This is a genomic window from Desulfitobacterium sp. LBE (assembly GCF_007830365.1).
In the GTDB taxonomy this organism is placed as follows: domain Bacteria; phylum Bacillota; class Desulfitobacteriia; order Desulfitobacteriales; family Desulfitobacteriaceae; genus Desulfitobacterium; species Desulfitobacterium hafniense.
Map to the genome: position 1 here is coordinate 993,116 of NZ_VLKD01000001.1, position 115,343 is coordinate 1,108,458.

Consider the following 115,343-nt stretch of genomic DNA (forward strand, 5'->3'; position numbering starts at 1 on the left):
CCCGACGGAGCGGCGGGCTTTTCACGTTAGTTTTGTCCGCGCAGCTTATTGAGCGACCGGTGTAAAACAAAATCCTGGAGACCTGCTTTCAAGGGCTCTCCAAAACCGAAGTACAATGAGGGCACCGTGTCGCCTCCTTATGGATTTCCACATAGCAATAAGGACAGGGCTTGGTAGCCTTTTCCTCTGCCACCTCTTCCTTAACTTCCTTCTTTCTGTTAAACCGGTTGATCTGCTTGATTACGATGAAAATAGTAAAGGCGATGATCAGAAAATCCACGACATTATTAATGAATAATCCATAATTCAAGGTAGGGACCTTGGCCGCCTGAGCCTCGGCAATGGTAGCAAAATCTCCCTTTCCCAGAGTAATAAAGGCATTGGAAAAATCCATCTGACCCAGGAGAAGCCCTACCAAAGGCATAATCACATCATTGACCAAGGAAGTGACGATTTTGCCGAAAGCGCCTCCGATAATAACGCCCACAGCCAGATCAATGACATTCCCTTTCATGGCAAATTCTTTAAACTCTTTCCACATTTTCTATTCTCCCTTACTTACCTTTTCTTAATCCACATTTCTTCATACATTCTGCCAGCATTTCCGGAAAGGCGTAAATTTGCTCAGGTTCATATTCCCCCATTAAGCAGATTTGGACCCAGTTGCGCTGAAAAAGATAGGCGCTGCGATAGCTGAGAACATAGCCCTCTTCCTCCAATAGCTCACCGCACTCCAGGGATGGCACTTCCCGGGGCAGTACCAGAGTAAGTATATTGGGGGCGGCGTCTTCCGGTAAGGCTAATACTTGAAATCCAAGCTCCTGCAGCTTCGCTCTGAGCCACTCCCCCTGTCTTTGGTTAATGCACAGCTCTCTTTCTGCCGCATAGTGCAAAGCCTGCTCCAAGGCATAGATGAGATTGGAGGATTGGGTAAAAGGAACCCCCTCCGACTGTTGATATAATCCCAGATCCATATAGCGGGGCAGTCTTCCGCCCTCCAGGGCCTGATTATAAAAGACGAAACTCAGCCCGGGATAGGAACAGAGGGCTTTGCCGCTGACTCCGGTGGCTAAATAGACCCCACTTAAGTCCACAGGTACCGCACCGATGGAACTCACGCAATCCACAGCCAGAGGAATGTGCTGGCGGTGACAGAGGGCCTTCAGTCTTGGCAAATCATTGAGCACTCCGGTGGAGGTTTCCAAATGGACCGCCCAGAGCCACTGAATCGAACCCTCCCCCTTGCTCAGCTGTTTTTCAATGTCTTCATAATCGAACCCTTTTCCCCAAGGAATACTATAGTCTTCAAAATTGAGACCTGCCCGTCGCGCCTGATCCAGCAAACGGTTCCCGAACTCACCGTTGCTGAGAACCAGGCCTTTTTTCTGCCCCAGAGCCGTGCGGAGATAAGCCCCTACCACATCATTGGCCAAAGTCCCTGATCCCAGCAGGATCTGAACATAGTGAACCTTCAGCCATTGGGCCAGTTGCTCTTTGATTCGGGCCATTACTGCCAGGAATTCCTCCGACCGGTGAGAACGGGGAGGTCTCCCTAAGGCCTCTTGCACTTCCCGGCGAAGTTTGACCGGCCCGGGAAGAAAATTCACACTATCTCTCCGGCCATCCTTGCTTTGGAAAGCCTTAAACAATTCGATAAGCTTTTGACTCATCTGCTCCCGTGTCATGTACATGGGCTGATAAGAAGCCGCCGCTGTCCCTACCAGAGGACCAAAAGGCTTAAAGCCCAGGTGATTATATAATTTCAGCTGCCTTACTGTACCAGAGATTACGGCCAGATCATAACCTTTTTTCTGACAATGCTCAAAAAGCAGGCTCATCAGCCCCAGCAGCACCCGCGTCCCCCGCACCTCCTTCTCCACGGCCAAGAGACGAATTTCGCAGATTGAGCTATAAGGAGGCAGATAGGAATCTAAATCCGCCAATTTCCGATCGATGGAAAAAGGCCGTTTGTCCCGGCAGGCCAACATCCCCATGAGTTTTCCCCGGTGCAAAGCGATGCAATAGGTATTTTCCTGGTGGAATGGATCAACCAGCCGTTCCTGGCTGTTCACTTCATGTTGAGGAATTTCTTTGACAAAGGTTTTGTAGTTTAAGCGGTGGATTTGTTCAAACTCCTCTTCAGCAGCGGCAATTTTAAAGCTTAAATCCGTACTTGCCATTACCTTCTCCTTTGCGATGATTTATTCAGCATCTCCCGGATATTCTTCCGGTGAGCCAAGAGTATGAAGATAGCCAGAACAGCCAAACCTGCCGACTGCTCAAAGGGTCTCGCCATGATCAAGGATAGAATGGGTGCGCCCAGAATCGCCGCCAGACCGCTTAAAGTGAATTGGCGGGTCAAAGCTAAAACAAACAGGAACACCCCTGCCGCAGCCGAAGCCAGCATAGGATCAACGACCAAAATTCCGCCCAGCGCCGGTGCGACTCCCTTCCCCCCGCGCAAGCCCAGCTGCAAGGGCCAGATATGTCCGGCCACTACTGCAATCAAACAGAGCATAAGGGTAGTCAGCGATAGATTGAAGAGCATGGACAAGGCCGGCGCCAAGGCTCCCTTGAGGGCATCGCCCATTAAGGTAAGCAAAAACCCCTTTTTCCCCAGAACTCTTCCCGCATTGGTAGCCCCCGTTGCCCCGGACCCCTGGTTGCGAACATCTTCCTGCCGCCACAGTTTGACAAGATAGTACCCGGTGCTCATCCCTCCCAGGAGATAAGCACCCAAGATCATGAACAGATCGATCATCCCAGCCTCCTTTGATGCAAGCTTCATTTCTTCCCCTCTAGGAATATACTACCATATGCATGGAATATCTTGCCATATCCTTGGCAGTTTATTATTCTGCTAAGAGAAAGGAAGGGTAGCATGGAAGCTGTTCAACTTGATTCGATAGAAAAAAACAAATCCATCGAAACCATGAATTACTTTGAGCTCTTAGCCTGGCTGGGCATTGGGAGCTCCCATCCGGGAGGATTTCCCGCCACCGTCAAAAACCTGGAAGTTATGGATGTCAACGACGGGGATTTCATTCTTGATGCAGGCTGCGGCAGCGGTCTTACCGCCTGCTATTTGGCCAAAAACAAGGGCTGCAAAATTATCGGTGTCGATATCAATTCCCAAATGATCGAAAAAGCCCGGCAGAGAGCCGAGCATGAAGGAGTAGCTCATCTGGTGGAATTCAGGGTAGCCGATGTCAATCGCTTGCCCTTTCCCGACGATCATTTTAATTGGATCATGTGCGAATCGATCACCGTCTTCTTAGATAAAGGCAAAGTCTATCAGGAGTTCTTTCGCGTCTTAAAACCTGAAGGCCGGATTGCCGATCTGGAGATGGCTCTGCTCTATGAGCTGCCCCCCCAGCTTCGCGCTCAGATGGAGCTCTGCTATGGCCAAGGCACTGATCCCCTGTCTTTTGAGGAGTGGAACAAAACCTTGACCGCAGCAGGGTTTGTGGACGTAGAAATCAAAAACCCCCAGGCCTTGCAGAACACCAACAACAACCTCGTCTTAAACGAACTGAAAAATGACTGGATGCTGGTTAAGGATCTGGTGCAAAAGGTCTCCAGCCAACCGGGCCTCTACAGACGCTTGCAGCAAAATGCCAATTTTATGAAATACTATAAAGGGTATTTCGGCTTCGGCCTGATCAGCGGTCGCAAACCCACACCCCCGGAACCGCCTAAGCCACCGACCCTTAAAGAGAGATGCGTGAATAAATTTAAAACCATCTTTAAGGGCAACTTTTTTCAGCGCAAATCACGTTCTGTATAATAAACGATCCCAATAGCGCCGGGGCCGACATGAAGCCCGATCACCGGACCGATGGGCATCACCTTAATATTGGCAGTGACCTTATCTTTAATTTTCTTCACCAAGGCCTGGGCTTCATCGAGGCAATTAATATGGTGAACCGCAATCTCCCCTAACCCATAGGCGCCGATGTCCTCAAGCATCTTATCAATCATGGCCAATACGGCTTTCTCCTTATGCCGCACCTTGGTCAGGACCAGAACCTTACCCTCTTCCACCGTGAGAATGGGAATAATCTTAAACAGATTCCCGATTAAGGCACCGGCTCCGCCGATCCGGCCCCCCTTTTTCAAATAGTCCAGATTATCCGGTATAAACAAAAAACGACTGCGCTTAATCGTCTGCAGCACAACCTCTTTGACCTCAGCCAGGCTCTTCCTGGCTTGGGCAGCCCGGGCTCCCTGTATCACGGCAAATCCTAGTTGCATAGAATTGGAGCGGGAATCAATGATCTCGATCTGGGCATCGGGATAGTTTTCCAGAACCATCTCTTTCGCTAATTGAGCGGTGGAAAAGGTCCCGCTCATATCGGAGGATAGGAAAATCCCGCACAAGCTTTCACCTGCCGAGACTACTTTTTCCATCTCCTGATAAAATTCACCGATGGAAGGCTGGGAAGAGGTGGGTATCCCCTTGGCTTCCATCATCTTGTAAAACTCTTCATTGGCTAAGTCGCTTTCCCGCAGTGATTGATCACCAAAAGAGACATTCAAAGACACCCGTCTTATCTCCAATTCTTGTCTTGCTTCACCATCTATGTAGCTTGTGCTATCGGTTAACACACGGACAGCCATTTGTTCATCTCCTTTTTTTATAATTACTTTCAATTCTACAATAAAAGAAGATAAAAGGGAATTAAGCCCACTGCTAAAGCGGGCTTAATTTCACTATCTGGGAGTATAAACCTGCGTTATATACTCCTTAAGCATAAGGGCAGCCAACGGCTTCTCCTTTTGTGAGGCGGGAAAATACCCTGACCCAAATCATTTTTATAATCTTTTTGTGTTCACTTCTTCATGGTATAATATGGGTAACACACTCCATAGGGTGTTTGCTAAGAGAGGCAGGTGAAAGTTTGAAAGAGTTCATCAGTCTGAAAATTGATTACGCCTTCAAACTTATTTTCGGCAAGGAGGGCAACGAAGCCATCCTCATTGCCTTTCTCAATGCCGCTCTCAAGTTGCCCCAAGAGAGCCGGATCGAAGAAATCACGATTATAAATCCGGAGTTGAACAAAGAATATCCAGAGGATAAGAAATCCATCCTGGATGTGCGGGCCATAACCAGCCAAGGGATGCAGATCAATATTGAAATTCAATTAAGCAACCAATATGACATGGAGAAGCGTTCCCTTTACTACTGGGCTCAGATGTACTCCCGCCAGATCAGAGAAGGTATGGCCTACAAAGAATTAACCAAGACCGTATCCATCAACATAGTGGATTTTAATTACTTGAAACAGACTTCAAACTACCACAATGTATTTCATCTTTATGAAGATGAAGAAAAATTTCAGCTGACCGATGTTCTGGAAATACACTTCATGGAGCTGCCCAAGCTGCTGGCTAAGTGGCGAAGGCGGGAAATCAGTCTCTGGGAAAATGAATTGGTCCGCTGGCTGTTGCTCCTGGAAGGAGCGGATAATCAGGAAATCTTGCAGATATTGGAGGAGATTGCCATGAAAGATCCCGTACTGTATCAGGCCATGAACGCCTGGGAGGAAACCAGCGAGGATCCGCGCATCCGAGAAGCTTACTTTGATAGACGCAAGGCCATCCTGGATGAGAAGGCTGCCATCCGCGAGGCCGAGCTCCGGCTGCAGGAAGCCCTTGAGGAAGGGATGGCAAAAGGAATAGCGGAAGGCAGAGCAAAGGGAATAGCAGAAGGCAAGGCTGAAGGTAAAGCTGAGGGTAGAGCTGAAGTGGCGAAAAAGCTCTTGGTTCTGGGCTTTGAAATAACCAAGATCGCCGAAGCGACAGGATTGTCTGAGGAAGAAATATCAGGCTTAAAAGATTGATCCTCAAACCAAGCAACTCCAAATCCTCCCTTAAAAGCCAAAAGAACAGAAATTGTGGTTAATCACAATCCTGTTCTTTTTTGTTTACAGAAAAGAACCCCGCTGCTAAAGCAGGGCTGATTCAGTCGAAAGCAAGCCCAAGATAAGCCCCTTCTCCAGGTAGGCTGTCCTCTTGATTAGTAGGTTCGGATTCCCGGGAACTTGTTCTTTTCAACATGCCAAAGGAGCGGATCTGACCGCCTATCCCCTGACCCCAAGGGGCAGGTGTCCGGATGATGAATTCCTGAGCCGGGATGGTTTGGGCCAAGGCCTTCAATCCCTGAGCAATCAGCGCCTCGGGAACTAAAAGCTCCTTAACCAAAACCTTATCCTCAGTCAAACATTCCACAGCCGCGCACCCCTGAACTTCCCCGCTGCTTAGTTCGTAAAGGTCTGCCCCGGAAAGCCGGGAAACCTGTTTTTGATAGGCAACCTCTTCTTCCCCATAGGCGATATAAGGGGTTCCGCGGAGAAGCTGATTGCGGATGCTGTTATAAGTTTGAGGAAGGGCAGCCGCAACCGCAAGGTCCGGCGTTTCCTCCATATTAGTATAGGGCGACTTAGTATAAGGGGGCTCACCCATAACCCTAATCTCATCACGGTTCAGTACCGCTTCACGAAGGGTAAATCCTGCCTGGTACCCTTGCCTCTCATAAAAGCCGAACAGCTTCTCTTCAGCGGGTACCAGGACACACAACTCTATCTGCCGGCTTCCCAGATAAACCAAGGCCCACTCCATCAGCTCCGAGGCCATCCCCCGGCGCTGAAAATCCGGATGAGTGGCAATGGCATAAAGCATAGCGCCTTGCCTGGTCTTCTCCCCCTCAGGACCGTCCACATATTGGATCGGAATCATGGTCAGCATTGCCGTAATGACCTGGTCGACAAGATAGACAGCAACCTGTTCCGGCTGGAAACGCCGGGCAAAATAAAAATCAATAAAGGAATCCCCATCCCCAAAGCAAAGCTTCCAGATAGTTTTCAGTCGCTCCATATCGGACCAAAGAGCCGGCCGCATTTCTTTCATAGCTGTCTCCTTATCGCCTAGGCAAAATACCGGGCCAGGAACTTCTCTTCCATTTTATCCGGATGATAGGATAATTTTGCTTTGCGCAACCCCTCATATCCCATGTCCTCTTCCCGATTCACGTAGACCAGATCCGGATAGGTTTCCCTGATCCATCTCACAAATTCCCGGTTAATCATTTGGTAAGCCCCTTGAATCTCCCCAAAGGCCTTCTCCACATGGACCACATAAGTATCGGAATTGAGCCGTTCTCCCATGGTAAAGGCCACTATCTTGCCATCCGCCCGCAGTAATCCCCCTTCCAGCTCCAGGTCTGTGAAGTAATCAAAATCCCGTTTTACAGCACAGTATTCAGCCCTTAACTGCTCATCATCTTTACAGTCATTCCTCCGACACCATTCCAAATTCATTTCCCAGCATTCAGCCAGGTTTTCCGGAGTGAGCAGCTCGAAAGCCCAGGTATTATTGGCCTCGAAGCGGTTGATATGGTTTCGCTTGGCCTGGAGCTTTCTTCCGGCCAGTGTAGCCAGCTTCTCCGCCAGATAGACATAATCAAAGCTATCCCGCATTTCTTCATATTCAAAATGCTCAGGATACAACTTCTTCAAAGTCGCCATATTTTCCGGGGAAATTCCCAGTACTATAAATTCATGCCCATTTTCCTGAGCATCTTTTTTCATTGCTTCCAGAACCGGCTGCACATCACCGGTGCCTGCCGGATAAAAATAATAATAGGTCTCTCCCAGCCGTCCTTTGATGACAAGATAATCCTCCACTTGAGCCACCTGGTAGTGATACGTCCCCGACCATGAAAATAAATTCGTAAAATTTTGATGACAACCACCAAGATCCGCAGCTTCCAGCAGCGGTTTTACCCACTCTTTATCTCTCATCTCTATCTTCTTAAAGTCAATCATATTCTATCCACCTTATGTTCTGCTATTTTTGTAATTGTCCTAGGCATGATATTATTATATTATAGGAATAACTTACCAATGTCTAGAATCCTCCCCTGCTCTCCTTAGAGCACTTCTATTATAATACCTTATTTTTTCTTCGAATCAAAGTGACAAATCTTTGGGATGCTATTCATTGAAGTATCCGCTTAGGAAGGGGTAAACCATTGATCAAATTTATCATTCGCCGCTTTATTCCCCACCATGAAAACATCTCAGATAAGCGGGTCCGCGAACAGTATGGAGTTCTAGCGGGAGCATTAGGTATCATCTGCAACCTGATTTTATTTATACTTAAGCTTTTGCTGGGGCTTTTTATGAACAGTATTGCCGTTATTTCCGACGCTTTTAATAACCTCTCCGACTGCGGCTCCTCCGTCATCGCCATCATCGCGGCCAAAATGAGCAACCGGCCTCCGGATATAGAGCACCCCTTTGGTCACGGCCGGATCGAATACATCTCTTCCCTGGTCGTCTCCTTTATCATCTTTATGGTCGGCATCGAACTTCTCAAAAATTCCTTCACTAAGATCCTTCACCCGGAAGAGGTCCTTTTCAGCTGGATTTCTCTGGTTATCCTGCTTTTTTCCGTAGTCCTGAAAATCTGGATGTTTTCCTATAACCGCTACATCGGGCATACCATTAATTCAGGAATCAATAAAGCCACTGCTTATGACAGTCTTAACGATGCCTTAGCCACCAGTGCCGTCATCCTTTCCACACTGATCGGTCACGCTTTTGATCTTGCCATTGACGGGTACGTCGGTCTGCTCATCTCCCTTTTCATCCTTTATACAGGATATAATGTGGCCAAGGAAACAGTCAATATTCTATTGGGCTCCTCCCCTAACCCCGAGTTGTGCAATCAGGTCAAAGACTTCGTCAATGAAGGAATGTACATTATCGGCACTCACGATCTAAAAGTTCACGATTACGGCCCAGGCCGCACCATCGCCTCCATTCACGCCGAGATTCAGGATACGGTAAACATCGTCGACGCCCATTTGATTATTGATGACTTGGAAAAGCGCATCTCCGAAGAACTGAACATCAATATTGTCATTCATATCGACCCCATTACCACCGACAAAGAAAAAATTAAAGGTATGGAGGAGATCGTTAAATCCGCCGTGGAGGAAGTAAATAACTCCTTTGTCGCACATAATATCCGTATGACCATCGGCTATCGCTGTATGAATGTCATCTTTGAATTATCCGTCCCCTCTCCCCAGGTCCCAGCTGCCGATACTATCCGCAAGGATATTATTCATAAACTAAAAGAAAAAGACCCCCAGCTCAATGTGATTGTCAATTCCATCACCGCCTTGACCTAAAAACTATTGACTATACACAAATGGAAATTGGAGTGTGATCCAACGATGTGGTTTGCCAAATCTCAGGAAGAAACGCTTAAAGAGCTCAATGTAAACCCTGCCACCGGGCTCACCAGCCAGGAAGTCCAAGCCCGCCTGGAGCAATACGGAACCAATAAGCTTAAGGGAAAACCCAAGAAAAGCTTAATCGCCTTGTTCTTTGCCCAATTGAAGGATATGCTGATTTATGTCCTGATCGGTGCTGCATTAATCACTTTCTTTATCGGGGAATATGTGGACTCCATCATCATTCTTCTGGTGGTCGTCCTCAACGCCGCCATTGGCGTTTTTCAGGAATTCAAGGCCGAAAAAGCCATTGAAGCCTTGCAGCAAATGACTACTCCTAAAACACTGGTCCGCCGGAACGGCGAGGTCCTGGAAATCCAATCGGAGGAACTGGTGCCCGGAGACATTGTTCTCATCGATGCCGGCCGCTTTATCCCAGCCGATCTGCGCCTCATCGAGAGTGCCAATCTCCAGATTGAAGAGTCGGCTCTCACCGGTGAATCCGTTCCCACGGAAAAAGTGGCCCAGGAAGTCCTTCAGGACCCTAAAACTCCCCTTGGCGATCAAGTGAACATGGCCTTCATGTCCACCTTAGCTACTTATGGCCGGGGTGAAGGGGTGGTGGTGGGCACCGCCATGGAAACAGAGATCGGGAAAATCGCCAAGATTCTCGATGAAGAGATCGATGAGATGACCCCCCTGCAGAAGCGAATGGAAGAGCTGGGGAAGGTCTTGGGCTATCTGGCCATCGGCATCTGTGTCCTCATCTTTGTCATCTCCTTTTTCCAGAAGCGGGACCTCTTTGAGATGTTCCTGACCGCCATCAGCTTAGCTGTGGCCGCCATCCCTGAGGGTCTTCCCGCTATTGTCGCCATTGTCCTGGCTCTGGGGGTCACCCGGATGTCCAAAATCAATGCCATTGTCAAAAAACTGCCTGCTGTGGAAACTTTGGGCTCTGTAAATATTATCTGTTCGGATAAAACCGGAACCCTGACGCAAAACCAAATGACAGTGGTCAAGTATTACACACTGAATAATTTGCAGGAGGTGCCCCGGGAGGGTTCAGGTTTTGACGCAAGCATTCAGGCCAAAGAGCTGATGAAGACCTTTGTCCTTTGCTCAGATGCTACTTATGAACAGGGCCAGGGCACAGGAGATCCTACGGAGATTGCCCTGGTGGTCTTAGGGGAGCGCTTTAACCTGGGAAGAAAAACCTTGCATGCCGAATATAAGCGGGTAGGAGAAAACCCCTTCGATTCCGACCGCAAACTCATGTCCACCCTCAATGAAGAAAACACAGGCTACCGGGTCCATACCAAAGGAGCGATTGACAATCTTCTCAAACTTTCAACCACCGCCTTAGTTGACGGCAAGGTGGTCCCCCTTACGGAAGAGATGAAGCAGGAGTATCTCCGTGTGGCTGACGAAATGTCCGACGCTGCTCTGCGGGTGCTGGGGGCCGCTTACAAAGATGTGGACAGAGTGATCAGCCCCCAGGAGATGGAGCAGGATCTGACCCTCATCGGCATGGTGGGCATGATCGATCCTCCCCGCCTGGAAGTCAGGGATTCCATCCGGGATGCCAAGCTGGCCGGGATCACACCGGTCATGATTACCGGAGACCATAAAAACACCGCTGTGGCCATCGCCAAAGAATTAGGCATCGCTGAGTCCATCGAGGAAAGCATGACCGGCGCTGAGATCGATCAATTGTCCGACGAAGAATTTTCCCAGCGCATCGGCAGTTTGCGGGTCTTTGCCCGGGTATCTCCGGAGCATAAGGTCAAAATCGTCAAAGCCTTCAAATCCCATGGCAATATCGTTTCCATGACGGGGGATGGGGTCAACGATGCTCCTTCCTTGAAGAACGCCGATATCGGTGTGGCCATGGGAATCACCGGTACGGATGTCTCCAAAGGCGCCGCCGATATGATCTTAACCGATGATAATTTCACCACCATCGTCCATGCTATCGAGGAAGGCCGCAATATCTATAACAACATCAAGAAATCGGTGATTTTCCTTCTCTCCTGCAACCTGGGGGAGATTGTCGCCATCTTCTTCTCCGTCCTCTTTTTCTGGCCCGTTCCCCTGCTCGCCACCCAGCTTTTATGGATTAACTTAATCACCGATACCCTGCCGGCCATTGCCCTGGGTGTAGATCCCGGTGATAAAGAAGTCATGCGGCAAAAACCCCGCAACCCCAAAGAAAGCTTCTTTGCCCACGGTTCAGGCATCAGGGCCATCATCGGCGGTGTCTTGATCGGTGCTTTAACCCTGGTTGCCTTCTACATAGGGCTTCGTGAATACGGCTATACCTTAGGATCGACGGATATCCCCGCTGATATCCTCACCTATGCCCGCACCATGGCCTTTGTGGTTCTGGCGGCTTCCCAGCTTTTCTACTCCCTGTCCATGAGACATGCCACCAAATCCATTTTTGCTGTAGGCATCTTTTCCAACCGCTACCTGATTGCGGCTATTATCGTCGGTTTATTGCTGCAGCTGATGGTGATCTCTGTCCCCTTCCTCTCCAGCGCCTTCAAGCTGCAGATGCTCTCTTTAAGAGATTGGGGAATTGTCCTTTGCCTGGCGGTTATCCCCCTCGTTCTTAAGGAGATCTATAAACTCTTCTTGCGGCGATCTTAGCTAAAGAGCAAGGCTAATGTTCAACTGAACTCGTTGGGCATTAGCTTTTTTAAGTAAATTTAAAGTTGACCTGTTAACCTTGGTTTATCAACCGAAAGGAGAACAAGAAAACAACATGACAAAACATTTAATAGGTGTTCTTCTCTGTGCTCTTATGGCGATAAACCTCGCCGGATGTTCCAGCACGGTAAGCAACGTCAAAAGCGGCGTTGTCCTTAGTGAATATAAAGGACTTTCATACGCGAAAAGCGATACCACGGTCTCTGACCAAGAGGTTCAAGATGAAATTGATGCCCTTATCGAATCCCAAGCGATCCCGGTGGAGGATTCTGAGCGAAGCAGTACCCCTGTCGCATCGGGTGATGAGCTTTGGATCGATTACATTGGTTATGTGGACGGTGCAGAATTCGAAGGCGGGAACAGCAATAACGAAGGGGCCTCTCTGACGATTGGCTCAGGAAGCTTTATTGAAGGATTCGAGGAAGCTCTCATCGGCAAAACCGTAGGCTCAACAACCGATATTAATGTGACCTTCCCTGATCCTTACACCAGTAATACTGAGCTTTCCGGTAAAGTCGCTACCTTTACCGTGACAATTCATTATGTCGTTAAATATGAAATTCCTGAATTCACGGATGCCTTTGTCAACGAGTATACCCAGGGCGAATATACCACAGCTGCAGAGTACCGCCAGTCTATTTACGACTCACTTGTCACTGCCAAAGAGGATGAAGCCAAAATTGCCTATATGAATGAAGTAATTGAAACTGCCATCAATAATTCTACCTTTACACTGGATGAAACAGAAGTTGAAGAAGCTTATAATGAAATGGTTGAGTATTATACTTCTCTTGCCGGCTCCTATGGTACCGATCTGGAGACCTATGCCTCTTCCCTTGCCATGACTTTAGATGATTTGTATGCCGAACTGAAGACCACTGCCGAAGATACGCTCAAGCAAGAGCTCTTTTTTGAGGCTTTGATTGCAGCAGAGCAGCTCAACATCACAGAAGATGACTATGCAGAAAAAATTGGCGAATATCTTAATTATTACGGATATGTAGATGACCAAGCAGGTTTTGAAGCCGCCTATGATAAGGAGGCCATCAAAAAAAGCATGCTTTATGAGAAAGCAGCGGAATCCCTGGTCGAATGGGGCGTACCTGTAGAAGCATAACAAGGATAATACACCTCAAAACTATTTCAAGAAGTGAAAGAGCAGCCTTTCTTCTATTGTGAATGAAAGGCTGTTAGTGTTTTTCAAAGCATGTTCATCCACAATCGGCTGGTTGAAGCTGATTTTTTTCAATTCCTCTTGACTAGAGAATATAAATAGTATATATTATTAACACAGTTAGTTATTATATTTCTTAACCATATTTTAATAAGGACAACGCCATTCTTTATCCACTGTGATACGACTCAGATCGGAGGTGTACGAATATGTCAAGGGAAGAGCATCAGAACAGCTTGAGCTATGTTGACAAAGCCTTGGCCGCCTTTAATGAAATCATGGCCAACAGCCGGAAAGATATGATGGAAAACCTCAATCGCGCCCATAAAGGAGAGCTTTTTGTTTTGCATTACCTGGCGGTATGCAATAGAGAAGTTCTCCCTTCTGAACTAAGCGCGGCGCTGCAGGCCAGTACGGCGCGCATCTCCGCTTTGCTCGGCGCCTTGGAAAAAAAGGGCCAGATTGTCCGCGACATCGACAAGAGCAACCGCCGCAATATTCTTGTGACCATCACCGAGGAGGGGCGCAACCGCGCCGAAGCCGAGATGAAGGAGATGAAAAACAGAATGGTACGGATATTTACCGACATGGGTGAAGCGGATACGATAGAGTTCATTCGGCTGACCCGCCTCTTTTCCGAGCTTATGCAAAAGTATTCTCCCCAAGAAGAAGGCGGCATGCCGAGCGGTTAAACGGGCATCCCTCACCAAAGTACAGATTGATTTATGCGGGCCATACAGTCCGCATTACTATAGTCCCATTACTAACAGAGTTCGTTACTAATACAGATGATGCCGAACCCTATACAAACGACTGGAGGAACAAACATCTATGGTAAGAATCTTCAAGTATCTCAAGGCGGAGGAATGGCTGATGGCAGGCATCAGCCTGATCTTCATCGTCGCCCAGGTTTGGCTTGATCTTAAACTCCCCGATTATATGGCGGAAATAACAACGCTGACCCAGACGCCCAACAGCGCCATCAGTGACATCTGGCTCAACGGCGGTTATATGCTGTCGTGTGCCTTGGGAAGTCTGGCAGCTGCAGTTGTCGTCGGCTTTTTTGCGGCCAAAATAGCCGCCTCCTTTTCCCAGCGGCTGCGCAGTTTATTATTCAATAAGGTTGAATCCTTTTCCATGGAAGAAATCAACCGTTTTTCAACGTCAAGTCTGATTACACGTTCCACAAATGACATCACCCAAATTCAAATGCTGGTGGTCATGGGTTTGCAATTAGTGATTAAAGCTCCCATTACAGCGGTATGGGCCATTACCAAAATCTCGGGCAAAGGCTTCGAATGGACCATGGTCACAGGGGTTGCTGTTTTGATTATGATCATAATGGTTACCTTTCTGCTCATCGTTGCCCTGCCCAAATTCAAAAAGATGCAGACCCTTACCGATAACATCACCCGGGTAACAAGAGAAAATCTCACCGGCCTGCGTGTTGTCCGCGCTTACAATGCTGAGAATTATCAGGAAGAGAAATTTGAAACGGCCAACGAAGAGCTAACCAGCACCCAAATGTTCACCAACCGCGCCATGGCAGTCATGATGCCGGTGATGAGTATGCTGATGAGCGGGCTGTCCCTGGCGATTTACTGGATAGGCGCCTATTTGATTGATGCGGCAGGGGCGCTGGATAAATTAGGCCTGTTTTCCAACATGGTCGTCTTTTCCAGCTATGCCATGCAGGTCATCATGTCCTTTATGATGCTGGTCATGATCTTCATTATGCTGCCCCGCGCCAGCGTTTCGGCCAAACGCATCAATGAAGTGCTGGATACGGAATCCCGGATTTTAGACGGAACAAAAACCGAGGGCCAGCCGGGCCTGCGAGGTGAAGTCGTGTTTAAGTCTGTCAGCTTCCAATATCCCGATGCAGCGGAACCTGTCCTTGAAGATATCAGTTTTACGGCCTCCCCCGGTGAAACCGTTGCTTTTATCGGCTCGACCGGAAGCGGCAAATCAACTCTTGTCAACCTTGCCCTCCGCTTCTTTGATGCAACCCAGGGGGAAATATTGATTGACGGCGTCAATGTGCAAGAATATAAGCTGGAAGCCCTTTTCAATAAAATCGGCTATGTACCCCAAAAGGCTGTGCTGTTCAAAGGCACGGTAGAATCCAATGTGGCTTACGGCGATAACGGCGGTGAAGGCTATCCTCTGGACGAAGTGAAGAAGGCCGTACAAATTGCCCAGGGCGCAGACTTTGTGGAGAAAATGGACGGCCAATACCAAGCCACCATTGCCCAGGGCGGAGCCAATGTATCAGGCGGTCAAAAGCAGCGGCTGGCCATCGCCCGGGCGGTGTGCCGCAAGCCTGAAATCTATATTTTTGACGATTCTTTCTCAGCCCTTGATTACAAGACCGACCGGGTTTTGCGCAGTGTGCTCAAACAGGAAACCGCAGGTGTCACCAGCCTGATCGTAGCCCAGCGCATCGGCACCATCATGGACGCCGACCAGATTATTGTGCTTGATGAAGGCAAAATCGTCGGCAAAGGAACCCACAAAGACTTACTCCGCGACTGCACTGTCTATAGAGAAATTGCCATGTCGCAATTGAGCGAGGAGGAATTGGCATCATGAGTGAGAATCAAACCAGAACCCCAAATGGCGGCCCTATGGGTGGGCCGGCGGGCGGTCCTCCCGGCATGGGGGGCGGCGAAAAAGCCAAGGATTTCCAAGGAACATGGGGCAAGCTGATCCGCTACTGTAAAGGCTACATGCCCGTCATTATCACCGCCCTTGTCATCGCGGCTTTGGGGACATTCCTGCAAATCATCGGTCCGGACCAACTGAAGAACATGATCAATGAGATCACCAAGGGGCTGCCGGCCCTGATCAACGGAGTACCGGTGTCTGGGGCCATCGATTTTAACGCGGTCTTCAATATTGGTATGCTGCTTGTCTGTTTCTATGCAGCCTCAGGTATCTTCAGCTTTGCCGAGAATTTTATCATGGCTACGGTAACTGCTAAAATATCTAAAAGCATGCGCACTGACATCGCCAAGAAGATCAACAAACTGCCCCTCAAATACTTTGACAAAACAAGTTACGGCGATGTCATCAGCCGCGTGACCAACGATGTTGACGCCATTGGCCAGACCCTCAATCAGAGCCTCGATAATTTGGTGAGGGCAGTTACCATGTTTGTCGGTTCCCTGGTCATGATGTTCTACAACAGCTGGATTCTGGCCCTGGTTGCCATCGGCTCCACTTTGATCGGGTTTGTTCTGATGGCGCTCATCATGTCCAAATCGCAAAAGTATTTTACTGTACAACAGCAGGGACTCGGCGATATCAATGGCCACATTGAGGAAATCTACTCGGGCCACAATGTTGTCAAGGCTTATAACGGCGGCAGCAAAGCGAAAAAGACCTTTGAGGAGATCAACACGTCCCTGTATGACAGCGGTTGGAAATCTCAGTTTATGTCGGGGATGATGATGCCGATTATGGGCTTCATCGGCAACTTCGGCTATGTGGCGGTGTGCGTGGTCGGTGCGGCCCTGGCCATGAAAGGTACGATCTCCTTCGGCGTCATCGTTGCCTTTATGATCTATATCCGCCTCTTTACCCAGCCTTTGTCCCAGTTGGCCCAATCCATGCAGCAGCTGCAAAGAACAGCCGCCGCCAGTGAGCGTGTCTTTGAATTCCTCGACGAAGAAGAATTGACCGAGGAAAGCCAGCAGCTCAAAAAGCTGGAGCATGTCAAAGGCCACGTGGAATTTCAGAATGTTCACTTTGGCTATGAGAAGGACAAAACCATTATCAATAATTTTTCCGCTCAGATCAAAGCCGGCCAGAAGGTCGCCATTGTGGGGCCTACCGGTGCGGGAAAAACAACCATGGTCAATCTGCTGATGCGCTTTTATGAAATCGACAGCGGCGAAATTCGCATAGACGGTACCCCCATCAGCCATGTGAGCAGAGAAAACGTCCATGACCAATTCTGTATGGTATTGCAGGACACCTGGCTCTTTGAGGGAACCATCAAAGAAAACATCATCTACAACAAGCAGGGCGTTACCGATGAAGAAGTGATCGCCGCCTGCAAGTCTGTGGGCATCCACCACTTTATCCGCACCCTGCCCCAGGGCTATGACACCATCCTCAATGATAAAGCCAACCTGTCGGCAGGCCAAAAGCAGCTTGTGACCATTGCCCGCGCGATCATTCAAAATTCACCCCTTCTGATCCTGGACGAAGCGACAAGCTCGGTAGACACCCGTACGGAAAGGCTCGTACAGGATGCCATGAATAAGCTGACCCAGGGCCGGACCTCATTTGTAATCGCCCATCGCCTCTCCACCATCAAAGATGCCGATCTGATTTTGGTGATGAAAGACGGCGACATCATCGAAAGCGGCAATCACGAGGAACTCCTCGGCAAGGGCGGCTTCTACGCCGAGCTTTATAACAGCCAATTTGAACAGGCTTCATAAAAAAACTCATAAAAGCAAAGGAGCAGCCGATGATCATTGAACGCAAATCCAAAGTCAATCTTCCCGATCTCACAGAACAGGATGGGCATCTCTTTCAAAGCTCCCGGGAGGATGCCAGAACCTCCTTGATCAAGCTCGCCCAAACCATGCAGATCTATAACGGCGCCATGAAAGTCGTCAGCGCCAAACTGGAATTACTCGATGATGAATTTCAATTCAGCAACAAGCATAATCCTATTCATCATCTGGAATACCGGATTAAAAGTCCCCTCAGCATTGGCAAAAAACTGCAAAAGTACGGCTTGCCGCTTACGGTCGAAGCCGCTCGGGAGAGAGTTCTTGACATCGCCGGCATTCGCGTGATTTGCAATTTCTTGGATGATGTCTATGCGGTGGAGAAAATGCTCCTGCAACAAGCCGATGTTACCTTGGTTAAACGGAAGGACTATATTGAGCAAGCCAAAGAAAACGGGTACCGGAGTTTGCATCTTGTCGTCAAAGTGCCGATTTTCCTGTCCGGCAGCACCGAAGAGATTCCGGTGGAAATCCAGCTGCGCACAGTTGCCATGGACTATTGGGCCAGCCTGGAACACATGTTGCGCTATAAAAATAAGGACAGCAATACTCAACAGTACGCCGCCATGTTGCTGGATTGCGCAACTACACTGGCCGACACGGAAAAAAAGATGCTGCATATCCGTGAGCATATTGAAGAATAACGGAAAGTATGACCCTCTGGGGTAAAGCCTAAAACGACCTCCTTACTGTTTTGAGTAAAGAGGTCGTTTCACGTCTTAATGAGCTATTGATTTCCAAACTATTCAATCCCCCACCTTTTCATCCAGGCATTTCAGGAGGAACTTTCGCAGATTTTTTTGATACTCCCCATGCACATTCTTATCGATCTTAACCAGCAGGCCCAGTTCATACACCACTTCTTTGAAGGCCCTTTCCAGGGCTTCCATTTTAAAGGCGGCTTTATGGGTAGCATTCTTGATTTGGGTGGCAGTAAGCTGATTCCGCAGCTTTTCATTGTTTTTGAAGAGCTGCTTATCTTTGAGCCTGCTGTTCTCAGCCTTCCTTTCAGCTACTTCCTGTTTCAATCCCTGCTTTTCCTTTTCCAGCTCCCCTGCCTTGAGCTTCAGCCCATCCCGCTCTTTTTCCAGTTGGCTGTTTTTCTCCTTTTCACCCTTCAGAGCTTTCTGGAGCTCCCTGCTCTCCTGCTCAGCCTCCTCTTTTTCCTGCCTGGCCTGCTCCCGCTCCTTGATGGCCCTCTGCAGCTGACGTACGGACATATTTTCGATATCCAGCTCGGCGATGAACTCTGCCCGCTCTTCTTCCGGTACATCCAAAAGGGTCAGTGCCTGGGAGTAAGATAAAATCGGAAACGTCTCAGATTTTGCTTTTTCCCCCTCCGGGGAGTCTCCTCCTGCCTGCCCGTACTCCCGGGCAACTCTCATATAATTTTCCGCCGTAGCCTTAGAATACTCTACATACTCTTCCAGCCATTTTCCCCACTCCCCGTGAGGAAGAAGGGCTTTCGCCTCGATCAGCCTCCGGCCGATCTCCACGGCACAGGTTAATTGGATTCTCCCACTGGACACTTTATAGCTGTTGATCTCCGCCGCGATGACCTGCGGGGTGCGTTCCCTTACTTGTTCACTCATGCCCATCCCTTCCCGGGTTTTTAATACAGTATATGGACCTGATATGACAGGTGTGACAACCCGTAACAGCAGCCGAAAAATATTCTCTGTGTGACAACCTGTAACAACCGCCGGGGAAACTTCATAGGATGTAAGGACAGCCCGGGTCTGTCGATTCATCAGGAATCCATCAAATAAAGGTGGTGATTAAGATGGCAATCGAAGGAATTCCTTATTCTGCAGCGTTGGTGGTGGTCTACCAAACGGGGCTTTCCCCTCTTGGTGCTCCCATCACAAGGCAGAAAACGTTTAACTCGATCCGCTTTGATGCGCCTGAAGAAGCTGTATATGACGCAGCACATGCGTTGTTTGGTTTGACAAAGCATCCGGTTCTCGATGTGTTTTTTAGAAAAACCTGGCAACTGGCAGAGGAATAAGGAGGCACGAAGAATAATGAACGGAAGCAATTCCGATAAAAGGAGGTGCGGGAATGGCTTTATCAACCACTAAAGTCGCAAGGCTGATCTTTTCCACCGCCGGTGGCGGAACGTTCACCCTTACTCTTGCCGATCCACGGGAAGATGTGCAGGTGACTGAGATCGTGGCCGCTATGGAGTCGCTTATCGCAAGTGATATCTATCTGACGGCCACCGGGGCTTTAACCGGGATCAAGGATGTGAAGATTGTTGACACGACAGTCAACGATCTTTACGATCCGGCGGCCGGCTGATCAATAGGCTGAGAAAAAACCCTATAGCCTATAAGGAAAACCGAGGCTGCGGCCTCGGTCCTTTTTTTCTCCTCAAATATTTGAAATCTTATCTTCATTACCGTGAAATCCTTTGTAATACTCCGGATACATCTCTCCTTCACATTTCCCGCAAGCTGCGTTGGCACGGTTGAGTCTCCATCATCTCAAGGAGGAAGGCCATGTGGCTCAAAAATTAAGCTTTTGTGGATTTAGGCAGAAGCACCTCAATATGATGCAGCCCTTCAAGCTACAGCGATACTCATCTACCTGCTATAACCGGGGCTCAATGCCGCAAACACCTGATCCAGAACCTCATAGACAGCTGCGGGCTGGGCCGGTTTGTTCAGAACCCGGAGCGGGGATACGGCTTCAAAGTCCCCCGGCCCCTCCGAGGCAGTGACAAAAACGATGGCACAATCCTTATTGCGCTGCCGGATGGATGAGGCGGTCTCCAGACCGGTGATATTTTTCATCCGCTGATCCAGAAAATAAAGGTCAAACCGGGTGGGGTTTTCCTGGAATTGCTCAAGAAGGTCCTCCCCGCTGCTGAATTCAGACAGGCTAAACCGGATTCCGGAACGGCTTTCATACTCCTGGATGATCAACTTTAGGTAGGCTCGCTGAAGGGCACCATCATCACACAGGCAAATATTCAACACGATGCCCCCCTTTCAGCAAACCCGGAAAAACCGAGAAAACCGGGCGTAGACTCATAAACCCGGCTCCTTATCCGGGCCGGGCTTATGCTCTGTAGGAAAGTCCAAATCCATTCCTGGACCCTGGATTGCCGTGACGGTTCAACTGCGGCGGTCAGCATGGCCTCCGCCGGTCCTTCCTCCTGCTGGGCTGGGCCGGTTCCTGCTCTACGATTCATAATTATATACTTCCCCCTTTTCCGCCCGGCACCGGACCGGACCCTCTATAAGAGTCCGACTCCGGCCGCCCGGCGGTGATCAGGGGAAATTAAAAGACGCATGCAAGGGTTTATCCCTACACATGCGCCTGAATTCATACTGTCTCATGTTTACTGCTCTCAAGTCGCACACAATCAGCACACCCCCGGACCGGCAGCCGATTATACCCCCAGGCCCGCGTACTGTTGTACTGGAGCGAGGAGCATTGTATAATGGATCTGTCGTCGTGGACAGCTTGCTGTTACGTGTAGGTGCTTGGACACCTTGCGCGTGCCTGTAAGTGCTGCTACACTTGCGGGCCGCGGCGGCCTTTTAATTTCCACCTGAATCCATTATAGGGGTATCGGGAGGGAATTTCAAGCCAAGTGGATAGTGAAGATCGGGATTTTATCCCGGGATGGCCTCTTATCTTCGTTTGCATTCTATGCACATCGTTCCGGAATAGGAATTTTCGAGGATTTTCTATACACCAACTTATTGTGCGCTTACAAAGTATGATCCTCTGCGGTAAAGCCTAAAAACGACCTCCTTACTGTTTTGAGTAAGAGGTCGTTTTACGTCTTAATCCGCTATTGATTTCCAAACTATTCTTTTATTCCTATGTGAGGAATTAAAGGCCGCTCTCGTTCTATAACTAAAGAGTATATTTATACAATTGCCAAATTCTCTGTAACCCTCTATCTCAAATTTCCGAACACTTGGCTATTTGAAATAGAGGGTTACAAGCAGCGCTTAGCCAGTATGAGAGGTTAGTTTTTCATTTCTTTCTCTATTCGCAGGATTTCCTCCTGGGAGAGCTTGGTCGCCTTGGCTATCACTTCCGGACTCATTCCCATACTCAGCATGGTTCGGGCCGTCTCCCTTTTCTCTTCTTGTCTGCCTTTCAGTTCTCCTTCTTGTCTGCCTTCTTGCCTGCCTTCTTCTCTGCCCTCTTCCCGGATCCACTGTTCAATCTGGGTCATTTTCAACACCTCCAACAATTTCCTTTTATTACTTTCGGACATAATCTTGTCGGTGATCACGATCAACGCAGCAATGGCGAATACTTTCGTCTTTTCATCGGTAGCCTTAGCTAGTTCGGCCGCTTGTATCGCCAGATCTTCTTCTTGTTGCCTGCTTTTCATGAGTGGCAGAAAGATCAGTTTCAGGGTATCCGTCTCATTTAAGAGCTGACCGCTTTCGATCTTGGCTTTCAGTCTGTTGTATTCCTGATCTCCATTATAGTCCTTCATGTAGATATTCTCGACCTGATAGAGGATGGAACCGCAGTCCAACCGCTCCTTGGCTTGTTCGATATGACCGGAATAGACGACGAAGGTGCGGATCTGACGCTCCCGCCGGCTCGCCAGCCGGGCGTCATAGTACAAGAAACGCTTTAAGTCCCGTTCACAGGCTGTGGTCTGGAATTCCAGGTGCAGTAAGGTGTCATCCTCCAACAGAAAGATGATATCACTGCGAGTTTCCTTGGCATCAATCGTCGGATGGGCAGAAGGGAGCAACGCTTTGATTTTAGCCGTTTTAATCCCGAAGACGTCCAGAGTTTTATTTCTAAACTGTTCGGCTAAAACTTTCATAAGCACATCATTGTTATGATAGGATATCTCGGTGTTCAATTCTATTCTCCTCTCTTTATTTTATTACAGAAGGTTGCTCTTGACAATGAGGGACAATTCCTATTTATAGGATATCAGAACATACGTTCCCGTTCAAGAAAATTATGGATATAATTTCTCTGGAAGTTTCCCTATACACGTAATAAGGAGGAGGGTGTTGTACCCTCCTCCCGGACTGTGGACAAAAAATCTTTATTACAAAAGCTCATCCTTCTTCTCAAGAATCGCTTCCGCTGCTGCGCAAGCGGGGCAATCGCAATATTTTACCCCGGCCTCCTTGAGTTCCTTGGCATGGGCTTCCATTTTCTTTACCCTTTCTTCACCAAATATCCGCACACCGATTGCTGACTTTGTAAAGGCAATCAGTCCGTCGATGGGCATGATGTCCATTTCCAGTTCCGCGATTAGCTTTTTGGTCTGCTCCGCTTCTCTGTCCGTCCCCATAGCATCCAGCCAGTTCTGGGCAGCAGCTTTGGCCTCTGGGCAGCTGGGGCGCGCACTTAGCAATTCCTTTGCTTTCTGGGCAACATAGTCCTTTACATCCTGGTTCATGGTTTTCATCCTTTCTTTTATATCATATATTGTCACTCTGCTTAAGAAAATATCTCCGCTTCGGCCGCGGCGGATAAAAGAGCACCGAAGGCTTCGTCAGACGAATATCGGTAAACCCCGGGATCACCCGCACCGTTTCCGGCAGCTGGGGATCATTGAGGTCCAGGGTTGTCAAGGCCCCTGTGGTGCAAGCCTCCACACAGGCCGGCGGCAGCCCATGATCCTGACGGGGATAGCACATCTGGCAGCGGGTCACCTTATTGGTATTAATGTTGTACTGGGGTGCATCATAAGGGCAGGCCTTGACGCAGAGACGGCAGCCGTTGCAAAGGGAAGAATCGATCTCCACGATGCCGTCTTTTCGCTTATTAAAGGCATGCTGGGGGCAGACGCGGAAACATTCCGGGCTGTCGCAGTGGTTGCAGGCCATGGACAGATAGGTCCCCAGATCTATTTCCTTGACATGCCGCCAGTGGATATTGGCCGGTGTATGATTTTCATTGCGGCAGGCCATCTCACAAGCCCGGCACCCTATACAGAGATTAGCATTGAACAGAAAGCCCTTTCTCTTAAACATCACTGCGCACCCTCCTGAGGTTAACCCGGCAATCAAAATAAGGGATACTTTCCCCATCTTTTCCCTGACCGCTGATCAGATGATTGATGGGATAACGGTCACTTTGCTCCACCAGAATAATTTTCTCCGGGAGATAGGGGTTGATTTTAGCCCGGCCGCTTATCGAACCATGCTCATTATAGATTTCAACCAAAGAATCTTCCCGGATAGTATGCTTGCAGGCGATTTCCTCCGCCAGCTCAATGATGGGTTCCTCTCTATTCTCCCCATTAAGCCAGGAAAGGGTCTCATACTGGGTATGGAATTTAAGCAGGGATTGAGGAGTAAGCAGGTGGTAAGGAAACAGCAGGGATGACTCCGTTTCTCTCATATCCTTAAAAAGGTGCGGCTGAACTCTTGAGAAACAATAGTTCCAACCGGAGAGCAAGCTCTCCTTCTTCCTTCTATAGGAATGCCGCTTAAGATCAGCAGGCTCCTCCAAACCATAAAGCTCCCTAATCTCCGGAGACAACTCCCCCTCGATCCAATCCCAGGGTTCTTTTTCCGCAGGAAAATTAGAAAACCCTGGCTGAAGTTCGTTGAGTTTACGGGTTAACTCCCGGGCAATCTGTAGATCGCTCTTTGCTTCATAGAAAGCCGGCAGGACTTTTTGATTATAGGAAAGCCAGTGGTGCCAAAAGCTCACATGCAAATCTTCCTCTTCAAAGAAGGACGCAGCAGGCAGAACAAGGTCGGACTGCCGGGCGGTGCTGTTCAGGTAGAGATCCACGGTGACGATGAACTCCATCTGTTGAAACAAATCACGCCAAGCCCGTAGATTGTAATCCTGGGCCAGCGGATTGCCGCAGGAAACCCACAGCATTTTAAGAGGCGGCTCCTGAAGCTTCATCGCCTTGCCCGGAAAATCGTTGACCGGCACCTCCCGGGAGGAGGTGAGCAAAGGCTGCTTTACTCCCTGATGCTTGGCTATATGCAGTGGAAATTCCTCCTGAGGCCGGTGGCGGAAATAGACTCCCCCGCCCACCGAACCAAAACTCCCGGTCAGAGCGGCCAGAGCACTCACGGCCTTTACCGATTCTCCGCCAGTGGGATAACGCTGCATGCCGAAACCCAGCCAATTAGCGGCTGGATGAAAGCGGGCATACAGATCGGCTAATTCTTCAACGACCCTTAAATGGACACCGGTGTGGGAACAAACTTCCTCCAGAGTAATCCCCTCAAGCCCTTGCTTATATCGATGAAACTCTCTGGTTTTTTGCCGAATGAACTCTTTATCGATCTTGTCACTTTCGATCAATAGTTTAGCGATCCCCCATGCCAGCCAGGCATCGGTCCCCGGATTGATCTGAACATATAAATCAGCTCTGTTGGCCGTATGGGTAAGGAGCGGATCGATAACCACCAATGGAGTTCCCTTTTGGCGTGCTTCATAGATAAACTTCATTTGATTGATATTGGTATTGGCCGGATTGGCTCCCCAGATCACGATCAAGCCGGCGTCGCTCATCTTCTCCGGATCAGGATTTCTTAGTTCATTTACGGTCTCCCTCAGTGCGGTTTCCCCGGTAGCGGAACAAATATCCCCGATGGGCCGGGTATGAGGACCCAGGCCTGCGAACATTCCTTCCACGGCCTGATGCAGCAAGCCGGCATTGCCATTCCCTTTATAATATCCTAAGCCCAGATTGGAGCCATAGCGGGTATTCAGTTCGATCATTTTAGAGGCGATAATTTCGTAAGCCTGATCCCAGGAAATCCGCCGCCACTCCCCTGACCCCCGTCGCACTTGACGCAAAGGGTACTTCAAGCGATACTCGTCCAAGGCATATTGAATTAAGGAATACCCTTTGGCACAAAGCCTTCCCCGGGTATAACCATGTTCGGAGTCTCCCACAACCCGGGTCAGCTTCCCCCCGCTCATATGGGAAATCATGCTGCAGGAACTATAACAATGCCGTGGACATGTATTGCGAAACGTTGGCATACCCAACACCAGCCTTTATTAATGTTTGAAACCCTTTTCAGGGCAGCAGGTGAATCTTGTGCAGCCGCCGGATTTTAAAAGCCGCGGCCAAATCCAGGCGTGTATTAATATCTGCTAAGGAACGTCCGAGAATGGCCTCGATTTTATTTAAACGGTAACGAAGGGTGTTGCGATGTAAAAAAGTGGCTTGGGCTGTTTTATTCATGTCAAATTGGTTATCCACGAGGCTTTCCAATAGCCAAACCAGATTATCCTCACTCTCATCCTCTTCAGGTAAATCTCCCAGAACATGATAATAGTATTCTTTCAGATCTTCCAGGTCATGTTTGTACAGGATTCTTTCCAGACCCATATCGCTGAAAAAGGGCACCTCAACTTCCAGCAGGCTTCCCATCTCACAAGCGACTTTGGCCTCCTGGTAACTGCGAAAGAGGTCATTGGGCTGGGCGTAGGTTTTCCCTACTCCGCAGATGATCCGGTAATCGGACACTGTGGTCTTAAACTGATTGGAAAGGCCCTCTATTAAGGAAGTGATTTCCGGTTTCCGCTCAGCCGCCTTTTCACTCTCCGCCGGCAGAATGACCACGACTTCGTTTCGATTCACTGTCGTTGCCGGATTTTTATAGTATCTATTGATCAAGGTTCGATCCACAGTCTTTTGCAGCACCTCCATAAGGTGCCAGTCAGGGGAATGAGACTCCAGATCAGGGACCCGTAAAAGCAACACCGTATGGGGTCGGTGGAAGTCCCAGCCCCATACTTCTCCCATCGTCATAATATCTTCGTTGCGTTTAAGGTTGCCATAGAGTAAATCGTAAAAGAAAGCATTTTTTGTTTTATGTTTTTCCTGCTTCAGCTCCAACTTATTCTGAAGGTGGATGGAGTATAGAGAGAGGGCCGTTTCTATAATGGCTTGAAACTCCTCAAAGTCCGGCTTGACTTCATCATACAGCACAAAAAGATACCCCAATATCCGGCCATTGGGGGCGATGGCCCAGCCTGCCCCTTTCAGATGCAACGCTTCAGTGGATAGGGTGCAAAAAAATAAGGTCTCGTTATCCCCCCGCTCCCCTTCTATCACCATCTGAAAGGAGTCCAGATCCGGGTGAAGAAGTGTTGTGGATAGGGTCTCATAAGTCGGAGTAGAAACCAGGATAGGTTGATTCAACACCTCGGCAATGGCGCAAGTAAGAGCATCCAGCCCTTGGCCGGATGTTTTAAGAAGCTTCCGCATGTAATTCGGCATTGAACTGACGTTTCCCATAATGCTTCATATCCTCCTTCTTCTCCCTTGGTTCCCTCATCGGATTTCAATCACTCGTAGTTTAGCTTATCTGACCCTAAAATTTCAACCCAAAGATTTATCTCTGGCTTATCCATTAGTTACGGTGCACAGTAACCGCACTCAGACTTTGTGCATGTGAACATTTGATTCATCTTAGTCCATTATATAATGGAATCAGGCTTAGGAAAAGTCATTGGCCTTTCACAATTTACTTGCCAAGACTGATGGTAATATTTGAATTTGAGGCACTGCAACTTCGAATGTTATCATTAGTACAAACAGTGTCCATAAATCGTGACTGCTACAGCCAATACCGACAGAATAAGTCTATGGATATTTCGTAATTAAGAGGAGGTTAAAGGTGTGGCAAATCTTTTCCAAAAAATTAGCGAAAAACAAATAAGCCGTAGAACATTCTTAGCGGCAACTGCGGCCGGAACGGCCAGCCTGGCGCTGGCCGGCTGCGGCACTGCGCTCGCTCCGGTGGGAGCGAATTATGACGCAGCCGCAATTAACGGAGAAGGACAATGGATACCTGCCGCCTGTTGGTTTAACTGCGGCTATAAATGTTATAATGCCGCCCTTGTCGTGGATAATGTGGTTGTCCGCCAGAAAACCGATGATACCCACCCGGACAGCTTCAATAATCCGCAGCTGAGAGGATGTCTGCGTGGGCGTGCCCAGCAGCAACAGGCATTCGGTGTCGATCGGATCAAATATCCTATGAAACGCAAGCATTGGGAACCTCTTACCGGCGGAGATAAATCTTTGCGCGGCAAAGATGAATGGGTTCGGATTTCCTGGGATGAGGCCCTGGATTACGTAGCTGCCGAGTTAAAAAGTGCCAAAGAGAAGTACGGGAACAGCTCCATCCTGATGCCTACCTGGGGAGATAATTTTTGTGATTTTTATAATGCCATTAATGGGTTTGGCGGTTATACCACCGTGCAGGATACTTCATCGGTAGGCACATACCTGCATGTATCCGGCATATTGGGCATTCTGCCTGCCGGTATGAACGATGCCAATGACCGCTTGGATCTGTTAAAGAGCGAGACCATTGTCCTTTATGGCTGCAACCCTGCCTGGGCTTCAGCAGGATCGCCCAGTTATAATCTGGTGCATGCCAAAGAGGCCGGAGCGAAGTTCATTTATGTCGGCCCCAGCTATAATGAAACAGCTAACTTGGTCGATGCCAAATGGATACAAGTTCGCCCCGGTACAGACACAGCCTTCCTGCTTTCGATAGCCTATGTGATGGTCACTGAAGACGACCCCCTCAGCAATCCAATTATTGATTGGGATTTTCTTAATCGTTGCACCGTCGGTTTTGATGCCGAACATATGCCGGCTGATGCTGCTCTTAACGAAAACTTTAAGGACTATATACTGGGCAAATACGACAACCAGCCCAAAACTCCCGAATGGGCTTCGGAAATCTGCGGTACCCCTGTACAAGATATTGTTTGGTATGCCAAGGAAATGCGCAAGGACAAGAAGGTTACCGTTTTACATGCCAGTGCGCCGGCCCGCTGTAATAATGCCGATGATTTTCCTCAAATCTTAATGACAGTGGCAGCTATGGGTGGTCATTTCGGTAAACCCGGTCACGCCTGTGGCTCTGGTCAATACTATCAATCCACCAACTGTGGCCCGAACTTGGTTATGATGGGCGCTTCAGGCGCTCCCGTGATTCCCAATCCTTGTACCGATATTATTACAGGTCCCGAGCTATGGGATGCCGTACTCAGCGGAAAATATAACCGCACCGGGCCAGCCCTCTGGGGGGATCTTGCCAGTGTTGGCCCTAATGATATTGATATCCATGTGATCATTCATTCTTGGCGAAACAGCCTACAGACTACCCAAGGTATCAAAAAAGGCATAGAAGCCCATCGCAAAGTAGACTTTGTGGTAAGCTGTGCTTATTCCTTAAACGCCAGTGCCCAATACTCTGATATCGTATTGCCTATTGTTACTCAGTGGGAAAGACAAAGCTCTTATTTTTATCTTGGGTTTTATAACCGGGATGTACAATTCTTCCCATCCAAGGTCGTGGAGCCCCTTTATGAAGCGAAGAGCGATCAATGGATTGGGATCGAGCTCGGCAAACGCTTAGGCATTGATGTGAGCCAAGCCTATCCTTTGACTGAAGAGCAACAGTACCTCAATATAATTGCCGGAACTACGGTTATCAATAAAGAAGGTACCGATTATGAGACCTTAGTAACGATTACTGAGGAAGACCTTGCGTGGTGGGCATCAAAGTATGGAAAAACAGATGGCAAACCGCAACAAGGCAGAATCGGCCTGAAAGAACTCATGGAACAAGGGAAGTACCAGATTGAACGCCATGAGGGAGATAACTTTGGCAATATTACCTATGAAGCCTTTGTCAAAGATCCGAAGAACAACCCCCTCGGTTCAAAAAGCGGGAAGTTTGAAATCTATTGCCAAACCAAAGCCGATCGAATTAACGCCATGGGACGCAGCACCCTCAAACCCTATCCAAGTTATATACAGCCTTTAAACGGCTATGAGCAAAGCTTCAAAGACTGGGGCAAAAAGATCAAGGGGGATTACCCATATCAGGTAACCAATCCTCACTATTTAAGGCGGGCACATACTGGTTTTGACTATTTGCCCTGGTTGAGAGAGGCAATGCCCAATCCCGTATTCATCAGCGCACTGGATGCCGAAGAAAAAGGCATCAAAGATGGTGATACTGTACTTCTGACCAATCCCCATGGTAAGGTTCTGCGTCAAGCCAGCGTCAGCCAGCGGCTTATGCCTGGTTATATTGAGCTGCCACACGGTACCTGGTTAGAGCTGGATGAAGCTACCGGTATCGACAAGTCCGGGTCTGATAACTACCTTTGCGCCCCTATTACCAGCGGCCAAGGCGTTTCCGGCTATAACACTCAATTGGTCAATATGGAAAAGTATGACGGAGCGCCCCTTACACCCGACCACTTATGGCCAATGAGAGTTGTTAAACTCTAAACGAAGGAGGAAAACAAAAATGGCCTTAGGATTTTACTTTGATGTCAATAAATGCATCGGCTGCCGCACCTGTCAGGTAGCCTGCAAGGATAGAAACCGCTTGGATGTGGGCATTTTGTTCCGCAGAGTCAAAAGCTACGAAACAGGTGCCTATCCCGCTGCCAGAGTGTACCATTATTCCGGCGCCTGCAACCATTGTCAGGAAGCCAAATGTGTCAAAGGCTGTCCCACCGGCGCCTTGCATTTCGCTGATGACGGGACCGTCCAGCACGATCGCAAAAAATGCGTAGGCTGTAAATACTGCACCTGGAATTGTCCTTACAGTGTCCCGCAGTTTATTGAAGAAGCCGGCGTTATCGGCAAATGCGACAGCTGTAAAGACCTGCGCGACGCCGGAGAAAATCCGGTGTGTGTCGACGCCTGCCTTATGCGCTGCCTGGAGTTCGGCGATCTTGACCAACTGGCCGCCAAACATGGCGCTCACCTGGTCAAGGAATTGCCTGTCTTGCCCTCCGCTCAGGTGACAAACCCCTCTTTATTGATTAACCCCAGGAAATTCTCTCTGGATCCCCAGTATAAAGAAGTGGAGGTGTAAACAGTGGAAGAGCTCGCCTTGATTATATTCACCATCTGTGTTCAAGCGGCTGTCGGCCTGATGGTATTTACGGCTGTAGCCAAGCAATTGAACAAGGACGGTATCTTTAAAACCGCTGTAGCCGCTGCCGCAGGCTTAGCCATCGTCGGTCTTCTCGCTTCCTTCCTGCATCTGGGCCACCCCATTGCCGCTGTCAATACGCTCATGGGATTCACCACTTCCTGGCTAAGCCGCGAGATTTGGTTTACCAGCGCCTTTACCGGCCTGACAGCGCTCGCCGTTTTGCTCATTTACTTTAAACCTGCCGCTAAAAAGGCAATTAATACTTTAATTATCCTGGCTGCCGTAATCGGCCTGATTGACGTATTGGCTATGGCTTCGGTCTATACATCCTCCAGTGTTGCCGCCTGGCAGTCCAGTTCAATTGTTGTGGAATTCTATGCTGCCGCAATTTCCATGGGAGCACTGCTTTTCCTCGCCTTAAGCGCCAAGGAGGATACCGGCAAAATGCGAAAAGTTGTCGCCATTGCTGTAACCGCAGCCTTCGTGATCCAAGCTGTCGCCATGATCCCCTATTACAATGGTTTCGGAGCCAGCAGTAATCTTGCCCTGCAACAGAGTCATGCGATTCTCAGCAGTATGACACCGACTATGATTCTAAAATGGGCTGCCATTCTTGTCGGAGCCGGTCTGCTCTTCCTCCCTGCCAGGGAAAAGAACAAGGACGCGCCTATTATTCTTGGGGCTACTGCCCTGGTCGTGCTTGGCCAGGCCGTGGGACGCTATCTCTTCTTTGCCATCATGATTGTCTCCTAGCAAAACCTTTCTTCCGCTTTACTTTCCTCTTCCCGCTTTTAACGGGCGGGAAGAGGATTTCGCTACTCTAAATAGAAGGACGGTGAAACTATGGTTCAGGACGTTAAGCTGGTTATTTTCTCCCTTGGCCTGCAAGCGGCTATTGGCATCATGATCGCCATGATGGCCGCCGGGAAAATGAATGGCAGAAATGACTATAAACCGGCTTCGGTTGCTTCCGCTTTATTGGGTACCATCGGCTTGCTGGCTTTTGTTTTCTATTTGGGCAGGCCGGCGTTTATTTTTAATGCCATATCCCAATTCAGCCATTCCTGGCTGTCGCGGGTACTGGTCTTTTCCCTTCTATTCATTGGATTTGCCATCATTCATGCCGTAGTGCAATATGTCAATCCCGCCATCAAGCGTTTTGGCTGGACTGCCGGTACCGTTGGTTTGATTAATGTTGTCTTTATGGCTAATGTCTATATGAGCACCAGCCGCCCCGGTTGGCAAAGCATCGTTCCCCTTATTGACTTTTTAGCGGTCACAATGGTCTTGGGAATTGCCCTCTTTTGGACCATCCAATTGAGTGGGACAGATATAAAAAACCAAAAGATGTACGGCCTGATCGGGCTGTCTAGCGCAGTTATTCTAGGGGTAGTAACCTTTCTCAATTATAATGGTTTTGATACCCAAACTACTGGTCTGCTCCTTGGCATTCACCTTCTCCTGTTTCTGACAGGCGCTGTTTTATTGTTTATTCCCTCGCTGAAACCCGCCAAAGAACAGACGGGTTCAGGAAGAATGGCAATGGTCTATATAGGCACGGCAGCTTTAGGCGGCGGCTTAATGGTGAGCAGATATTTGTTTTATGCTGTTCTTATTACCGACAGCGGACTTTAGACTTTAAAGGAACACAGCAATGAATCATGAGCGTTTTTCCATTCGGCATATCACCATAATCATCCCAGTTGTTCTTATCTTGGCCGCTATCGTCTATCAGCAGTTTGTAAACAAGCAAGAGACAGTTGCTTTCATTCAGCATCTGGAACCTGCCGCCTCCAGGTGCGAACCGATTGCCGGGGTCGGCGGATATTCTGCCTATAAGTTATGGGATAAGGATGACACTATCCTGGGTTATGCTGTGGCAGCCGGTGCCTCCGGATATGGCGGACCTCTCGGCATCTTAGTCTATCTCGGAATAGATGGTATCCTTAAGAATGTGATCATTACCGAAAATTGCGAAACCCCCGCTTATTTCAATCGCGTGCTGAATGAAGGCTATCTGGACAAATTTATCGGTAAACAAGCCCATGATCCCTTTGAGCCCGGGCAGGATATTGACGCAGTAAGCGGAGCAACCTATACTGTTAAAGGGATCGCCCAAGCTGTTCGCAAGGGCTCCTGGCAGGTAGGCAAACATGAGCTGGGCCTCCAGGTTCCTGCCGGGACCCGCTTCTCGCTGGGTTGGCAGGAGCTTGGGCTGATTATCTTATATGGCCTGATATTCATTGCTGTATCACGCCGCCGCCATACATTGCGCCCTTGGATCTTAGCCATCTCCGTTCTCTTTCTGGGCTTTTTCCTCAACGTTGCCTTGAGTCTGGCGAATCTCACTAGCCTCATCAGCGGCAATTTACCATCCCCCTTGGAACGTCCCTTTTGGTATCTATTGACACTGGGAATTCTTATCCTTACCTTGCTCTGGGGAAGAAATTTTTACTGCACCTGGCTTTGCCCCTTTGGCGGACTTCAGGAGGGTATCTACAAAGCCCTGGGGGTTATGAAGTTCAATCCTTCCTCCCCAATGATGGCTCTGGCTCGCAAAATTCGCTGGGGCATCCTCTGGGCCGCGGTGATGGCGGCGCTTATCTTCAACAATCCCAGTATCGCCAGCTATGAACCTTTTGCGGTAAGCTTTGGCGGTCAAGGGAATCTCGGCCACTGGCTCACTCTATGTCTGGTCTTGATAACCGGGACCTTCATCTACCGTGTTTGGTGCCGTTTGGTTTGCCCGGTTGGGACTGTGCTTAATTTCCTTGCTTCTGTAAAGAGAAGAACCAGGATGCTTTTTCGCCCCAATGGACCAGTAAGCCGGCCTGTTGATTCGGTTTTCGAACATCCTTTAACCTGTGCGGAAGTAATTTGTTCAGAATGTGGGGCCGGTCAAGCTCGCGTACGCTGGGCCGATTTACCCGGCAAAGAAAAAGTGTTTCTTGGTATTCTGGTTGTGTATGTTCTCTCGATTATCATAACCTTATCTCTGAATATCCTATCCATTTGATAAGGGGATTCTGGTGCCTTCCGCAATTTCCTCTGAAGAGATCTCTACAGCGAAGGAAGGTGAATAGGAATGGCTTTAGGGTTTTATTTCGATATCAATAAATGCATTGGCTGCCGAACTTGTCAAGTAGCCTGCAAAGATAGAAACCGGTTGGATGTGGGCATTTTATTCCGCAGAGTCAAAAGTTATGAAACAGGGTTGTATCCCGACGCCAGGCTGTATCATTATTCCAGTGCTTGCAACCACTGTTCCAATGCCAAATGTGTTAAGGGATGTCCTGCCGATGCATTGTACTACGCCGATGATGGCACAGTTCAACATGAAAAAAATAAATGCATCGGCTGTCGATACTGTACCTGGAACTGTCCCTATGGTGTTCCTCAATTTATTGAAGAAACCGGCACCATCGGCAAATGCGACAGTTGCAAGGGGTTGCGTGACAAGGGCAAAAATCCGGTTTGTGTGGATGCCTGTCTTATGCGCTGCCTGGAATTTGGCGATTTAGATGAGCTTGCGGCAAAACATGGTGCGGATGTCGTTCAGGATTTACCTATTCTACCTTCCTCAACGTTGACAAATCCATCCGTATTAATTAAGCCTAAAAAATGCGCTTTGTCTCCCCATTATAGTGAAAAGTACTTCTAGCCCATGGAAAAAATCTTAACCAAAAAATCCGTAAAGGCGGTGCTTGCTATGGCAACACAAGATGATGGAATTGCTATAATTTTAGCCAACCGACACTATATTTACCAGCTGCTTCAGCATATTTTCGGAATCGAGCCGAACCGGGAACTGCTTGACATCGCCACCAACCAACACACCCAAGAAGCCTTGGAATTGATGCTCGATGAGGAAAATTGCGACCTTAATACTTACCTGGCTTTACTCACAAAATTAAGGCTGGCGCTGTCCGCTGATCCCGACCCCACCCTGGATAAGCTGACCAGTGAATATACCAGCTTAATGATCGGTCCCCATAAGCTGCCTGCTCCCCCCTGGGAATCTGTCTATGTGACCAAGGAACGGGCACTTTTCCAGGAAAGCACTCTCAAGGTACGGCGCACCTATCTGAACTATCAGTTTTTACCGGCCAATTATCCTCACGAAGCCGATGATCATCTGGCCTTTGAACTGGACTTTATGGCCCATTTAGCGAAACTGACCCTGGAAAGGTTCGACCAGCAAAAGATAGATGAGGTCAAAAAGCTGCTCGACGATCAGAAAGCCTTTTTACAGGATCACCTACTGGTTTGGATCGGGGATTTTGCTGAGGATATGCAAAAATCAAAAACTCACCATTTTTATCCGCAAATGGCTGCCTTAACGAAACAGTTCTTAGAAGCGGATGATTTAGCTCTCGATGAGCTTATGGATTTATTTTAGAATTACGGCCTTAATATAACCCATTCTTAAGCTTACCGCCCCGGTGGTAGGCTTTTTCTATAGGTACCTGCTATGCTAATGGCAACAAAAAACGGTATCAATAAGCTCCATTACCTTCTGAACGTTACTTGCTATGTGTCAGCACCACCTTTCAGAATCTTGTTAACACTGGACTTGATAGTTATTCAACAGGGTAACTTCCCTTAAAATAAGGTCTTATTAATATTATACATAAATTGTTAGTAATAGAGACAGGAAACTATTCCCCCCTCCAGCCTACCGAATGGGACTTTTATAATATAAAACCCTATTACTCCGATTCCAGATCAAGCCCATGAAGCTGCTCAATTTTCAGCACAGCTGTAAGATCAAGACGGGTACTCATATCATCCAAGGGGCGATCAAGGATCGCTTCAATTTTACTAAGACGAGTACGCAAGGTGTTGCGATGTATAAAGAGATCCTGAGCCGTCTTATTCACGTCAAACTGATTCATAGTGAAGGTTTTTAAGATTTCCAGCAGGCTCTCTCCCGACTCGTCCTTGCGTAAATCACCAAGGACTTGGTCGCGATATTCTTTTAAATCCTGGATATCATGCTTATAGAGAACCCGTTCTAAGCCCATATCGCTGAAGAATGGGACTTTCACCCCCAGCAGGCCCCCCCATATCGATAACAACTTTGGCCTCTTGGTAGCTGCGAAAAAGATCAATCGGCTCATCATAGGTTTGTCCCACGCCAAAAGCAATGCGCTTATTTAATTCGGTATCGGCAGTTTGATTAAGGATATTTCCAGCCAAAGCTTTTATATCCTGCTTCTGTTCCGACCGTTTTCGGCTCGCTGAATGCACAAGAGCAATCACCTCATTGCGATGAACAGTCACCGCCGGATTTTTGCCATATCTATTAATTAACCCTCGCTCGACAATCCTCTGCAGAGCATCAATAAGATGCCGGTCCGGAGAAAAAAGCTCTACATCCGAACCTTTAAAAGCAGGACAGCGTGGGGATGACGGAAATCCCACCCCCATACCTCTCCCCTGTTCATAATATCTTCATTGCGTTTAAGGTTTCCATAAAGCAGATCGTAGAAAAAAGCATCTTTGGATTTGTTTTTCTCCTGTTTCAGCTCCAATTGGTTCTTGAGACTGTTGGCATATAAGGATTCGACATTGTCCAGCAAGGTTTCATAAAAATCCAAGTCGGAGCCTTCCGCTTTGTCAGTGACTAAAAACAAATAGCCAAGCACCCGGCCCGCGGGTGCGATAGCCCGCCCCAAACCTCTTAGCCCCAACGTATCTGTTTTTATCGTACAGAAATACAGTTTTTTATGGCTCACTCCCTGTTCATCATTCTCTACCTGAAAGCTGTCAAGATCCGGATGAAGATGGGTGGTAGCAATGGTTTCATAAGCAGTGTTGGCGACAATGATCGGGAGCTTTAACAGTTTCGACAGAGTATAGGTTAAGGCATCCAAACCCTGACCATAAGCTTCGAGCAGTTCCCGCAAATAGTTATAAATAATCGCTTCTTTATTCAAAGTCTTTGTACTCCCTTCCATCTTATATTCTAAAAATGTTTTCATGCACAAAATTCGGGGTAATTAATGTACTTGTGATTATTTAAGCAAGATCGATTTCCTTTTATAATTGTCTTACGAAGAGCAGCACTTGGAGTTGAGGCACTGGAACTGCAATGTTGCTCTTCGTTAAAAACAGTGCCAACTACAATCTAATTTTAGGAGGTTGGAAGGTGTATGGCAAGTCTCCTCAAGAAAATAGCCGACAAACAAATAAGCCGCAGAACGTTCCTGGCCGCTACCGCAGCCGGAACTGCCGGCTTGGCGCTTGCGGGCTGCAGTGGTAATATCCTCACCCCCGCAGGAGCCAATCTTGATACAGCAAAAGAAGGCAAATGGGTCTCAGCCACTTGCTGGCATAACTGCGGCGGCCGTTGTGTCAATAAAGCTTATGTGGTGGATGGGGTCATTGTCCGGCAGAAAACCGATGATACCCGCCCAGACACACCAGATGCTCCCCAGCAAAGAGGATGTCTGAGAGGGCGCTCACAAAAGCATCAGGCCCAAGGTGTGGACCGTTTGAAATACCCTATGAAGAGAAAAAACTGGGAACCAGGCGGCGGTAAAAAGGAACTGCGCGGCCAGGACGAGTGGGTGCGGATTTCCTGGGATGAAGCTCTGGATATTCTTACCAGCGAACTGCAACGCATCAAAGGTGCTTATGGCAATGCTTCCATTCTTGTTCCGGGAGAAGCGAACAGTGAAGTTATGAATTTAATGAGTATCTACGGTGGTTTTGTTCCCTCTTGGGGGACGATGTCCTTTGGCTCCTGGTTCATAACCCCTCATATTATTGGTTTCGCTGATAATTTATTCGATCCCAAAGCCCTTAACGACCGTTTTGATATGCGAAAAACCGATCTTGTCGTTGCCTTCGGCATCAATCCGGCCTGGAGTTCCCTGGGTAATCCTATGTATCATTTCCTGCAAATGAAAGAAGCCGGTACAAAATTCATTATTATTGACCCCTTTTATACTGATACTGCTGCCACTTTAGAAGCCGAATGGATTCCGATCAAACCGGCCACAGACATGACCTTGCTCCTGGCTATGGCCTATACCCTAATCGTCGAGGACGATCCGGTCAATAAACCTTTAATCGATTGGGATTTCCTCAATCGCTGTACTGTAGGGTTTGATGTTGAGCATATGCCGGCAGATGCCGAAACCAATGAAAACTTCAAGGATTATGTCTTGGGCAAGTATGACAATATCCCCAAAACCCCGGAATGGGCTTCGGAAATCTGCGGAATAGACCCTCACACCATTAAGTACCTGGCCCGGGCCATCGGCATGCAGAATAAGGTCAGTATCCTGGCCAGCTGGGCATCCGGGCGAGCTCAGAATTCCGACAATCTCCCCCAGATGTTTATGACTCTGGGGGCCATGACCGGACATTTCGGCAAATCCGGCCATATGACCGGTGCCTCCTGCTGGAACTATGCAGGCAACCCCGGTCCCGCCCTTGTCAACCCTGGCGGCAGCGGCGAACCATTTCTGGGCAGCCCCTTGAAAGAAGTCCTCTGTGAAGCAGACATGTGGACCGGCCTTCTCCGCAAAAAATATCTTCCCAATAGTATCATGAAAACCATCAAATATTCCCCGCCGACTTGGCAGGACACCGTCAAAGGAGTGGATCTGAAGACTCGTGTGCAAGAGGAGGATATTAATATCCAAATGATTTGGCATACTTCTGAAGCCACCCTGCAAACCCGGGATGGGATGAACAAAGGAATCGAGGCTCATCGGGCCGTGGAGTTCGTCGTCAGCCAATCCCATTTCCTAACCACCAACTCGAAATATGCCGATCTGGTCCTGCCCGTTACCACCTTGTGGGAAAGAGCCGGCGATATCGATGGCTTGTTCAGCAACCGCGATGTGCTCATTGTCTCTTCCCAAGTCATTGAACCCATTTTCGAGGCCAAAGATGATAACTGGATTGCTGTGGAGGTAGGCAAGCGCTTAGGATTGGATGTTTCCCAAATAGTTGTCAGCGACCGCAAGCAGCAGCTCTTTAATAAACTGGCTGGCTCCACGGTGGTAAAAGAAGACGGCAAAACCTTTGAACCTTTAGTAGACATCACTGCTGAGGATATTTCTGAATGGGGAGTTTCGGGACAGCCTCAAACAGGACGCATTCCCCTGACGAAGCTCCTTGAAGATGGTGTCTATCAGGTAGAACGTCATGAGGGAGACAATTATGGCTTTATTGCTTATGAAGATTTCCGCAAGGATCCCGAAAAGAACCCTGTCAATTCAGTCAGCGGCAAGCTGGAAATCTACAGCCAAACCCTTGCCGATATCATAAATAACCTTGGTTACACGAAAATTTCTCCCTACCCCAAATATGTCCCGCCCATCCAAGGGTACGAAGCTACCTTCTCTGATTGGCAAAGCAAGGCCAAAGGGGCTTATCCCTATCAGTTGATTACGCCCCATTACCTTCGCCGCTCTCACTCCATCTTTGATAATATTCTCCAGCTAAGAGAGGCCTGCCCCAACCCGGTATTCCTGTCAGCTCAGGATGCCGCAGCAAAGGGGATCAAGGACAAAGATACCGTTCTCATCACCAGCGAATTCGGCCAAGTCCTGCGCAACGCCTGTGTCACCGAACGTCTGGTTCCCGGCGTTGTCGCCCTCCCCCATGGTTCTTGGTGTGATGTGGATGAAAAAACGGGCATCGATCATGGCGGAGCAGACAATATCCTTTCCGGTAACGTCCCCACCGGTCAAGGATTGTCCGGCTGGAATACCTGCAATGTGAATTTAGAAAAATGGACCGGTGCGCCGCTTATTCCAGATGTAGAAAAACCGCAGAGAATCTTTTTCTAGAAAGGAGTGAATCATTATGGCAAATATGGGGTTTTATTTTAATATGAGCATCTGCATCGGCTGTCGCACTTGCCAAGTCGCCTGCAAGGATAAAAATAATCTTCAGCCCGGGACAATTTTCCGTCAAGTCAGGACCTTTGAAACCGGAAGTTTCCCTAAAGTTGGACTCTATCATTACAGCGCCACCTGCAATCACTGTGCCGAGGCCAAATGTGTCAAGGGCTGCCCTACAGGGGCCTTGCATTTCGCCGATGACGGAACCGTACAGCATGATAAAAATAAATGCATCGGCTGTCAATACTGTACCTGGAACTGTCCCTATAGTGTTCCCCAGTTTATTGAAGCGGCCGGTATTATCGGCAAATGCGACAGCTGCAAGGATTTGCGTGATAAGGGCGAAAATCCGGCTTGTGTCGATGCCTGTCTTATGCGCTGCCTGGAATTCGGTGACTTAGATGAACTCACCGCTGACCACGGACCAAAACTAGTTCGGGATCTGCCTATTCTCCCCACCTCTTCGATGACTAATCCCTCGCTTCTGATCACACCAAGGAGCCATGCCTTGGATCCTAATGTTCAGGAAAAGGAGGTCTAAGCCATGGAGGAATTAGCATTAATCCTATTCTCGATCTGCCTTCAGGCGGCCATTGGCCTGATGATATTCGCCACCCTGGCGAAATACCTGTACAAGGACGCTTCCTATAAAGTTGCCGTCGTCAGCGCCGCAGCTTTAGCTGTTATCGGTCTACTCGCCTCCTTCCTGCACTTGGGGCAGCCCTTCCGGGCTGTCAATTCCCTGGCTCACTTTGCCACCTCCTGGTTAAGCCGGGAAATTTGGCTGACCAGCATCTTCACCGGACTGACTGTCGTCACCGCGCTGCTTCTCCTCTTCAAGCCCGCTTCCCAAGGGTTAGTCCGGACCTTCATGGCTCTGGCCGCTGTATTCGGCTTATTAGACGTTTATGCTATGGCTTCTGTCTACACTTCCACCAGTGTTTCCGCCTGGAATTACAGTGCTGTCACCGTTGAATTCTATGCTGCTGCCATCTCCATGGGAGCTTTACTCTTCCTGACCTTAAGCGGCTCGGAAGGTTCTAAAGTTCGCCAGCCGGCGGTGATCATTACCGGAATTGCCGTTGCCTTGCAGGTCGCAGCCATGGTAGGATATTATATCCAACTGGGTGCAAGCTCCAGTTCAGCTGCTCAGCAAAGCCTTGCTCTTCTTAGCGGGATGAGCGGAGCAATGGCTGTTAAATGGTTATTTATCCTCTTAGGTACGGGATTGCTTCTCTTCCCTATTCAGAAACAACAATTATCCGTAAACAGCTCCGGTCAGGCTGCCGCAGAAGTGGCAGCGGCAGGACTATCCGGCACTACCATTTATATAGCCGCCGCCCTTCTCGTCATTGGTCAGATTGTTGGCCGCTACCTTTTCTATGCGATGATGATCGCCAGCCGGGTCGGCTTAAGCTAATCCTTTGTCATTCATTTTTCTTATTTTCCCTTTCCCCTCCCTCCTCTACCATAAATCTAAGTCCCCTCCTGCTTGAAGCTGCAGGAAGGGACTTAGATTCCTAAATAACGTAAAGGCGGTGTCTGAAGCCGGTTATATATCATGCTTCTATTAAAATAAATTGAAGAAATCAGGAGCTGCCACCTAAATTAAAATATAAGATATGTAAACTGAGAGCCGCCACCATCAGGTGAAGCGGCTCTCTCTCTATATAATGTGTTTACATTTAACTCAAGCCAACTGTATTTACAATCATCACTGCATAGAAAATGTAGCGTCCCAGGATCTGACCGATAACCACCAGGGCAGCTGCAAGATAAACTGTTGTGCCTGCCGTACCTTCTGTAGTTGCCGCCATTTGGGCGGCGGCTTGACCGGCAGATATCTTCATGCTTCCTTTACCCATGGGGAACATCAGAAATCCCGCTCCAAGGAGAATCAAGAGCCATTTCGTGGCCATGACTCCGCTCATGCTGTTTAAAAGGGCCAGGCTTTGTCCGGCAGCTAAGTTCTCGCTGGTTCCCAGTTGGATATAGTAAACTACCATGGCCGCTACTTGCACTACAACGGCAACTCCCACCCCTAAGGAGGCTGCTTTCTTTACTTTATCAGCTTCCTTCCCGCTTAAAGCAAGGAAAATGACTGCTCCCAGGGAGATGGCGGCAGCGTAGAATTCCACAAAAATTGAACCATGCTGCCAAGCTGGAACTGAGGCGTAATTATAGATAGAAGACATAATGTAGACATCGATTAGGCCTATGACTGCGGCCAGAGGAGCCAAAGCATTGACCGCACCTTTGGCCGCAGGCTTGATGAGGACTAATAAAGCACACAAAACGGTTAGCCCGGTAAAGACAGCGGTAAACCAAATTTCCCGGCTCAGCCAAGAGGTGCCAAAGTGGGCCAGTGAATTCAATGCAGCCAGTGGTCTGCCTAAGTGCAGAAGTGAGGCGAGAAGTCCGACAATCGCCAGGCCGGCTGCCGTGACCATAGCGGGTTTAAACTGTCCTTCCTTGTTAAAGGACTTGCCCAAAGCCACAAAGGCCATAGTACCAATAGCCGCTTGCAGGCAGATCGAAAATAGGATTAAGGATAGATTTTCCACTGCTTACACCTCTTTCTCTCTGGGATTGGCATCCATCGCGCAGCTCCTGGGCTTAATCAGAACCGATGGGTTGGTTACTTTGGCATCCGGCAGGATCGATAGTTCTTGAACCAAATCAGCGCCGTGTTTTGCTTTGAGCTCATCTAAATCGCCAAACTCCAGACACCTCATAATGCAGGCGTCCACACAGGCAGGATTTCCCCCCTGGTCGCGTAGCTCCTTGCAGCTGTCGCATTTCCCGACTATGCCGCTTTCTTCAAGGAACTGCGGTGCACCATAGGGGCAGTTCCAGATACAGTATTTACAGCCGATACACTTATTCTTATCGTGTTGTACCGTTCCATCCTCGGCATAGTGCATGGCACCGGTGGGGCAGCCCTTGACACATTTGGCCTCAGCACAGTGATTGCAAGCAGAAGAGTAATTGAAACCATCAGGTCTTGGATAAACACCGGTTTCAAAATTTCTTACCCGACGATATAAAACGCCGATCTTGTTATTATTTTTATCTTTACAAGCGATTTGACAGGTTCGGCAGCCAACGCAGGCTTCCATATCAAAGTAAAAACCTAATTTGCCCACTTTTACTTACACCCCTTTCCTAAAATACAATTCTTGCTGGTTTTTCCACATCGGGAATTAACTTAGATGGCGTGTATTTCTCAATCCTGGCAACTCCCGTATTGAATCCGGAAACACCTTGACCGGTGGGAACCTGGCCACTGAGGATATTGTCAGCACCACCTCTGTCGATGCCGGTTTGTTCATCGATATCCACCCAAGCTCCATGGGGTAGAGCGACGACGCCCGGTCTTACTCTTTCCGTCAGACAAGCGTTCCTTAAAATCTGTCCATAGGGACTGGTGATCAGAACTGTATCTCCATTGCTGATACCCTTGGCTTGTGCGTCTTTGGTATTCAGGAAGACTGGATTGGACCAAGCTTCTTGCAGCCATTTCACATTGTCAAAGACGGTGTGAGAGCGGCGCAAATAATGTGGGTTAATCACCTGATAAGGAAACTCGCCTTTGGCTTTGCTTTCCCAATCCTGGAAGGTATCCTCATAACCATTGACAGGCGGAATATAGGAAGGAATGGGTTGAATCTTGCTAAAGCCCATATCATTGACGGTTTGGGCTAACTGACGACTATAGATCTCCAGCTTACCGCTTTCCGACGTTAAGGGGTTTTTCCCTGGATCCTTAACAAAATCTTCATAAGCGATATAACCATAGTTATCCCCTTGGGACCGTTTGACTTGATATACCCCTTTTTCCTTAAGCTCGCTATAGGTGATCTTACCTGTCTGGGGTTTGCCGGCAACACCCATTTCATCAATATCTTTTTGGGTGATGGTTACTAAAGGGCCATAGGTTTTGCCATCTTCATTGACTACGGTGGCGCTGGCTAAAGCATTAAAAAATTGCTGCTTTTCATCAAAGGGGAAGGCTTCTTTTTCATCAATTCCTAACTTTTTGGCAAGCTCAATAGCGATCCACTGATCGCTCCTGGCTTCATAGAGAGGCTCGGTGATCTGGGAATACATAATGAGCATTTCCCGGTTACCGCTATGAACCAAGGTTCCTCCGGAAAATCCGCCGAATTTCTCCCACTCGGTGGTCACCGGCAGGACAATATCAGCATACTTGGAATTGGTGGTTACGAATTGGGAATGGGAAACAACGAGATCCACCTTGCGGTGAGCTTCGATCCCTTTGGTCATGCCATCACTGGTTTGCAAGGTTGCCCCACCGGAATGGTAAATGATATGAATATCAATATCCCTTTCTTGCCCCGGTTTGAATTGATCGGGAGAAACAAAGTCCCCACTGCCTGTGAAATTGTATTTACCGTTGAGGATGGCGTCCCAGACCTGACCGGCATTGATGCTGTCATCTACAGGGTTGGCAATGCCAGGCAATCCGTTGGAACCGGCACAGACTAAAGCCGGACCGCCGTTGCCGGAGGTAGCGTGCATGGTGCTGCCTGTCATGTGGCCGGACTTGCCCATATGGCCCGTCATGGCGCCGATGGTCATAATCAGTTGAGGGAGATTATCCGAGTTGGTGGTTCTGGCCGAAGCCATGCCGCATAAGAAGGCTACTTTTTTATCCTTCCGGAACTCCATGGCCAGTTTTTCAATCTGAATCTTATCAACCCCGCAGATCTCACTGGCCCAGGCCGGTGTTTTAGGAACGCCATCATAGGTGCCCAGAACATAGTCTTTGAAATTACCTTGGGGATCTTCCCCTTCCGGCATATGCTCAGCATCAAAACCAAGACAGTATTTATTTAAGAACTCCCAATCAATCAAGGGATTCATAGCCGGGTGATCTTTGGTGATGAGCACATAGGCAATGGCCAGTAATAAAGCGGAATCAGTGCTTGGACGTACCGGTACCCACTCCGCCCCCAACATAGAATAGGACTCATTGTAAAAGGGGTCAATACCGATGAATTTTGCCCCGGCTTTCTTAGCCTGCAGATAATGCCAGCTGGAGCTTCCCATAGCACTCCAGGCCGGATTCATACTGAGCATGATAATCGTCTCACAGTTGCGCAGATCGAAACGGTCGTTGACGGTTTGATCCCATACTCCTAATTGCAGAAAGCCTACGGTTTTGGGGGTCATGGCCCAACTGCCGAAGGAATTGGTATTCCAGTATTCGCAATACCCTCCGAACAATCCCAGGGTTCTGGAGATATCGGTAATTCTACTGCTCCAGCCACCGATGTGCAAAATGGAGCGGTTGCCATAATCTTTCTTCACCCGCTGCAATTCATCGGCAATATAAGTTAACGCTTCATCCCAGCTGATCCGCTCCCATTCGTCCTTACCGCGCAGAGATTTGTCGCCGCCTCCCGGCTGCCAATGTTTACGTTTCATAGGATACTTCAAGCGATCCGCACCAAAGACCTGCTGGCGCTGAGAACGTCCTCTGAGGCAGCCCCTTTGTTGTGGATAATCCGGGGAATCTTCATGGGTATCATCGGTTTTTTGGCGAACGACGACTCCATCCACCACTAAAGCCTTGTTTAAACATCTTCCACCGCAGTTATGCCAACATGCGGCGGGAATCCATTCTCCTTGCTCTTCGCCCAGAGCATTCACCTTTTCTCCTGCTGATGTTAAGCCGCTTCCGCAACCAGCCAGAGCCAGGCTGGCCGTGCCGGCCGCTGTCGCTTTTAGAAAATTTCTGCGGCTTATTTTTTGGTCATTAATTTTATCCAGCAATCTTGACATAGATCCTACCTCCTTTTAATCTGTTGAACCGAACCATTACGGTCAAAGGAAGATCCTGGCATCCAGCATCCAGGCATTCTTTGCTGTGGGCCATCATTTGACTGGATGTCCTCCTGAATCTATAATCAGTATATATCAGCCCTATTTTAGGCCATATGTTCACAAGTACAAAATACCCTTGTGATTTTTAGACTCTGCTCCAAAGTTTTTGGCAAGAGTTGTATTATAATTATTCTATATCATCAAACCTTTGGAAGTATAGGACAAGACTCCTAACACTTATTGGAAAGGATGAGGCAACATGGGCATGGATTTCAAGGTTCCTGATTACATGCAGGAATTGGCCTTGGCTTCGGGACAAGGACTTGATCAACTCAGTGCTGTCTTAGCCAGGATATTGGATCACCCGGTCTTAATTTCTTCATCTGCCTATAAGCTCTTTTCTTCCTCTTCTCATTATGATTTCGAGTCATTTCATATTTATTCTAACCAGCCCAGGACCGGCAGTGACGCACTTTTTACCTGCCATATTTTGACCGACACTATGCAATCCCTTGCCCTGGGCAGAGTCGTTGCGCCCTTCGGCCGCACCCTGGGCTATATTTTTATGCTTACTGATGACAACTCTCCAGACCCAACTCACTTTAAACCCCTCCTGGATTATGCAGCATCCCTCTGTGCCGTCCATCTCCAGAACCGCCTCGAGCTTAAACAAGAACAAAGCAAGTTCAAAAATGCCTTTCTCTATGATTTGATCTATGGCAATCTAAAACGCAATGACGAAATCATCGCCACCGGTGAACTATGGGGTTGGAATTTTCGCCGTCCTCACACAATTATGGTTTTTCTCCTGCCGGAACCAGATTTTTATACCACGGAATGGCATCTCATGGATGTTCTTTCGAGGATTGTTGAGCAAAATTTCATCGAGATTTACTATAAAAACCCGGCTGTTATCCTTCGCCAAAATGAACTCATCCTCTTTGTTCCTATGCAAACCGATAAGCCTGCAGTGCAGACAGAAGAGCTCCTTGTTTTCGCCGACAAAATCCTCTCCCAGGTCCAGAATACTGAATTAAAGGGTCTTGCTGCATGTGGCGTAGGTCAGGCCTATTCTGAGGCTACTGTGCTTTTTCGCAGCTACCAAGAGGCAAAAGTCGCTTTAGAAATGGGAAAACTTTTAGGTATCCCTATCCCCTTCTTTAGGGATCTCGGCCTGGAACGGATTCTCTATAAACATGATCTCCAGGATTTAAAAGAGTATTATCTCCATGTCCTTGGGGAGCTGCATAAGCAAGACGACCAGGACAGCTCCCTGGTGACGATTCTGGAAAGCTTTGCCGAGAATCAATTTGATGTGGGCAAGACGGCCAAGGCACTCTTTATGCACCCCAATACCTTGCGTTACCGCTTAAATAAAATTGAAAACATCTTAGGGAAGCCTTTGACGGATAACCACGCCCGCCTGGATATCATGGCGGCTTTTAAAATCAAGCGGCTTCACACCATTGAAACGTTATTGGCTTGACAGGACGTTATGCAAGGGCAGGATTAATTTACCTTTCATTTTACCACTTTCATAGAATCCTCGATTGATTCCATAGCACAAAAGAAGTATAATTTAGTTAGAATATTGCTAAGGAGTTGACACCATGCAGATTAAACCGTCCGCAAGCATCAGGCAGAATTATAATGAGATTGCAGCTTTGTGTAAAGAATCTGGTGAGCCTGTATACCTTACCAAAAACGGCGAGGGTGATCTCGTGGTGATGGATATAGAGGCGTTTACCCGCCGTGAGAAAATGCTTAAATTGCGCGAAGAACTGCTGGCCGTTGAGGAAGACCGTCTGGCCGGACGCATTGGGGTTACGCCGGACGAACTTGACAGCTATCTGGACAGCATCATTGATGAGGTGGACCATGGATAAGGGGCCTCAATATAAGGTAATTGTCTCCGAACGTGCCCGTCAGATGCTGGCGGGCCATGTTCGGTTTCTGGCACAAAAAAGCCCTGATGCTGCCCGCAGAACAAAAAACGAATTGATGAACGCTATCCGCTCCCTTTCCACCATGCCGGAACGCTTTCCTTTTCTCAATGCTGAATTTATACCGCTGAACAAATATCACAAGATATTCGTTGAGAAATGGTGTCTGATTCTCTATCAGATCAAGGATCAGACTGTATATGTTGACTACATCGTGGATTGCAGGCAGGATTATGGATGGCTAATCAGATAATCCCAATGTATCTCCTCAGTCAAGACTGCACGATATCATGGCAGCTCTTAAAATTGAACGGCTTCACACTATTGAAACGTTATTGACTTGACCTGTTTACAGAAAAGACGGCTTCTGGCATTTTAAACCAGCCGCCGTCTTTTGTTATCTTCCCAAATTCTTTCATCCTAAATATCTTGAAATGCTTTTCTTAGATCGATCTCAAGCTCCGGAAAACTATGGACCACTTCTAATATTATAATCGATTTTCCCTACCCCAAACCCAAATAGTACTCTTTACACTGTTTTTCCTACCTGAGCCTGATGCCCCTGCTTCAGAAAGCTTTTCTGCATCCCCTGCTGCAAGTTGTCGCTGGGTTTCAGCCGCCCGATTAGCAAAGGAGATTCCGGGTCATGCAGCAGATAGTTTTCGCGAGGCAGCTGGGCATTTTTGTTTGCGTAACAATATTTACAGCCATTGGGACAGCTGTTAAGGGCTCCAATGTCACGGCTTTCCATACAGTGACAGCCTTCGCGAAAGCCTCGATGCTTAAGCTCCCGAAACTGGATATCGTTTGCCCGGCCTAATATATCCAAAGTAACACATCCCGAGGTTTTAATGCCGTACTGGGCATAGTTTTCCTCCGGGCCGCAGGTCTGTAGAGGTATACCGTACTTTGCTGCAATCGCTCCAAGCCCTCGAGCAATGTTATCCTTATCCTCATCCTGCAAAGCAATCAATTCCGGAAAGTTGACTTCATGTTTCCTATACATTTCCACAAAACTGAAGATGCAGCGGTCAATATGCCCCGCCAAGCGATCGGCAATATACTCAAAGGTTTCGAGATGCAGGGCCCCTGTGTAGTTGCTGGTCAGCAGCACCGGATCATACCGCCAGGCAACGCGCCGGGCACCGACAATTTCCGAAAGCTTTATCAACGTGGCGATACTTGTGTCGATATCCGGCACCCCTGGTTCAACATCCCTCCCATAAGCCGTAATGGTATAGTAAAAATAGGTGTGGAACCTCTCCGTGATCTCATGGATGCGCTGGAGAACGGGAGCATAGTTTTTTGACCCGAAGATAAGGCAATCGACTTTATCCGGGGTTAATTCATAACGCCGCACCGAATTGGCAAACAGGGAATTTCGGGAGAGGACGTAACCCTCCTCAAACCGCCTGAAAAGCCAGTCTGCATAATGGTTGACAATATCCGTCCGCCCGCTGATATTAAGAATCATGTGTTTACCACTCCTTTCCTCACGCTGCTGCTATAAAAAGGCAAGCTTCCATGCATAAATGGAAGCCAGCGAGCCATGAGGCAAATATCTTTATTCTTATGGGGTTAAGTGTACTTTATTTTTAGGATCATGTCTTCCGATTTTGCATCATTTAATTTCCAGCACTGGAGCCCACACTTCCTTCAAAAGGCGGAGCCCCTCTTGTATCTGCCTCTCATTCAACAGGCTGTATCCTGCAAAAAGCAGATTGGGAGGGCAGGCTTCTGAGGCACTCCAGAACGGGGTCACCGGGTATACCCTGACTCCTGCTTCTTCAGCCATCTGGATTAAACCCTCAGCCTCCACTTCCTCCGCAAACTCCACCAGAAAATGCAATCCTGCCCCTTGCCCATGCAGCACGATGTTTGGTCCGAAGTGTTGCGAAAGCTGCTGGACAAAAACATCATGCCGTTTTCGATAGGCTGCACACATCCGGCGCACATGCCGGGTATAATCTCCGGAGCGCAGAAAGCTGGCCAGCACTTCCTGGGTCAGCCAGGTAACAGGGCTGCTGTAAGTAGAAAACATCTGATGGTAGGCTGGAAGCAATGACTTGGGAAGTACCATGTAATTAATGCGCAATGAGGGAGAAAGAGATTTGGAAAAGGTGCCGATATAGATAACACGATCATGGCCATCGATGGACTGCAGGGATGGTATCGGATTGGCATCATACCTGTATTCACTGTCATAATCGTCCTCAATGATATAAGCGTTTTCTTCCGCCGCCCATTCCAGCAATTCCCGCCGTTTGGAAATCGGAAGGACGGTTCCATAAGGAAACTGATGGGAGGGTGTTACATAAACAATAGGGACAGCCAATGTTTTTAGCTGTGAAAGATCAAGTCCGTATGGTGTCGAGGGAATATGGCGTATCGTAAACCCGTTGTTTTGAAAGACCTCTTTGGCTCCATTATATCCCGGCTCCTCCATAGCAATCCTCTTATGGCCTGCAAACAGCTTGCATAAGGTATCCAGGGAATAATGCAGGCCACAGCCGATGAGGATCTGATCTTCTGTACACACCACCCCCCGGGTCTGGTACAAATAGTTTTGGAGTTCACAGCGCAGGGAGAGGTTCCCCTGTTTATCCTGATACTGAGTCATCTGAGCCGACAAATGGGGCAACGCCAGCACCTCCAGCATATGCTTTTTCCAGGCAGTCTTGGGAAAGTACTCCTCAGGAAAGCTTCCGTATTGAAAATCATAGGGAAGCTTTTTCTCTGCTTTCTCGTGGCCCGGATGAGCAGACACCCCAGAAGATAACGGTTGCAATTCAGCGCTCTTTTTAGAATCCCTAATGCTCTCTACGGCAAAGCCTGCACCTTTGCGAGGAATAATATACCCCTCCACCGCCAGTTGTGTATAGGCTTTGTCCACAGTATTGCGCGCAACGCCTAATGTCTTGGCTAAAGTCCGGATTCCGGGCAGCAGCGTTCCCGGCGAAAGATTTCCGGAAATAATATCCCCTTGTATTTGCCTGTAAATCTGATCATATAAAGGTGTGTTGATTTCTTTACTAATATAAATCATTTATTCATACACCTCTCACTCAGTGTACCCATAATTATATGCTAAGAGTGTACCTTTTAACGGGTACACTCTTAGCATATAATAAAAACACCCAGCTGGCAATTGGCAAAGCCCGGGCCATCCCTGGGTATGAAGCGCACAACCTGCGCACATTACACATTAGGAGGAATGATCTATGCAAAACAGGATGAAACACTTTCAATTAACCAAAGAGGAGATTGACGCACTCCTGGAAAGAGCGGCTATTGGACGCTTCGGAACAGTTCGCGGGGACGGATATCCTTATGTCACTGCCATGCATTTTGTCTACTATAACGAAACTATTTATATGCACGGACTGCCTAAGGGATTAAAGATCGACAATGTGAAGGCTAATCCAAAGGTTTGCTTTGAAGTGGATGAGCTGTTGGGATTGCAGCCGGGTGAAGGGGCGGCCTGCGATACAGAGGCCATTTACAACAGCGTGGTGGTGATAGGAACAGCGCATATTCTGGAAGATATCTCCTCTAAACGTGAGGTTTTGAACAGATTGGTTGAAAAATACACACCCCAGTTTGCTGGTAAAGAGCTTCCGGAGAATATGGTGAAAGGTACGGCAGTGATTGAACTACAGATTAAGGAATGTACCGGGAAATATCACAAATAAGTCTTTCAAGGAGGCTGACTAAACACCCGTGTAAATGGGCTCTACTGCCAAACCAGACCATTCGCTCCCTTTGTCTCTATCCTGGGTTACGTATTCCTGAGCATCAACATCTTTCCATAACTCTTTTCCGACCCCTTTAATACCTGAAAAATCTTTGTTTTTTCCTTCCACAACCTTCAATATTAGTACACCATCGACTTCGTCTGAAATAACCCTAAGTTCCATTCCTTCTTTCAATTTCAGCTTCTCTGAAACTTCCTTTGGAAGCTTGATTGAATTCCTATTTATAACATAATAATGTTATTTGAGATGCAAATTCTGCTTGTTCAAAAACAGGGGCATTATCATGAGCTAGTGAAACTCCGCTCGGTACCTTAGCAGGCGCATTTTCTGACTCTTTACGGCAGTTTGACTTGCGCCTTCCTAAACAGGTCAATGATGGCCTGACCTGTATCCGGATTGATTTTATTGATGCGTTCATAGGGTTTTTCGATAGTGTAGTTCTTCCCATCCTCAGTGTAGAGAAAATAGGTATAGGCAACACTCGGACCTTCCAGAACAATGCGCATAAAATTAGCTGTAGCCGACACATCGTTCACACTGGTATACCTCCAGAGGAAGGAAGGATTCTCTTCTTCCTGGGCCAGGTGTACCGCCATCTCCAAAATAGTGCTGTCTGTGCTGGTCACAGAGGTAACCTCTTCTCCCTTTTTCCACTCGGACATGGTCACGCTTTGGATCTTAGGATAGGCAAGCAGGGTTAATTTCTGGATAACCCGGAAATCCTCTTCGGGAATGGCATAGTAGCGGTATTGTTCACCGGATTGAATCATCGCCAGAGTCGGTTCCGCTTCAAAAAAGTGAATCTCGTTATCCCCATTAACCTGAATCGTAATTGAAGGTGTAAGCTCATAAGAGGAAGAGAACTTTTTTTCCTTCCAATCATTCGCCGCCCTATCCAGCCATTTTCCCAACTCTACACCAGATACGATGATGGGATAAGGATATCCCGCTTCATTAATCTGCGCACCATCTCTCTGTACAAGGAGAGAGACCAGATTATCCGGATTGAGGAAAGATAGATCCGGTTCCTTATCGGCAGGGTTGACCAGCAGAGTGAACGCCATACCACCCACGGCAACAGCTAAAAGAATCACAACCCAAAAACCGGGCTTCTTGTAATTAAGGATATTTTTAACTCTTGATTTGACATCGCTTTCCCCAAAAGCCAAAGGACTTAAGGTGAACAATCCGCTTCTTTTGACGGAGAGAGCCAATAATGACTTGGCATACTCACTTTTCCCTTCTCCTCCTACCCTTTTCAGCACACTTTCATCACAGGACATCTCCATATCCCGGCTCATCAGGACAAAAGACAGCCACATCACAGGATTAAACCAATGGAGAATAATGGCTGAAAAAGCCAGTGGTTTCAGGAGATAATCCCTTCTTCTGATGTGGGTTTGTTCATGGGCCAGGATATAATCCAGGTCAGCCCCCCTTACACCCAGAGGCACATAAATCTTCGGACGAATAAACCCAAAGACAAAAGCGGTACTCAGCCGATCAGATTCATAAATATTATCTTTAATCAGGGTAGCCGCTTGCAACAGTCGTTTCGTTTTCAGATAGGCAAGGACACTGTAAGAGATCAGGATCACCATACCGGCCAGCCAGATCACGCTTAAAATCTCCATTCCCACCGCCAGAGTCTCCCCTCTGGTCATCGCTGAGGATGGGGGCAAAGCGGCAGCAGCCTGCTGCTCACCCCCCTGCTCAAATCCGGCATCACCGGAAGGAATGGTGGGCTGGGGCATCATGCTTCTACTCTCAGGAACATATTCCAGGACACCGGCCTGAGTCCGCAGATTCGCCGTGACTACTCCCAGAAGACTGAAATCCGAAGGCAATGAAAAAGGGCAAAGCAGCCGGAACAGAACCACCGACCATAAGACATAGGAGAAAATTTTCGGGGCCTTTTTTAAGAAAAAACGGACAAGGATGACCACTGCCGCCACATAGGTGGCCGTAAGGCTCATATTCAAGACCGCTGTCCAAGCACTATGTAAGCCGCTCAGCTGTAGGCTGCCCAACTGTAAGCCACTCAGCAAACCACTCAGTAATTCACTCATTGCGCCGCCTCCTCGATCATCTTTTTGATCTCTTCGGCCTCCTGCCGGGTGAGCCGCTTATCTTTGAGGAAGGCGGCTAAAAAAGCAGGCAGAGAATTATCAAAGGACTTTTCCAGGAGCACCTCGCTTTCATACTTTTGCACCTGCTCCCGCTTGACGAGGGTGGTCACTGTGGCGTTTTCGTTTTTCAATAATCCCCGCTCAGCAAGCTTGCGCAGCATGGTATAGGTGGTCGGCTTTTTCCAGCCCAGCTTTTCCCGACAGACCTTAGTCAATTCCGTTGAATTGACAGGCTCAAGCCGCCAAATAATATCGAGGAATTTATACTCCGCGTCAAACAGTTTAAATTCTTCCACAACTTATCCTCCCTAATCCTACGCACGTTGTGCGCTTCATATTGCTAAAACCAAAGGTTTATTCAAATAAACCCACAATAAGTTTATCCTGATAAACCTCCTTTGTCAATAACTAGAAGTTTGATTAACATGCAACTATTTGACCTGCTATAATTTACCACGGAATATTATCCGGGATTAGATTGAATAGTGTCAAAGGGTAATGCATACTTGAATTGAGGTATGGTTATTGATGATTAACGAATCCAGTCCATTAGAGAAGGGAAATAAATTGGTTATGAAAAAGAAAATTGTCGCAGGGATTATAAGTGGAGCTTTGGTAGTGAGTGGCGGAGTTGCTTTAGCTAACTCTTCATATTTTAGCAAACCCGTTAAAGCACCTGAACAAGCGGAAGTGAATTCTACTGACCTACAGCCTGAAAATACATATGGAAAATTAACCTTAGCCAATGGTGAGTATGAAGGAGAGATTAAAGACGGTTTAGCACATGGCCAAGGAACAGTTTATTATTGGAATGGAGATCACTATGTCGGCTCTTTCCTCTATGGCCGGGAAAGCGGCAAAGGCATAATCACACAAATTGTTGAGAACGGTGAACGATTGACACAAGAAATGGAGCATCCTATTCTTACCGCAGTTCCGGCAACACCACAAGGTAAAGGGCATCGAGTTCCTGAACCGAATGACGGATTGTATCGTGTCAGGAAAGATCGCCCTACCGGCATAGTCATCCACGCCATTACTTTTCATGAAGGTTTTCGCGGGGAAGGTATGAAAGCTGTCGACATTCACATCATGGCCAGAAGTCATAACAATGAAAATGAATTGGTGCAAGGAAGAGATGGGATTGTTTCGATCACCGGTTCCACAGGCAAGGTTTACAGCATGATCGGAACAAAGAGAACTGGAGTCAATACGAACGCTATGTTTGATGATTTCCAGGAGCAGGAAATTACCCAGTATCAGGATATATCCGTTAATGAAAAAGAGATCACATCCATCGTTGTTCGACGTGACGGTAAGCTTATTACAATTCAACCTGACGAAGATACAAAAACAGCAACAACACATCCCTAAAAAATCATATATATTCCAACCTATACCTAAGGAAGGAGCCGCAAAACGTTTATGCCTAAACGTTTGCGGCTCCCTCTTCTTTGCCGGGTTTATTTAAACTCTTTCAAGGTAACGGATATAGGCTTGAACTCCTTGACTTATTCCCTGTGCGGCTTTCTCTCTAAAAGCGTTGTCACTGAGCTGTTTCTCCTCGGTTGGGTGAGAGATAAAAGCTACTTCCACCAGAACTGCCGGCATGGTATTGTTCCTCAGCACATAAAGCCGCGAATCCTTAACACCAAGATTTTTGGTGCCAATCTCCTGGGTTAACCCGCTTTGAATATATTGGGCCAGTTTGTAGCTGGGAGAACCACTGGGGTTTTCCGAGGAGTAGAAGGTCGTCGTGCCCTGAGCCGTTTGCCAGGAGTCATTATGAATACTGATGAAGAGATCCGCATTGTTTTCATTGGCGATATCCACACGTTTTTGCAGGTCCCCTCTTTGCGTGTAGGGTGTTCCCGGAGCATAAGCCGGAGAGTTGTCATCGTTGCGGGTCAAGACCACCTTGGCTCCGGCCGCTTCCAGCTCCACGGCCAGATACCGGGCAATAGCCAAATTATTATCCTTCTCTTTGGAGCCGCCGGGTCCGATGGCTCCCGGGTCCGGAGACCCATGACCGGGATCCACAACCACAGTTTTGCCAATCAGCAGGTTCTTAATAAAATCTTTGCCTTCCAGTTCAGCCTGAATTTTCCCCGAAACCACACCTGTGCCACCCAGAATAAAGACCTCCATAGCGGCAAGCTTATCCGGGCTAAAAATCGGAGCGATGGACTCAGGCAAAGTATAACTTTTCGTAATCAGCAGGGCCGAGTTATTCTTGGCAGCAAGAACGGTTCCTACCATGGCGTCGGGATAGTGCTGACCTGAAGCCAGATAAAGCTGCTTTGCATCATAGACGTTTTGAGTTTGAGCATACTCATAGAGCTTAGCCGCTGATTCGTAGCGGTCCTGCCCTCCCAAACGCTGACTTACAGGGATATTCTGTTCCTCAAGCAGTTGATCAGGAACCACGCCATCTCCCCCCACCACAATGACCTGGGAGGGTCTATGCTGCTGATAATAGTCGGATACGCTTTGGGGAAACTCAGGGTTTGACATCAAAAGAATAGGGATCTGTTGGCTTCCGGCATAGGACGCCGCGGAAAGAGCGTCCGGGAAGTCGTCTCCGTTGACCAGAATCATGGTATCACTGGGAACCTTTGCCGCGATGAGGGTTGATGTCTCATAGCGATCCTGTCCGCCAATTCTTTCCCACTGATAATTGAGTTCAGTGAGTTCTTTTTCCAGATAAGTGGATAGCCGCCCATTGCCGCCCAGCAGAATCACCTTTTTGGCCTCCAAGCGCTTTAATTCCTCTTTGACCCGAGGATCAAGATGAGCGCCATAGGTCAGAAGAACCGGCGCATCCAGCCCAACCGCCAGGGGAGTAGCGGCGATAGCATCGGCATAATTATTCAATTCATTGAGAATGACGGTTTCCGAGGTCGTCCACCCTTGCTGGGATGCGGCGATAGAAGTGGCTGTGCGGTCTTTACCATATAATCTTATCGTAGCGGCTCCGGTTGCAGAAGATTCTGCAGTTGCTTCGGCACCAAAAACTGTGAAGGGAAAAAGATTCAAAAGGAGAATTACTGTTAAAGACAAAAAAGAAATCCGTTTCCACTGCATAATAGACCCCCTACAATTCAATCATATCGACAGAAACTGACACTTTTTGATTATAACATGATGTGAATTGCAGAATCACTGGAATTATTAGGCTCAAAAACAAACTACAGAATGCGGCACAAACTATCGGGCGAATCGATTTCCCAAAAGATAGAATTGAACAGGGAGTGAGAAAATGGATTGGGTTAAACAGCTGAATGAAGCAATACATTACATAGAGGAAAATCTTACAACGGAGATCTCCTATGAAACTATTTCAAAAATCGCCGGCTGCTCTGTTTATAATTTTCAAAGAATGTTTTCCTATATTGCCGATAAGCCCTTGTCCGAGTATATAAGAAGCAGACGCTTAACCATGGCGGCCTTCGATTTGTTAAACAGTACGGACAGAATCATTGATATTGCCCTAAAGTATGGCTATGAATCCCCGGATTCCTTTTCACGTGCCTTTAAAAGCTTTCATGGGGTTTTACCTTCCAGCGTCAGAAATGAAACAGTTCAGCTAAAATCCTGCCCCAAGCTCTCCTTTCAAATTACAATTAAAGGAGCATATCATATGAATTATCAAATTGAACACTGGCCTGCCTTTAAAGTTATGGGTATCTCACACAAAGTTAAAACAGCGGCAGCATTTGAAGTTATTCCAGGCCTATGGGAAAAGGCCTGGCAAGACGGAACAATGGGAAGGTTTATGGAGAATTTTCCTGATTACAGGCCTGCAGGATTTTTAGGAATTGCAGCCGGCGGCCAATGGGGAGATTCCGAAGGAATGAATTATATAATAGCCGTAACCAACCATGTTGATGTGTCTGAATGTCAACCTATTCCTGTACTTGAAGGGATGGAGGAATTTGCTTTCCCTGCTGCGGCCTGGGCAATTTTTGAAGCGAACGGAGAGCTCCCTGATGCAACACAGAAAGTCTACAAGCAATTTTACACCGAATGGCTTCCCAACTCAGGATATGCACTGGCAGACCTGCCGGTTATTGAATGCTACATGCAGGAAAACCGTCAGGAAGTATGGATTGCTCTGGTTAAGAAATAATGAAAAGGAATGATGTTATGCATTATTTATTCAGGTCAGGCTGCTACAAAGAAGGCAATCGAGTTTTCATAAAAATACCCTTCAATGTTTGGGACACTTGTGGTAAGAAAGGGAATATAACCGTTAAAGCCACTATTGATGATATAGCTTTTGAATGCAAACTTATCCCCAAAGGCAATGGAGACTATCTGCTTCCACTTAACAAGGATATCTTTAGCAAACTGGGGTCAAGCGGCGAATACGATGTTAGATTTACTCTATTGGAACAATTGACCAGAATAACCAATGACAGTCCGTATGATAAAGACAATCCCATACGGCAGATTGAAAGTATCTCCTATTTGAAGCAACCCCATAATGGCTATTGCGGGCAAACATGCCTTGCCATGCTGGCCGGAATTTCTGTTGACGAAGTTATAAAAATAATGAAAAGTACAAAATGGCAGGCAAGCATTAGTAAAGTGCTTGAAACCCTTGACTATTTCGGCTTTTCATACAAAAAGCCTGTTTATACTCATGGGGAAAAGGTGATGTTCCCCAAGTGCTGCATCATAAACTCAAGGGGTTGCGAAAAAAGCCATCTGCTGGTTTACTTTGACGGCGTTTTTTATGACCCGGCGACTGGAGTTTCAAAGGATTATCCACACAAAACTATTATTAGTTATATTGAGGTCAGTACCCTAAACAGAACCTAATCCCTTGGTCTTGCCTTTAGGCTCCCGTTCCTGCAGAGTGACCCTGATGGTATCCCCCGGCTGTTTGCCGATTTTAGTGCGTATATCTTTACGAATCCCCAGGATGTGGCAGGGAGTTCCCATTCTGACCAAGCTGCCTGCATAGACCTCACCGTCAAAAGTCGCGGTTACCGGAACCCGGCCTTTGCCAAATTCAGCCTTCACATCAAAAGGTATTTCGATATAAGCCCCGTCCATATCCGGCACCTTCTTGATCTCCGCATCAAATTCATAGAATTTACTCATGAGAACTCTCCTTAGTGTACCGCTTCATCTCTCTCAAATTAAAAATCGGGAGCAGCGAGATTAATCTTCATGAATTGAGGTCAAATTCTTTATCCTGATAATCCTTAACATAATAAGTGTTGCCCTTTTGGATCACCGTATGCCCTTCCCTCTCCAGAAAGGTTTTATGCCCTTGAATTCCCTCCGGATATTTTTCGTTCAGCCGGCCATCCTTCTTTAAGGTCCGCCAATAAGGTGTTGGATCCTCTCCCCGTTCTGCCGAAGCATGGGCCGCAATGTTGATGAATATTCCGGCTGTGAGAGGACAAGTAAAATCTGCTTCATGCTTTTGGGCCAGATAACTTCTCAGATAGTCTGCTGTAATCACTTTACCCTCAGGAACTCTCCTCATCTGCTCGTCATAAGCCAAGGGCGGTGCCACCAGCATTTTATCACCGCCATAGCGCATAACCGATTTAGGGTCCGTCACCTGAACCACTTTGGGTAGATCCTTATTTTGTTTGAGCTTTTCGTTAAAGGATTTCCTGGCCATAATTATCCCCCTTTTTCTTCTCTTCTTCATTAATTCTCTTGAGATTAATCCGCTTGAGCATATCCTCAACGAACGCCCCTTGCTTCAGCGCTTTTTGGGTAATGGGAATAGAGATAACCCGGTCTTTGCGGAGATAGGAATCAAGGATTTGAGCCTCGTCCACTTCCTGCTGTGTCAGCTGTCGGGAACAGCCTGGCTGGTCCGCCAGGGCTTGAGTGATTTCCCTGAGAAATTGCTTTAAATCCTCATCAAGCCAAGTGAGCACTCTGCTCGTCACTACTCTATTTCCTTTGATCAGGAAGACCTTGACAGTCTTTTTTTCAGTGTCCAACTGTTCAAGGGCCAGCAGGCTTTTATTGCGATATGTACCCTTGAGGAATTTTTGTCTTCCTTGTATATAGCGTAACCCCAGCAGATACTCCCGATAACGGGCAGCCATTTCAAAATTGAGCACCTCGACCGCTCTTGCCAATCGGCTGCTAAGCTCCTTCATGGCTCCCTTGTCCCCGGCTTCAATCGCTTGGCAAACTCCATCCAGCCTCTCCCTGTATTCCTCAGAACTGACCTTCCCGGTACACACCCCGACACAGGTGCCCAGCTGCCGGTACAAGCAGCCATTCCCTCCCTTGCTCCGGCCGGGGGCGGAACATTTACGGATTAAGAAGATATCACTGAGACCTTCCACAGCGGTTTCCACCCGATGGCGGCTGCTGAAAGGGCCGTAATATATCCCTCCGCCCGCTTCCCTCTCCTGAACAATGTCTAGCCTGGGAAAGCTTTCATCAGGTATCTTGATGTAGACATACTTCTGATGATTTTTCATCTGCCTGTTGTAATGAGGCTTGATTTCCTTAATCAGGCGGCACTCTTCCAGGAGGGCATCCAGCTCTGTATCCACTATCCGGTACTCCCAATCCGCAATACGCAGGATCATTTCCTCCACTTTAGGGTCCCGGTCCTTTTGCTTATAAAAATATTGGGAGACCCGGTTCTTGAGGTTCTTGGCTTTGCCCACATAGATAATATTCCCCAAGGAATCCTGCATTAAATAAACTCCCGGCTGCTCCGGCAGATCCTTTAATTTCTCTTTTAAGCAGTTCTTATCCTCCATAAACTTTCAACATCCCTACTTCGACTAGGCAGTTTTCAGCATTTGGGGCTCCACATCGGGTCTGTAACTGCTAATCTCTTTGCTAATGACTTCCATTAAAGATATAATCTATGTATATCAATTCCAAAATATATGATTATAAAGTTATTATCCATTAATACTCTCCGAAGAAAGTAGGTTCATGCTATGTTCGATTCATCCTCTTGGCAGCCCCGCTTCCTCGCCACAGGCGTAGGCAGTCTCCCCTATGCTCAAGCTGAAACAGCTTTAAGCCAGATATGGAAAGCCCTCCCCCAGGCACCTCATTGGCCCCAGCTCCCTCAACTGGGAGCAGAAAGCTCCTTTGTGGGGCAGTATCTAAAAGTGCTGATTGAAACAGGCTGTATTGGCGGATTTGAGCAGCCCCGTTTCCAAGTGGATGCCCCGGATTGGACGGAGCGGATGGCTCATTTTTACGAGTATTATCTTCATGCTGAAGCAGGGGATCCCAATGCCTTGGCCGAATTCGGCTTCACTCCGGAGGGAGGATTGGGATTCAATGAGTTTTGCGACGTACTTGACCAGCAAGGTACCCAGGAAGCCCTGCTCTTGAAGGGACAGTTAAGCGGCCCGGTAACCCTGGGCATGCAAATTACAGACCCCAACCGCAAAGCAGCCTACTATGACGACTTCCAACGGGATATCCTGGTTAAATCCCTGCGCTGTCACGCCCGCTGGCAGACGAAACGGCTGGCTCAGTACGGGCTGCCCGTCCTGATGTCCATCGATGACCCCGGCCTGTATGCTTATGGCGCCTCGACCCACCTGACTTTAGATCGAACTATCTTGATCGAGAATATTAATGAAGTGGCCGAAGGAATTCTCGCCGAAGGCGGAATACCCGGGGCTCACGTTTGTGCCGGAATGGATTGGACCCTCCTCTTCGACTCCAAGATCAGGGTCGTCAACTTTGACGCCTATGAGTATATGACAAGTATGGCTGTCCTTGCCGAACCTCTGGAAAGATTTCTCCAGAAAGGCGGCATTCTCTCCTGGGGCATCGTTCCCACTTCAGCCAAAGCCTGGGGAGAATCGGCGGCGAGCCTCCGCGAGCGTCTGGAAACGAACATTAAAGAGCTAACCAAAAGAGGAGTCAGCGAAGACCGGCTGCGGTCACAAAGCATGCTTACCCCAAGCTGCGGTACCGGTACCTTGGACATTGAGCTGGCGGAAAGAATTTATGCTCTCCTCCAGGAGCTAAGTACATCCTATCGGGATTAAGAAGAATTCGCTAGGAAAAATACCTGTCATGCCAACACCTTGAATCGATCTTATTTCCCCTGTAAAGAATGAGCTACACCCAGATTGGCCTTGCGGAAAACAACTATCCTGGAAACCGAATAGACAGCTAAAGCCAACCAAATAAAGCCGAAACTCAAGGCATGAGTCGACGTAAATTCCTCATGATAGACGAACACGCCAAGCACCAGGCTTAACGTAGGGGATAGATATTGAATAAAGCCTATCGTTGTAAAGGGCACATTCTTGGCGGCATGGGCAAACCATAACAAGGGAATGGCCGTCACGATTCCCGCTCCCATGAGCAACAGCAGGGTTGGAACACCAAAATGACTGATTGTTCCCCCACTGTTTGCCCCTGCGGTCCAAAGATAAATTATGGCAATAGGTGTAACTACGGCGGTTTCTAAAGTCAAGCCCAGCAAGGAGTCCACAGCCACCAGCCGTTTCGCCAAACCATATAAAGCGAATGTTGTCGCCAGACCCAAGGAAATCCAGGGAATTTTTCCATACTCCAAAGCAAGGATAAGTACCCCAAGGCATGCCAAAACGATGGACGCAATCTGCCAGCGATCGATCCGTTCACCCAGCACCATAATCCCCATCAAAACAACGATCAGGGGATTAAAATAATAGCCAAGACTTGCTTCCACAACTCTATTGCTGTTTACCGCCCAAATATAGATATACCAGTTGGATGTGACCAGCAAGGCGCTTAACAGCAGTCCCAACACTTTTGAGCGATCCCGGAGTACACTTCTGATCTTACCCCATTGCTTTTTATACAGAACCAACAAGGCGACGAAAACAAAGGACCAGGTAATCCGATGAGCTAAAATTTCCTGTGCCGGCACACTTTGCAACGTCTTCCAATAGATAGGCAGCAATCCCCAGGCTGTGTAAGCAGCCAAGGCAGACAACACTCCGGTTTTTGACGATTTTTCTTCCATTTTGACCTCACTAAATACTTTATATCAGAACTAAGGCATCAGATCAAAGCCTGACACTATATTATACACCCTTTTCTGAGTCAGGCCAAAACCATGCATAAGATTTTATCGTCAGTTAGTGTGGCTAATCTGTTATAATAGCCTTTGAGAAAGCCTGTATTCATGCGGATTTACGAGTATGGAGAAACGGAGGGTAAGGGTTTAATGCCTTATCCTCCGTTTTCGATTTCTATCCCGTGACAGTCCGGGCCAACTTGGCCCGATGTGCTGAATAAACTATTAAAATCTTGGCATTAAGCTTTTTACTTCGTTAATTAATTGCCTTAAACTATCACAGGCTACAGGCAGATTCCCTCCGGCAAAAATGCTGTCTACTTTATTCTGGTAATCAGCGGGTTTTATCGGAAATGATTCAATCATCTTAACGGCTTTCTTTTCGTTCAGGCAGTATTTCCCATTAAGCGCAAAGAGAACTTGGTTAAGGCCGGAAACAGAGCGTACAAGATGAGCCATGACATAATATCTGTCGTCTTTTGATGCGTTACTTGTGGCAAACATACATGAAAAATCAGCTTCAAATGTGAAAAACTGAATGATTGCCATCTTCATTTTAGGAGGATATACTTCGGCAATAGCTTTCAGCTTTGATACTTCCCCTGCTGAATCCCATAATAATTTGCTGATTGCCAGCTCCCCCATATACATAGCGTTCATGTATGCGTGAGGGTGCCCCGTTTGATAGTGCGCGGAAACGATACCCTCTTGGCATTCATGAATTGTTGTTCTTACCCTCTCGACATCCCTTAAAATGAAATCAACATGATATCCATTGATGATAAGCCACCCGCCGCCGTTAACCCATTTCCCCCACTCGCCGGGGGGGGCAATCAGATTTTCCCGATGTTCATCATCTGTCCTTTGCGCTGCTTTGTTCAAAGCTGCAAGGTCAAGAACGATGTTATCGTAATAAATGCCAATGTCAATATCTGAATCCGGGGAATGCGTGCCTCTTGCGCGCGAGCCGCCAAGTACAACGGCTTGAATGCCTGGTACAGCCGATAGCGCAGCAACCGCTTGATCTAACACCGCTTTAATCTCATTCATTTCGGCTCACCTTTCCCGTAAGGCCACCATTGCTTTATTACAAATCGGCCTATTATTTCCAAACCTAATTATAAATTAATAAGCTCAAGGATGACAAGCATCGCATTGACCACTTCATTTCATTCGAAATATAACAGAAATCCAGTAGTGGTCTGCTCCCTTATGGTCCCCCGGCTGTGCAAAAATGAAGGGAACTTATTCTGCATGTAAAACCTGAAAAACACGGTAAAAACCTCAGAATTAGCCAGGAATTTGTTTGTCTAAAAAACAAACAATAGATATACTATGCTCATCCTGATCAAGTATGTCGGAAAATTACAGGGGTGCTCTTATGCACCGTGCAAGTAATACTCCCTGAAATGGCAAAAAAGGAGTACACTATGATAAATGGACAAACAGAACTAAAAACCGGATGGAATTTCGCCAATTCTTATGCTTCACTTCCTGATTCCTTTTATATGAAGCTCAACCCGACCCCTGTACCTTCGCCAACCTTAGTCATACTCAATGATGCCTTGGCCGAAGGGTTGGAGCTTAATGTTCCATTACTAAAAAGTGCAGAAAATATAATGGTATTGGCCGGCAACAGGCTTCCTCCAGGCGCTGAACCGCTTGCCCAAGCCTATGCAGGACATCAATTCGGTCATTTTACTATGTTAGGCGATGGCAGGGCCCTACTGCTGGGAGAACAGATTACCCCCCAGGGGAAACGGGTCGATATTCAACTCAAGGGTTCAGGCAAAACACCTTACTCCCGCGGAGGGGATGGTCGGGCAGCACTTGGACCTATGCTGCGGGAATACATCATCAGCGAAGCAATGTTTGCACTGGGTATCCCTACGACCCGCTCCTTAGCCGTAGTTACAACAGGTGAGCCAGTCATTCGTGAAACCCTGCTGCCAGGTGCTATACTTACACGTATTGCCGCCAGCCATATCCGTGTCGGTACTTTTCAATATGTCTCACGCTGGGGTACCGTTGAAGAGCTCAGAACCTTGGCTGACTATACGCTGAAACGTCATTTTGGATACAGCAAAGATGAAAATCCCTACCTCTCCCTACTTCAGGAGGTCATTAAGCGTCAAGCCATACTCATCGCCAAATGGCAGCTTGTTGGCTTTATTCACGGAGTAATGAATACCGATAACATGACCGTTAGTGGTGAAACCATTGATTATGGCCCTTGCGCCTTTATGGATGCTTATGATCCGGCAACCGTATTTAGTTCTATTGATCGTCAGGGCCGTTATGCCTATCGTAATCAACCGTACATGGCGGGATGGAATCTTGCAAGATTTGCCGAAACCCTTTTGCCCTTGCTTAATACCGACGAGGAAGAAGCTATTCAGTTAGCAGAAGATGAAGTTTCAAAATTCTTTGCGTTGTTTCATAGCCATTGGCTCACAGGGATGAGAGCTAAGCTTGGATTATTTAATGAAGAGCCGGAAGATGAACCGCTTATTAAAGGCCTTCTTGATTTGATGGCAAGACATCAAGCGGATTATACGAACACCTTTCTTGCCCTAACCTTTAATAAACCGGGGGATTCTCCTTTCTTTAACAGTGCGGAATTCCTTCACTGGGAAAAACAATGGCAGGCGAGAAGCGAAAGACAACAGGAAGCCAAGGATTCCTCACACCTGTTGATGCGCAACAGCAATCCTGCGGTAATCCCACGTAACCACCGGGTAGAGGCTGCATTGCAAAGGGCTGAAGAGGAAGACTACAGTATGGTAAAACAACTCCTTCATGTTCTTGCCAAACCTTACGCTCATTTACCTGAACAGTCTAAGTACAGTACGCCGCCAGAACCTTCCAGCTGCCCTTACCGAACCTTTTGTGGCACCTGATTCCTCGTTTTTAAAAACACAGTTCCATCAGCTAATTCTGTTCCATCATCAAAGATACACCTTGCAGATCGCTCAGCATTAAAGACGAAGCTATCGCCTTCTTTATAAAATACAAATGTATACCGTCCGTCCTTAGTCACCATGGTATATTCTGCTCCATTAATGTTGTATTGTCCGAAATTAATGTAGCTGCTTAACAAGGAGTATGTAAATTGAAACCGCCCATCGGGCATCAAGGTCACTCTTGGCGCAATTGGAATATCCGAATCCCTATTCTGCATTTCATAGGCCATGGTAGGAATCTCCTCCGCCTTGAAGGGAATATAGATTTTATCGCTTCCCACCGGATTATAGCGAAGATCCTCTACTGCCCAGGATTTTGCACTGAAAGCTTCTATCCGCCGGTCCTCGCCTGGATCGGGAAATTTGGCGACCTCTGTCACGTCACCGTTTATCCGTACCATCTTTTGGTTCATAATATCATACCGATAATAGTGGCTGCTCCATATTCCATGTGTAACGTCTAACCCTCCAATGATGATGCCCTTTTCATCGGTACTCATCCAAGGACAAATTGCGTACTCTGGTTCGAAGCAGCCCTCACTGAGGGCGAAGTCCGCTTCGAGACGGTCTTCCTGGTAGTTGTACAGAAAAATACCGTCCAGCATACGAAAGCCAACCCGTTCCTGCGTCTCATAGAACAGCATGACAAACTCAGCTCGACAAGGCATGATATGATACGCCGGAAGTCTATGTACAGAATCCGATACTGCGCCCTTTCCGTGATTGTTAATTAACGATAGAAGCAGCGCTGAAACAGTGACCAGAATAATCATCAGAGTATAGGCAAATTGCTTTTTCATAACGAAGCACCTCCCACCTATCCAGGACTCTATACCATTATAATCCATTATATCACAAATCTGATTTCTAAATCTCCCTCACACCCTCTATTTGCCATTCACCGGGTATAAAAAGTCCGCTGAATAATCAAAGAGGCTGCTGCTCAATGAACTTTGCAGTTCTTGCATCAGCCCCTTCATCCAGGAGTTAATTCCTTAAGATTAATTCCTTAAGAGTTGATTCTTCAAGGCAGCCAGTCCATGGACCTCATTGATCAGCAGATTGTCTTTCATGCGGCCCTTTTCCAGGAAGAACATGGATAAGGCCCCCAGACCGACATGTGTCCCTACCGCTACTCCCATTTGCATAATAAAGATATCGCCCTTGTAGGCGGTATCTCTTTCGATTTTATGCTTTAAATTTTCTGCATAAGTTATATCAGAGGTATAGCCGATAATAATAAAATCGGTCAGCTCATCATTAACCCGCCGGGAAAACTCGGAAACATAATGCTCCAGGACTTTCTTCCGGCCTCTCTCCTTGGCCACAATGGCCCCTTTGCCTTTTTTCATGGTCATAATCGGCTTCAGCTTTAACAGTTTACCTACAAAAGCACTGGCGTTGGTCAGCCTGCCGCTGCGAATCAAATGGTCCAGATCATCAACAGAAAGGTAATGCTTCACACTGGTCTTATGGGCCTCATTAAACTCCACAAGCTCAGCAAAAGCGGCCCCATTCTCCCTCATTCTGGCACTTTTTAAAATTAACCAGCCGCTGCCATGGCTCATGGATTTAGAATCCACCACATGAACCCGATCCGTCATCTCAGGGTGTTCCTCAAAAAAATAGTCCCGTGCGATAACGGCCGATTGATAAGAGCCGCTGGTGCCACTGGACATACAGATACAGAGAATAGAGCTATGACCTTCTTGAATAGCTCGCTTAAAAATCTTCAGATACTCCGCGGGACTCGGCATTGATGTAGTTGGGGGAGCGTCCAGGTCCTCGATAAAACCATAGAACTCATCGGGTGTAATATCGATCCGATCCCGATAATCCTTATCCTTAATACAAATAGTAAGTGGTGCAATGTCGATCTTGTACTTCTCCAATACCTCCTGCGACAAATCACATGTCGAGTCCGCTAAGATTTTTATCATTTCAATCCCCCAAAAAAATTAGTAGCACTTAACCTAATACTCTTTCGTCAAATTATTCAAATTTCCTCCAAAAATAAAAATAATAGCTCAAAATAATGCAATTTTAGACAATAAAACAGCCATAGACAATAACTGTCTACAGCTGCGCTTTCGAGCTTAGTTCAAGTTAACTGGTTGTATAAAACTCTTTTCATAAAAGATTCTTATTCAGGACTTTAATGAGCTCTTCTTCCGGCAGAGGCTTGCTGGCTAAATAGCCTTGGATTGCATCACAATCGTATTTGATCAGATACTCTCTTTGTTCGGGTTTCTCCACCCCTTCAGCCACCACTTTTAAGCCCAGCTGATGAGCCATGATAACGATTAAACCGGTGATATTCTTGCTTTCCGGAGTGGATTGTATGTCATCAATAAATGACTTATCCACTTTTAAGGTGGAAATAGGCAATTGTTTAATATAGTTAAGGGAGGAATACCCCAAGCCAAAATCGTCCAGAGAGATTTTGATATCATTTTCAATCAGCCGGGCCAGGACATTGCTTATTTTAGCATCTAAAAATTCAATCAGCATCGTCTCCGTAATCTCCAGCTCAAGCTTGCTTGGATCAAGATCATTATCCCGGAGGACTTTTAAGACCTTTTCCACGAATCGATCTTCCTGGAGTTGGCGTGCCGATATATTGACGGACATAGTTAACTCCCGGTAACCCAAATCATGCAGCTTTTTCAGAAATGCGCAGGCTGTTGCAACGACCCAGTCCCCAATGGGTACGATTAGTCCGGTTTCTTCGGCAACTCCGATAAACTTATTGGGGGGAATAAGCTTATGCTCTTTTTCCCAGCGTATCAGGGCCTCTAAACCAAGCACCTTTCCTGTATGGGGTTCCACTTGGGGTTGATAGTGGAGAACGAATTCTTCAAATTCTATGGCTTTCCGTAAATTGTTTTGAATCTCCGCTTTTTCCACCACGGCTCTTTTCATTTCCATATTAAATACGACATAGTTTCTCTTGCCTAATTCTTTGGCTTTATGCATTGCGGTATCCGCGTTGATCAAAAGGCTTTCATAGCTCTCCCCATCCTGAGGGTAGAAAGTAATCCCGATACTGGTTGAGATATAGCAATATTGCTTATAAATAACGAGGGCTGTCTCGAAGAGCTTCATAATTCTTTCTGCGTAATCTATGGCCTGCTCTTTTTCCTGAATATCCCGGATAAGAATAAGGAATTCATCCCCAGCCAAACGGGCTACCACATGATTGTCTAAGATTTGGGTCAGATGACGGCTGATTGTGATTAAAAGCTGATCCCCTGTAGGATGGCCAAATGAATCGTTGATCGCTTTAAAATTATCGATATCGAGGAATAAAACACCAAGAAGGGTGCCCTGTTCCTCCGCTTTGAGGATTTCACTTTTAATAATTTCCTGGATCTGAGCCCTGTTGGGCAGCCCCGTAAGAAAGTCATGATAAGCTAAATACTTGATATGCATTTCTTTTTCTTTGATGTCTGTAATATCCCGGTGAGACCCCACCATCCGGTAAGGATTGCCGCTCTGGTCATACAAGGCCTTGCCAAAGGCGCGGATCCATTTATACTCTCCATCTTTATCCTTAATCCGATAATCGCAGCTGTAACGGGCAGTCTTCTCAAACAGGTGCTGATTCAGCTTCTTTTGAAATTCTGCTTTGTCGTCGGGATGCATCAGGGCATTCCAATGCTCAACACTGCGGATTTCGTCCCCTTTATATCCCAAAAGGGAGGAGTTTTTGGAGTGGTAAACCCGAATATCCCGAATCATATCCCAGTCCCAAATAGCATCTATAGCCGCTTCAAGGACCAATTCCTGGAGTTCCTGAGTCTCCTTCAATTGCCGTTGATTGCTCAGCAGTTCGTCAAATTGCTGTCTAAGCTCTTCCTCCGTGGCTGTAAGCTCCTCATGCATGGCTGATATTTCTTCGTTTTTGATTCTCAGGTTAGTTTCTACCTTAATTCGTCTTCTGATATTGAATAATAAGCCTGTCACCAAAAGGATGAGGAGCAAAAGGACCCCGGTTGTTATATAGACCAGGGAACGGTAAGTATCCACAAAGGAAAAAGGCTTATTAATGACCATACTGTCCTGAGGGATTAATTTTTCCGGGATATTGAAACGCATCAATTCATTGTAATTAAAGCCCGCAACAAAGGTGTGCTCCCTGATGATGGGCACTGTATCGACATTCTGACCTGCTAGGATCTTGAGAGCCTGGTCTGCCGCATGTTCGCCTTGAACACGCCCGCTCAATAAACTGCCGCCGGTCACCCCGCTATCCAGCAGAAACTCATAGAGAGAATAAATGGGTACACTGCTGCTCCGGCTGACTTCGCTGGCTACATCTTCTGTGGATAATATCAGCCCGGTGCTATCCATATTGTAGGAGCCAAGCAACACGATACTGTCATTATCCAGTGCCGAAACTTTATGAAGGATCTCATTGATGGTCGAATAAGCGAGGCTGTGAGCAACCAGTCCGCGGGCTTCTTCCCCATTGATTTTACGGACAGCAGCAAACACATCGTCACCACAGGCCAGACCGCTTTCCGATAGATCGTTCAAAACATAAATATGCTTCACTTGGGGATTAATGGCCAAAGCCAGCCTGATGGTCCCTTCTGAATCAAGAATCTCATAAACCCCGGTGACCCGCTCCTGACCCTGCAATAATTCTTGGGCACTGTTTTCTAAGATACCGCTGAAAACAATGGGAGCATTGGCGAAAATTTCCCCGCGATGAGCCAAGGCAAATTTCAAAGCCATATCGTCCGTGGTTATAATTAGATCCAGCTGCTGGCCGGTATATTTAGCCTGTAAATAGTCAAACTGGTTGTTCAGATTGTCTAAGGTAGGGTACCTTTTCCAATCCAGATATTCCACATAAATCTGCTGCTCTCCGTGACTTTGCAATTTTTGCAGGATTCCATCGGTCTGATCATGAGTCCATTCCAACCCTTGGTGGTAGGAGTTAAGAATCAGGATATGGACCGGCTCCTGGGAGGCATAACCAAACTTAGGTATGATGGAGACACCAAGTAAAAACAGCATAAGAAAGATCGCCTTCAGCCAACCTCTCCCTCTCAATAATGAATGAAACATCATCTCACCCCCAGCAACCGCCCCAAGACACCCCCTGTTATTTGGTGCAACTCTAACGGTCTTTTGCCGCTTTCTCTGAGTTATGTCTAAATATTCTACTATATTCTCCATTAAATGTCTTAGTTCCTTCTTCTAAGGCATACTTCCGCCGGTATCCGGAAGATTGCCGCCCCTGAACGGCAAGGACGGCTGATGAAAAAACTCCAGATAAAGAACCCGAAGAGATGGTCTTCGGGTTACGGTCTGTCTATCTGTTAGTGTTTAAAAATTTCATCTGCAACTACCCCGGTTCCCCCAAAAATGGTCGCTTTCTTAAGCGAAAGGGGATTTAAATAGTCCAGAACTGTGCTCTTGGCACGGTCTCCCGTTACCAATATAAGCGGCGTGTTGTTCTTGGCCGAGAGAACAGCCCCGGTCAGGGCATCGGGGTAATTTTCTCCGGTAGCCACTGCTATAGCAGAATAAGGGGTTCCCGCCCCAAAGTGTTTGGCTATCTCTAAAGCGGTATCATAACGATCTTCCCCTTCCAGCCGGGTAATCGTCAGGCCGAGAGCATCCAGTTCAAGATCCACATCAAGGGAAACCACACCGGTACCGCCTACAATTATAGCGTTTTTAATCCCCCACCCTGCCAAAGCTTTCTTAGTATCCGGCCTTAGCCTGTCTTTTTCCGTGAACAGAATCGGGATCGTTTCCTTCGCCGAATAAGGAGCAATGGCCAAAGCATCGGGGAAATTGCTCTGAGTAGCGATAATAACCGTGTCAAAAGGTTTAACCTTTCGGATCTCCTCCCCAATCTTAACTGCAGTGTCCAGCACTTCCGCCCCACTGATCCGGGTCACTTTATATCCTGCTTTCAGCTGATTTTCAATGGCTGGCGTGATTGAAGCACTATTCCCCAGAATAGTAATTGTTTTAGCTCCCAACCGCTTAATTTCCGCACTTACCCGATCATCCAGCCTATCGGCAGGGGTTATGAGGATAGGGGCATTCTGGAGGTAGGCAAAGCTTGAACCGACCAGTGCATCAGGGAAATTATTGCCGTTGACCAGAACAAGATGCTCTGCTTTTTCCCATCCTTTCTTGCTGATGGCAATAGCCGTTTCATAACGGTCATTGCCCGCAAGTCGCTCTGTCTCACCGACTTCCAGCTGTGTCGTTGTCTCAGCAGGATGGCTCCCTGTGTTGGGGGCCATCACCAGCTTGCTGCCCTCTTCTTCAAAACGGCCAATATATAAAAGGCCTTCTTCACTTTTGCCTTGGATGTACTTGGACCCTACGGCCACGAATTGATCTCCTTTGGGCACAAGGCTCAATAAATAACGATTGCGGCTTCCTTCATCTTCTTTATCCCAAAGCCGTACTCCATGGGAGTCATAGCGCAGAGCGATGATCTTTTTCGCTCCCGGCATATAGCTGTCCCCCACCACCGTGTAAGCGCCGGCCTGATCCTGGGCCACACCGAAGAAACGGGTATAGGCTTGGTTTGTATAGGTGTCATGCCATTCTTCCCGGCCCAGAGCATCAAATTTGTAAATCCTGCCATCTTCATTCATATTGCTGCTGCCATCAGCTTTTCGCTCAAGATATATCCCTTTGCCCACGACGATGAAGCCTTGATCATGGGTGACCTTGATATCCTGGAGCCCATTGCCGGCAGAATGCACCAGGCGCTGATAGCTGGGATCGGTTAAATCCACGGAAGTCGCCCAGGATATACTCATATTCTTATGGATCTTAACCACGATCCCTTTAAGCAGACAGGGTCCTGTGTCCTTCATATCCTTGTCGTTGCTGCCGCTGTAGCCCACAGCCACCGCACTGCCATCGGCGAGCAGAACCAGATCATTGAAACCGTCGCTGAGGGAGCCGCCATAACTGTAAGCTCCCATAAATTTTCCGTCACGTTGATAACGGGCATAGATAGCATCACTATTTCCCTGAGCAAGACCGGAAAGATCCCCATCCTTTGATTCAGACTCTCCTACGACAATGAAATCCCCTTCCGGAGTTTCCACCACCCCATTAAAGCTGTCACCCAGGCTGCCGCCAAAATCCCTGAACCACTCCACCTCCCCCAGGGAGTTAAACTTGACAATAATGGCGTCATTATTAGAAGTATCCTGTCCCTCTTCCCGAACCTTTTTGCGGGAATTCTTCATATCCATATCTGTGGAAGAGCTTGAGCCGACCGCTATGTATCCGCCATCCTTGGTTTGTTTCACACTTTGAAAACTATCAACGGAGCGGCCGCCGAAAGTTTTAACCCACTGAACCTCAGCATTGGCTGAAAACTTCACAATCACCGCATCAGAATACCTTTTGTTCAATCCCGCCATATCTCCATTGTTAGAGCTGCTATGGCCTACTACCACATAACCTCCGTCATGAGTGTTATCCACCCCATTGAATACTTCCCAGTCCGATCCCCCGAAGTATTGAATCGTCGGGCCGGCTGACGCCAAAGTAACCGAAGGAGCCAACAATGCGATAGCTACTGCTAAAAAGAGCATGGTCACACAGGTTTTCAGACTCATAGGCCTCAGTTGACAATCGTTCATCATTATCGTTCCCCCTCTGGTACTCTGTCTGTCTTATATAAAATTTACCATAGTTTGGACTTTATAATTCTTAAATAAAAATAAACAAAAACTTACTCTTTTCTTAAGTTTTGGAGTAAGTCTTTGTTTTATAATGACGTTTCAGCTTGTTTAAATCTGACATTATTTTTTAAAGTTTTTTTACAGGGCTTCTCTCTCCTTCGAAAGAGAGACGAAAAGCTGGTTCTCCAGGATTTTGCTTTACACCGGTCGCTGAATAAGCTACGCGGACAAAACTAACGCGAAAAGCTCTCCGCTCTGTCGGGTACCCGGCTAAATCGGCTCCTGCCTCATAGCCGGTTGGAAACGTCCTGTTTCCAACCCGACTCCGCTGCGTGCTTTTCGCGAAGTTTTGTTTCCGCTCGCTTAAATTCGCTCCCTTTTGTAAAGCAAAATCCTTGGGCTGCTTTTTCCGTCCTTACCAGCACCGTTTGCGGCATAGCCGGCTTCCCTGAAACGAACCTGAAAAAGCCACCCCTCAAGCGTAGCTTTACGCACAATAGGGAACGGCTTTAGTGGAGGAGCGGTCAGGTGAACGTGGCTTTCTTAACGTAGCGCAGCCACGGTTCACATCAGGTATTACCCCAAGGTTTGGCGTCGAAAGTGTCCGGTGGACAGTTTCGCTCAAAGCGGCGCGCCCCAAAGAGTACTTATCCGCTGCAGATGCTGTTAAGAAAGCTAGTAAGCCAGCTCTGGAGCTATGGAGTACGTGAGCTCCGATGGAGAAAGCCTCCGGTGGAGGGTTTCAGGAGCTCACGCCCGAAGGTTCGTTGGGCGTAAAGCTACACGACCCAAGGCTTTTATAGTAGTCCTAACTCACTTCATTGATTAACGCTTCGAATCCCGGCAGAGCCCTCTCAATGGTTTCATAAGCCACACAATAAGCAATCCGGGCATATCCCGGGCAGGCAAAGGAAGTGCCCGGAACGATGAGAATATTTTTACTCTTGGCCAGGGTGCAAAACTCAAGATCATTCTCTAGGGGAGTTTTAATGAATAAGTAAAAGGCCCCCTCGGGTTTAATGCACTGATAGCCGTAGGATACCAGGGCATTATAAAGCAGCTCCCGGTTCCGGTTGTAGCTGTCAAGGTTAACCTGGGCATCAAGGCATTTGGCGATAACCCTCTGGAAAAGGGAAGGAGCATTGACAAACCCGAGAATGCGATTGGCTATATTGGCGGCGGCGATCAAATTCTCATAATCCGCAGCCTCCCGCGGAATCACCAGATAACCGATTCTCTCTCCCGGTAAGGAGAGGGATTTGCTGTAGGAATAGCCGACGATGGTGTTCTCATAATACTTGGTCAGATAGGGCACTTCCACCTGATCATAGGCCAGCTCCCGATAGGGCTCATCTCCGATCAGATAGATCACTGTGCCATACTCCTCCTGCTTTGCTCGGAGAATATCCGCCAAAGCAGCTATGGTTTCCGCTGAATAAACCACACCCGTGGGGTTGTTGGGAGAATTAATCAGAACAGCTTTGGTCCTTGGACTAATCTTCTCCTTAAGCTCCTCCAGATTAGGTTGGAAATCCTTGGTATTGGGCGAAACCACGATCAGCTGGCCCTGATAGTTTTGAACATAGTTGCGGTACTCGCCAAAAAAAGGAGCAAAGGTAAGCACCTCATCCTCCGGGTTGAGCAGGGTTTTGAAGATAACATTTAAGCCTCCGGCTGCGCCTACCGTCATGAGAATATTATCAGCTGCAAACCCTGTGGCGAATCGTTGGTTAAGGGAAGCGGCGATGGCTCCCCGCACATCTTCAAAGCCGGAATTATTCATATAGCCGTGAACGGTTGTGGAATTCTCTTCATTTAAAATGTCCATAATGGCTTGCTTTACTTCAGCAGGCGGCTCCACATTAGGATTGCCCAAACTAAAATCATAGACATTGTCAGCTCCGTATAGAGCTGACAAGCGTTTTCCTTCTTCAAACATCGCCCGAATAATCGAGGAACTGTTAACCTGCTGTTGCATGGTCCTGGAAATCATGCCATCCCCTCTTCCTTCATCTTTGCTTATTATGCTTTATCATAGCACTAACTGCAAACTCTCTGCAATGATAACCCTTAATGCTTTTGCTCATCACTTTTTCATATGTTTAAATCTCGTGTGCTAAAAAGAATATAAAAAAGAAAACTTGTATAGGCTAACAAATGCATCAGGATATTGAAGCAGTTTCCTCAATCCGCAAGGATCCTTAAGCTCACGCCTGCCAAAGCTGGCTTAGTAAGGATTATGCGGCCTCAACCGTTTTGACTTCTGTCAGCAAAGTCTATAGAATAGTCAAAGTGACAACTTAAATATATTCTAAAGGTTGTCATTCGAAATATTTATTGTTCATGAGAGGAGGTTGGTTATGAGTGTAAAAATTGAAGTCAATAACCTCATCAAAATTTTTAACCCTCAGCCACAAAAAGCCTTGGATCTTTTGGCCAAAGGCTTGAGCAAGGAGCAGATTCTAAGCGAGACCGGCCTCACCGTCGGTGTAAATAATGTCAGCTTTACCGTCAACGAAGGAGAAATATTCGTGATCATGGGCCTTTCCGGCAGCGGTAAGTCCACCATTCTCCGCTGTCTCAACCGTTTAATCGAGCCCAGTGCCGGATCTATCCTTATTGACGGAGTGGATATTACTCAACTAAAACCCCAAGAGCTGAGGCAAACAAGACAGAAAAAGTTAGGAATGGTCTTCCAGCAGTTTGCCCTCCTTCCCCATCGCACAGTTCTGCAAAACACTGTCTTCGGCCTGGAGATTCAAGGCACCGACAGGGCCGCTCGTGAGCAAAAGGCCCGGGATTGCCTGGCGATGGTCGGCTTGGCAGGTTGGGAAAGCTCCTATCCTGATGAATTGAGCGGCGGCATGAAACAACGGGTCGGATTGGCCCGGGCTTTGACCAATGATCCGGATATCTTGCTCATGGATGAAGCTTTCAGCGCTTTGGATCCCTTGATTCGGGAAGAAATGCAGGATGAGCTGCTTAATCTTCAGCAGAAGATGAACAAAACCATCGTCTTTATTACCCATGACCTGAACGAAGCTCTGAAAATTGGCGACCAAATCGCCTTTGTCCGCGACGGTTCTCTGGTCCAAGTGGGTACGGCTGAAGAAATTGTCGGCAGCCCTGCTGATGAATATGTGGCCAAATTTGCCCGCGGTGTGGATCTCAGCCGGATTCTCACCTTGAAGGATATTATGAAGCGGCCTCAACCTGTAGTACAGCTTAAAGACGGCCCTAACGTTGCCCTTAAGGTTATGAAAGAGCATGGCCTGTCCAGCGTTTTTGTCGTGGACAGAAGCAAGCGTTTGCACGGACTTATCAATGCGGACTTGGCCATTGAAGCCCGTCAGAAAGGTGTCCACAACCTTCAGGAAGCCGAGCTGATTGAAGTTCTGGCTCTGCAGGGCAATGTCCTCGTTCAGGATATTCTTCCGGTCATTGCCAATACAAAGGTTCCACTGGCTGTGGTCGATGAAGAAGAGCATTTGATCGGAATCATTGTTCGCGGTGTCGTGCTTGCCGCCTTAGCAGAAGCGGGAAGTTCGGCAGGAAAAACAGGAGGTGAAACCTGATGACGAAAATTCCTTTGGGGGAGTGGGTTAATCAGGGTGTCGATACCCTGCTCTTCTATTTTGGAAGTGCCTTCGATGCCTTTACCGATTCGGTAACCTCAATGACCGATGCAATGAGGGAGGGGCTTGACGTCGTCCCCTGGTTTATCCTCGTCCTTCTCTTCGCAGCGTTGGCATGGCGGGCCAAAGGCTGGCGCCTGGCTCTGGGCACCACCGTAGGCCTCTGTCTGATCTATAATTTAGAGTTATGGCCGGCTTTTCTCGATACTCTCATCCTGGTCCTGCTTGCCTCCCTTGTCTCCTTAGTGATCGGAATTCCCTTAGGGATACTGGGAGCACGGCACAATGGTTTTCATAGAGTCCTTTCCCCTATTCTGGATTTCATGCAAACCATGCCTTCCTTCGTTTACCTCATTCCCGCTTTGATGTTCTTTAGCTTAGGAACGGTATCGGCGATTTTTGCCACCGTTATCTTTGCCATGCCGCCTGTCATTCGCTTAACGGCTTTGGGAATTCGTCAGGTTCCCGCCGATCTGGTGGAAGTGGGAGAGGCCTTTGGCTCCAATTCCCGGCAAATGCTGTGGAAGATTCAATTACCCTTAGCTTTGCCGACCATCATGGCCGGAATCAATCAAACCATGATGCTCTCCTTATCCATGGTGGTTATCTCCGCCATGATCGGAGCTCAGGGCTTGGGAGCCGGGGTACTGGCAGGGATTTCCGGGATGGATATCGGTAAAGGGTTCGAGTATGGCTTAGCGGTGGTTATCCTGGCCATGATCCTTGACCGTCTCAGCCAGGGAGCCTTACGAAACTCCCGGGTAGCTAAAAAGATGTAGAAAATTATTAAAACTATAAAGGATGATTCAATGAAAATACAAAAATCTTGGCCCAAAGCCCTCCTCTGGGCGCTGACAGCTCTGCTCGCCATTGGGCTGACCGGCTGTGGAGCAACCTCCGGCAGCCCATCCGGCAATAAAAAAACCAACGGCAGCGACAAAACGGTCAATATCGGCTATGTTAACTGGGCGGAAGCCGTAGCCGTCAGCAACCTCTGGAAAGTTATCCTGGAGGAACAAGGTTACAACGTAAAGATGACAAGCCTTGATGCCGCTCCCCTCTTTGTGGGACTCTCCGCAGGAAATTTAGATATCTTCATGGACAGCTGGCTCCCCACTACTCATCAAATTTTCTGGGATAAATATAAAAACAAGCTGGATGATTATGGTGTATGGTATACTGACGAAGCAAAAATCGGCCTTGTGGTGCCTGAGTATGTGGAGATCAGCTCCATCGAAGAATTGAACGCATACAAAGACCGATTCAGCGGCAGAATTACGGGTATTGATCCCGGCGCCGGAATTATGAAAGCTACTGAAACTGCTATTGACAGCTACAACCTGGAGTTTAACCTGATTCAAAGTTCTGAAGCCGCTATGCTGGCCGCTTTAGACAAAGCCTATCGCAACCAGGAATGGATTGCCGTTACCGGTTGGAGCCCCCATTGGAAATTCGCCAAATATGATTTAAAATACCTTGAAGATCCAAAGGGCAGCTACGGCCAGTCTGAGCAGATTCACACTTTGGCCAACAAGGAGTTTACCCAAGCTCATCCCGAAGTCGCGGCAATGCTCAAGAAATTTGAGCTCAATGATCAACAGCTCGGTACCTTGGAGGGTTATATTAACGAGGGTATGAAACCTGAAGAAGCGGCCCAAAAATGGATGGCTGAGAATCGGGACTTAGTGGACAGCTGGCTCAAATAGGAAGTTAAAAACCCCCTGCGGCATCCCCTCCAGTGCAATGCACCGGGATAGCCCAGGGGGTTTTAACTAGCTAATATTCATGGTTTTCCACTGTAGTTTAACCTCGTTCAATTGGGACGGTCCGGTTTTGCACCCGGTTGGGGAGGCTGGCCCTTCATATCGCCAAAGTTGCCACCTTTGCCGCCTCCCATGCCGTCCATGCCGCTGCCCATGCCCCCGCCATTAGAGGTGGCCACTGAAGATAGAGTCACCGTTTCCTCAAGGGGGCCGGCAGTTAAAGTATAGGTCCCCCCTTGGACAAGATCCGGAGAGCTGAGGTGAACTGAGGTAAATTCCTTATTTGCCGTCCACTTCAGGATGACCTTATCATTGACATCGGTTAAGGTTACCTCACTTCCTGCCGCCACAGAGGTTGAAAGATTATGAAGCAAGGAATATTGGCCGGACTCTTCAGAAAACCCTTGAGCCATCCCGCTGCTCCCTGTGGCCATCAGGACTCCGCCGCTAATCGTGGCCGTTCCGTCATAATCCAGGGCAGCGTTGCCATTATTGATAGGACCGCTTACGGTAATCGTTCCCCCCTCGACGAACAGGTTGCCGTTGGAATCCAGACCGTCCCCGGCGGCATCGACTTTAATCTCACCGCCGCTGATCCGCAAATAGTGATCTGTGCTTTCCTGAGTGAAGCTGTTCTGCCCGGGCCGGCCAAAAGCTGAGCCGTCGTTGCCCCCGGCTACGTTCAGGCCGTCGTCACGGGCTGTGACTTCTATGATCCCGCCTGTGATGGTTATGGTATTTCCTTCAATGCCCTCATAGCTTTTAGCCACCAGAAGAATTCCCCCGGTGATGGTCAAATCACCATCGGCATGAAGCCCATCATCTCCTGAACTGACAGCGTAAGTGCCTCCGGTAATGACCAGCTTGCCATTGCTGTGCAGGGCATCGTCGGAAGAATCGATATCAAAACTTCCTTCATTAAGAATCATCTCTTTACCGGCTTTAAATCCTTTGGCGCTGGGAGTGTCCTCGACCGTTGCAGTTTCAGTTGCTGTTTCAGGCGGGGCGCCATTGACGTTCTCAGGATTTCCCGGAGGCCCGCCCCACATGCCCCAGCTGCCCCGTTCATTGCCCTGGGAATCCGTGCTGGCGTTTTCACTGCCCCCCCCGGTCATGATCTTGAACGTACCCCCGTCGGTCTGGAGAAGGGTTTCGGCCTGGAAGGCATCCCCTTGGGTCTCGATGGCAAAGGTGCCGCCGGCAATATAGACAAACCCTCTGGTCTCATCCTCGGTGTTATCTGATTGAACAGCATCTCCCTGAGTCTTCAAGGCAAAGATGCCATCTTTGATTTTGACACAATCCTTGCCATGCAATCCCTGGCCTTGAGCGGTCACGGAGAGCTTGCCGCCGGTGATGACCAGATCATCTTTGGAGACAATCCCGTGTTTATAGTGAGCGATGACATTCAGGGCACCGCCGCCATTGATGGTGAGATCAGCCTTGCTGTAAATCACTCCATCCACATTGACCTCATCCCTTTGCACATACTCCGCACCGTCGCTCAGGGTATTTTGGCTGTCTGTGGCCAGGGTTATGAACACTTTGTCCGCTTCCTTAATATACAAAGCCGCATGATCCTCGTTATGGATACTCACTCCCCTCAGGACCAGCTGAATCTTATCCGTGTCCGGTGCATCGACGATGATTTGCCCATCAGGCAAGGATCCGGATAAAACATACGTCCCCTCCTGTGTAATGCTCACCGTCTCCCCCTCGGCCTCAGCACCTGAACCCGCCACCTCAATGCCGCTATCGCTTAAAGTAATTTGGGTGGCCGTCCCCTCGTCAAAACCCACGTCCAAATCACGAGCCGAAAAACTAAGGTCAAATTCCGCTGACGAAGTTACCGGGGAGGAGATGGCCACAGAGGCATCACCCATTTCCTGTTGGCTTCCGGCCTTGCCGCAGCCTGTGAGCCCCAAGGTCAAGACCAGGAAAAGGGAGACTAATGTGTACCCCTTTGACCTTATTTTCTTCATTATAGTTCCTCCTTACGCACGCTGACCCTACCGCAGAGTATCTCCAGATTGCCGTTGCGGCAGCGAAGTTCGTTAATCAGTTCTCGTTCTTTGTTCATATCTTTCAACAGGATTCGGTAATCCAATTTAAAGAGACTTCCCATATTAGTGGTTTTAACCTGGACTAAATCCCATTTGCTCAGATACCGCTCAAAAAGATCATCAAAAACTCCAGAGTAATCCAACCCTTCAGGAATCGTAATCCGCAAGGTTTTCTCAGCATTTTTCTGTTCGCCGAACCCCACCCAATCCAGCAAAAGATTGGTCAAGCCAAGGATCAGTGTAAACATAACGGCAATGCCCAAGAATCCCATACCTGTGGCCAAACCGATGGCCATAGCCAGGAAAATACTGCTGATTTCCTTAGCAGAACCGGGAATGGAACGGAAACGGACCAGGCTGAACGCCCCCATAACGGCAAGACCGGCTCCCAGGTTGCCGTTGACCAGCATGATCACCAGCTGAACGATTGCCGGCAAGGTGGCTAAAGTAGCTACGAAACTTTTGCTATAAGAATAAGCGTTGCGATACATATAGAAACAAGCAATAATAATCCCCAGTAAGAGGGAGACCCCTGTGCAAAGCAAAAAAGATTGCCAGGGAAAAGCCGTTCCGGCAGCCTCTATATTCAATATACTTTGAAAAATACTGTCAAGCAATGATTTTTCCCCCTTTATTTAATATTTGACCTGCTGAGGAAGTCAGATAAGCCTTGCCGTATTTGGAGAAGGAGCTCGGGTAGATTGCCAGTTCGTCCAAAATGTGTGCAAGCCACAAGGGCATGGCGCCGGCAATTTTGATCTCCATAAGCCGCTGTCCCGGAACCAGCAACGAGCGCCCCCAAGGTGCCATGCTTAAATCAAGCTCATCCTGACGCCAGAGAATATCTTGATCGAAGGTAATTCTTAGTCCGGGATCCTCAATACCGGAAAGAGCCAGGCGCTCATAGGAGATATACATGGCGGGACCAATCTCTCCATAGAACTTGAGGAACCAGTCGATTTCTTGCGTGATCTGACTGGCGTTGCGGGCCGGTTTTCTATGGTAGAGATACTCCACCGCCTCTTCCAGAGACATTACCGTTCGTCGCTTATAGACCACACCCTGGAACTTTTTCTTAAGCTCTACAAAAACCTGATCATGACCATGGGGAGTACCATAACTTCTTAGTCTTAATTTTTCTTTATAGAGCGGTTTTTCCAGGGACGCGGAAATCAAGTGATAATCCGGGGTATCGAAATAGATCGTGTTAATCCTGCTTTGCTTGAACTTATCCTCTTTTACTTTTCCTGCCGCTCTTTTGAGCAGGTGCCGATACTGTTCTTCATTCAGCATATATTTCTTTTCATAGCGTTTAAAAACAGATTGATAGGTGCTCATCCAGTTGCCCTCCCGATTTCTTATTTAACCTTACTTTACAATGTCTTAACGATGACTTAACAATCGCTATGATTAAAGTTTATCTGCTGAACCTTAAACTCACTTTAAAGCTTCCGCACTTCATAGAAGTTCAGCAAAACTTTGCCTTTATATAAAAAGAACCACGAATCTGTCCTGAGCACAGACTCGTGGTTCTTTTTATACACTTATCTTCCGATTATAAACTTATCTTAATAGTCTTCCCGGAGGCCAAACTCGGCATCTTCCACCCACTCCTCCGAGCGGCTGAGCAAAGCGGTCAATTGTTCCAGAATGGCATAGTGCTCCTTTTCCTGGAGAATCAGATAGTCAAACAAAGCTTTGGTCTCCCCATCCGCTGCTTCAGAAGAGCATTTTTGATAGAGAAGGATGCTTTCTTTTTCATTGTCCAGGGCGGCCCGATAGACATCGATCTGACTGGGAATTTCCTTAATCTCGTTTTTAATCCTGTCTTTATCACTGAAAACGTTTTTGGCCGTGGCCAGGGTCTCATTCGGTTCCAGGGTATAGTTCAGGTTCTTGGTCTTCTTCTCTAAGATCTGAGCATGCATTTTTTCATCATCGGCCAGCATTAAGAAAATCGCCCTCAAGCTGTTGGCTTGATTGATCACTGCTTGCTCCCGGTAATAGCGTTCTCCATCCAGTTCCATTTTAATCGCAAATTCTAAAGCATTCACTGCCATCCCTCCTGTTCATGTTCATGTTCAATGAGTTAGCTTAGGTTAGCTTATTCTTGTCCACCCAAATGACATAAGACTCCATAAATTTCTGTAAAAACCCGCGGGTCCGCTCATTGGTAAGGTTACCGTTTTCATCAAAAACAGTGGCGATATTGCCCAGATAAGCTTCCGGAGCCTGCATCGTCGACACATTTAAGCAGGAGAGGGTTTGGCGGAGGTGATGGTTCGCCCCAAAGCCGCCGATTGAACCCGGCGAAGCCGTCAGGACCGCCCCGGGTTTCCCTCCCCACACGCTCTTACTGGGCGGTCTGGACCCTACATCAAGTGCATTCTTAAGCACCCCAGGCACCGACCGGTTATACTCGGGACTTACAAAGAGAAAGGCATCACAGCTTTTCATCTTTTCACGAAAAACAGTCCAGGCTTCCGGAAGGTTACCCGGCTCGTCAAGATCCTCGTTATAGAGAGCCAGCTCACCGATCGCCACGTTTTCCAGTTCAAGGGATTGCGGGGCCACTTCCTTAAGGGCCTTGCTCAGCTTCCGGCAAAAAGAATCCTTGCGTAAACTTCCCACCAGGACGCCAACCTTTATTCGACTCACAAATCATCACCTCAATTTAAGTATTTTGACCAAGGGAATACTATATATTTGGCTAATTATAACATATAATTTACCCTTTAGCTTCCTTAACTAAATATATCTGATGTTTTCCTTGAGCAATTCCACACCTCTCGCTCCTCTGCCGGTAACCCAGCAGAAGGAGAGCTTGACATGAAATTCGACACTGGTGTCGAATTTCAACTCTTCTTACCTGTTTCAGAACCCATGGGCAGATAGTTCTGATCGATAGTTTAAATGACTACCATAAAACTTATGCCCTGCTCCCGCCGTTCGACAGTGATCCTGCCCTGGTGAGCGGTCACAATAGCCTGAGCTACGGAGAGCCCGATTCCGTAACCGCCGCTTTCCCGGGAACGGGATGTCTCACCGCGGGCAAAGCGATCAAAAAGAGGGTTAAGATCCCCTTCAGGCAACGGATCACAGGTATTATAAACTTCTAAGCAGATGGTTTTACCCCGTTTCTTCAAAGAAACTTTTAATTGTCCATGTTCAGCGGCATATTTTACCCCATTATCCACCAGGATGGTCACTAAATAACGCAGGCTGCTCTCTTCTCCTTTAATCAGCAGACCCGGCTGAATATCCAGCACAAAGTCCAGTCCCTTTTTCTCCCCAAGAGCCGTGAAACTTCCGGCCGTTTCCTCGACGAGATCGCTGAAGGACAAATTTTCGAAGGTTAACTCCACTTTCCCTTCATCCATTTTGGCCAGGGTGAGAAGATTCTTCACCAGTTCGTCCAACCGTTTCACCTGGTGCTGAATGCTTTGTGTCCACTCATTTTTGCCGTTGGTCAGCTCTAAAACCTCACTATTGGCGGCAATAATGGCCAAGGGCGTCTTGATTTCATGACCGGCATCGGTGATGAACTGCTTTTGCCTCTCCATATTTTCAATAACCGGCCGTATGGCCCGTCTCGATAAGGCGGAGACCAGAATAAAGAGGATCAAGAGGCTAATCAGCGCAATACCTATGGAATTCCAGAGAAAATCTTTGCTGGTATTGATCTGCCTGCTGCAATCCATAAGGATCAACAAATTGCCATAATCTTTTTCGGCAATCAAGTAGCGGTACTGTCCTAAATAACCTTTAACCCGTCCCTCCTTCAACAGCTTTTGGGCATAGTCCATGGCCTCAGCGGAGGAAACACCGGCAATATGGCTGGTGTCGATCTCGGTAATGGACTGGTCCTTATTGGTCCGAATCAGGAAATAACGGGTTTCAAAGGGAGTTTCCTCCGTCATCCGAAAACCGCTGCGGGGTTCCCGGCGGGGCGGCTCCCCATGACCTAAGGGAGGAAACCGCCCCTCGTTCTCGGCCAGGGTTGCCAATAGATTATCGGCATTTTGCGTAACATGCCCGACATTAACCAGATTAAGGGAGCCGAGGACAACCACCATGACCACCAATAAGGAAAGCATAGCAATGGCGATAAAGCGCTTTTGCAGATTTTTAACCATGACTGTCCTCCAAGGTATACCCTAAACCGCGGGAGGCTTTAATCGTTACAGTGGATCCTAATGCAGTCAGTTTTTTGCGCAGATAGGATATATAGACCCATACCACATTAATTTCCGCTTCCGCATCATAGCCCCAGATTCGTTCCATAAACTGTTCCGTGGAGATCAGCCGGTTGGGGCTGCTCATCATCATCTCCATCATCTGATACTCTTTGTTGCCTAACCGTATGGAACCTTTCTCACCGGATAATTCATAGTTTGCCCGATCCAGCTGCAAATTGCCTACGGTGAGAAGATTGGGGGCAAATTCCGTCTTGCGCCGGGTGATGGCCCGAATCCGCGCTAAAAGTTCCCCCATGGCAAAAGGCTTGGTCAGGTAATCATCTGCCCCATGATCCAAACCTTCAATCCGGTCCTCGATCTCCCCTTTAGCTGTGAGCATTAAGATTGGGGTGGAAATTCCTTTTTCCCGCAGCTTGGCAAGAACCTCCAGACCATTCATCTTCGGCATCATGATATCCAGAAGGATGCCGTCATAGTTCCCGGCCAAAGCCCAATCCAGAGCATCAGCCCCATTATCTACCGCATCCACAGAATAATTGTTGTGTTTGAGAATGGCTGTTAAAGCATTGGCCAGTTCCAGTTCATCCTCTGCTAATAATAATCTCATCATACCCCTCCCTTTTTCCATGGGATCGGCCAGAGTCTTTTTCTAATGATTCTATCCTATTCAGCTTAAATATACTTTAAAAACAGCAACTAACCAAGGAAACCCAGATGCTCCAAAAGGATCTTAAGCCCCATCAGAATCAGAATCACCCCGCCGGCCAGCTCCGCTCTGGCCTTATAACATTCTCCAAAAACATTGCCGATCTTAACCCCCAGGAAGGAAAAAAGGAAAGTGATCACCCCAATCATAAACACCGCAGGCACGATATCCACATGCAAAAAAGCAAAGGTAATGCCAACCGCCAGAGCGTCAATGCTGGTGGCTAAGGATAGAATGATCATGTCCTTAAGATTAAAGCGATCTTCGATAATTTCACAAGGGCCTCTGGATTCCTTAATCATGTTCAGGCCAATGAGAGAAAGCAGAATAAAAGCAATCCAATGGTCGATTGCCGTAATATAAGACTCAAACCGTGTTCCCAGCAAAAAGCCGATCAGAGGCATTAAAGCCTGAAATCCCCCGAAAAAAAACCCGGTGATCAATGCTGTCTTGTAGCTCATCCGCCTCATGGACAAACCTTTGCTGATAGCCACGGCGAAAGCATCCATAGAAAGCCCCACAGCGATTAAGAATAACTCCAGATTTCCCATTATCATACTCCTTACTTCAACTTAATTTTATAGTTCCCCGGATCGCCGCGAATTTTACTTAAAAAATCCACCGGAATTAAAACAAGACCCACGGGTAGCTTTAAGAACTACCCATGAGTCTTGTCTTTTAAGACAAGCCAGACCTAAGCGGTCATTATGTTGACTTGCCACATAGCCATAACTATGCTGACTACTCCCCCATGGAAACCTTATATCGTCAATATTATACCATCAATCCGTCAATATTCAATCTGTTTTTCCCCTCTGCTCTATAATATTCCCTTTTAAGTCAAAGTGACAGCCACAAAATAATACCCTATAATGGTAATTACACAAGGAGGAGGATTTCATGCGGTATGGCAGGCCCCAGGTGCGAAGCACCCGCTCTCCGCTAACTGAAGAAGAAAAACAAAATAAGCCCAAGGTCACCAAAGCCTTTCTACGGCGGATTTTAAGCTACCTCCTGCCCTACTGGCCGCGACTCGCCCTGGTATTCGCGGCGATCATTCTTTCATCTCTTCTTGGGCTCCTTCCCCCTTTATTGTCCGGACGTATTATTGACGACGGGCTGCTCGGCAGAGACTTCCCCCTTCTGGTCCAGTTGATCCTGCTTTCTTTTATCGTTTTGATCATCGCCAACCTGATTAATGTCCTGGAGAACTACCTGACCACCTGGGTCGCTCAGCATATCATCTACGATATGAAAAATCAGATGTATGACCATTTACAGCAAATGTCTCACCGTTTTTTCACGAACAATCATCAAGGCGATATCATCACCCGCATGACCACGGATATCAACGGAGTGCAAACCGTCATTGTGGGCACCTTGACCAGACTTGTCAGCAATACCATTATCCTCGTGACAACCTTAGCGGCCCTTGTCCAAAAGAACTGGCTTCTGGCTTTGATCAGCATGACTATCGTCCCTTTGTTCATTCTCCCCACCAATCAAGTGGGCAATCGCCGCTGGTCCCTGACCATGGCCAAGCAGGAGCAAACAGATGCCTCCAATCAACTGTTTAATGAAACCTTAAGCGTCAGCGGTCAGCTGTTGGTTAAATTATTTACCCGCGAAAATAAAGAGTATGCGAAATTTGAGAAGTTCAACCGGGAGATTACCCGTTTAAGCATCCGGGAAATTCTCGTGGGCCGCTGGTTCCGGGTCATTTTTGATACCTTCACCAATATGGGCCCCATGATCATTTACTTAGCCGGCGGCTTCCTCATGATCAAGATGGGCTCGGGCCTGACTGTAGGGGATATTACCGTGGTCGTCGCCTTGCTGGGACGTCTCTATCTTCCTGTGAATGTCCTTTTAACCATTCAGGTGGATATCATCCGTTCCCTGGCTCTCTTTTCCAGAGTCTTTGAGTATTTTGATATCCCTGTTGAAATTAAAAACTCTCCCCAGGCTATTGTCCCCAAGGAGTGTGCCGGAACAATCGTCTTTGAGCGGGTTTCTTTTCATTATGAGGGAAAACCCGTCCTGAAGAATATCAATCTGACCATCGAAAAAGGGAAATCCGTGGCTATTGTGGGACCTTCAGGTACAGGAAAAACCACCTTGATCAACCTCATCCCCCGTTTATATGATGTGACCGGTGGCAGGGTCCTTCTGGATGGGCAGGATGTTCGGGACCTTGACCTGAACTTTCTGCGCCAAAATATCGGCATGGTTGCTCAGGACACCTATCTCTTCAACGGAACCATTCGCGAGAACCTCCACTATGCCAATGAGCATGCCCAAGAAGAGGATTTGATCAGGGTGTGTCGGGAAGCCAATATCTATGATTTTATCCGTACCCTGCCTGACGGTTTTGACACGTTGGTCGGCAACCGGGGGTTAAAACTGTCCGGCGGTGAAAAGCAGCGCCTTGCCATCGCCCGGGTTCTCCTCAAGAACCCCAAAGTGCTGATCATGGATGAAGCCACCTCTTCTTTGGATTCCCTCAGCGAATCCCTGATCCAGGAAGCTATCGAACCCATACTTAAAGGCAGAACCAGCGTTATTATCGCCCATCGGCTCTCTACAATTATGGCCGTGGATGACATTATCGTCTTACAAGAAGGGGAAATCGTCCAACAAGGGACCCATTGGGAGCTGCTTAAAGAAGACGGACTCTATAAATTGCTCTATGAGACCCAGTTTAAAATAGCCCTGGAGGATCTGGAGCACCGTTAGGGCAAAAAACACCCTCAAGCTTTGGCAGTAAAGTCTTGAGGGTGCTTTCATATCTAGTCTTAAGCTTGGGGAGTCAAGGTCCGTTTTAAGAACTCCCGGGTCCGCTCCTGTGTGGGGTTATTAAAGATCTCCTCCGGAGGACCCTCCTCGGCGATCACCCCTTTATCCATAAAGACCACCCGATCGGAAACCTCTTTGGCAAAGCCCATTTCATGGGTAACCACCAACATGGTCAGTCCCGACTCAGCTAATTCTTTCATAACCTTCAGCACTTCTCCCACCATCTCCGGGTCCAGGGCGGAGGTAGGCTCGTCAAAGAGCATCACATCCGGTTCCATGGACAGAGCCCGGGCAATGGCTACCCGTTGTTTTTGCCCTCCCGACAATTGCTTGGGCTTGGCATTGATGTATTGCTCCATCCCTACAACTTTCAGGTATTTCATAGCCACTTCCTCAGCCTCGGCCTTGGAACGCTTCAATAATTTGATTTGCCCTACCATGCAATTGTTCAGGACATTATGGTTATTGAACAAATTGAACTGCTGAAAGACCATCCCCAGCTTTTGGCGGTATTGATAGACATCATGCTGATCATCGAGAATGTTTTCCCCTTTATAGATGATCTGGCCGCCGCTGGGTTTCTCCAAAAGGTTAATGCAGCGCAGCAGGGTGGATTTGCCGGAACCGGATGAGCCGATGATACAGACCACTTCTCCTTTGCGCACGGAAAAATCAATATCCTTCAAGACTTCATTAGAGCCAAAGGATTTGCTTAAATGTTGAACTTCAATGACTTTTGCCAAGTGTGTTCCTCCTTCCTCAATCGGCTCTTGTCCCTCAGGTCTTGGTTCTGCGCAGCATACTCTCGGCAGTCTGCACCTGCATTTGATTCATAATATAGCTTTCCGGTCCATCCATCCTTCTTTCAATATAACGAAGAATGCGCGTTACCGTAAAGGTCATGATGAAGTAGAGGATACAGGCCACAAAGAAGGCTTCAAAGTAGCGGAAGTTGTTCCCGGCGATGGACTTGGTTTGGAAATACAGTTCCGTAACGGAGATAACATTGAGAACAGAGGTATCTTTAATATTGATTACAAATTCATTCCCTGTAGCCGGGAGAATATTGCGGATAACCTGAGGCAATACCACATTGGTCATGGTCTGAATATGATTCATGCCGATGGCATGGGCCGCTTCAAACTGTCCTTTGTCAATGGATATAATGCCGCCGCGGACGATCTCGGCCATATAGGCCCCGGTATTAATAGAAACGATAAAAATTCCCGCAAAGATATGATTCATATGAATGTTAAAAGCTAAGGCGGACCCATAATAAATAACCATAGCCTGAACGATCATGGGGGTTCCCCGGAAAAACTCAATATAGCTTGCCAAAAGAGCATTGACCACTTTCAGCAAAATGCGTTTAATCCCCCGTTCCGGCATGGGGATAGTGCGTATAACACCGATAATAAGTCCGATGAGAGAGCCAATGATGGTACCGATGATGGAGATTAAAAGGGTGAACCCTGCTCCGCGCAGAAACATGGGCCAGTTTTCGGTCAAAATGCGTATGATCCAATCTAAGCTCATCATTCTCCTCCTTACAAAAATATCACTAACCCCATAGTTGATGAGGCATTTTCAAAAAACAGGACAAAACCGACTGCATTGAATGTAGCCGGTTTTATAAAACATTATTCCCTGTGGAGCAAAATGTCCTTTAATTCGTCTTAGTTAGCTGCCGGTTGGTTCTTAATCGCATTATCCATGATTTGGATACGCTCTGCTTCAGGGATCCCTTTTAAGATCTCATTGATTTTAGCAGTGAGTTCGCTGCCCTTTTTCACCCCTACGGCAATGGCCGTATCCTCAGGATCGGTTTGGAATCCATCAGTGAATTCAACCATTTTGAAATCGCTGTTGGCCGCTTGAGCGCTGACCCCTTCTGGGCGCTCGGAAACATAGCCGTCGATCATGCCTGACTGTACCGCTACCCGCATCGCCGGGAAGTTATCCATAGCGGTTTGTTTGGAAACTCCTGGGATTTGGTCAATAACACCATAGTGGAAGGTGTTTAACTGAGCCGTAATTTTAGCCCCATTAAAGTCTTTAAGAGAGGTGGCGTTTTCATATTTGCTGCCGCTCTTGACCACTATAACCAGATCGGACTGGTAATAAATATCGGAGAAATCAATGGTTTCTTTCCGTTCTGCAGTCGGGGACATACCGGCGATAATCGCGTCGATTTTTCCGGAAGTTAAAGCAGGAACAAGACCATCCCATTCGGTTTTAACAATGACCAGTTCTTTGCCTAATCCTGCGGCAATTTTCTTGGCAATCTCCACATCGTAGCCACCGGCATATTCAGCACCGCCATCAATTTTGACTCCACCGTTGGCATCATTCATTTGCGTCCAGTTAAAGGGTGCATAGCCTGCCTCTAAGCCGACTTTAAAAGTACCCCCTTCATTCCCTGCTGCCGGTGTTTGAGTATTTCCCTGGCTGCTTGAACCGCAGCCTGTGGCCAGCAGCATGACAGAAAGCAACCCTGCCATCACTATTGATAATTTTCTTTTCATTGGAACCTCTCCTTCTTCTCTTTACCTTTTTCATAATATTAAAAATTGTAAAAAATAAATGAGACCTGAGTTGGTACTCAGGCCGCAAAAGTCATATTGCTCCTAAACCCCTCTTTTCCCCCGCCGAGATAGCACAACTCAATAAACCGGGACGTCTATTGAGACAGTTCTGCAGTTGTTCACTGCAGACCCAGCCCATAATACCGAGCGTATTAAAAGCTTCGGCGATATTTCCTTCTCCTTGTTTTCCTCGCTGCTCATGCTCCAAAAAGGACTGTTAAATATCGCACCTCTACCTCACCTGAAAAGTGAGGTTCACTATGAATTTATCTTCAGTCTACAATAACATTAGACAGCTTGTCAACCCGAACCGGTTTTGTATTATGTACTCATCAACTATTTCTTTAGAGGAAATTTAATGAAATTGTAGAATCTAGTTTATACTAGAGAAAATCAAGCACTCTCTAAATTATATTAAGAATTGGAGGATCAACAATGAGCGAACAAAAAACATTAAAGCATCTTATGGATGCCTTTGCCGGTGAATCACAAGCTAATCGGAAGTACCTGGCTTATGCCAAAAAGGCCGAAAAAGAGGGTAAACTCAACGCCGCCAAACTCTTTCAGGCAGCTGCTGACGCTGAGACCCTGCATGCCCACAGAGAGTTGGAGCTCGCCGGTAAAGTAGGTTCCACCGTGGATAATCTGAAAGATGGCATCGCCGGTGAAACCTATGAGTTTGAAAGCATGTACCCTGATTTTATTAAAGTTGCCGAAGCAGAAGGCAATAAAGCTGCTGTAACCACCTTTACTTTTGCTATGAAAGCAGAAGAAGTCCATGCCAAGCTCTATAAAGAGGCTTTGGAGAATTTAGACTCAACGGAAGAGGTATTCTATTATCTCTGTCCCGTCTGCGGCAACATCGAAAAATACATCCCCGAAAAATGTTCCATCTGTAATGTTCCCGGGGATAAATTTATTAAATACTAAACCGAATCCGGCTTTACCGATAAGCACGGGCCGCCCGCCAGGGACTCGTGCTTTTTTTATTATCCATGACTTTTATGCCATGGTTTGTATCTGTCCTTCAAGGCTTGAAAAGTCTCGGTCACCCCGCCTATAATTAGATTATACTGAACAGGTGATCGCTTGAAGGAGTTGTGTTTCATTGACATCAAAAAAGACTTCGGCCATTTTCTTTGCCATCCTTGCCGCCTTGCTTTTCGGAATCAGTTCTCCTGTATCCAAACTCCTGCTGACGAAAATCTCCCCCACCATGATGGCTGCCCTTCTCTATCTGGGAGCGGGGCTGGGGATGTGTGTTGTTCGCTTATTGAACCATCGCCAAGGAACGGAGGTTAAGGAGGCCCGCATCACCCAGAAAGATTTTCCTTATGTCTTAGCCATGATCATCCTGGATATTGCCGCGCCCGTATTTTTAATGGTGGGCTTAACTTTGAGCTCAGCGGCTCATGCCTCTCTTTTAGGAAATTTCGAAATTGTGGCCACGTCCCTCATTGCCCTGCTTATTTTCCAGGAGTCCATCGGCAAACGCTTATGGGCCGCACTGGCTTTAATCACTTTGGCCAGCATTATCCTTTCTGTGGAGGATCTCAGCAGCTTTACTTTCTCCTTGGGCTCACTCTTCGTTTTGTTATCCTGCATATGCTGGGGTTTCGAAAACAATTGCACAAGAAAGCTCGCCATCAAAGACCCCATGGATATTGTCATTCTCAAGGGCTTCGGCTCGGGCTTGGGGGCATTATTCCTGGCACTGTTCCTTAAAGAGACCTTAAGCGGTATCGGGTATATCCTGGGGGCACTTATGCTGGGTTTTGTAGCCTATGGCTTAAGTATCTTCTTTTATGTGCGGGCCCAGCGGGAATTGGGTGCAGCAAGAACCAGCGCCTATTATGCCCTGGCTCCTTTCATCGGGGTGGGCTTATCTTTTGCGATTTTCAGGGAAATGCCCAATGCCTCTTTTCTCGTCGCCTTAGGCATTATGATCGCCGGAGCTTATTTGGCCTCCAGTGAGGATCATGCCCATCTCCACGAGCACCCCGCCATCACTCATGAGCATCGCCACTCCCATAAGGATCCTCATCACAGTCATTCCCACCCCAATTCCTTTGCCGGAGAGCACAGCCATGTCCACACTCATATGCCACTGGCTCATAGCCATCATCACACCCCGGATATACATCACGGGCACATCCATTGAGGCAAATAGTGTGCTATGGGCACATCGGCCGGAAGCAGCTCATAATTCAGCAATTGAGTCACACCGACCCATTCATATCGATCGTGGACCCGCAGCTGAATCTCCTCCTGACGGATCTTGACCTGATAGGCTAACAGACGAATTGAGCCCTGGGGATACTCATAAAGGCTTGAACTGATATACTCCTGAACTTCAGCCTCTATCCCAAACTCTTCCCCAAGCTCACGTTTTAAACAGGCTTCAGGGGTCTCCCCCGGTTCCACTTTGCCGCCAGGGAATTCCCAGCTTCCGGCATGCTTTTCACCGGGAGCTCTGCGGGCAATCAGGACGTTTTGACCTTTAATGATGATTGCAGCTGTGACATCTTTCATAGACTAACCTCGCGCAATGCCTTCGTTAACATTGGCAAAGCTATATGGAGTGCTTTGAGATTATTACTAAGCATCGTATGCTGCCAAGTACCTTGCGCAAATTTCTCTTGTGCTTTCTCAGTCCTGTTAATCATTGAAGCTATGGCTCGGAGTGCTTCTTCCATATCAGCTCTTGTGAAATCATCCATAAACTCAACCTCCAGAAAAGCCCCAACCCTTTGCATCAACTCAAAGGACTCTGGGGCTTCCTACGATCTTATGGCACTTACAGATAGGCTTTCAATTCCTGCAGATTATTTTCTTCAAAGCGCAAGAGCCGTTCCATAAGCTCGATGATATGGGGTTCAGCTCCCTGATAGCTTTTGATCTTCTTCACGGCATTGATTACGCCCATAGTGCTGCCGATAACCAGCATTTCAGCCATATGTGAGGGGCTTTTATCCGTTAGTGTCTCAAAGCTGATCATCAGGTAGGTACGTATTTTCTCCAAAGTGCCGATACCCTTTTCATCAAAGCCCTTCTCATTCAACATAGCTTCGGCAGCCTTATGGATTTCCTGATATTCCTTATATTGAGATTTCAGATGATTCTTAAACTTACCATCTTCCACAATTTCAATCAACTGATTAAGGGTTGCCACACCCATCTGGGAGTTCTGATAGACGAAATTTAACAGCTCGGCATTTCCATTCATGCAGGTCACACTCCTTTTCGCTAGTATAGCCGGAAAAGGAGTGAGTATGCGGAATTATGGCTTAAAACGAATCCAGAAAGTTTTTCTCATAGATTTTTTCTGCTTCTTCCGCTACTAATGGTTTGCTGAACAAATACCCTTGGATGCTGTTACAGCCGCTTAGCTTTAATTGTTCATACTGCCACTGCTCTTCAATCCCTTCGGCAGTGATCACCAGGTTAAGACTGTGGGCCAGGGAAATGATGCTCTCGATGACCTTGATATTGTCAGGGCTTAAAAACTTATCACAGAGAGACTTATCCAATTTCACTTTATCCACCGGTATATAGGTCAGGTAGTTAAGTGAGGAGAACCCTGTGCCAAAGTCGTCCAAGGCTATTTTTATGCCTAATTCCTTGATCTTTTCCAGCAGCTCCAGGGTAAGATGAGTTTCTTCCAGTAAAATACTCTCCGTAATTTCAATTTCTAAACACTGAGGATCCATCTCATACTCCGCCAAGGTATCCACGAGGAATTGCAAATAATCCCTGTCCCGGATCTGCTTGCTGGAAAAATTGATGGAAATAGACTTACGGGGATATCCTTTGTCCCGCCAGGCTGCTGCCTGACGAATGGCCTCTTTGGTCACAACTCTGCCAATTTGATAGATTAGATCCGATTCCTCGGCGATACGAATAAACACATCAGGAGAAATAGGGTGATGCTTCAGGCGCACCAAAGCCTCAAAGCTCTCTATTTCGCCTGTTTTTACGTTGACTTGGGGCTGATAAACCAGATAGAATCCGTCTTCCTGTACCGCTTTCCGAATAATTCCTTCCGTAACCGCCTTATTGCGGAGTTCCTGCTGCATCTCTTTATTGTAGAGAAGGTGATGGTTTTTGCCGCTGCGCTTGACTTGATATAAAGCCGTATCCGCATTCATAATCAACTGGTCGATATCTGTACTGTCCTCGGGATAACGGGTGATCCCCATGCTGAACTTAAGGGTAAACTCATTGCGTTCAATGGAAATGGGCTGGGAGAACATGATCCGAATCTGTTTGATGCATTCCTCTATATCACAGCTATCCCGATCCGTCATCAGGATAAGAAATTCATCGCCGCCGAACCGGGAGATGAACATATTGGGGCAGGCATGATCCAGCAGCTTTTGTGCCACTGCTTTCAAGACCTTATCTCCCCAAACATGGCCCAGGGTATCATTGATTTCCTTGAAATTATCAATATCCATCAAGAGAATGTATAAAGGCAGCCCTTTTTCAATCTCTTCCTGAAGTTTTTCCATAAAGGAGATGCGGTTAGGCAGATTGGTTAAATAATCATAATGAGCAAGGTGATCAATATACTCCTCTTGCAGCTTCTGGTCCGTCACATCCGTCATAATTCCGTAAAGAAAGATCTCTTCTTCGCTGCTTCCCCGGATGGCTTTCCCCTGTGCTTTGATCCACCGGGATGGCTTGGCACTGGACTTCACCGGAAACTCAACCTTGATCTCACTCTTTTCCCCGTTCAAATAAGCGGCAATTTCTTCATTAAGCAATTGGACAATCTTTTCATTAAGGTATTTGTCCATAAGCTGATCAACCGGCTCATGCCACGGGAATGGGCGGGAAAGCCAGTTTTCAAAGTTCCGGGAGAAATAGATGCTCCGATTGCTCAGATTAAGCTCCCAGACGACGCTATTGGTACTGTTAATAGCATGCTCATATTTTTGATTAAGAAGTTCAATTCTCCGGACGTTCTCTTCAATAAGCCGGTATTGATGGCGAAGTTCTTCTTCAGTAGCTGCCAATTCTTCATAAGTGGCTGAGAGTTCTTCATTGCTCTCCCTTAATTTCCGCTGCATGGTACGGTGTTTAAGACTATCCATCCCCATCAAGGTGCTGATGATTAACATAATAAACAAAGCTGCAAATACACCCAAAAGCAGCTTCATGTTCTGTTCAAAATAGCTGCTCTTTTTATTGAGCAAAAGGGCGTCATGAGGCAGCAGCCTTTCCGGAATACCAAAATGCTGGACCATTTGATAATCAAAGATCGTATAATAAGGGCTCTCGTTCATCATCGGCAGGTCCTGGACAGGAGTTCCCTGCAGCAACTGAAAAACCATTTCCCCGGCTCTCTTCCCGGTCTCCCGGTAGGATACCTGAACCCCTCCCAAAAACCCTTGACCCACCCCGCCGCTGGTCGCCCGATACACCGGAACCTGGGTATTGGCACTGATAAAGGCTGCCGCTTCATCAATGGAAAGATCAAGCCCTGCCTGGTCTTTATACATACTGCCTAAAAATAAGATGATGGTATCATCCTGGATCTCCTGCAGGATATCGGCCATTTCCTCAGTGGTATGTTCAGAAATACTGATATCTTCAAAACGCAGACTGGGATAAAACCCTACCGCTCCATAAAATTGATCCTTCTCTCCCCTGCCAGTGATGCTGCCTTCCACCAGGCCGACAACCCGCTTGACATTGGAATTGAATTTCAGAGCCAGCTCTATGTTCTCCTTAATGGGGACACTTTCCACAATACCGGTCATGTAAGGATTGCGGGCTGCCTCTTCCGCCCGGTTCACATCATTAATGCCTAAAAAAACAATAGGGAGCTCGTCAAAAAGCTCCTTCTGATAGGCCATAGCAAAATCAAGAGCTCGATCATCCCCTACAATGATAGCATCATAAGGTTGAAGGTTATCCAGTTTGTAGCGCAGAGCAGTAAAGAAATTATCGATATTTTCCTGAGTATCAAACCGTTTGGTATCCATGTATTCGATATCCAGCAGAATATTATGCGGATCCAAAGCCTGGTGAATCCCAGCGATTTGCTCCGGTACGGTTGCAAAGCTTTCCGAGTAGGAACTAATGAATAAGACCCGCTGGTTCGTTTGTGCTTGAATTAATAATGGCTTTTGCCCAATAAATAAAATTATCAAGGCAATCAGGATGATAAGGAGCTTTTTCATTAAGTTATGAGTGCTAATAATTCCCATCCGCATGCCTCCTCTTAGTTATTTATACACTATTTTCAGACTATACTCAATTAGCTTTTCGAACAAATTTAACAAAAAACCATAAAACAATCGTATCCTAGGCTATGGTATAATAAACAAGGGTGATAAAGATGCAAATATTAAAAAATGATTGGCATGAATTATTAAAGGATGAGTTTGAACAGGAATATTATCAACAACTGAGAAAGCATTTAATACAGGAATACCGGACACGAACCATCTATCCTGATATGTATGATATTTTTAACGCACTACATTTTACTTCTTATCAAGATGTCAAAGTGGTCATTCTTGGGCAAGACCCCTACCATGGCCCGAACCAAGCCCATGGCCTGAGCTTTTCTGTCAAACCCGGTGTACCTGCTCCACCTTCTTTACAGAATATCTTTAAGGAATTGCAGAGTGACCTGGGCTGCCGAATCCCCAACCATGGCTACCTCAAGAAATGGGCAGAGCAGGGTGTTTTGCTCCTGAACACCTCTCTGACGGTTCGCGCCGGTCAAGCCAACTCCCATGCTCAGATCGGCTGGCATCAATTTACAGATAAAGTGATCGCGGCCCTGAGTCAGCGCCAGGACCCTGTGGTGTTTATCCTTTGGGGGAAAAATGCCCAGGCTAAACAAAGTATCATCGGCTCTCAGCATTTCATCATAAAATCTGTACATCCCAGCCCACTTTCCGCCCATGCCGGATTTTTTGGCAGCAAGCCTTTCTCCAAAGCCAATAATTTTTTAGTGTCCCAGGGTAAAGAACCTATTAATTGGCAGATTGAAGATATCTGATCCGCTCCTGGGCTCGGCAAATGTTACATTAAATTAAAGCAGGCTGTAAGGACCTATGCCCTTACAGCCTGCCTGTATAATGTGCCTTCCCGAAATGACTAGCGGGCTTGATTGTAGCCAAAGCCGCCGCAGCCGCCCTGACCACGGCCAAGCATACCGCCATTGCCGGCTCCCATCATTCCCCGTCCCCGGCCATAGCCATCCCCATAGCAATAAGCCTGATTCTCTTCCATGGCTGTGATCATCTGATCGGCTTGCTGCTGCGTCAAATTCCCGGATTCAACTCTTTGCGCCAAAGCATCTTTTCTCATTTCCAGAAGCTCTTTTTGGAATTCATCCAGTTTTCCGGCCTCATTGGCCATGACGCCTAAGTTTTTGCCTGTTTCATATTGTTCAGTCAGGACACTTTCCACTGTTTTTCCAGTGATTCCGGCTAAAGCCTCCACAGGGTTGTTATAAGCAGAGGCAGCCAGGACCGTTGAGGAAGATGCCCCTACTCCGAGCACGATGGCTCCAATCAAGATTGCTTTTTTGAACTTTTTCATAGTCATACCTCCTGTTTTTTTAATACTGAACCTTTGCTTATAGAGTAATCAAAAAGTATGACAGAACTATGTCTTTTCCAAGTTAAAACCATTGTATTTTTGTCACACGAGTTTTTGCAATACTATGGTAAAATAGGCTAAAGAATACTAGGGAGAGAATGTTATGTTAACTCTATTGATTGCCGATGATAATAAACAAATTACATCGATCTTAGAAGAATATGCGAAAAAAGAAGGCTATCAGCCTCATATAGCCTGGGATGGCTGCGCAGCTCTGGAACTTTTTCAGCAGCTTCAACCCGATCTGGTCTTATTGGATGTAATGATGCCTAAAGTTGATGGTTTTGAAGTCTGCCGGGAAATTCGTAAAACTTCCAACGTCCCCATCATCATGATTACTGCTCGGGGGGAGGATTTTGAACGGATCATGGGGCTGGATATCGGGGCGGATGATTATATCGTCAAGCCCTTTTCCCCCGGCGAAGTGATGGCGAGAATCCGCGCCATTCTGCGCAGAATCAGTCAAAACGACGAGGAGAAAAAACAAATCCTGTCTTTTGCTAACCTGATGATCAATCTGGATGACTATCTTGTGACCATTGACCAATGCCCGGTCTCCTTAACCAAGAAAGAGATCGAAATCCTCTGGACTCTGGCAACGAATCACAACAAAGTGTTCTCCCGGGATAATCTGCTCAACAGCGTATGGGGCTATGATTACTTTGGCGATATCCGTACCGTGGATTCTCATATTAAACGTTTGCGTTCCAAACTGGATTCCTTCCCCCATGAACAATGGGAGATTAAGACCATTTGGGGTGTAGGCTATAAATTCGGGGAGAAAACCAATGAAGAATAAAATCGCCCTTAAACTCACCCTGTATTTTTCCCTGAGTCTGCTCTTGTTCTCCCTTATTATCGGCAGTGTGTTTATGACCCTGTTCAAGAATCAGACGGTTCAGCTGCACAAGGTTGACATGGAAAAACGGGCAACCTCTATTGCCAGAACACTCTCAACCTTAATCAGCAACTCCAGTGCCGCCGCTACCCAAGGCAACGAAGCCGGAGGAACGAACGGCATGAACAGCGCAAACCGTATGGGGGGCATGATGCACGGTATGGGTATGGGAGGCATGGGTGGAATGGGCGGCATGATGTACGGCATGGGCGGATACAGCTCTTACCTCCAATTCCTTGACGAAATCGCTATGGCCGATGTCTGGCTCGTGGATGAAACCCTCCAGCTGATGACCATTGGCCATATGACTAACCGCCAGATCAACTATGCCGATTTACCGGCGGACGCCGACCAGGTCGTCAAAGAAGTGTTTCAGGGCAACACCACCTTCAGCGAAGGCTTCAGTTCCCTTCTCAATACCCCGACCTTGACTGTGGGAGCCCCCATCAAAGCCGGGGAAAAAGTGGTCGGTGCCTTGCTTCTCCATTCCCCTATCCAGGGAACCAAGGAAGCGCTGCAGCAGGGGGCAGGGATTCTGGCCATGAGTATCACCGTCGCTCTCCTCTTATCCCTTCTCCTTTCCATTGTCCTGGCATATACTTTTACCAAACCTTTGAACCGCATGAAAAACTCCACCCTGCAACTGGCTAAGGGAGATTACCTGGCCAAGACCGGGGTTCAGCAAGAAGATGAAATCGGAGAACTGGCTTCTGCCATCGATATTCTCAGGGAGCGCCTGGAGTCAGCCAGTCATGAAAGTGACCGTTTGGAACAGCAGCGCCGCGATTTCATCGCCAATATCTCCCACGAGCTCCGGACCCCTGTAACCGTCATTCGGGGTTCTTTGGAAGCCCTCTGTGACGAAGTCATCAGCGAGCCGGATCAGATCAAGGCCTATCATCAGCAGATGCTCAAGGAAAGCATCTTTTTGCAGCACTTGGTCAACGATCTTATGGATTTAACCCGTTTGCAAAATCCCGATTTTAAGATAGAAATGGAAAACATCAGCCTTGGGGATTTGCTCAGGGATGTCCTCCGCAGTGCTCAGAATATCGCCCGCGGCAAAGGGATCCTGTTAAAAACAGACATCGAGCCGGAAGCTCCTCTCTGTTCTATCCAGGGCGATTATGTGCGCCTCCGGCAAATGTTCCTGATTATCCTGGATAACGCCATCAAGTTCTCTCCACCTGAAGAGGAGGTATGGATCACTTTTGCCAATAATACGGTAACCATCCGGGACAAAGGACCCGGTATCCCTCCCGAGAATTTACCCCATATCTTTGACCGTTTTTATAAATCCTCAGCTGTGGAAAACAAAACGGGAACCGGCCTGGGATTGGCTATTGCCAAACAAATCGCCCACAGGCACAGGATTCAGATCACTGTAGACAGCCAACCCGGTCAAGGAACTCAATTCAGTTTTCACTTTTAGATACCTTTGGGTCTTGACTATGCTTTTAGAGCTGAACCCATACTTTTAAGTCTTGAAATATTACTTTTAAATCTTGAACTATATATTTTTGGAAAGGATGATCACGTGCAGTATCTTTTGTTGTTCCTGGAGGGAGTCATTACCTTTATCTCTCCTTGCCTGCTTCCCATGTTGCCCATTTACATTTCCTATTTTGCCGGACAGGGGGCCGATGATAAAAAAATAAGAACCCTGACCAATGCTCTTGGCTTTGTCCTCGGATTCACTCTGGTTTTTGTTGCTTTGGGAGCTTTTGCCGGTACTGTGGGCAGTTTTTTGCGCGACTACAATCAAGTGATAAATCTTGTTACAGGGCTTATCGTGGTGTTATTTGGCCTGAATTTTATGGGAGTGATCCGCATTCCCATCCTCAATATCAACCGGCAAGTCAATATGAAGGTAGTAAATTTAGGCTTTTTCTCCTCTTTGCTGTTCGGCATCATTTTCTCCATTGGCTGGACTCCCTGTGTGGGAGCATTTTTAGGCTCCGCCTTAATGCTCGCTGCCAGCGAAGGGGAAAGCCTCAAGGGGATACTCATGCTGCTGTGTTTTTCCTTAGGATTGGGAATTCCTTTCGTGGCCAGCGCTCTGCTCATTGAACGCCTGAAATCAACCTTAGACTTCATTAAGAGGAACTACCGAATTATTAATCTTATCTCAGGAGGACTTTTAGTCCTGGTGGGAGTATTAATGGCTACAGGGATGATGGGGTATTTCTTAACCCTGCTCACCTTTTAAAAATTAAACAAAAGATAACTATCAAACTAATCCTGGGAGGGTAATTATGAATAGTAAAACCAAATTAATTGTGGGCATCATTGCCTTTGTCCTGTTCCTGGGGATCGCCTATACGGCCTACTCCTCTTTGTCTGAAAACTATGGTCCCACTCAGGAGCCGGTGGCTCAGGGCCAGGATAAGCCGGATGCCCAGTCCGGAAATCCTGCTGCACAGGAAGAAAAGAAAACAGAAGCACCCAATTTCACTGTCTATGGGACCGACGGTACCGAACATAGATTATCCGACTTTCGCGGGAAGCCTGTGGTCTTGAATTTCTGGGCCTCCTGGTGCCCTCCCTGCCGTGAGGAAATGCCCCATTTTAACGAAGTTTATGCCCAATATAAGGATGATGTAGCCTTTCTAATGGTGGATCTGGTAGACGGCCAGCGGGAAACCGAAGAATCCGGCCAAGCCTTTGTGGATAAAGAGGGGTATGATTTCCCTATTTATCTGGATAAAAACCATCAAGCCGCCTCTGTCTATGGGGTTTCCACCATTCCCACCACCCTGTTCATCGATGGGGAAGGATATATTGTAACCGGGTACCGGGGACCCTTGAAGAAGAGTACCTTGGAAACCATACTGAAAGATATGCTCAAACAATAGACTCTTCAGGGCGCACCCCTGTGAGATATGAATAAAGGAGCTGCAACAACTGCTGTCGCGGCTCCTTTTGCATGCATATGGCGATATTGATAACAACTCAACGATTCATTAACCCAGGGAATAATCCGCGAGCTTTGTATAGATTCTTTTGAACTGAACTTGCTCACTTTTAAAGAGGTGAATCCTTTCTACATGAGTTGGAGTGAACTCAAAACCTCCGACCTTTGCCTGGATTTCCTCAAAACCGCCTGCAAACACAATATCCTGTCCCAGAGTAATATGTGGACTAAAGGGCCTTCTTTCGGGAGGAAAGCCCAGAGGGGTCAGAACCTGATCCACTTTTTTATGGAGGGATCTCAAATCCTGCATATCACCGGCTAAGCCCAGCCATAACACCCGGCAGGATTCTTTGCCGCCGAATACTCCCAGACCCTTCAACTCTAAATTAAAGGGGGGTTCCTTGCGGCATAAGCTCTGCAGGGATTCATCTATCTGAGCTTTTTGAGCAAAAGAGATTTGAGCCAAAAACTTTAAGGTAAGATGAAAATTATCCCGCCCCTTCCATCGCCCTTTTGAGGCATAACCTTTCAAGTTCTGCTGCAATTCATGGATTTCATCTTTCACTACCTCGGTAAAGTCAATTCCCAGAAAGGCTCTGATGTTTTGATCCACCATATCTTACCCCCCCCGGCTCTCTTCACTTCAGATTACTGACTGTCTTTGACGCCGGCACAAGGAATCTCGGACTTCATGAAGGCGTACCAAGCCAGTATGGAAATCCCTGAACCCACGGCAATCAGTGCTCCCAGGCCCGCTACGATATTTCCCCAGGAGATGGAGGCGATAGCCATACCCAAACTGCCGAATAAAGTAAAGGACATATTGAGAATAGAGGACATGGAGCCAGCATCCCCTTTTTGCTGTTCCATGAGAATATTTGTGCTGAAAGGACGCATGACGGTTCCTGCCAGGGACATCAAAACAATTCCCATTAAAAAGATATAGGGAGACAATTGCCCCAGGGTCATAATCAGAATTCCACTTAAGGCAGACACACCAAAGCAGAGAACGGCTAACCTCTTCTTATTAAAATTAAGAAAGAAACGAATATAGATGGCCGGCCCTAAAATGGAGATAAAGGCATTGGCTGCAAAAAAATAACTGTACATTTGCTCGCTGAGACCGAAGTAATCGATATAAACATAGGAGGACACAGCGATATAGCCCATAAAGTGGATAGAGCCTAAAGCGAAAATAAGGGTGGGGATGATAAAGCTTTTATTGCCGGCCACCACCGCTAAACGGCTCCAGGAGCCGATCAGGCTGCCCCGGTAGCGCTCCTCTTCCCTTAATGTTTCCTGATAGAGGATCGTCAATACTAAATTGATGACACTAATGAAAGCCAATAGCCAGAAGGACCCCCGCCAGTCGGTAAAATACAAAATCCAGGCGCCGACTATAGGGGCAAGCATAGGCGCCAGTCCTGAAATCGCTTGGGTCACGGCCAGAATGGTTTCTCTGCTTTTCCCTGTAAAGCAATCTTTGATGATCGCCATGGAGGCGGAGGTAATCCCTCCTGAACCAATTCCCTGACAAGCCCGGGAAATAATCAAGAGGGTGATGTTAGTGGATAGGGCACAGGCAATGCTGCTGACAATATAAATAGCGCTCCCCACCATGATGATCGGCTTCCGGCCGTATCGATCGCTTAACGGTCCCCAGACGAGGATGGCTATGGCATAAAATAGGAAAAACAGGCTTAGGGTTAAATTGGTGATGGCGGCACTGCTGCCGAAATACTCATTCATCTTCGGCAAGGCCGGCAGATAGAGGTCCATAGATAAAGGGATAAACATGTTCATCAATACGATAAAGGCAATAAGGCCCTTCCGGCCCAGATTTTTCTGTCCCATTTTGTCTTGGCGGCTTTCTGTAACTCCTTGCATAGCGTTCCTCTTTCTCCTCTGCATCTTGTTTTAAAAATCAATCTCTTCTATTGTATAATTTTTTACTGTAAATTTCTATGTCGAAAAGAAGGAGAAACCGCCTTGACCCTTGCCTGATCGTTTTAAAAATCAAACCCAGTGTTGGATGTACCGAAAGCCTTAATTTCCGCATCTACTTCCACTTCGATTTCAGCATCTCTAAAATGCTTGCGCCATTCAGGAGCAATGGTCTCCCATTCTTTGAGATGATATCGATGCAGGTGTTCGTTAAATCCGAAAATATCAGCATCATATTCTCTCGCCTTAGCGACAGTTTTCCAGACCACATCCATAATCTTTTCTTCAATAGCCTTTTCCAAAAGCGGCCGATCCTCCTCATTCAGCATGGGGACGCTTGCCTCATGCACCACACCATCGGTTTTAATATGTATAGAGAATTTAGGTTTCCCTTCCACCAGCTCTGAGGAGATCCGCCCCTTGGCATTGGTCATATAATAACTGAAGAGAACGTCTCCTACTGTCACCGCCAGAGGGATTTCCAGATTTCTCGGATTTCCCACGCTGAGAACATACCCTAAAGTTTCTTCGCTTCCCAGCCATCCAACCAGCTCCGAGTCACGAATCACTCCAAATCCCTGAATCTCTACAGCATGTTCCTCTGTCTCTTCTCCCTCCTGTTTGGAGTAAATCTTGATGTGGGGTAATACTGTATCCCGGTCCTTGCGGATAAGCTGCTTACTGAAATCCAAAGAAGTCACTTTAAAGGCAGCTCCGCTTTCTTCCATGGTTTTATCAGCAATCTTGCGCACCTCTTTTGATAAAGTTGAACTCAACTCCGGTCGTGTCTGCAATACTTTATATGCCTCCCCTTCGCAAACAAACATATTAACACTAATACGAGAGAAGGGCAATCGCAGATTGGCACTCATGATATTGGCGAGTTCTTCCCGAGCCACTTTTTCCCCGATAATAATCGCCACATTATGCTCAACAAAATCAGAAGCCGGCAAACGCTTTACCAGGTTATTAAAGGCCTCTTGGATCGTCATTCCTGTGCCCTTAAGCAGGAGCTCTTGCGCACTTGAATCTCCTTCTCCCCCACTACCCTGGGATACCCGCAAATCCATGATACGGGTAGAAATCTGCCACAGATCCTTGCCATCGACGGTAACTCTATCCCAGGCAACAAGAGTTGATACAGCTAAGTCCTCAACTTCCTTGCTGTCCCAGCATCCGCTCATTAGGAGGGCGCTTACGAAAAGACTAATAAATAGTAAACCATGAACCTTTTTCTTCACCGGATTTCTCTTCCTTTCTTAAGGAGTACAGCCGCCGCCAATAAAAGGCCAGGTATTACCAGTTCGAAAACATAGGCAAAAGGCGGCCAATAGTTGCTTAAAAATAAATTTAAGTCCATCGTATTGTTCAGAATAAAATTAGAAGTTGCGACGAGAACTAATCCAAAAGGAATAACAATCCGCCGATGGGATTTCCAGCCAAAGACTTCAGCGGCCGTGACACACCCTAAATAATAGATTAGGGTAAACTTCACGACAACCGCGGAAATCCAAAGGAAGACGATTATAGTCTCAATGCGCAGAAAAGTGCTCCCCACCTCGATAAAACGGACTAACAGCCAAAAAGGCAAATCGTAGCCTGCAGCTAATTCCGGGCCTAAAATAAGCAATGTCAAAAGTATGTTCCCAGTAAAAAAGATAGCGGCAACTATGATCGTCCAGAAGCCTTTACGAAAAACCTCTTTGTGCTTATTGATATGCGGAAATAAAAAAGCCATAATAATGCATTCACCAAACCATGAACCCGGAACTACGGATGCCTTGATGATGGGGTACAGACCCCCTTCGAACAGAGGCAGTAATTCTTTTAGTCGCATATCTTGAAAAGCGAAGAATGCAATACTGAGAAAACTAATCACAAATAGTGGCAGCACAAATTGAGCAGAGCGGGCGATCACTTCAATCCCTAGTAAAACACCGTAACTGCTAACCAAGACAAAACAAAGATTAAGAAACCATGGGGGGGTATCTCCCAAAAGAAAAATATATATAACCTCCGCGAACTGCTGTACAATCAGAAAGCTGAAAACAAAGAAAAAGATGATATAACCTATTCCAATCACTTTCCCCATATACTTTCCCGCAATAGCTCTGCTGTATTGGATCAAATTCTTTTCGGGAAAACGCCGGTTAAGTTTTATCGTCAGCCATAGAGTGATAAACCCAAATCCCGACGCCAGGGCAGGTACCATCCAGGCAGACTGACCGGCAGTCTTGGCTGTAATACTGGGTACAGTAAGAACCGCCGTTGCCATAATCGTTAAAAACAAAAGCGTCGCAAATTGTAAAGCGGATATGCGTACTCTATCGATGCGAGTCCCCTCCCTCTTGATCCGGCTTATGAGGCCCCTGATTCCGGGCCTGGCGTTCCGTACCTTTGTTCACCATCCTGGGACGGGTGATCATAGCCCACCAGGGTACGCGAACGATGGTATCTTTCAGTTCTTTGGAGCTAAGCGGAGCAAGCGGGCTAAGATAAGGTACACCAAAGGATCTCAAACTACTGAGATTGAAGAGAATGAGCATAAGACCGAACATAATTCCCACGATTCCTAAAATAGCTGAACATATTAAAAGGGAAAAGCGCAAAATGCGAATAGAGGTCCCTGCCGGATAATTTGGAATCGTGAAGGAAGAAATGGCCGTCAAAGCCACTACAATCACGGATAGCGGGGACACAAAACCGGCATTTACCGCAGCTTGACCGATGACTAACCCCCCTACGGTGCTGATCGCCTGGCCTATGGTTTTGGGAAGACGAACCCCCGCTTCCCGAAGCAATTCAAAGGTTATTTCCATAACGAGAATCTCCAGGAAGATGGGGAAGGGCAATTCCTGGCGGGCGCCTGCCACAGTGGCGAGAAGAGGCTGTGGAATCAGCTCTTGATGAAAGGAAAAGACTGCCACCGTTAAAGCCGGGAGCATCAGAGAGAAATTAAGGCCGATAAAACGCAGAGTCCGCACAAAAGTAGAAAACTCAGCTGTAATATAATAATCCTCAGAAGCTTGAAGCAGTGTCGTAAAAGTACAGGGTGCCACGAGGCTCATGGGACAATTGTCCACCATAATAGCAACTCTTCCTTCCAGCAAACAGGCCGCAACCCGGTCAGGGCGTTCAGTGGTCAGGATCAAGGGAAAGATTGATAAGGGTTCATCTTGAATCATTTCCTCTATATAACCACTGGACAGAACTCCATCCATCTTAATACGTTGAAGGCGGGTTTTTACTTCTTTAACCACTTTATCGTTGGCAATTCCTTGAATATAACACACAGCAATCTGGGTGCGGGTTAAATCACCTACTTCGAGGGTCTCCGTTTTTAAACGGCTGGTACGTATGCGGCGGCGCAGCAGCATAATATTGGTGGATAGCCCCTCCACAAAGCCGTCTTTGGATCCCCGGACCACCGGCTCTGAATCAGGTTCAGCTATAGCTCTTGACTCTCCTCCGGGAGCAGCCATCAGCAAGGCCGTGGAAGCTCCGTCGATCAGTAAAGCCACTTTAGAGTCCAATATCCCTTTAGTCAATTCACCTATGTCCCGGGCTGTTTCCACACTTGCTGCCGTGCTTAAGCGATTCTGGACATAGTGAAGGACCTGGTTATCCACTGACTGACCATCATCAGCTATCTCAGGGGCCTCATACATCATAGGTTCCAGCATATATTCGGAGATTTTTTTAGCATCGGTAATTTCCTTGAGGTAAATCAGTGTGGCATTGATGGGTTCATCGGCATTAATCTTGAATTCCCGGAAGGTGATATCAGCACACCGATCAAAGATCTCTTTCAAGCTTTGCAGATTTTCCTGAAGAGAATTGTCCAAAGGCTTAGGTTGAATTTCCCATTGCCGTTCATCTTCGTTGTTATTTCCTTCCATCCCTGAAGTGAGGATTTTTTGAACCCATTCTTTAAACATACACTTCCCTAACCTTCTCGCTATTCAATGATAACTATTATTGAGTTAGTATGCCAAATAAAGGGAACCTCCATGCTCAAACACAAAAAGGAGCTCTGAACATCAGTCCAAAGATCCTCCTCTTCAACGACTCCAGCTCTTTTGATAAGAGCAAAGGGCTAAAACTCTTTTCTATTATAGATGCCAATGGAGATTTTTATAGAAAGCAGGAGTATACCCGCCACAATCAGAGGTGATAGATATCCTAAAGGCCTTAGGATTTGAGCACTGGGAGATTCAATCCCCAGCTGGGGAAGCATCATAACAATCATCGTAGGGACAAAGAACACCAGCAGCATAATAAATCTGGCCTTTTCCACACCAAATCTAAAGAGTATCGGCAGGATAAGGGTGAGAAAAAACAGACCAATCCCACCGACTGCCAGAGTCATAATGAGCAGTTCCCTGATTGCCATCTCACCTGTAAAAAGGATAATGATCCCACCAAGAATTACAACGATAGCAACTCCCAAAAGCTCAGCGATGATCGCAAATAAATATTTGCTTAGTACGATGGTCTTTCTTGGGATGGGCATGGATAAAGCATATTTATCCCATTTGCTTTTTTCATCATAAGCCATGGTCGTGACAGGCAGCATGACGCATAAAAGCACGATTATGGCTGCCAGCATGCTTAGGTTTTTAAATACGGCCGAATAGACGGCATAGAATACAAACAATGCCAAAAGTATTTTGCCTTGCTGCCTTAAGGCAAAGATATCCTTTATAATCAATCCTTTCATTTCCCTACCCCCCTGCTATAAAACAGCATAATATCCTCGATCCCTGCTGAATCGATCAGGAACTTGCCTTTGAGCTTTTTTCTTTTGACCAGGGCTTCAACGCCGAACTGATTTTTTCGATAGCCGATGATCAACCCTTTATCTATTTGATCCAGTTCCGTATGGCTGCACTTGAGAATCCCATAATCCTCAAGGAGCTGATCCTTGGCCTCGCTGAATAATATTTTCCCTTTATGAATAAACGTAATATAGTCGGCAATTTTCTCCAGATCACTGATGATATGAGAGGAGATCAAGATAGAATGTTCTTCGTCCTGAATAAATTCCAGAAAAATATCCAGAATCTCTTCCCGCACCATGGGATCCAAACCACTGGTGGGTTCATCAAGAATCAAGAATTTAGGGCGATGAGACAAAGCCACGGCGATGGACAGCTTCATTTTCATACCCCTGGAATAGTCTTTGACCTTTTTCTGGAGCGGCAGACTAAATCTCCGCAGATAACCGTCAAAGAGCTTCTGCTCCCAGTTCCTATAGATATTGCCCATTACCAGGGATATATCCGCAGCATTCATATTATCCGGAAAGTTGCTCTCATCAAACACAACTCCTATGTCTTCCTTGATCTCCTTCTCATGGTTCAAATTATTCTTGCCTAAAATCTTCACCTCTCCTCCATCACGCCGGATTAAGTTGAGCAGCAGCTTGATGGTTGTGCTTTTTCCCGCTCCGTTCTCCCCGACTAAACCCATAATACAGCCCTTGGGTAAGGAAAAGCTGACATTCTTCAATTCAAACTCCTGATATCTTTTCGATAGATTCTTTGTTTCGAGGACATTTTCCATTTATTCCTCCCCTTCCTTATAAAGCATGGCCGTGATCTCCATAAGCTCTTCCAGTGATATATCTGAGAGTTTAGCCGTCTCAATAGCTTTTTGCAGGTATTCTTCCACCTTCCGCAAATGCTCTTCTCGTATAAACTCTGTATTTTGCGCAGCGACAAAGCTTCCCTTCCCCATGATGGACTGGATAAACCCATCCCGTTCCAAATCCTCATAAGCTCTTTTCGTCGTAATCACACTAATACGCAGTTCTTTAGCTAAAAGACGCATAGAGGGCAGGGCCTCCCCAGGCTTAAGCTCTCCTGTGATAATCAGATTTTTGATTTGAGACGTGATTTGCTCATATATAGGCTTCCCACTGGAGTTGCTGATGATAATATCCAACGGATCACCTCCCTGTTATCTAAGTTCATAGTGTATATATTCATTATATACACTATGAACGTTTAGTCAATCTTTTTTTATATATAACGAAAGCCCCTCAAGATATCAAACATATCCTGAGGGGCTTCGTTATAATAGATAACCGAATTCACTTGGGCAGCCGAATTCTCGTCCTGACTAATCCGGCGAACTCGCCGTCTACTGTATAGCTGCTATAGGTAATAATCATTCCCACAGCAGTTTTCGTAAATTCTTTCATCGCTCCGGCTTTAAACTGAGCGAGGAATTCACTAATCTTCTCTCTGTTCTCGGACCGATGACAATCCACCACTTCCAGGCCAATAACCGGCTTATTATAGAACTCTTCTTCGAAATGGTTGGCCCAGATCACTTTAAAGTCTGCATCGGTAACCAACAGGCCTGCGGAGCTTTCATGGAAAGCCTGCTCTAAATTCATCCTCATCCTCCTCTTCATGGACTTTGTCTCTTTAATCCTCTCTGCTCATCATTTCTTTGCTCTTTTCTGCTTATACCCGAATTTCCAAATTTCGAAATTTACTTTATATTTATTCTCTCTGGGTCAGCTTATTTCCTTTTAATCTTTTCTTTTTGTGTCAGAATTCTTATCCACCCTCTGCCGCTGCCTTTTTCAGGATAGGGCCGCCAGTTGGGCGGACAGCGCCATAAATTGCCAAAAGAGAGTGATTTACCCGAAGGTAGATTCACTCTCTTTAAAGCAGTCTTTCTATGCACTATTTAAAAACTTCAGTTAGGGATTACCAGCTTTTGCCCTTCAAAAATCAGGTTGGGGCTCTTTAATCTTTCTTGATTGGCTTCATAGATTTTGGTATAGAGGGAACTGTCACCGTAGATTTGTTTAGCTATGCTCCCTAAAGTATCCCCTGCTTTTACTGTATAGACTTGCTTTACGTTCTCCGCAGGCAATGGTGCAAGCAGTCCTTCAGCCGGAAGAGTCAGGACCATTCCTGCATCCAGCCGGTTGCCATTCTTCTTAAAAGCTGCCAAATTGGCTTGGTAGATGCCGGCATGCTGTTCATAGCTTCCATAGTGATTAAGAGCGATCGTCGCTAATGTATCGCCCGGCTGCACTGTATAATCCGTAGGTGCGGATGCCGCTGCAACGGACTCCTCAGAAGAATTGGCTGCCGGTGGAACAGGTTCCGGGCCGGGTTCCGGAGCAGGTTCTTGAATAACTTCCTCAACGCCTACCTCAACGTTCTCCAGCGCAGACAAAGAGGCCTCCATAAATTCAAAGTAGTCGAAAGAGTTCTCCGTGCTTAATTCCGGAATTTGGATATCAAGAGGTTGATTGATATTGGAATTCTCTGCCTTATAGTTAATGATAAAATTCAGGATGCCGCTGACTTCTGTTGATTCCTCATCTTCACTGGGAATATTCAACAAGCCTGCCATTTGGGCCAAATCAATCTGCAGATCAAAGCTTCCTTCAGTCTGGGTAATGTAACCATCGGAAATGGTGTAGATCAATTGAATACCGCTCTCTCCGACCAGAGTTACATCCTGCAGGGAGTCTAAGATCGCATTGAACTGGCTTAAAGCCTCTGCAGAGCTTTCCGAGTCGCCAAACATCTCTTCAGCATCCAGGGCACCTTCGAAAGAGGAGGCCCCGCCGCTCAGATCGAGAACAGCTTGGAAATAATCATTCAAAAAGCCTTGGGCTTCTTTATCTTGGGCAAAATTATTGACAGTGTAGCTTAACAAAGCTTTAAATGCTTTGTCATCAAGGTGAATGGCGTATTTCTGGATGGAAGGATCCTGAACGGGCACACTGACGACCTCCAGGCCAGGGTTAAAACGGTCAGCATAACTTATCAAAAAGTCCGTCCACTTGGTTTGAAAGTTCACACTGAAGTCCATCAGCTTGGTCATATCCATCGGAGCTAATTCTGAGCTGCTCGTATTGGCAAGGTCCATAACCATATACTCTTTGCTCATGTACTCAGGCGGCAAGGATGCTTTAGCCATGAGGGGCATTTGAATGATCTCCAAAAACTTAGGCTGATCTCCTGTGAGATCCATGTCGATCCAGAGGGGCATCTTCATCTCCAGTCCCGGCATACTGAAATTCATATCTGCCTGGGATTGAACCATGGTTTGCTTTTCATTGGTTTTGGTCTTAAGATTAAGTTCAATCTTTGTGTCATTGAGCATCGCCGCCACTTGATCGACTTGCTCCTGAATCATGGGGTCCAGTCCTGTACCCTTGAGTTCCATAGACAGTGTCATATGCTGTTGTATGGAATTGACCTTTTGCATCTTCATTGAGGCATCGAAGATGGCTTTTTGGTTTGCTGTACATCCTGTTAAGACAAGGATTGCTATCAATAGGATAGCTATAGCAAAGCGTTTCTTGTTAATTTTCATTAATTCCTCCCCTTTCCAAAAAAGTAATTTCACTATAAGTTATATAATTCTACTTCCCCTTTTATTTCTCCTCCCCAAAAAACAACGAATATTAATGAACTTAGATTAATTTAACGTTGAGGAAGGGGAATACGGATTGGCTCTTCCAGGATAAGCAGCGGGGATGATACTCTTTGCAAGATGATCCGGCCGGACTCGGGATAGTCTACAGTTATGTGCGTTTCCATCCAGGAATTTTGGGATGAAGAAGTGCCCATGTTTTTCAGGCTATAGGTGTTCCCTTGCTCATCCTGATAATCGAAAGCGAAGGCACCGAAGGCTTCCTCTCCCATGACTTTGGTGGCAAACACCAGGTTAGCTTTTTCTTCTCCTTTGATCACTTCTTTAAGCTCCATGCCCTCAATCGCCGGGGTGATGGTTTTCTTCTCCAGGTCCACCGTAATAAATTCCTCTTCTTTATCCAGCAAACGCAGGCCCCGAATCCAAAGCTCCTGTTCCTTGGGCTTGTCAAAATAATCCGATTCGATAAAAACCGTCATGCCGCTGTAATCTTCTTTATATATGGCACTGATCCCCTGACTGCCTCTCAGTACGCTTTCCCCTTCTTCTGCTACAGTCAAATCCAAACCTTTGACCCAGGATGTATTCTCATCAGCAAAGGCAAAGGACACTTCCGTTCCTGTCGGGTACACCCTCATCTCTTCCAGAGTGATGCTCTGACCACGGATGCTGAGCTGCTCATGAAATTCCGATACGATGGGCTCAGCAAATTCATTAAATTTGACTTCAAAGGTAAAACTCCCTATTTCTTGCATCTGGTGTTCATAAGCATCCTCGGCAAATTCCCCTACAGGAGCTTCGCTCTTTTCACGGGGGAGGTTTTCCAACTCCAAAAGCACATCAAAAGAGATCTGTTCAGGCAGCTCACCTTCAGAAAAGTGATAGCGCTGCATGATAAAGCCATGATTTTCTTCCCTTCCCTCTGGAGACAAACTGGAGGTGGTATAGGCAAAACCTTCAAGTTTCTCTCCTGTTCTGCCCTCCCTCATCTCCTTAAGATAGATATGGGCCCACTCATCAGCCGCCAGCTCAAAATCATCGGGAAGCTGAAAAAAGAGCACCAAATTCTTGGCATCGGCCAGCACATAAGGCAGGCCTAATCCCTTATCCCCATCCCAGGCGGTCAGATCAACCTCCTGAATATATTCATTTTCTATCGCTCTACTCAGGCTCTTATCAAACTGGATATACTCAATCAGTTGGCCGATCACAGGAAGCCTAGAGAGTGTCTGGGCAAAAGCCCCATTGGTGTTGACCAAAAAGACGAACACCAGTGCCGCGGCAACGGTCGAGAGGGAACTGTAAATTGCTCTCTTTCTTCTCTTTTTCCTCTTATTCAGCCCGATTCTGTTCTCCAGCCGCTCTTCTACAAAGTCCAAGCCCTCAGGTTCAGCATGAGCTTCTGCCAGCAAAGCCTCCCAGCCTTGCCCACCATTAAGGCTGTTCTTTGACATATCTTGATTATCCTCTGTCATACTGCTCTCCCCCCTCCTGATCGCTCAGTTCCACTCTTAGGAGTCTTAGGGCCTTTCGTGTACGGGTGGCTACCGTCCCCTCCGGAATTCCCAAAAGTGCAGCCGTATCGGCAATGGTATAGCCACCGAAGTAACGCAGCACGATGACCTTTCTGAGGTCTTCAGACAGTCCTTGTATAGCCATCTTGAGCGATAATGTGCCTTCTGGAAAAGATTGCCCTTGCTCCGGCAGAGCTTCCATGATCACTTCCCGCTTTCCCATTCTCAACAGCCGATAGCATTCATTGATGAGAATTCGGGTCAGCCATGTCTTGAAAAAAACGGGTTCCCGCAACTCTTTTCTATGAACATAGCCTAAATAGACAGCTTCATCCACTGCCTCCAAGGCCTTGTCTGCATCGCCGAGATAGCCGAAAGCAAGGCGATACATTGTGCTTTTATACTCTGTGACCAAAGCCACATAGGTCTTTTTATCGACTCCCTTGGTGCCAAATATCCCCATGTCCGCCCCCCTTCCTATCTATTAGAGAAACTCACCCGGGTTTTTCATTGCCATGATCATTAAAATTTTTCATAAAGAAAACCCGGCTTCGCCGATCTTTAAGCCTATACTCACAAAAGAGGCGAAGTCGCTGGTTGCCCTTATGCTTAGAAAGTATATAGCGCAAGCTTATACTTTCTGACAGTGTAAAGAAAACAGAACCCTTAAAAAGAGTTCTGCTTTACCTGAGAATTTCCCTGTTGTTAAACACTAGTTGTCTAGGCCTTGACGGATTTATTGGCAGTAAAGACTACACTTAAAACTAAGGTGAGTACAGCGGGGATCAGCCACCCCAAACCTAAATGATAGAAAGGCAGCAGATTCAGTCCATCCCGGATAAAGGCGAGATTAATCCCCAGGGATGCTCCCAAATCATAGAGAGTATCAAGGATGACGAAGAGTACAATAATGCCCGTTGTCCATATATAAACTGCCCGCTTGCCTTTAAAGAAGTTATGAAGAAGAGCAAGCATAATCAGCACGATAATGATCGGATAGACGAACTCCAACAGCGGTACGGATATCTTCAGAATATTAGCTAAGCCCATATTCGCCAAAATAAAGCTGACCAAAGTGGTAATGATTGCTACGGTATTATAGCTCACCCGGTTATGGGTTAAACGGCTGAAATATTCTCCGCAGCTGGCCACCAATCCAATCGCCGTAGTGAGACAGGCCAGAGCCATCACGACACCAATAACCGTCCGGCCCAGGACCCCTAACAAGGATTCACTGACAAAGATCAGCATCTGCCCATGATTGGTACCGGTAAATAAGGTTCCCGTCGTAGCTCCGATATAGGCTAAGCCAATGTAGATAAAGCCCAGGCCCGCTGCCGCAATCATCCCTGCTATGATAGTGATTCCGGCGATTTGATTGTTATCGGTAACCCCTTTATCTTTGATCCCTTTAACAATGATCATACCAAAAATCACCGAGGCGATAGCATCCATGGTATTGTAACCTTCTAAAAACCCTTGGGAAAAGGGATTGGTATAGCTGCTTTGAGCC

At 47.3% G+C, this 115,343-nt stretch carries 106 protein-coding genes and 1 riboswitch (1 of these 107 cut by a window edge); of the genes, 41 read left to right on the forward strand and 65 right to left on the reverse strand.

Annotation, left to right across the window (positions count from 1 at the left end; all coding sequences use genetic code 11):
• Nucleotides 1-88 precede the first annotated feature (88 nt).
• Genes mscL through plsY form a run of 3 tightly spaced genes read right to left on the reverse strand, consistent with a single transcriptional unit; the run spans nucleotide 89 to nucleotide 2,788 of the window.
• Nucleotides 89-541: a large conductance mechanosensitive channel protein MscL gene (mscL, locus tag DESLBE_RS04915; protein WP_005814614.1), complete on the reverse strand. Its 453-nt coding sequence runs from the start codon at nucleotides 539-541 to the stop codon at nucleotides 89-91.
• Between the two features lie 13 nt (nucleotides 542-554).
• Complete coding sequence (locus DESLBE_RS04920) at nucleotides 555-2,180, reverse strand: aminotransferase class V-fold PLP-dependent enzyme (protein WP_144675407.1); 1,626 nt, start codon at nucleotides 2,178-2,180, stop codon at nucleotides 555-557.
• The gene (gene plsY / locus DESLBE_RS04925) at nucleotides 2,180-2,788 is read right to left on the reverse strand and encodes a glycerol-3-phosphate 1-O-acyltransferase PlsY (protein WP_172625375.1); all 609 of its coding nucleotides are present in this window, start codon (nucleotides 2,786-2,788) and stop codon (nucleotides 2,180-2,182) included. Before plsY ends, DESLBE_RS04920 begins: the two co-directional genes overlap by 1 nt.
• Nucleotides 2,789-2,881: 93 nt before the next feature.
• On the opposite strand from plsY, the gene DESLBE_RS04930 reads away from it, so the two are divergent.
• The gene (locus DESLBE_RS04930) at nucleotides 2,882-3,787 is read left to right on the forward strand and encodes a class I SAM-dependent methyltransferase (RefSeq protein WP_144675409.1); all 906 of its coding nucleotides are present in this window, start codon (nucleotides 2,882-2,884) and stop codon (nucleotides 3,785-3,787) included.
• On the opposite strand, the gene DESLBE_RS04935 is transcribed toward DESLBE_RS04930, so the two are convergent.
• The gene (locus DESLBE_RS04935; RefSeq protein ID WP_144675411.1) at nucleotides 3,763-4,620 is read right to left on the reverse strand and encodes a DegV family protein; all 858 of its coding nucleotides are present in this window, start codon (nucleotides 4,618-4,620) and stop codon (nucleotides 3,763-3,765) included. The two genes, DESLBE_RS04930 and DESLBE_RS04935, sit on opposite strands and share 25 nt — an antisense overlap.
• Before the next feature lie 257 nt (nucleotides 4,621-4,877).
• Here DESLBE_RS04935 and DESLBE_RS04940 point away from each other — a divergent pair, with 257 nt between their 5' ends.
• Nucleotides 4,878-5,843 carry an Rpn family recombination-promoting nuclease/putative transposase gene (locus tag DESLBE_RS04940; RefSeq protein WP_144675413.1) on the forward strand — a complete coding sequence of 322 codons (966 nt, stop codon included), beginning with the start codon at nucleotides 4,878-4,880 and terminating at the stop codon, nucleotides 5,841-5,843.
• 121 nt (nucleotides 5,844-5,964) lie between these two features.
• Here the strand turns inward: DESLBE_RS04940 and DESLBE_RS04945 are convergent, their stop codons facing one another.
• Together DESLBE_RS04945 and DESLBE_RS04950 are read right to left on the reverse strand one after the other, a co-directional pair.
• On the reverse strand, nucleotides 5,965-6,909 hold the full coding sequence (locus DESLBE_RS04945; protein WP_144675415.1) for a GNAT family N-acetyltransferase: 945 nt from the start codon (nucleotides 6,907-6,909) through the stop codon (nucleotides 5,965-5,967).
• Nucleotides 6,910-6,926: 17 nt separating this feature from the next.
• Nucleotides 6,927-7,826 (reverse strand): phosphatidylglycerol lysyltransferase domain-containing protein, encoded by a 900-nt coding sequence (locus DESLBE_RS04950; protein WP_144675417.1) that lies wholly within the window; start codon nucleotides 7,824-7,826, stop codon nucleotides 6,927-6,929.
• 206 nt (nucleotides 7,827-8,032) lie between these two features.
• Here DESLBE_RS04950 and DESLBE_RS04955 point away from each other — a divergent pair, with 206 nt between their 5' ends.
• The 7 genes from DESLBE_RS04955 (at nucleotide 8,033) to DESLBE_RS04985 (ending at nucleotide 18,297) form a co-directional block, all read left to right on the forward strand.
• The gene (locus DESLBE_RS04955; protein ID WP_144675419.1) at nucleotides 8,033-9,199 is read left to right on the forward strand and encodes a cation diffusion facilitator family transporter; all 1,167 of its coding nucleotides are present in this window, start codon (nucleotides 8,033-8,035) and stop codon (nucleotides 9,197-9,199) included.
• Nucleotides 9,200-9,244: 45 nt separating this feature from the next.
• Nucleotides 9,245-11,893, forward strand: a complete 2,649-nt coding sequence (locus DESLBE_RS04960) for a cation-translocating P-type ATPase (protein ID WP_144675421.1) — start codon at nucleotides 9,245-9,247, stop codon at nucleotides 11,891-11,893.
• A 115-nt stretch (nucleotides 11,894-12,008) separates the two neighbouring features.
• Nucleotides 12,009-13,070, forward strand: a complete 1,062-nt coding sequence (tig, locus tag DESLBE_RS04965) for a trigger factor (protein ID WP_144675423.1) — start codon at nucleotides 12,009-12,011, stop codon at nucleotides 13,068-13,070.
• 266 nt (nucleotides 13,071-13,336) lie between these two features.
• On the forward strand, nucleotides 13,337-13,819 hold the full coding sequence (locus DESLBE_RS04970; protein ID WP_144675425.1) for a transcriptional regulator: 483 nt from the start codon (nucleotides 13,337-13,339) through the stop codon (nucleotides 13,817-13,819).
• Between the two features lie 139 nt (nucleotides 13,820-13,958).
• Nucleotides 13,959-15,719 carry an ABC transporter ATP-binding protein gene (locus DESLBE_RS04975; protein ID WP_144675427.1) on the forward strand — a complete coding sequence of 587 codons (1,761 nt, stop codon included), beginning with the start codon at nucleotides 13,959-13,961 and terminating at the stop codon, nucleotides 15,717-15,719.
• Nucleotides 15,716-17,578 (forward strand): ABC transporter ATP-binding protein, encoded by a 1,863-nt coding sequence (locus DESLBE_RS04980; RefSeq protein ID WP_144675429.1) that lies wholly within the window; start codon nucleotides 15,716-15,718, stop codon nucleotides 17,576-17,578. The genes DESLBE_RS04975 and DESLBE_RS04980 overlap by 4 nt, the downstream gene beginning before the upstream one ends.
• Before the next feature lie 29 nt (nucleotides 17,579-17,607).
• Nucleotides 17,608-18,297 carry a GTP pyrophosphokinase family protein gene (locus DESLBE_RS04985; protein WP_144675431.1) on the forward strand — a complete coding sequence of 230 codons (690 nt, stop codon included), beginning with the start codon at nucleotides 17,608-17,610 and terminating at the stop codon, nucleotides 18,295-18,297.
• A gap of 102 nt (nucleotides 18,298-18,399) precedes the next feature.
• On the opposite strand, the gene DESLBE_RS04990 is transcribed toward DESLBE_RS04985, so the two are convergent.
• A complete protein-coding gene (locus DESLBE_RS04990) occupies nucleotides 18,400-19,245 on the reverse strand; it encodes a DUF3102 domain-containing protein (RefSeq protein WP_144678613.1) in 846 nt (281 codons plus the stop codon).
• A gap of 191 nt (nucleotides 19,246-19,436) precedes the next feature.
• Between DESLBE_RS04990 and DESLBE_RS04995 the strand changes: the two genes are divergently transcribed.
• Both DESLBE_RS04995 and DESLBE_RS05000 read left to right on the forward strand, forming a co-directional pair.
• A complete protein-coding gene (locus DESLBE_RS04995; protein WP_144675434.1) occupies nucleotides 19,437-19,661 on the forward strand; it encodes a DUF1659 domain-containing protein in 225 nt (74 codons plus the stop codon).
• Nucleotides 19,662-19,714: 53 nt separating this feature from the next.
• Nucleotides 19,715-19,954, forward strand: a complete 240-nt coding sequence (locus DESLBE_RS05000) for a DUF2922 domain-containing protein (RefSeq protein WP_026184023.1) — start codon at nucleotides 19,715-19,717, stop codon at nucleotides 19,952-19,954.
• A gap of 284 nt (nucleotides 19,955-20,238) precedes the next feature.
• Here the strand turns inward: DESLBE_RS05000 and DESLBE_RS05005 are convergent, their stop codons facing one another.
• From DESLBE_RS05005 to DESLBE_RS05035, 7 genes are all read right to left on the reverse strand, one after another.
• Nucleotides 20,239-20,634 carry a response regulator gene (locus DESLBE_RS05005; protein WP_018307245.1) on the reverse strand — a complete coding sequence of 132 codons (396 nt, stop codon included), beginning with the start codon at nucleotides 20,632-20,634 and terminating at the stop codon, nucleotides 20,239-20,241.
• Nucleotides 20,628-20,849, reverse strand: coding sequence for a hypothetical protein (locus tag DESLBE_RS05010; RefSeq protein ID WP_018213022.1), 222 nt, complete (start codon nucleotides 20,847-20,849; stop codon nucleotides 20,628-20,630). The genes DESLBE_RS05005 and DESLBE_RS05010 overlap by 7 nt, the downstream gene beginning before the upstream one ends.
• Before the next feature lie 789 nt (nucleotides 20,850-21,638).
• Complete coding sequence (locus DESLBE_RS05015) at nucleotides 21,639-22,502, reverse strand: Rpn family recombination-promoting nuclease/putative transposase (protein WP_144675436.1); 864 nt, start codon at nucleotides 22,500-22,502, stop codon at nucleotides 21,639-21,641.
• A 195-nt stretch (nucleotides 22,503-22,697) separates the two neighbouring features.
• Nucleotides 22,698-23,054, reverse strand: a complete 357-nt coding sequence (locus DESLBE_RS05020; protein WP_144675438.1) for a molecular chaperone Hsp90 — start codon at nucleotides 23,052-23,054, stop codon at nucleotides 22,698-22,700.
• A 22-nt stretch (nucleotides 23,055-23,076) separates the two neighbouring features.
• Nucleotides 23,077-23,631 carry a 4Fe-4S dicluster domain-containing protein gene (locus DESLBE_RS05025; RefSeq protein WP_005814572.1) on the reverse strand — a complete coding sequence of 185 codons (555 nt, stop codon included), beginning with the start codon at nucleotides 23,629-23,631 and terminating at the stop codon, nucleotides 23,077-23,079.
• Nucleotides 23,624-25,615 carry a molybdopterin-dependent oxidoreductase gene (locus DESLBE_RS05030; RefSeq protein WP_144675440.1) on the reverse strand — a complete coding sequence of 664 codons (1,992 nt, stop codon included), beginning with the start codon at nucleotides 25,613-25,615 and terminating at the stop codon, nucleotides 23,624-23,626. Before DESLBE_RS05030 ends, DESLBE_RS05025 begins: the two co-directional genes overlap by 8 nt.
• 37 nt (nucleotides 25,616-25,652) lie before the next feature.
• Nucleotides 25,653-26,879 (reverse strand): helix-turn-helix domain-containing protein, encoded by a 1,227-nt coding sequence (locus DESLBE_RS05035; protein ID WP_144675443.1) that lies wholly within the window; start codon nucleotides 26,877-26,879, stop codon nucleotides 25,653-25,655.
• 384 nt (nucleotides 26,880-27,263) lie between these two features.
• Here DESLBE_RS05035 and DESLBE_RS05040 point away from each other — a divergent pair, with 384 nt between their 5' ends.
• From DESLBE_RS05040 to DESLBE_RS05070, 7 genes are all read left to right on the forward strand, one after another.
• Entirely contained in the window at nucleotides 27,264-29,903 is a 2,640-nt protein-coding gene (locus DESLBE_RS05040) for a molybdopterin-dependent oxidoreductase (protein ID WP_144675445.1), read from the forward strand.
• A gap of 19 nt (nucleotides 29,904-29,922) precedes the next feature.
• Nucleotides 29,923-30,498 carry a 4Fe-4S dicluster domain-containing protein gene (locus DESLBE_RS05045; protein WP_144675447.1) on the forward strand — a complete coding sequence of 192 codons (576 nt, stop codon included), beginning with the start codon at nucleotides 29,923-29,925 and terminating at the stop codon, nucleotides 30,496-30,498.
• A gap of 3 nt (nucleotides 30,499-30,501) precedes the next feature.
• On the forward strand, nucleotides 30,502-31,314 hold the full coding sequence (locus DESLBE_RS05050; protein WP_144675449.1) for a DmsC/YnfH family molybdoenzyme membrane anchor subunit: 813 nt from the start codon (nucleotides 30,502-30,504) through the stop codon (nucleotides 31,312-31,314).
• 90 nt (nucleotides 31,315-31,404) lie between these two features.
• On the forward strand, nucleotides 31,405-32,196 hold the full coding sequence (locus DESLBE_RS05055) for a DmsC/YnfH family molybdoenzyme membrane anchor subunit (protein ID WP_144675451.1): 792 nt from the start codon (nucleotides 31,405-31,407) through the stop codon (nucleotides 32,194-32,196).
• A 19-nt stretch (nucleotides 32,197-32,215) separates the two neighbouring features.
• Nucleotides 32,216-33,577, forward strand: coding sequence for a 4Fe-4S binding protein (locus DESLBE_RS05060; RefSeq protein ID WP_144675453.1), 1,362 nt, complete (start codon nucleotides 32,216-32,218; stop codon nucleotides 33,575-33,577).
• 69 nt (nucleotides 33,578-33,646) lie between these two features.
• Nucleotides 33,647-34,222: a 4Fe-4S dicluster domain-containing protein gene (locus DESLBE_RS05065; RefSeq protein ID WP_144675455.1), complete on the forward strand. Its 576-nt coding sequence runs from the start codon at nucleotides 33,647-33,649 to the stop codon at nucleotides 34,220-34,222.
• A 48-nt stretch (nucleotides 34,223-34,270) separates the two neighbouring features.
• Entirely contained in the window at nucleotides 34,271-34,960 is a 690-nt protein-coding gene (locus DESLBE_RS05070) for a molecular chaperone TorD family protein (protein ID WP_144675457.1), read from the forward strand.
• A 310-nt stretch (nucleotides 34,961-35,270) separates the two neighbouring features.
• Here the strand turns inward: DESLBE_RS05070 and DESLBE_RS27395 are convergent, their stop codons facing one another.
• From DESLBE_RS27395 to DESLBE_RS27405, 3 genes are read right to left on the reverse strand one after another with little or no spacing between them, the layout of a single operon-like run.
• A complete protein-coding gene (locus tag DESLBE_RS27395; RefSeq protein WP_348981620.1) occupies nucleotides 35,271-35,609 on the reverse strand; it encodes a helix-turn-helix domain-containing protein in 339 nt (112 codons plus the stop codon).
• Nucleotides 35,560-35,985: a hypothetical protein gene (locus DESLBE_RS27400; RefSeq protein ID WP_348981621.1), complete on the reverse strand. Its 426-nt coding sequence runs from the start codon at nucleotides 35,983-35,985 to the stop codon at nucleotides 35,560-35,562. Before DESLBE_RS27400 ends, DESLBE_RS27395 begins: the two co-directional genes overlap by 50 nt.
• A complete protein-coding gene (locus DESLBE_RS27405) occupies nucleotides 35,934-36,500 on the reverse strand; it encodes a hypothetical protein (protein WP_348981622.1) in 567 nt (188 codons plus the stop codon). The genes DESLBE_RS27400 and DESLBE_RS27405 overlap by 52 nt, the downstream gene beginning before the upstream one ends.
• 216 nt (nucleotides 36,501-36,716) lie before the next feature.
• On the opposite strand from DESLBE_RS27405, the gene DESLBE_RS05080 reads away from it, so the two are divergent.
• The 3 genes from DESLBE_RS05080 to DESLBE_RS05090 are packed head-to-tail and all read left to right on the forward strand — an operon-like array spanning nucleotide 36,717 to nucleotide 40,845.
• Entirely contained in the window at nucleotides 36,717-39,371 is a 2,655-nt protein-coding gene (locus tag DESLBE_RS05080) for a molybdopterin-dependent oxidoreductase (RefSeq protein WP_144675460.1), read from the forward strand.
• A 16-nt stretch (nucleotides 39,372-39,387) separates the two neighbouring features.
• Complete coding sequence (locus DESLBE_RS05085) at nucleotides 39,388-39,966, forward strand: 4Fe-4S dicluster domain-containing protein (RefSeq protein ID WP_015943980.1); 579 nt, start codon at nucleotides 39,388-39,390, stop codon at nucleotides 39,964-39,966.
• Between the two features lie 3 nt (nucleotides 39,967-39,969).
• Nucleotides 39,970-40,845: a DmsC/YnfH family molybdoenzyme membrane anchor subunit gene (locus DESLBE_RS05090; protein WP_015943979.1), complete on the forward strand. Its 876-nt coding sequence runs from the start codon at nucleotides 39,970-39,972 to the stop codon at nucleotides 40,843-40,845.
• A 265-nt stretch (nucleotides 40,846-41,110) separates the two neighbouring features.
• Here DESLBE_RS05090 and DESLBE_RS05095 read toward each other — a convergent pair whose 3' ends face one another.
• From DESLBE_RS05095 to DESLBE_RS05105, 3 genes are read right to left on the reverse strand one after another with little or no spacing between them, the layout of a single operon-like run.
• Nucleotides 41,111-41,989, reverse strand: a complete 879-nt coding sequence (locus DESLBE_RS05095; RefSeq protein ID WP_144675462.1) for a DmsC/YnfH family molybdoenzyme membrane anchor subunit — start codon at nucleotides 41,987-41,989, stop codon at nucleotides 41,111-41,113.
• Between the two features lie 3 nt (nucleotides 41,990-41,992).
• Nucleotides 41,993-42,571 carry a 4Fe-4S dicluster domain-containing protein gene (locus DESLBE_RS05100; RefSeq protein ID WP_018213034.1) on the reverse strand — a complete coding sequence of 193 codons (579 nt, stop codon included), beginning with the start codon at nucleotides 42,569-42,571 and terminating at the stop codon, nucleotides 41,993-41,995.
• Nucleotides 42,572-42,590: 19 nt separating this feature from the next.
• On the reverse strand, nucleotides 42,591-45,233 hold the full coding sequence (locus DESLBE_RS05105; protein WP_144675464.1) for a molybdopterin-dependent oxidoreductase: 2,643 nt from the start codon (nucleotides 45,231-45,233) through the stop codon (nucleotides 42,591-42,593).
• 301 nt (nucleotides 45,234-45,534) lie between these two features.
• On the opposite strand from DESLBE_RS05105, the gene DESLBE_RS05110 reads away from it, so the two are divergent.
• The 3 genes from DESLBE_RS05110 to DESLBE_RS05120 all read left to right on the forward strand — a co-directional run bounded on the left by DESLBE_RS05110 (nucleotide 45,535) and on the right by DESLBE_RS05120 (nucleotide 47,471).
• Entirely contained in the window at nucleotides 45,535-46,761 is a 1,227-nt protein-coding gene (locus tag DESLBE_RS05110; RefSeq protein WP_144675466.1) for a helix-turn-helix domain-containing protein, read from the forward strand.
• Nucleotides 46,762-46,885: 124 nt separating this feature from the next.
• Nucleotides 46,886-47,161 (forward strand): type II toxin-antitoxin system Phd/YefM family antitoxin, encoded by a 276-nt coding sequence (locus tag DESLBE_RS05115; protein ID WP_005814556.1) that lies wholly within the window; start codon nucleotides 46,886-46,888, stop codon nucleotides 47,159-47,161.
• On the forward strand, nucleotides 47,154-47,471 hold the full coding sequence (locus tag DESLBE_RS05120; RefSeq protein ID WP_005814555.1) for a type II toxin-antitoxin system RelE/ParE family toxin: 318 nt from the start codon (nucleotides 47,154-47,156) through the stop codon (nucleotides 47,469-47,471). The genes DESLBE_RS05115 and DESLBE_RS05120 overlap by 8 nt, the downstream gene beginning before the upstream one ends.
• A 276-nt stretch (nucleotides 47,472-47,747) precedes the next feature.
• Here DESLBE_RS05120 and DESLBE_RS05125 read toward each other — a convergent pair whose 3' ends face one another.
• Both DESLBE_RS05125 and DESLBE_RS05130 read right to left on the reverse strand, forming a co-directional pair.
• A complete protein-coding gene (locus DESLBE_RS05125) occupies nucleotides 47,748-48,692 on the reverse strand; it encodes a DUF1848 domain-containing protein (RefSeq protein ID WP_144675468.1) in 945 nt (314 codons plus the stop codon).
• A gap of 147 nt (nucleotides 48,693-48,839) precedes the next feature.
• On the reverse strand, nucleotides 48,840-50,264 hold the full coding sequence (locus DESLBE_RS05130) for a PLP-dependent aminotransferase family protein (protein WP_005814553.1): 1,425 nt from the start codon (nucleotides 50,262-50,264) through the stop codon (nucleotides 48,840-48,842).
• Nucleotides 50,265-50,439: 175 nt separating this feature from the next.
• On the opposite strand from DESLBE_RS05130, the gene DESLBE_RS05135 reads away from it, so the two are divergent.
• Nucleotides 50,440-50,910, forward strand: coding sequence for a pyridoxamine 5'-phosphate oxidase family protein (locus tag DESLBE_RS05135; protein WP_005814552.1), 471 nt, complete (start codon nucleotides 50,440-50,442; stop codon nucleotides 50,908-50,910).
• 18 nt (nucleotides 50,911-50,928) lie between these two features.
• Here the strand turns inward: DESLBE_RS05135 and DESLBE_RS05140 are convergent, their stop codons facing one another.
• The 3 genes from DESLBE_RS05140 to DESLBE_RS05150 form a co-directional block, all read right to left on the reverse strand.
• Nucleotides 50,929-51,147, reverse strand: a complete 219-nt coding sequence (locus DESLBE_RS05140; RefSeq protein ID WP_242834084.1) for a hypothetical protein — start codon at nucleotides 51,145-51,147, stop codon at nucleotides 50,929-50,931.
• A gap of 161 nt (nucleotides 51,148-51,308) precedes the next feature.
• Nucleotides 51,309-53,042 carry a M56 family metallopeptidase gene (locus DESLBE_RS05145; RefSeq protein WP_243131232.1) on the reverse strand — a complete coding sequence of 578 codons (1,734 nt, stop codon included), beginning with the start codon at nucleotides 53,040-53,042 and terminating at the stop codon, nucleotides 51,309-51,311.
• Nucleotides 53,039-53,398 carry a BlaI/MecI/CopY family transcriptional regulator gene (locus DESLBE_RS05150; protein ID WP_144675470.1) on the reverse strand — a complete coding sequence of 120 codons (360 nt, stop codon included), beginning with the start codon at nucleotides 53,396-53,398 and terminating at the stop codon, nucleotides 53,039-53,041. The genes DESLBE_RS05145 and DESLBE_RS05150 overlap by 4 nt, the downstream gene beginning before the upstream one ends.
• A gap of 232 nt (nucleotides 53,399-53,630) precedes the next feature.
• On the opposite strand from DESLBE_RS05150, the gene DESLBE_RS05155 reads away from it, so the two are divergent.
• Nucleotides 53,631-54,476 (forward strand): hypothetical protein, encoded by an 846-nt coding sequence (locus tag DESLBE_RS05155; RefSeq protein WP_144678615.1) that lies wholly within the window; start codon nucleotides 53,631-53,633, stop codon nucleotides 54,474-54,476.
• Between the two features lie 93 nt (nucleotides 54,477-54,569).
• Here the strand turns inward: DESLBE_RS05155 and DESLBE_RS05160 are convergent, their stop codons facing one another.
• Entirely contained in the window at nucleotides 54,570-56,186 is a 1,617-nt protein-coding gene (locus DESLBE_RS05160; protein ID WP_005814549.1) for a cell wall-binding repeat-containing protein, read from the reverse strand.
• A gap of 175 nt (nucleotides 56,187-56,361) precedes the next feature.
• Between DESLBE_RS05160 and DESLBE_RS05165 the strand changes: the two genes are divergently transcribed.
• Nucleotides 56,362-57,231 (forward strand): AraC family transcriptional regulator, encoded by an 870-nt coding sequence (locus DESLBE_RS05165; RefSeq protein WP_015943972.1) that lies wholly within the window; start codon nucleotides 56,362-56,364, stop codon nucleotides 57,229-57,231.
• 17 nt (nucleotides 57,232-57,248) lie between these two features.
• A complete protein-coding gene (locus tag DESLBE_RS05170; protein WP_243131233.1) occupies nucleotides 57,249-57,926 on the forward strand; it encodes a DUF1905 domain-containing protein in 678 nt (225 codons plus the stop codon).
• Here DESLBE_RS05170 and DESLBE_RS05175 read toward each other — a convergent pair.
• From DESLBE_RS05175 to DESLBE_RS05185, 3 genes are all read right to left on the reverse strand, one after another.
• Nucleotides 57,912-58,211, reverse strand: coding sequence for a DUF1905 domain-containing protein (locus DESLBE_RS05175; protein WP_018213043.1), 300 nt, complete (start codon nucleotides 58,209-58,211; stop codon nucleotides 57,912-57,914). The genes DESLBE_RS05170 and DESLBE_RS05175 overlap by 15 nt on opposite strands.
• Before the next feature lie 67 nt (nucleotides 58,212-58,278).
• The gene (locus DESLBE_RS05180) at nucleotides 58,279-58,743 is read right to left on the reverse strand and encodes a hypothetical protein (RefSeq protein ID WP_005814545.1); all 465 of its coding nucleotides are present in this window, start codon (nucleotides 58,741-58,743) and stop codon (nucleotides 58,279-58,281) included.
• Nucleotides 58,724-59,854 carry a GIY-YIG nuclease family protein gene (locus DESLBE_RS05185; RefSeq protein ID WP_144675474.1) on the reverse strand — a complete coding sequence of 377 codons (1,131 nt, stop codon included), beginning with the start codon at nucleotides 59,852-59,854 and terminating at the stop codon, nucleotides 58,724-58,726. The genes DESLBE_RS05180 and DESLBE_RS05185 overlap by 20 nt, the downstream gene beginning before the upstream one ends.
• Before the next feature lie 186 nt (nucleotides 59,855-60,040).
• On the opposite strand from DESLBE_RS05185, the gene DESLBE_RS05190 reads away from it, so the two are divergent.
• A complete protein-coding gene (locus DESLBE_RS05190) occupies nucleotides 60,041-61,114 on the forward strand; it encodes a methionine synthase (RefSeq protein WP_018307226.1) in 1,074 nt (357 codons plus the stop codon).
• A gap of 50 nt (nucleotides 61,115-61,164) precedes the next feature.
• Here the strand turns inward: DESLBE_RS05190 and rarD are convergent, their stop codons facing one another.
• Both rarD and DESLBE_RS05200 read right to left on the reverse strand, forming a co-directional pair.
• On the reverse strand, nucleotides 61,165-62,082 hold the full coding sequence (rarD, locus tag DESLBE_RS05195; protein ID WP_005814542.1) for an EamA family transporter RarD: 918 nt from the start codon (nucleotides 62,080-62,082) through the stop codon (nucleotides 61,165-61,167).
• 279 nt (nucleotides 62,083-62,361) lie between these two features.
• Nucleotides 62,362-63,186, reverse strand: coding sequence for a nucleotidyltransferase domain-containing protein (locus DESLBE_RS05200; protein ID WP_144675476.1), 825 nt, complete (start codon nucleotides 63,184-63,186; stop codon nucleotides 62,362-62,364).
• A 380-nt stretch (nucleotides 63,187-63,566) separates the two neighbouring features.
• Here DESLBE_RS05200 and DESLBE_RS05205 point away from each other — a divergent pair, with 380 nt between their 5' ends.
• Nucleotides 63,567-65,036 (forward strand): protein adenylyltransferase SelO, encoded by a 1,470-nt coding sequence (locus DESLBE_RS05205; protein WP_144675478.1) that lies wholly within the window; start codon nucleotides 63,567-63,569, stop codon nucleotides 65,034-65,036.
• Here DESLBE_RS05205 and DESLBE_RS05210 read toward each other — a convergent pair.
• The 5 genes from DESLBE_RS05210 to DESLBE_RS05240 all read right to left on the reverse strand — a co-directional run bounded on the left by DESLBE_RS05210 (nucleotide 65,012) and on the right by DESLBE_RS05240 (nucleotide 74,771).
• Entirely contained in the window at nucleotides 65,012-65,899 is an 888-nt protein-coding gene (locus tag DESLBE_RS05210; protein ID WP_144675480.1) for a hypothetical protein, read from the reverse strand. The genes DESLBE_RS05205 and DESLBE_RS05210 overlap by 25 nt on opposite strands.
• 201 nt (nucleotides 65,900-66,100) lie before the next feature.
• Nucleotides 66,101-67,039: a DegV family protein gene (locus DESLBE_RS05215; protein ID WP_005814538.1), complete on the reverse strand. Its 939-nt coding sequence runs from the start codon at nucleotides 67,037-67,039 to the stop codon at nucleotides 66,101-66,103.
• 190 nt (nucleotides 67,040-67,229) lie between these two features.
• Entirely contained in the window at nucleotides 67,230-70,175 is a 2,946-nt protein-coding gene (locus DESLBE_RS05220; RefSeq protein ID WP_015943970.1) for an EAL domain-containing protein, read from the reverse strand.
• Nucleotides 70,176-70,429: 254 nt separating this feature from the next.
• Entirely contained in the window at nucleotides 70,430-72,739 is a 2,310-nt protein-coding gene (locus tag DESLBE_RS05225; protein WP_144675482.1) for a cell wall-binding repeat-containing protein, read from the reverse strand.
• Between the two features lie 847 nt (nucleotides 72,740-73,586).
• Nucleotides 73,587-74,771, reverse strand: coding sequence for a pyridoxal phosphate-dependent aminotransferase (locus tag DESLBE_RS05240; protein ID WP_144675484.1), 1,185 nt, complete (start codon nucleotides 74,769-74,771; stop codon nucleotides 73,587-73,589).
• Nucleotides 74,772-75,138: 367 nt separating this feature from the next.
• Between DESLBE_RS05240 and DESLBE_RS05245 the strand changes: the two genes are divergently transcribed.
• From DESLBE_RS05245 to DESLBE_RS05255, 3 genes are read left to right on the forward strand one after another with little or no spacing between them, the layout of a single operon-like run.
• Nucleotides 75,139-76,353, forward strand: coding sequence for a glycine betaine/L-proline ABC transporter ATP-binding protein (locus tag DESLBE_RS05245; RefSeq protein WP_144675486.1), 1,215 nt, complete (start codon nucleotides 75,139-75,141; stop codon nucleotides 76,351-76,353).
• Nucleotides 76,353-77,192, forward strand: a complete 840-nt coding sequence (locus DESLBE_RS05250) for a proline/glycine betaine ABC transporter permease (protein WP_018307219.1) — start codon at nucleotides 76,353-76,355, stop codon at nucleotides 77,190-77,192. Before DESLBE_RS05245 ends, DESLBE_RS05250 begins: the two co-directional genes overlap by 1 nt.
• 30 nt (nucleotides 77,193-77,222) lie before the next feature.
• Entirely contained in the window at nucleotides 77,223-78,119 is an 897-nt protein-coding gene (locus DESLBE_RS05255) for a glycine betaine ABC transporter substrate-binding protein (protein WP_144675488.1), read from the forward strand.
• A gap of 107 nt (nucleotides 78,120-78,226) precedes the next feature.
• On the opposite strand, the gene DESLBE_RS05260 is transcribed toward DESLBE_RS05255, so the two are convergent.
• From DESLBE_RS05260 to DESLBE_RS05295, 8 genes are all read right to left on the reverse strand, one after another.
• The gene (locus DESLBE_RS05260; protein WP_144675490.1) at nucleotides 78,227-80,158 is read right to left on the reverse strand and encodes a carbohydrate-binding domain-containing protein; all 1,932 of its coding nucleotides are present in this window, start codon (nucleotides 80,156-80,158) and stop codon (nucleotides 78,227-78,229) included.
• Nucleotides 80,158-80,856, reverse strand: a complete 699-nt coding sequence (locus tag DESLBE_RS05265) for a DUF4956 domain-containing protein (RefSeq protein WP_005814522.1) — start codon at nucleotides 80,854-80,856, stop codon at nucleotides 80,158-80,160. Before DESLBE_RS05265 ends, DESLBE_RS05260 begins: the two co-directional genes overlap by 1 nt.
• Nucleotides 80,849-81,577, reverse strand: a complete 729-nt coding sequence (locus tag DESLBE_RS05270; RefSeq protein ID WP_144675492.1) for a polyphosphate polymerase domain-containing protein — start codon at nucleotides 81,575-81,577, stop codon at nucleotides 80,849-80,851. Before DESLBE_RS05270 ends, DESLBE_RS05265 begins: the two co-directional genes overlap by 8 nt.
• A 230-nt stretch (nucleotides 81,578-81,807) precedes the next feature.
• Nucleotides 81,808-82,293, reverse strand: a complete 486-nt coding sequence (locus DESLBE_RS05275; protein ID WP_011459578.1) for a ferritin family protein — start codon at nucleotides 82,291-82,293, stop codon at nucleotides 81,808-81,810.
• A 40-nt stretch (nucleotides 82,294-82,333) separates the two neighbouring features.
• Entirely contained in the window at nucleotides 82,334-82,897 is a 564-nt protein-coding gene (locus DESLBE_RS05280; protein ID WP_144675494.1) for an NAD(P)H-dependent oxidoreductase, read from the reverse strand.
• A gap of 251 nt (nucleotides 82,898-83,148) precedes the next feature.
• Nucleotides 83,149-84,375 carry a HAMP domain-containing sensor histidine kinase gene (locus DESLBE_RS05285; protein WP_144675496.1) on the reverse strand — a complete coding sequence of 409 codons (1,227 nt, stop codon included), beginning with the start codon at nucleotides 84,373-84,375 and terminating at the stop codon, nucleotides 83,149-83,151.
• Nucleotides 84,368-85,045 (reverse strand): response regulator transcription factor, encoded by a 678-nt coding sequence (locus tag DESLBE_RS05290; protein ID WP_015943969.1) that lies wholly within the window; start codon nucleotides 85,043-85,045, stop codon nucleotides 84,368-84,370. The genes DESLBE_RS05285 and DESLBE_RS05290 overlap by 8 nt, the downstream gene beginning before the upstream one ends.
• A gap of 89 nt (nucleotides 85,046-85,134) precedes the next feature.
• The gene (locus tag DESLBE_RS05295; RefSeq protein ID WP_172625377.1) at nucleotides 85,135-85,701 is read right to left on the reverse strand and encodes a manganese efflux pump MntP family protein; all 567 of its coding nucleotides are present in this window, start codon (nucleotides 85,699-85,701) and stop codon (nucleotides 85,135-85,137) included.
• Nucleotides 85,702-86,044: 343 nt separating this feature from the next.
• Between DESLBE_RS05295 and DESLBE_RS05300 the strand changes: the two genes are divergently transcribed.
• The gene (locus tag DESLBE_RS05300) at nucleotides 86,045-87,880 is read left to right on the forward strand and encodes an ABC transporter ATP-binding protein (protein ID WP_144675500.1); all 1,836 of its coding nucleotides are present in this window, start codon (nucleotides 86,045-86,047) and stop codon (nucleotides 87,878-87,880) included.
• A 59-nt stretch (nucleotides 87,881-87,939) separates the two neighbouring features.
• Here DESLBE_RS05300 and DESLBE_RS05305 read toward each other — a convergent pair whose 3' ends face one another.
• From DESLBE_RS05305 to DESLBE_RS05315, 3 genes are all read right to left on the reverse strand, one after another.
• On the reverse strand, nucleotides 87,940-88,683 hold the full coding sequence (locus tag DESLBE_RS05305; protein ID WP_144675502.1) for an amino acid ABC transporter ATP-binding protein: 744 nt from the start codon (nucleotides 88,681-88,683) through the stop codon (nucleotides 87,940-87,942).
• A 34-nt stretch (nucleotides 88,684-88,717) separates the two neighbouring features.
• Complete coding sequence (locus tag DESLBE_RS05310; RefSeq protein ID WP_005814504.1) at nucleotides 88,718-89,479, reverse strand: amino acid ABC transporter permease; 762 nt, start codon at nucleotides 89,477-89,479, stop codon at nucleotides 88,718-88,720.
• Between the two features lie 137 nt (nucleotides 89,480-89,616).
• On the reverse strand, nucleotides 89,617-90,465 hold the full coding sequence (locus tag DESLBE_RS05315; protein ID WP_018307211.1) for a transporter substrate-binding domain-containing protein: 849 nt from the start codon (nucleotides 90,463-90,465) through the stop codon (nucleotides 89,617-89,619).
• Nucleotides 90,466-90,586: 121 nt separating this feature from the next.
• Nucleotides 90,587-90,768, reverse strand: a riboswitch (Lysine riboswitch).
• Between the two features lie 192 nt (nucleotides 90,769-90,960).
• Between DESLBE_RS05315 and DESLBE_RS05320 the strand changes: the two genes are divergently transcribed.
• Together DESLBE_RS05320 and DESLBE_RS05325 are read left to right on the forward strand one after the other, a co-directional pair.
• Entirely contained in the window at nucleotides 90,961-91,455 is a 495-nt protein-coding gene (locus tag DESLBE_RS05320; protein ID WP_005814501.1) for a ferritin family protein, read from the forward strand.
• A gap of 178 nt (nucleotides 91,456-91,633) precedes the next feature.
• The gene (locus DESLBE_RS05325) at nucleotides 91,634-92,686 is read left to right on the forward strand and encodes a DMT family transporter (RefSeq protein WP_144675504.1); all 1,053 of its coding nucleotides are present in this window, start codon (nucleotides 91,634-91,636) and stop codon (nucleotides 92,684-92,686) included.
• On the opposite strand, the gene mutT is transcribed toward DESLBE_RS05325, so the two are convergent.
• From mutT to DESLBE_RS05345, 4 genes are all read right to left on the reverse strand, one after another.
• On the reverse strand, nucleotides 92,668-93,057 hold the full coding sequence (gene mutT, locus DESLBE_RS05330) for an 8-oxo-dGTP diphosphatase MutT (RefSeq protein WP_144675506.1): 390 nt from the start codon (nucleotides 93,055-93,057) through the stop codon (nucleotides 92,668-92,670). The two genes, DESLBE_RS05325 and mutT, sit on opposite strands and share 19 nt — an antisense overlap.
• Nucleotides 93,054-93,245: a hypothetical protein gene (locus tag DESLBE_RS05335; RefSeq protein ID WP_144675508.1), complete on the reverse strand. Its 192-nt coding sequence runs from the start codon at nucleotides 93,243-93,245 to the stop codon at nucleotides 93,054-93,056. The genes mutT and DESLBE_RS05335 overlap by 4 nt, the downstream gene beginning before the upstream one ends.
• Before the next feature lie 77 nt (nucleotides 93,246-93,322).
• The gene (locus tag DESLBE_RS05340) at nucleotides 93,323-93,751 is read right to left on the reverse strand and encodes a hypothetical protein (RefSeq protein ID WP_144675510.1); all 429 of its coding nucleotides are present in this window, start codon (nucleotides 93,749-93,751) and stop codon (nucleotides 93,323-93,325) included.
• Between the two features lie 61 nt (nucleotides 93,752-93,812).
• Nucleotides 93,813-96,746 carry an ABC transporter substrate binding protein gene (locus DESLBE_RS05345; protein WP_144675512.1) on the reverse strand — a complete coding sequence of 978 codons (2,934 nt, stop codon included), beginning with the start codon at nucleotides 96,744-96,746 and terminating at the stop codon, nucleotides 93,813-93,815.
• Nucleotides 96,747-96,871: 125 nt separating this feature from the next.
• On the opposite strand from DESLBE_RS05345, the gene DESLBE_RS05350 reads away from it, so the two are divergent.
• Nucleotides 96,872-97,543: a uracil-DNA glycosylase gene (locus DESLBE_RS05350; RefSeq protein ID WP_144675514.1), complete on the forward strand. Its 672-nt coding sequence runs from the start codon at nucleotides 96,872-96,874 to the stop codon at nucleotides 97,541-97,543.
• Nucleotides 97,544-97,641: 98 nt separating this feature from the next.
• On the opposite strand, the gene DESLBE_RS05355 is transcribed toward DESLBE_RS05350, so the two are convergent.
• Nucleotides 97,642-98,094, reverse strand: coding sequence for a DUF2680 domain-containing protein (locus DESLBE_RS05355; RefSeq protein ID WP_144675516.1), 453 nt, complete (start codon nucleotides 98,092-98,094; stop codon nucleotides 97,642-97,644).
• 157 nt (nucleotides 98,095-98,251) lie between these two features.
• Here DESLBE_RS05355 and DESLBE_RS05360 point away from each other — a divergent pair, with 157 nt between their 5' ends.
• From DESLBE_RS05360 to DESLBE_RS05375, 4 genes are all read left to right on the forward strand, one after another.
• Nucleotides 98,252-98,947: a response regulator transcription factor gene (locus tag DESLBE_RS05360; RefSeq protein WP_018213074.1), complete on the forward strand. Its 696-nt coding sequence runs from the start codon at nucleotides 98,252-98,254 to the stop codon at nucleotides 98,945-98,947.
• On the forward strand, nucleotides 98,937-100,478 hold the full coding sequence (locus DESLBE_RS05365; RefSeq protein ID WP_144675518.1) for a HAMP domain-containing sensor histidine kinase: 1,542 nt from the start codon (nucleotides 98,937-98,939) through the stop codon (nucleotides 100,476-100,478). The genes DESLBE_RS05360 and DESLBE_RS05365 overlap by 11 nt, the downstream gene beginning before the upstream one ends.
• A gap of 105 nt (nucleotides 100,479-100,583) precedes the next feature.
• Entirely contained in the window at nucleotides 100,584-101,255 is a 672-nt protein-coding gene (locus DESLBE_RS05370) for a cytochrome c biogenesis protein CcdA (RefSeq protein ID WP_144675520.1), read from the forward strand.
• Nucleotides 101,256-101,301: 46 nt separating this feature from the next.
• Nucleotides 101,302-101,901, forward strand: coding sequence for a TlpA disulfide reductase family protein (locus tag DESLBE_RS05375; RefSeq protein ID WP_144675522.1), 600 nt, complete (start codon nucleotides 101,302-101,304; stop codon nucleotides 101,899-101,901).
• A 108-nt stretch (nucleotides 101,902-102,009) separates the two neighbouring features.
• Here DESLBE_RS05375 and thpR read toward each other — a convergent pair whose 3' ends face one another.
• The 13 genes from thpR to brnQ all read right to left on the reverse strand — a co-directional run.
• Nucleotides 102,010-102,576: an RNA 2',3'-cyclic phosphodiesterase gene (gene thpR, locus DESLBE_RS05380; protein WP_144675524.1), complete on the reverse strand. Its 567-nt coding sequence runs from the start codon at nucleotides 102,574-102,576 to the stop codon at nucleotides 102,010-102,012.
• A gap of 32 nt (nucleotides 102,577-102,608) precedes the next feature.
• Complete coding sequence (locus tag DESLBE_RS05385; RefSeq protein WP_144675526.1) at nucleotides 102,609-103,847, reverse strand: multidrug effflux MFS transporter; 1,239 nt, start codon at nucleotides 103,845-103,847, stop codon at nucleotides 102,609-102,611.
• A gap of 122 nt (nucleotides 103,848-103,969) precedes the next feature.
• Entirely contained in the window at nucleotides 103,970-105,145 is a 1,176-nt protein-coding gene (locus tag DESLBE_RS05390; RefSeq protein WP_144675528.1) for a Ger(x)C family spore germination protein, read from the reverse strand.
• Complete coding sequence (locus DESLBE_RS05395) at nucleotides 105,142-106,278, reverse strand: endospore germination permease (RefSeq protein WP_144675530.1); 1,137 nt, start codon at nucleotides 106,276-106,278, stop codon at nucleotides 105,142-105,144. Before DESLBE_RS05395 ends, DESLBE_RS05390 begins: the two co-directional genes overlap by 4 nt.
• Nucleotides 106,229-107,842 carry a spore germination protein gene (locus DESLBE_RS05400; protein ID WP_144675532.1) on the reverse strand — a complete coding sequence of 538 codons (1,614 nt, stop codon included), beginning with the start codon at nucleotides 107,840-107,842 and terminating at the stop codon, nucleotides 106,229-106,231. Before DESLBE_RS05400 ends, DESLBE_RS05395 begins: the two co-directional genes overlap by 50 nt.
• A gap of 158 nt (nucleotides 107,843-108,000) precedes the next feature.
• The gene (locus tag DESLBE_RS05405; protein ID WP_144675534.1) at nucleotides 108,001-108,624 is read right to left on the reverse strand and encodes an ABC-2 transporter permease; all 624 of its coding nucleotides are present in this window, start codon (nucleotides 108,622-108,624) and stop codon (nucleotides 108,001-108,003) included.
• Nucleotides 108,621-109,469: an ABC transporter ATP-binding protein gene (locus DESLBE_RS05410; RefSeq protein ID WP_144675536.1), complete on the reverse strand. Its 849-nt coding sequence runs from the start codon at nucleotides 109,467-109,469 to the stop codon at nucleotides 108,621-108,623. Before DESLBE_RS05410 ends, DESLBE_RS05405 begins: the two co-directional genes overlap by 4 nt.
• Nucleotides 109,470-109,850: a GntR family transcriptional regulator gene (locus DESLBE_RS05415; protein WP_005814465.1), complete on the reverse strand. Its 381-nt coding sequence runs from the start codon at nucleotides 109,848-109,850 to the stop codon at nucleotides 109,470-109,472.
• 148 nt (nucleotides 109,851-109,998) lie between these two features.
• Nucleotides 109,999-110,307: a hypothetical protein gene (locus tag DESLBE_RS05420; RefSeq protein ID WP_015943956.1), complete on the reverse strand. Its 309-nt coding sequence runs from the start codon at nucleotides 110,305-110,307 to the stop codon at nucleotides 109,999-110,001.
• A 308-nt stretch (nucleotides 110,308-110,615) separates the two neighbouring features.
• Complete coding sequence (locus DESLBE_RS05425) at nucleotides 110,616-112,256, reverse strand: LysM peptidoglycan-binding domain-containing protein (RefSeq protein WP_015943955.1); 1,641 nt, start codon at nucleotides 112,254-112,256, stop codon at nucleotides 110,616-110,618.
• 110 nt (nucleotides 112,257-112,366) lie between these two features.
• The gene (locus DESLBE_RS05430; RefSeq protein ID WP_144675538.1) at nucleotides 112,367-113,791 is read right to left on the reverse strand and encodes a DUF4179 domain-containing protein; all 1,425 of its coding nucleotides are present in this window, start codon (nucleotides 113,789-113,791) and stop codon (nucleotides 112,367-112,369) included.
• Nucleotides 113,778-114,293: a sigma-70 family RNA polymerase sigma factor gene (locus DESLBE_RS05435; RefSeq protein WP_005814454.1), complete on the reverse strand. Its 516-nt coding sequence runs from the start codon at nucleotides 114,291-114,293 to the stop codon at nucleotides 113,778-113,780. Before DESLBE_RS05435 ends, DESLBE_RS05430 begins: the two co-directional genes overlap by 14 nt.
• Nucleotides 114,294-114,550: 257 nt before the next feature.
• On the reverse strand, nucleotides 114,551-115,343 hold the 3' portion of the coding sequence (brnQ, locus tag DESLBE_RS05440; RefSeq protein ID WP_144675540.1) for a branched-chain amino acid transport system II carrier protein. It continues 521 nt past the right edge of the window; the window shows 793 of its 1,314 coding nt (coding positions 522-1,314); the start codon falls outside the window, past its right edge — the gene reads right to left on this strand; the stop codon is at nucleotides 114,551-114,553.

Excerpts from the sequence above, each read along its gene's own strand:
- DESLBE_RS05155 (WP_144678615.1), top strand. The coding sequence starts at position 53,631 with ATGATTAACGAATCCAGTCCATTAGAGAAGGGAAATAAATTGGTTATG.
- DESLBE_RS04945 (WP_144675415.1), bottom strand. The coding sequence starts at position 6,909 with ATGAAAGAAATGCGGCCGGCTCTTTGGTCCGATATGGAGCGACTGAAA.
- DESLBE_RS05360 (WP_018213074.1), top strand. The coding sequence starts at position 98,252 with ATGTTAACTCTATTGATTGCCGATGATAATAAACAAATTACATCGATC.
- DESLBE_RS05110 (WP_144675466.1), top strand. The coding sequence starts at position 45,535 with ATGGGCATGGATTTCAAGGTTCCTGATTACATGCAGGAATTGGCCTTG.
- DESLBE_RS04960 (WP_144675421.1), top strand. The coding sequence starts at position 9,245 with ATGTGGTTTGCCAAATCTCAGGAAGAAACGCTTAAAGAGCTCAATGTA.
- DESLBE_RS05290 (WP_015943969.1), bottom strand. The coding sequence starts at position 85,045 with ATGAGATTATTATTAGCAGAGGATGAACTGGAACTGGCCAATGCTTTA.
- DESLBE_RS05055 (WP_144675451.1), top strand. The coding sequence starts at position 31,405 with ATGGTTCAGGACGTTAAGCTGGTTATTTTCTCCCTTGGCCTGCAAGCG.
- DESLBE_RS05125 (WP_144675468.1), bottom strand. The coding sequence starts at position 48,692 with ATGATTCTTAATATCAGCGGGCGGACGGATATTGTCAACCATTATGCA.
- DESLBE_RS05405 (WP_144675534.1), bottom strand. The coding sequence starts at position 108,624 with ATGAAAGGATTGATTATAAAGGATATCTTTGCCTTAAGGCAGCAAGGC.
- DESLBE_RS05375 (WP_144675522.1), top strand. The coding sequence starts at position 101,302 with ATGAATAGTAAAACCAAATTAATTGTGGGCATCATTGCCTTTGTCCTG.
- DESLBE_RS05200 (WP_144675476.1), bottom strand. The coding sequence starts at position 63,186 with ATGAATGAGATTAAAGCGGTGTTAGATCAAGCGGTTGCTGCGCTATCG.
- DESLBE_RS05430 (WP_144675538.1), bottom strand. The coding sequence starts at position 113,791 with ATGACAGAGGATAATCAAGATATGTCAAAGAACAGCCTTAATGGTGGG.
- DESLBE_RS05170 (WP_243131233.1), top strand. The coding sequence starts at position 57,249 with ATGCATTATTTATTCAGGTCAGGCTGCTACAAAGAAGGCAATCGAGTT.
- DESLBE_RS05035 (WP_144675443.1), bottom strand. The coding sequence starts at position 26,879 with ATGGGAAACGTCAGTTCAATGCCGAATTACATGCGGAAGCTTCTTAAA.
- DESLBE_RS05070 (WP_144675457.1), top strand. The coding sequence starts at position 34,271 with ATGGCAACACAAGATGATGGAATTGCTATAATTTTAGCCAACCGACAC.
- DESLBE_RS05000 (WP_026184023.1), top strand. The coding sequence starts at position 19,715 with ATGGCTTTATCAACCACTAAAGTCGCAAGGCTGATCTTTTCCACCGCC.
- DESLBE_RS04920 (WP_144675407.1), bottom strand. The coding sequence starts at position 2,180 with ATGGCAAGTACGGATTTAAGCTTTAAAATTGCCGCTGCTGAAGAGGAG.
- DESLBE_RS04990 (WP_144678613.1), bottom strand. The coding sequence starts at position 19,245 with ATGAGTGAACAAGTAAGGGAACGCACCCCGCAGGTCATCGCGGCGGAG.
- thpR (WP_144675524.1), bottom strand. The coding sequence starts at position 102,576 with ATGGTGGATCAAAACATCAGAGCCTTTCTGGGAATTGACTTTACCGAG.
- DESLBE_RS05190 (WP_018307226.1), top strand. The coding sequence starts at position 60,041 with ATGTTCGATTCATCCTCTTGGCAGCCCCGCTTCCTCGCCACAGGCGTA.
- DESLBE_RS04985 (WP_144675431.1), top strand. The coding sequence starts at position 17,608 with ATGATCATTGAACGCAAATCCAAAGTCAATCTTCCCGATCTCACAGAA.
- DESLBE_RS05160 (WP_005814549.1), bottom strand. The coding sequence starts at position 56,186 with ATGCAGTGGAAACGGATTTCTTTTTTGTCTTTAACAGTAATTCTCCTT.
- DESLBE_RS05345 (WP_144675512.1), bottom strand. The coding sequence starts at position 96,746 with ATGCGGATGGGAATTATTAGCACTCATAACTTAATGAAAAAGCTCCTT.
- DESLBE_RS05355 (WP_144675516.1), bottom strand. The coding sequence starts at position 98,094 with ATGACTATGAAAAAGTTCAAAAAAGCAATCTTGATTGGAGCCATCGTG.
- mutT (WP_144675506.1), bottom strand. The coding sequence starts at position 93,057 with ATGAAAGATGTCACAGCTGCAATCATCATTAAAGGTCAAAACGTCCTG.
- DESLBE_RS05320 (WP_005814501.1), top strand. The coding sequence starts at position 90,961 with ATGAGCGAACAAAAAACATTAAAGCATCTTATGGATGCCTTTGCCGGT.
- DESLBE_RS05340 (WP_144675510.1), bottom strand. The coding sequence starts at position 93,751 with ATGAATGGAAATGCCGAGCTGTTAAATTTCGTCTATCAGAACTCCCAG.
- DESLBE_RS05085 (WP_015943980.1), top strand. The coding sequence starts at position 39,388 with ATGGCAAATATGGGGTTTTATTTTAATATGAGCATCTGCATCGGCTGT.
- rarD (WP_005814542.1), bottom strand. The coding sequence starts at position 62,082 with ATGGAAGAAAAATCGTCAAAAACCGGAGTGTTGTCTGCCTTGGCTGCT.
- DESLBE_RS05205 (WP_144675478.1), top strand. The coding sequence starts at position 63,567 with ATGATAAATGGACAAACAGAACTAAAAACCGGATGGAATTTCGCCAAT.
- DESLBE_RS05080 (WP_144675460.1), top strand. The coding sequence starts at position 36,717 with ATGGCAAGTCTCCTCAAGAAAATAGCCGACAAACAAATAAGCCGCAGA.
- DESLBE_RS05385 (WP_144675526.1), bottom strand. The coding sequence starts at position 103,847 with ATGCAAGGAGTTACAGAAAGCCGCCAAGACAAAATGGGACAGAAAAAT.
- DESLBE_RS05225 (WP_144675482.1), bottom strand. The coding sequence starts at position 72,739 with ATGATGAACGATTGTCAACTGAGGCCTATGAGTCTGAAAACCTGTGTG.
- DESLBE_RS05420 (WP_015943956.1), bottom strand. The coding sequence starts at position 110,307 with ATGAATTTAGAGCAGGCTTTCCATGAAAGCTCCGCAGGCCTGTTGGTT.
- DESLBE_RS05365 (WP_144675518.1), top strand. The coding sequence starts at position 98,937 with ATGAAGAATAAAATCGCCCTTAAACTCACCCTGTATTTTTCCCTGAGT.
- DESLBE_RS05315 (WP_018307211.1), bottom strand. The coding sequence starts at position 90,465 with ATGAAAAGAAAATTATCAATAGTGATGGCAGGGTTGCTTTCTGTCATG.
- DESLBE_RS05260 (WP_144675490.1), bottom strand. The coding sequence starts at position 80,158 with ATGAAGAAAATAAGGTCAAAGGGGTACACATTAGTCTCCCTTTTCCTG.
- DESLBE_RS05215 (WP_005814538.1), bottom strand. The coding sequence starts at position 67,039 with ATGATAAAAATCTTAGCGGACTCGACATGTGATTTGTCGCAGGAGGTA.
- DESLBE_RS05180 (WP_005814545.1), bottom strand. The coding sequence starts at position 58,743 with ATGGCCAGGAAATCCTTTAACGAAAAGCTCAAACAAAATAAGGATCTA.
- tig (WP_144675423.1), top strand. The coding sequence starts at position 12,009 with ATGACAAAACATTTAATAGGTGTTCTTCTCTGTGCTCTTATGGCGATA.
- DESLBE_RS05270 (WP_144675492.1), bottom strand. The coding sequence starts at position 81,577 with ATGAGCACCTATCAATCTGTTTTTAAACGCTATGAAAAGAAATATATG.
- DESLBE_RS05025 (WP_005814572.1), bottom strand. The coding sequence starts at position 23,631 with ATGTTTAAGAGAAAGGGCTTTCTGTTCAATGCTAATCTCTGTATAGGG.
- DESLBE_RS05435 (WP_005814454.1), bottom strand. The coding sequence starts at position 114,293 with ATGGGGATATTTGGCACCAAGGGAGTCGATAAAAAGACCTATGTGGCT.
- DESLBE_RS05020 (WP_144675438.1), bottom strand. The coding sequence starts at position 23,054 with ATGAACCAGGATGTAAAGGACTATGTTGCCCAGAAAGCAAAGGAATTG.
- DESLBE_RS05185 (WP_144675474.1), bottom strand. The coding sequence starts at position 59,854 with ATGGAGGATAAGAACTGCTTAAAAGAGAAATTAAAGGATCTGCCGGAG.
- DESLBE_RS05410 (WP_144675536.1), bottom strand. The coding sequence starts at position 109,469 with ATGGAAAATGTCCTCGAAACAAAGAATCTATCGAAAAGATATCAGGAG.
- mscL (WP_005814614.1), bottom strand. The coding sequence starts at position 541 with ATGTGGAAAGAGTTTAAAGAATTTGCCATGAAAGGGAATGTCATTGAT.
- DESLBE_RS05105 (WP_144675464.1), bottom strand. The coding sequence starts at position 45,233 with ATGTCAAGATTGCTGGATAAAATTAATGACCAAAAAATAAGCCGCAGA.
- DESLBE_RS05120 (WP_005814555.1), top strand. The coding sequence starts at position 47,154 with ATGGATAAGGGGCCTCAATATAAGGTAATTGTCTCCGAACGTGCCCGT.
- DESLBE_RS05175 (WP_018213043.1), bottom strand. The coding sequence starts at position 58,211 with ATGAGTAAATTCTATGAATTTGATGCGGAGATCAAGAAGGTGCCGGAT.
- DESLBE_RS05030 (WP_144675440.1), bottom strand. The coding sequence starts at position 25,615 with ATGCCAACGTTTCGCAATACATGTCCACGGCATTGTTATAGTTCCTGC.
- DESLBE_RS05400 (WP_144675532.1), bottom strand. The coding sequence starts at position 107,842 with ATGTTTAAAGAATGGGTTCAAAAAATCCTCACTTCAGGGATGGAAGGA.
- DESLBE_RS04995 (WP_144675434.1), top strand. The coding sequence starts at position 19,437 with ATGGCAATCGAAGGAATTCCTTATTCTGCAGCGTTGGTGGTGGTCTAC.
- DESLBE_RS05310 (WP_005814504.1), bottom strand. The coding sequence starts at position 89,479 with ATGATGAGCTTAGATTGGATCATACGCATTTTGACCGAAAACTGGCCC.
- DESLBE_RS04950 (WP_144675417.1), bottom strand. The coding sequence starts at position 7,826 with ATGATTGACTTTAAGAAGATAGAGATGAGAGATAAAGAGTGGGTAAAA.
- DESLBE_RS05250 (WP_018307219.1), top strand. The coding sequence starts at position 76,353 with ATGACGAAAATTCCTTTGGGGGAGTGGGTTAATCAGGGTGTCGATACC.
- DESLBE_RS05065 (WP_144675455.1), top strand. The coding sequence starts at position 33,647 with ATGGCTTTAGGGTTTTATTTCGATATCAATAAATGCATTGGCTGCCGA.
- DESLBE_RS04970 (WP_144675425.1), top strand. The coding sequence starts at position 13,337 with ATGTCAAGGGAAGAGCATCAGAACAGCTTGAGCTATGTTGACAAAGCC.
- DESLBE_RS05060 (WP_144675453.1), top strand. The coding sequence starts at position 32,216 with ATGAATCATGAGCGTTTTTCCATTCGGCATATCACCATAATCATCCCA.
- DESLBE_RS05335 (WP_144675508.1), bottom strand. The coding sequence starts at position 93,245 with ATGGATGATTTCACAAGAGCTGATATGGAAGAAGCACTCCGAGCCATA.
- DESLBE_RS05425 (WP_015943955.1), bottom strand. The coding sequence starts at position 112,256 with ATGAAAATTAACAAGAAACGCTTTGCTATAGCTATCCTATTGATAGCA.
- DESLBE_RS05135 (WP_005814552.1), top strand. The coding sequence starts at position 50,440 with ATGCAAAACAGGATGAAACACTTTCAATTAACCAAAGAGGAGATTGAC.
- DESLBE_RS05285 (WP_144675496.1), bottom strand. The coding sequence starts at position 84,375 with ATGGTTAAAAATCTGCAAAAGCGCTTTATCGCCATTGCTATGCTTTCC.
- DESLBE_RS05300 (WP_144675500.1), top strand. The coding sequence starts at position 86,045 with ATGCGGTATGGCAGGCCCCAGGTGCGAAGCACCCGCTCTCCGCTAACT.
- DESLBE_RS05240 (WP_144675484.1), bottom strand. The coding sequence starts at position 74,771 with ATGATTTCCAGGACCATGCAACAGCAGGTTAACAGTTCCTCGATTATT.
- DESLBE_RS04975 (WP_144675427.1), top strand. The coding sequence starts at position 13,959 with ATGGTAAGAATCTTCAAGTATCTCAAGGCGGAGGAATGGCTGATGGCA.
- DESLBE_RS04980 (WP_144675429.1), top strand. The coding sequence starts at position 15,716 with ATGAGTGAGAATCAAACCAGAACCCCAAATGGCGGCCCTATGGGTGGG.
- DESLBE_RS05245 (WP_144675486.1), top strand. The coding sequence starts at position 75,139 with ATGAGTGTAAAAATTGAAGTCAATAACCTCATCAAAATTTTTAACCCT.
- DESLBE_RS05220 (WP_015943970.1), bottom strand. The coding sequence starts at position 70,175 with ATGTTTCATTCATTATTGAGAGGGAGAGGTTGGCTGAAGGCGATCTTT.
- DESLBE_RS05255 (WP_144675488.1), top strand. The coding sequence starts at position 77,223 with ATGAAAATACAAAAATCTTGGCCCAAAGCCCTCCTCTGGGCGCTGACA.
- DESLBE_RS04935 (WP_144675411.1), bottom strand. The coding sequence starts at position 4,620 with ATGGCTGTCCGTGTGTTAACCGATAGCACAAGCTACATAGATGGTGAA.
- DESLBE_RS05295 (WP_172625377.1), bottom strand. The coding sequence starts at position 85,701 with ATGATAATGGGAAATCTGGAGTTATTCTTAATCGCTGTGGGGCTTTCT.
- plsY (WP_172625375.1), bottom strand. The coding sequence starts at position 2,788 with ATGAAGCTTGCATCAAAGGAGGCTGGGATGATCGATCTGTTCATGATC.
- DESLBE_RS05130 (WP_005814553.1), bottom strand. The coding sequence starts at position 50,264 with ATGATTTATATTAGTAAAGAAATCAACACACCTTTATATGATCAGATT.
- DESLBE_RS05115 (WP_005814556.1), top strand. The coding sequence starts at position 46,886 with ATGCAGATTAAACCGTCCGCAAGCATCAGGCAGAATTATAATGAGATT.
- DESLBE_RS05090 (WP_015943979.1), top strand. The coding sequence starts at position 39,970 with ATGGAGGAATTAGCATTAATCCTATTCTCGATCTGCCTTCAGGCGGCC.
- DESLBE_RS05350 (WP_144675514.1), top strand. The coding sequence starts at position 96,872 with ATGCAAATATTAAAAAATGATTGGCATGAATTATTAAAGGATGAGTTT.
- DESLBE_RS05145 (WP_243131232.1), bottom strand. The coding sequence starts at position 53,042 with ATGAGTGAATTACTGAGTGGTTTGCTGAGTGGCTTACAGTTGGGCAGC.
- DESLBE_RS05165 (WP_015943972.1), top strand. The coding sequence starts at position 56,362 with ATGGATTGGGTTAAACAGCTGAATGAAGCAATACATTACATAGAGGAA.
- DESLBE_RS05010 (WP_018213022.1), bottom strand. The coding sequence starts at position 20,849 with ATGAATCGTAGAGCAGGAACCGGCCCAGCCCAGCAGGAGGAAGGACCG.
- DESLBE_RS04930 (WP_144675409.1), top strand. The coding sequence starts at position 2,882 with ATGGAAGCTGTTCAACTTGATTCGATAGAAAAAAACAAATCCATCGAA.
- DESLBE_RS05210 (WP_144675480.1), bottom strand. The coding sequence starts at position 65,899 with ATGAAAAAGCAATTTGCCTATACTCTGATGATTATTCTGGTCACTGTT.
- DESLBE_RS05045 (WP_144675447.1), top strand. The coding sequence starts at position 29,923 with ATGGCCTTAGGATTTTACTTTGATGTCAATAAATGCATCGGCTGCCGC.